We start from the raw sequence: 115343 nt of genomic DNA, 5'->3' as shown, positions 1-115343 counted from the left end.
TGTGCAACAGGAGAAAGCCCTAAAGCTACATGCAGTGCATCGGCCGGTGCTTTAAGGTCATCAATATAGGTGGCCTTGCCGGTAACGTGTTTTTCAGCGCTTTCATGAAAGCTAGAGGTGCCTGCTTGTCGCTGACCGTGGCTATCGACAGTATGGCGGGCAAGTGGGCCCGACCCTTGAATATGGTCATGTAGCTCACGACGAGCTCGGCTGCTGTCGCCATCAAGTTTAGTGAGCGTACGCATGGAGCATCACCTCCTGGTTGGGTGAAGAAAGCGATAAGTAGAGGCGTTCTAGTAGGTTGAGTGCAGCCTGTTCTCGGTAATATTGGCTACCCCGTACATCGCTCATTGGCTGAAATTCTTCAGCAAGGGCTCGCTGGGCTGCTTGAAAATTAGCTTTAGAAACGGGCTGGCCCTCTAGCGCAGCTTCTGTTTGACTAGCTCGCTTGGGAGTAGCAGCCATACCGCCAAAGGCAATGCGCACATCCTCCATCACACCGTTATTAACACGGTAGCAAAACGCGCCTAATACCGCTGTGATGTCATCCTCGCGTCGTTTGGAAAGCTTCCACACCCTTAGTGTGGCGGGTTCAGGCATTTGAGGAATAAAAATACGACTGATAACTTCATTATCAGCCAGTGCCGTTTTTTTATAGTTTATAAAGAAGTCGCTCAGTAAAAGCTGGCGAGTATTGTTATGACTGGTAAGTTCTACCCATGCATTGAGCGCCAACAGTACAGGGGGAGTATCTCCAATTGGCGAGGCGTTGGCGATGTTGCCGCCAAGCGTTCCTCGGTTACGAACTTGTTGGGAACCGAGCCTGTGAAGGAGGTGTGCAAACGCAGGAAAGTGACTATTTAATAAGGGTTCAAGCTGTGAGTACGTAACCCCAGCGCCTACCCACCAACCTGGTTGAGCTTGAAAAGACGCCTCTTCAATACGGCATAGCTCTTCCACACGAGTGATATCAATCAGCTGGTGCAATGGGGTAAGGCGCTGAGTGTTTTCCAGCCATAGATCGGTTGCGCCAGCGACAAGGCGTGCAGCAGGGTAACAATGTCTTGCATCAGTCAACTCAGCTAACGTGGTTGGCTGTATAAAGAGCGCTTCATCTTCGGCGATTGGCTCGGGCGACTGAAGCGGTCGACTGGCTTGTTGGGATGCCTCAAACCACTGTGGTGCTTTCCAAGAGAAGTCTTGCATACTCAATGCGGCGTCACGGATAGGGCGGTATCCCGTGCAGCGGCATAAATTTCCGCCTAATGTGGCTTCAAGTGTCTCTGGTGTAAGAGGCGAGGGGCGCTGCTGCTGGTTGGCATGCAATGTAAATAGCGACATAACAATCCCAGGCGTGCAAAAACCACACTGGCTGCCGTGGCACTCAACCATTGCTCGCTGAGCGGGGTGTAAGTTGCCCTCGGTTGCTAATCCTTCGACGGTAATTACGTGCTGGCCGTGCAGTTGATGAGCGGGAGTAATACACGCGTTGACACTTAAAAAACGGCTTTGCGCGTCGCTTGGGTTGTTAATCGCTACTGTGCAAGCACCGCAATCGCCCGATGCGCAGCCCTCTTTCGTACCGGTAATGCCCAAATAATCACGCAACAGCGTTAGAATACTGGTATCTGGAGACACGTCTCTTTGGTGAGGAGTGCCGTTGAGTAGAAACTCGATCGTAGCCATGCCAAACTCCGTTATGATTGTTCTGACCGATCGGTCAATATTGTTGAGCTTGGGACAAAATGACGCGCCTTGCAAGGCTTTGTTTATTGCACTTTGAAAGTGCAATAAATGCGTATACGCCCTATTTTGCAGCGTTAGTTCGCCATAGGAGCGATATACTAAGTGAAATGACCACGACACTTAATCAGCGGTGCTTATTACAGGAGCTTACTCAATGACGGTTGATACCGCTAATCATGAGAACGCCAGCAGGGATCGTATTGAGCAATCCATACTAAGTGCTGCCGAACAGGTATTTGCCCAATATGGCTATCGAGGCGCCAGCCTTCAGGCGATTGCTGACCAAGCAGGGTTACCTAAAGCAAATATTTTATATTACATGGGTAGTAAGCAGGCGCTATATGTACGTTTGCTCAACCGGATGATGCGCCGCTGGAACGCGGTACTTGAAGATATCACGCCAGAAAGCGACCCCGGCCAGGTGCTCAGTGATTTTATTCGCACCAAAATGGTACTTGGGCAGCGCTATCCTGAAGGTTCAAAGCTGTTTGCCGCTGAGATTTTGGCCGGTGCGCCGTTTTTAAGTGACTATTTATCAGGTGAGTTGAAAGAGTGGGTTGCTTCACGTGCGATGATTATTAGGCAGTGGTCTATCCAGGGGAAAATGGATAACGTCGACCCACGCTGGCTTATCTTTCTGATTTGGTCGGCTACCCAGCACTACACAGAATATAGTGCACAAGTAAACGGCATTTTAGGCTCAGAGGCGCTTAGTGAAATGGATCTTGAATCTATTTGCCAATTTTTAGAACAGGTCATTTTGAAAGGGTGCGGTATCCAGCCGCCAAATATATCAATTAGTTAGCCACTGTCAGCGATCATCTTCATTATTTGACCGTACTTACTTTACGGCACTTATTGCCACAGCGCTTTAGCTCCACAGAAACCATTTCTATGCCTACGCTTCCAATTGAACAGCATCTGGTGCCACTACAAGCTGCTTTGAGTGCACATAACCGGCTCATACTCGTTGCACAGCCTGGCGCTGGGAAGACGACACGTGTTCCGTTGACACTGCTGGAGTGCCCGTGGGCGCAAGGGCAAAAGCTCTTATTGCTGGAGCCTCGTCGTGTGGCGGCGCGTCTGGCGGCAACGTTTATGGCTCAACAGCTGAATGAGCCCGTTGGTGGTACAGTGGGCTATCGTATGCGTGGTGACAGTAAGGTAAGCACGCAAACACGCCTGGAAATTATTACCCAGGGTGTGCTTACCCGAATGCTGCAGGATGACCCGCTGTTGGAAGGTGTTGCCGGGATTATCTTTGATGAATTTCATGAGCGTAGTATTGAAGCGGATCTAGGGTTGGCGCTATCGCTGGATATCCAACAAAGCATTCGCGATGACTTACGATTGATTGTGATGTCTGCCACGATGGATGTCGCAGCCTTAAAAAAGGTGCTGGGCGAAGAAACGCCAGTGATTGAAAGTACTGGGCGGCAATTTCCTGTGGAAACGTATTATCGGCCGGCCTCCGGTGATGAAAGTGTCGCATCGGCCGCTTTACGGGTCGTTGATGAAGCGCTGGCAAGGTCAGATAGTCGCGATCTATTAGTTATTCTTCCTGGGATGGCTGAAATTAACCTGCTGGTTCATGCGCTGGATAACAGCCCACGAGAGATTGAAGTGCGGACTCTGCATGGCAGCATGCCAATAGAAATACAGCAAGCCGCCCTCAAACCACATGCAGAGCGCCAACGTGTCATCGTTTCAACGGCCATTGCAGAGTCCAGCGTAACGGTGGATGGTGTGAATGTCGTCATCGATGCTGGATTAGAGCGGGTTCCTCTGTTTCAGCCGCGCACTGGACTAACTCATCTAACCACGCGGCGGGTTAACCGAGCCAGCGCTGATCAGCGCCGGGGGCGCGCAGGGAGACAGCAGCCGGGGGTATGTTATCGCTTGTGGTCTCAGGAGCAGCCTCTTGTAGCTTACGGTGAGCCTGAGATACTACAGGCTGATTTATCAAGATTAACGCTTGAAGTTGCTATGTGGGGAGCGCGTTCGCCAGATGAGCTCAGTTGGATGACATCGCCGCCTAACGGCGCATGGCAAAGTAGTCAGGCTTTGCTTCGTCAGTTGGGTATGCTGGATTCAGCGGGCCTGTTAACGCCGCTAGGCAAGCAAAGTGCGCGTTGGCCGGTTGAACCGCGTTTAGCGGTAATGCTATCGAAAGCTGAACAGCTCAATACATTGCCACTTGCCTGTGCTTTAGCGGCTTTGTTAGAAGGCAGGGAGCGTATTAATGGCTCGCTGAGAGCTGCGTTAGTTCAGCGGTTTAGTCAACCTTCGCGCTTTCCTCAATGGCTGCGTGATGCAAAGCGCTTGGCAGGCATCGCCGATACGGCGTTGCCGCGAGGCATAGCCGAAGAGCCGTTAGGAGCGCTACTGGCGCTGTCTTACCCTGATCGTATTGGCCAGCTTATTAGCCCTGGCCGGTTCAAGCTTGCCAATGGCAAAACGGCTAAACTGTCTATTCACCATCCTCTGACGAACGAAGCGTACATTGTCGCCATTAGCGTCGAAAGCGCCAGTAGTGAAGCCGCTATTTATCTCGCTGAACCTCTTGCGTTGGCAACGCTTATTGACCTTTATCCTGCAACTCAACAGTGGGAAGAGCGAATTACTTGGTCGGATGCACAAGGAAAGCTTCTCGGCGAAGCTGTTCAGCGTCATTGTGAGCTTATGTTGGCAAGCCGTCCTTTGACGGAGCTATCTGCAGAAGCTGTACAGCAAGCATTGCTTCAGGCACTAAAGCAGCGACCTGGGGTGCTTTTTAATGACAGGTTTAAGCAGTTGCAGGGCCGAATGACGCTGTTGGAGAGTACTTATCCTGGTGAATGGCCTGATTGGTCCGAATGTGCGCTGCTAGAAAGTTTAGACGTTTGGCTGGCTCCTTACCTAGCGGGTATAACACGCTTCAGCCAGTTAGAAAAAATGCAGTTCCATACTTATTTAATGTCAACGCTAAGTTGGGATGAACAGACGCGCTTTGAATATTTAACGCCGTCATCGATAACGGTGCCTAGCGGTAATCAGGCATCAATTGATTATAGACCGTGCCTAGTGGGGAGACCTCCAGTGCTTGCTCTGAAGTTACAGGAAGCGTTTGGTTGGCAGGATACTCCCCTCGTTGCGGATGGCCATATACCCGTCGTCATTCACTTGCTTTCACCAGCCAAAAGACCGCTTCAAGTGACTCAGGACTTACGCAGTTTTTGGTTGAACGGCTATCCAGAGGTGCGTAAAGAGATGCGTGGTCGTTACCCTAAGCACCCCTGGCCAGAAGATCCATTGACTGCGCAGGCAACATCGCTAACCAAGCGTCGTCTAGATTAAAAATATCGCCTGATAGTAAAAACATAGCAACGATAAGATCACTCTTTTTGAGTGTCAGGATTTTCTCCCGGTAGCCGATAACGAACCCCGTCAGCGCGCTGCTCTTCATAGCGACGGTTTTCTTCCTCTGGGGGCACTCCCAGCACCGTTTCTTGAGACCCATCTGGCCATGTATAAGTAGTGCATCCAGCCAAGGGTAGTAAGCCCACGACTATTAATGGGAACAACGAAAAAAATCCACGACATTTGGGCATATTAGGCTCCATCACCAGTCCAATGCTGCTTATAAAAAGCAGGCATAGTGTGAATGGCACGACAGTCAGCCGCAAGCTTAATCCAAACGGGTTAAATTTCTTCCCACAGACTACGTCTAAATTCGTGGGAAAGTTGAGACACGTTGGATAAGCGCTCAAGATTAGCGTCAGTCAGTGTTTTAACCATTTCTTGGTAATGTTCAGTGAGTTCCTGAGCTATGCAGTTTTCTTTGCTGTCGGTTAGGCACAGCGTCAGTTTTTCATTGCTTTTGGCAATAGCTTGAAAAAGCTCAGCTTCTAACGCCATAGCCTGCGTCACGTTCTCAAGCCATGCAATCTGACAACGCACTATAGGCATGGTGCTCAAAAGCCAATAACGGTGCCACCAAGTCAACAAATCTTGATTTGTTTCAGTAGCGGAGTTGGCCTGTTGTTTGTTTGAACTGTTCATCGCTTGCTCCTAACACGTTATACGATTTATGAGGCATTTTTTACTACGTTGCCTATCTTCAACTATAGCTAAGCTATGAGGAACAGTTGGCTATTTGGCAACGAAATACTTGGCATCGAGGAGCAATTTAATGTGGTCAGTCGTCAAGTCAGTTTTGTCAGCACTTTTGGGTGTACAAAATGATCACCAGCGTCAGCAAGATTTTTCAAGTGGTAAGCCTACTGTCTTTATTTTGACGGGAATTGCGATCACTTTTCTCTTTGTTTTGATCTTGGTGGGGGTCGCAATGATCGCCTCGCGCTGAAGCGTTGAGTCAAACACGACGGTTGTTCGTGACGAATGCCACATGTTTTCTATACTGACGTTAATCAGTTAATCCTGAGCTAATAAAAGGGTTGGCGAGAACAACAATAATAAAGGAGGTTTCTATGCGCCTAACGTGGCAATGGCTGCTAACCATTATCAGTGCCTCAAGTATCTCACAGGTTTATGCCAATGGCTGGAATATGCCGGTAGGTGTCACTGATATCAGTCGAGATATTTTTGGCCTGCATATGGCCATTTTTTGGGTGTGTGTGGTGATCGGTGTGGTTGTGTTTGGGGTAATGTTTTACTCATTATTTAGATACAGACACTCAAAAGGGGCAAAAGCAGCACATTTTCATGAGCATACCTCTGTCGAGATTCTTTGGACCGCTATCCCGATTTTGATTTTGATTGGAATGGCTGTGCCCGCGACCGCGACATTGAAGAGTATGTACGACTCTTCAGAAGCGGATTTAGACGTGATGATTACCGGCCAACAGTGGCGCTGGCGCTACGAATACCTGGGTGAAGATGTTGCATTTACATCGAACATGAGTACCTCAAGGGAGCAAATTCGAGGAAGCGAAGCTAGAGATGAGCACTACCTGCTAGACGTAGATGAGCCATTGGTTCTACCGATTAACCGGAAAGTACGTTTTTTAATGACATCGGACGATGTCATTCACTCTTGGTGGGTGCCAGAACTTGCCGTTAAGCAGGATACGATACCGGGATTTATCAATGAAAACTGGGTGAAAATCAACGAGCCGGGAATCTATCGTGGTCAGTGTGCTGAGCTTTGCGGCGTTAACCACGGGTTTATGCCAGTGGTTGTGCATGCGATGGAGGAAGAAGAGTTCGAAGCATGGTTGGCAGAACGTAAAGAAGCAGCAGAGCAAGAGGCAATGGGGATTGACCGAGAGTGGGAGATGGAGGATTTGATGGCGCGAGGTGAGTCTGTGTACCAATCCATCTGTTCTTCATGTCATCAAAGCGAAGGTCAGGGAGCTCCGCCGGCATTTCCAGCACTAGCCAACAACGACCAATTAATTAACGACCTAGATTGGCATATCGATCGAATTGTCAACGGCGTTTCCGGTGCTGCAATGCCAGCGTTCCGCAGTACCTTAAATCCTGTCGAAATAGCCGCTGTTGTCACTTTTACTCGTAATGCCTGGGGCAACGAGACAGGTGATGTGGTGCAGCCAGCTGCGGTGGCCGAACGTATTGCACAATAATTTAAGGTACTTACAACAATAAATCAGGCGGAGATGCTCATGGTGCCCAAACTACCTCCTCAACACCCGCTGCAACATAGCTCTACTGCAGCCGCTGGCGGTCATTCTCATCACGACCATGCGGCTCAGCCCAAAGGGATATTGCGATGGGTACTGACGACCAACCATAAAGAAATTGGTTCTCTGTACCTGATTTTTTCTCTCACCATGTTTTTTGTTGGCGGCATATTTGCCTTAGTAGTGAGAGCCGAGCTATTTCAGCCGGGTTTACAGCTTATAGAGCCAGAATTTTTCAATCAAATGACCACCATGCATGGTCTAATCATGGTGTTCGCTGCTGTAATGCCAGCGTTTACTGGGCTAGCCAACTGGATGATTCCGCTTCAGATTGGTGCGCCGGATATGGCGCTGCCCAGGCTTAATAATTTTAGTTTCTGGCTACTTCCGGTGGCGTTTACATTGCTACTTTCTACGCTTTTAATGCCGGGCGGCGGGCCAAATTTTGGCTGGACGTTTTATGCTCCTCTATCAACGACTTATGCTCCCGCCTCTACGACATTTTTTATTCTAGCTCTGCACATCGCAGGTATTAGCTCAATTCTTGGGGCTATCAATATTATTGCGACCATTTTGAACATGCGCGCACCTGGTATGCGCATGATGGATATGCCGCTGTTTGTATGGACATGGTTAATTACGGCTTTTCTACTGATTGCAGTAATGCCCGTTCTAGCAGGCGTCATCACCATGATGCTCATGGATATTAACTTTGGGACCAGTTTTTTTGACGCCGCGGGTGGCGGCGATCCTGTGCTTTTCCAACACTTATTTTGGTTCTTTGGCCATCCTGAAGTTTACATCATGATTTTGCCGGCCTTCGGTATTGTCTCAGCTATTATTCCCACTTTCGCGCGTAAGCCTTTATTTGGCTATGCGTCTATGGTGTACGCCACGGCAGCTATCGCACTGCTGTCGTTTTTAGTATGGGCGCATCATATGTTCATTGTCGGACTTCCGTTAACGGCAGAGCTATTTTTCATGTACTCGACCATGCTGATTGCCGTGCCAACAGGTGTGAAAGTGTTTAACTGGGTGACCACGCTGTTTCGTGGCTCGATCAGTTTTGAGCCGCCCATGCTGTTTGCTTTGGCTTTTGTCGTTCTGTTCACCATTGGCGGTTTCTCAGGGCTGATGTTGGCAATTGCACCTGCAGATTTCCAATACCACGATACCTACTTTGTCGTGGCGCATTTTCATTATGTATTAGTACCAGGCGCTATTTTTGCCATTATGGCTGGCGTCTACTATTGGCTACCCAAATGGACCGGTTATTACCCTAACGAGCGTCTGGCTCAATGCCATTTTTGGTGCTCTATCATTGGCGTTAACCTAACGTTTTTCCCCATGCATTTCGCAGGCTTGGCGGGTATGCCAAGGCGCATTCCTGACTATGCGTTACAGTTTGCAGACTTCAACTTGCTTTCCAGCATTGGCGCATTCTTTTTTGGCGCTTCGCAGCTGATTTTTGTAGTGGTGGTGGTGATGTGTGTGAGGGGAGGAAAAAAAGCGCCTGCAAAAGCTTGGGAAGGTGCAGAAGACCTTGAGTGGAGCGTTCCAAGTCCCGCACCGCTGCACACCTTCGAGACACCACCAATTTTTAACCGTACCCATCACCATGACCAATAAGCTGTGCCTCAGTGAATGGTCTAGGGGGATATATGGCAGCAAGTAATGCGGTGCAATCAGTGGGGGTAAAACGGACGGTCATTCGCACGGTAGCGGCGCTAATAGGGATGTTTGCCTTCGCATTTGCACTTGTCCCTCTTTATGACGTGTTTTGCCGTGTAACGGGTCTTAATGGCAAAGTGGATACGACGGCTAAGGCCATTATTCATGAAGAAGTTGATCAATCCCGCTATGTCACCGTGCAGTTCATTACCCGAGGTAGCGCAGGCTTACCATGGAGAATGAGCGTCGAAAATCGCCAAATGCGCGTGCACCCAGGCCAAACAGCGGAGGTCGATTTTACCTTTACCAACAATAGTCGGGTTGAAAGTTGGGGACGGGCTGTGCCTAGTGTTTCCCCTTCAAGCGCTACGACTCATTTAAGAAAAGTCAGCTGTTTCTGTTTCCAAGAGCAGCAGCTACAAGGGGATGAGCGTTTGACAATTCCTCTAATATTCCAGCTGGCGCGGGATCTCCCAGAGGACATTAATACGATAACGCTAGTGTATACCTTGTACCCAGTTCATCACTTAGTAAAAGACATCTCAAAGAATGACAACAAGACAATAGGGGATTCAATATGAGTGGCGGCTACTATGTTCCAGCAACGAGTCGATGGCCTATTCTAGGATCGCTGGCGCTCGGGGCTATGATGGTGGGTACAGGGATCAAGTTGGTATACGACACGGGTACTCCGCTAATGCTAATCGGTATGGCTAGCGTGATTATTGTTATGGGTCTTTGGTTCAGAGAGGTTATTCGCGAATCAATGAATGGCTTGTACGATGCCCAGATGGATCGCTCATTCCGGTGGGGAATGGGCTGGTTTATTTTTTCTGAAGTTATGTTTTTTGCGGCTTTCTTTGGTGCGCTATTTTACGTGAGAACGTTTGCCATTCCTTGGTTAGGAGGAGAAGGGGCCAAGGGGGTGTCTGCGCTGCTTTGGCCAGAATTTGTTGCACAATGGCCGTTGTTTAACCCGCCAGACAGCTCCGTAATTGGGCCTGAGCGGGTATTTAGTCCTTGGCAATTGCCGTTGGTCAATACACTGATATTAGTTACCTCTAGTATTACATTGACGGTTGCTCATGAGGCGTTGAAATCAGGCGAGCGTAAGACATGCAGGCATTGGCTGGCGGGTACAGTATTACTGGGCTGCTGCTTTATTGTCATACAGGGGGTCGAATACTACGAAGCCTATCATCACTACGGTATCACGCTGGAAGCAGGAATTTTTGGAGCCACCTTCTTTATTCTGACCGGTTTTCATGGAGTCCACGTTATTGTCGGCACGATTATTCTGGCGTGCATGTTAGTACGGATATGGAAAGGGCACTTTGCTAACGACCATCACTTTGGTTTTGAAGCATCTTGTTGGTATTGGCATTTTGTCGATGTTGTCTGGGTTGGGTTATTTATTTTTGTATACGTTTTTTAAACAATCAGCCTAATTCTCCAGACCAGAAGCCAATCACTAACAAAGCCATGAGTAAGCATGTTAGTCCAATGCGCCATTTAAGGGATGCTAGTAGCCGTCGAGAGTTGCTGTCATCTTTCAATAGGAAGCCCGCGCCGGCCGCTAAACTAGCGACTATTCCAATAAAAACTAGGCCAATGAGCAGCTTTAACCACATGACGAAAACCTCTTCTGGGCCGCAACGTTTATACGTATGGTGTGTATTTTGGGGCGTATTAGTTTCGCTGGGTATCTTACTAGGACTATGGCAGTGGGAGCGTGCCGCTGACAAGCGTGTTTTGTTAGCTGCTCGAGAAGCAGCACCTTTTGTTAAATCGCCTACTGTTATGCCAGAAGAAGGGTCCGAGCTGCATTTACAAGGAGAATACCTTGCTGATCACACTCTCTATTTAGATAACCGCATTGTAGATGGACGTCTAGGCGTTGCTGTGCTGACGCCTTTCCGAGACAGTTTTGATCAATTGTGGCTTGTTCAGCGGGGGTTTATTGAAACAGGGCCAAGTAGAGCAGAGCCTGAAGCAGATACTCCTGAGGGCAGCGTGACAGTCTCAGGAGAGTGGCAGGTTGCTCGCCCAGGTGGGCCGTTGTATGGCGAAAACAGGGAAGGGAAAAGACTGCAGCAGATCAGCTTAACCCCTTGGGAGTCAACATTGCCTGAATTTACTTACTCCGGATGGTTACATGCTGAGCAAGGCGATGGAGTGTTTTCGCCTTGGTGGGAAGCTAACGTAATGCCTCCTAGTCGTCATCTTGGGTATGCATTTCAATGGTGGGGGCTAGCGCTTGCTGCGGCAGTAATCATGGTATTAGGAGGTTATCGCTTGCACAAAGACAGTCTTACTGGTTACTGAGGGGAAAGCATGGAACAACGCCAGCCAGTTCGTTACCCGCGAGTTAAGCTGTTGCTTATTTTTGCAGCATTCGCTGCGCCTATTGTGACTGCGTGGGCGATGTTGACATGGCAAATAGGCATACCTAGTGATGATACTGCCCATGGGCAAGTACACGTCGGAGCACCATTACTGGATGATTGGCCTTTAAGCGATAAACCTCAAAAAAACGATGTGTGGACATTAGCATTTGACTGCACTTCGCTCTGTGATGAGCGAATGGATGAATTGTGGCGTTTGCATCGTGCGTTGGGTCGAGAGGCCTCACGCTTAGAGCGTCTTAGAATAGGTGGGAGTGCACAAGCGCTACCTGGGGAGGTCGTTAATCGATGGCTAGTGGAGCCTGAATGGCGCGAAGAAAATGGCGTATGGCTAATGGATCCATTCGGCAGACCCGCGCTGTCATTTAACAATGCAGTACCTGCAGCTGATATTCTCGATGATATACGGCATTTGTTTAAGGTTAATCCGCTGTAATTAATACCCTATTGCTATTCTGGATGCTCGACCTAATAGGTCGTAAGGACACAACGTGCCACATTCTACTGAGCGGCGTTTACAATGGCTGAAATACATCACCTTGGCCGGTACGGCACTGACAGCGCTAGTGATTCTAGTCGGCGCATGGACGCGCTTAGTTGACGCTGGTTTAGGTTGCCCAGACTGGCCAGGGTGTTATGGACGGTTGCTAGTCCCTGATAATGAACATGCTGCGCTACGCCATCCTGATGTGCCTCTTGAGCCTTTTAAGGCGTGGGTAGAGATGGCTCATCGCTATGTGGCGAGTTTTTTAGGGCTTATCGTGCTAAGCGTCGTGGCGCTAGGCTGGTCACTACGCAAGAGTTCAGGATACCCATGGAAAGTTAGTCTTGCTCTACTAGTGGTTATATTGCTTCAAGGAGCATTTGGGGCTTTTACCGTTACTTTAAAGCTTTGGCCGCAGGTGGTTACTCTGCATTTGTTGGGCGGGCTAAGTGTGCTAACGCTATTTTTTTGGGTGCATATGCGAATTCGCCTTAGCTTAACTAGGCATTTGACTACCCCTAGCAATGCTATTTCATCTCCCAAAAGCTATGTCTTCCCAACTAGCAGCATGAATTTACTTTGGGTGATAGGGGTATCGGCATTGATTTTGCAGCTTGCCTTAGGTGGCTGGGTAACCAGCAACTATTCAGGCATTGCTTGTCAAGGGTTCCCGACCTGCAATACGCAGTGGTGGCCAGAAATGGATATAAGTGAAGGCTTTCACCTGACACAAACTGTTGGACCTAATTATTTACATGGGCAGTTACATGCCGACGCACGTACTGCAATACACATGATGCATCGCCTTGGAGCACTTCTTCTTGGGATAGTGCTATTGGTATTATGGTGGCGCTATCGAACGACTGTCTCTGTTGGTCGAGCGCTTACGCTGGTGGTTATGGCTTACGTTATACAAGTCATACTTGGCGTTGCCAACGTTTTGTTGTGGCTGCCGTTATGGCTGGCGCTGTTACATACCGCTGGTGCGGTTGCATTGACAATAAGCATGGGGTGGGCGGTTTGGTGCTGGCGTTATCAAGATAATACCGACTGAACCACGGGAAGGCTTGTAAGAGCTGTAAGCCCCCATATTATGGGGCAGCGCGCATTTTTATATATCCATAAATTGCTGGCTAATGATAAGTAGGTCGAGTTGCCGTTAACTAATATTTTTTATTTTTATCATGCGGCATAAAATTTGCTTGCACCGATGAAAAAATAATTTTTATTAAGTGTGCTTCATGGTTGTTAATCTAACGAATGTGTTTCAAGATTTGAAATTAGTCTACTTGGTTCAATAGGGTGTATAGTTATTGTCAAATTCTTTTAAGACTTTGCGAGGACCGTTATGAGTACCACGCTAGCGTTAATATTGCTTGCGGCTGCAGTAGCGATGATTGTGGCTCTTGGTATTTATGCCTTTAAACTTCGTCAAGAAGTAAAGCGTCGAGAAGCCTTCAGAATCGATGAAGACCGACGAGCCCACCAAAATAGCTTGGAAAATCTCGATTACGTCGTCAGTGCACTTGTCCAAGAGCAAGTCGACATTACGGAAGGTTCTTGGCGTTGCAAGGTACTGCTGGAGATTGTCGATCCAAGCCTAGCGGAGCGGCCGGAATTTCAAGCATTTGCAGAAGTATATAACCGTACACGTCATCTAAAAACACACTCTGCACGAAAGCAGCTAACACCACGAGAACGGATGCAAGAAGACAAAGAGCGGCTTGCTGTTGAGGATGAAATGCGTTCTGCAGTTCTGGCAGCAGCGCAGCAGGTAATCAACTGGAGATCTAAAGGGGGAGTAGGGCTTCATTAACGTTGTTTAACGAGCGTTATGATTAGTAAATGCGTTACCCTACGTTTTTTGACGCTTATTGCGTCAGCTTTGCTATGCTGAAAATGTCGGTATTGGCAAGAAGTTGATATCTCGGCATTGTTGCCTTCTCGTGATTAAAGGTTAATCATAGGCAAACGCCCAGCCTTACGGTGACCGTAGAATATCGCCATAGCGCTGGGCAGCGAAAAATGGATGCTCTCGCAATAAGAAGCATTGGATAGATTTGGTCTCATGACCATGTCAGCATTGGATCAAGAAGGAGTCTTGCATGAAAAAATCAACGACTGGCTTGCTAATCGGTTCCGCACTGGTAGTAGGCTTATCAGGCTGCGCCAGCTCAGCATCACAATCATCTGGCCAAACCAGCGCAAATAGTGACCGCGATTGGTATCAACATCCTTTCGTTTGTGGCTTAGCTGGCAGTGTCATCGGCGGCAGTATTGCCTACGCTACTAGTGGCAACTCTGATGAAGATGAAAATACCGCTATTGGTGCAACAGCTGGTGCAGCAATTGGGGGCTTGCTATGTGCAGACCGCACGCCTGAGCCAGTGGCTCCGCAGTGTCCGAGCTATGGTGAAGTGCCTGCAGGCGTTGCAGTTGATGCTGAAGGCTGCCCGCTGGACTCCGATGGTGATGGTGTTCCTGATTACCGTGACCAGTGCCCAGGAACGCCTGCTGGCGTATCTGTTGATGCCAATGGTTGCCCGCTGGACTCTGATAATGATGGCGTGCCGGATTATCGTGATCAGTGCCCTAACACCCCTGCAGGTGTTGAAGTTAACTCACTTGGCTGCCCAGAGAGTCTAGTGCTTCGTGATGTTAATTTTGAATTTGACTCTGCTCAGCTAACGCCGAACGCGCAGAACGTGCTCAACGGTGTTGCCGAGCGTTTGGTTAACAACCCGAACGTACGCGTAAGCATCGAAGGCCACACTGATTCGCGTGGTTCTGATCAGTACAACAAGAACCTTTCACAGCGTCGTGCAGAGTCGGTTGCTGCTTACCTGGCTCAGCGTGGCGTAAGTGCAAACCGTATGCGCGCCATTGGTTATGGCGAAGAGCGTCCGGTTGCTTCTAATGACACAGAAGAAGGTCGCTTCCAGAACCGCCGTGTTGAATTGGATGAGTGGAACTAAGCTACTCATTGATTCATCTTTATTAAGGGGCTAAATACGGCTGTTGATACTTGCCCTTTAAGTACGAAACGGGAGGCTTTTTGCCTCCCGTTTTATTTTACGGCTTGCTAAATTCTGGTAGGCTGAACGACTTTAAAAAACTCAACACTTTCCACCATTGATAGCGAAATGTGATCCTTGGTATGGATCACCACTGCGCTCAAGGAATACCTTAATGCCCATAGTAACATTGCCTGATGGCAGCCAAAGAACGTTCGAAACACCACTTTCTATCATGCAGCTCGCAGAATCGATTGGCCCTGGTTTGGCCAAGGCCTGTGTGGCTGGCAAGATTGATGGTGTGTTGGTCGATGCTGCTGATTTAATCGAGCATGATGCTGAAATAGCGATAATTACCGCCCGTGATCCAGAGGGCCTGGAGATTATTCGTCACTCTTGCGCTCACCTGATTGGGCATGCGGTTAAACAGCTATATCCTGATGCTAAAATGGCCATTGGGCCGGTGATTGATGATGGTTTTTATTACGATATTGACTTTGGTAAGTCTGTAACGCCTGAAGACTTAGATGCCATTGAAAAACGTATGCAATCGCTCATTGAGCGTGACTACGATGTGATACGCGAGTACGTTGATCGCGACAAAGCGATGAGTACATTTGTTGAGCGTGGCGAGACATTCAAGCAAGAAATTGTTCGCGATATACCCAAAGATGCAACAATTCGTTTGTATCACCATGAAGAATATACGGATATGTGTCGTGGGCCGCACGTGCCAAATACGCGACACCTTAAAGCTTTTAAGCTGACAAAGTTGGCGGGTGCCTATTGGCGTGGTGATGCTTCTAACCCAATGCTGACACGTATTTATGGCACCGCATGGGGCGATAAGAAGCAGCTCAAGGCTTATTTAAAACGCCTAGAAGAAGCTGAAAAACGAGATCACCGTAAACTGGCGCGAAAAATGGATCTTTTCCATTTACAAGAAGAAGCGCCTGGAATGGTGTTTTGGCACCCCAATGGCTGGACGATGTACCAGGCCTTGGAAGATTACATGCGTAAAATTCAGCGTGCGCATGGCTATCAAGAGATTAAAACGCCGCAGGTGGTAGATCTTTCATTGTGGAAGAAATCTGGTCATTGGGGGCATTATAGTGAACTCATGTTTACCACTGAGTCGGAAAAGCGTGAATATGCCGTTAAACCGATGAATTGCCCCTGTCATGTGCAGGTATTTAATCAGGGGTTGAAAAGCTACCGCGATTTGCCGTTGCGCCTAGCAGAGTTTGGTAGCTGCCACCGAAATGAACCATCGGGTTCCTTACATGGTCTGATGCGTGTTCGTGGTTTTACTCAAGATGATGCGCATATCTTTTGTACTGAAAGCCAAATTCAGGCAGAAGCAGAAGCATTTATTGTGCTTACCTTGCAGGTTTATAAAACGCTCGGCTTTGAAGACGTTGAGCTTAAACTCTCAACACGGCCTGAAGATTTTCTTGGCGAAGCAGAGATGTGGGATCGAGCAGAGCATGGGCTTGAGGCTGCACTTAATGCAACGGGGCTTGATTGGGAGCTTCAGCCAGGAGAAGGGGCTTTTTATGGGCCGAAAATTGAATTTGCCCTGCGTGATTGCCTGAATCGTGTTTGGCAATGTGGTACTCTACAGTTAGATTTTAATTTGCCAGGGCGGTTAGGCGCGCAATATGTAGATGAAGATGGGACGCGTAAGACCCCTGTTATGCTTCATCGTGCTATCTTAGGGTCCTTTGAGCGGTTTTTGGGAATCCTAATTGAGCACTATGCTGGTGCTATGCCATTGTGGTTGGCGCCTCAGCAAGTCGTTTTGATGACCATTACTGATGCGCAGCGTGATTATGCGCTTGAGTTGGAGCAACGGCTGCAAAAAAATGGTTTACGTGTCAAAGCGGACTTGAGGAACGAGAAGATCGGCTTTAAAATCCGTGAACACACATTACAGAAAGTTCCCTATCTCCTTGTGGTGGGAGATAAGGAAGTCGAAGCTGACTCAGTGGCCGTGCGAACTCGCAGCGGCGAAAACCTCGGCACAATGACAGTCGATGAATTCATTGACCGTTGCAGTGCCGAGCGAGCAGCCCTGGCGACATCGTCAATTGCCTAAGGAGACGGAGCAATCAAGCGAAGCAATCAGCGCGGGCGTCCACAAGACAAACGCCCACCAATGAACGAGAGAATTATCGAAGAAGAAGTACGTTTAATCGATGCTGAAGGTGAGCAGTTGGGTGTTGTGCCCACCACCGAAGCACTTGAGCGTGCCGAAGCTGCCGGTTTAGACCTCGTACAAATTTCGAATGCCGATCCGATCGTGTGTAAGATCATGGATTATGGCAAATTTGTTTTTGAGACGAAGAAACAAAAAGCGGCTCAAAAGAAAAAGCAAAAGCAAATCCAGGTTAAGGAAGTTAAGTTTCGTCCTGGCACCGATGAAGGCGATTATCAGGTCAAGCTTAAAAACCTGACACGCTTTCTAGAAGGTGGTGATAAGGGCAAAGTCACATTGCGCTTCCGTGGTCGTGAAATGGCGCATCAAGACATTGGCCGTAAGCTAATGGAAAGGATCGCGGCAGACCTGGAAGAGATCGGAGCGGTTGAGTCTTTCCCCAAAATGGAAGGCCGCCAGATGATCATGATTATTGCCCCGAAAAAGAAGTGATCCAACGGCGAAGTTAACGGATCAGCGCGAAAGCGCTGATCGGCCCTGGGTTTTCTAAAAAACATCGAGCGGAGTTTTCTCATGCCGAAAATCAAAAGCAACAGCGGCGCTGCCAAGCGCTTCAAAAAGACCGCGAATGGCTTCAAGCACAAGCAGTCTTTCCGTAGCCACATCTTGACCAAGAAGTCGACCAAGCGTAAGCGTCAGCTGCGTGGCATGAAACAGATTCATGCTTCTGATAAAGCGCTGATCCAGCGCATGCTGCCGAATCTGTAAGGTCGAATTTTCTTATCTGAGAGCATTTAGCCTCAGTCATAAAGTCAGGAGTGTGTTATGACCCGTGTTAAGCGTGGCGTAGTTGCCCGTCGTCGCCATAAAAAAGTATTGAAGCAGGCCAAAGGTTACTACGGTGCCCGTTCGCGTGTTTTCCGCGTAGCCAAACAGGCTGTTATCAAAGCCGGTCAGTATGCTTACCGTGACCGTCGCAACCGCAAGCGTCAATTCCGCGCTTTGTGGATTCAGCGTATTAACGCTGGCGCGCGTATCAATGGCATGTCTTACAGCCGCTTTGTTGGCGGTCTGAAGAAAGCCGGTATTGAAATTGACCGTAAAGTATTGGCCGACCTGGCAGTACACGAAAAAGCTGCGTTTGCAGCTATCGTGGAAAAAGCCAAGGCTGCCCAATAAAGCATATAACGCTGAGCTAAATCAGTGTGATGTGTCTGAGGTCATTTTAGTGTGACCCATGCAGGGGAAGAGCAGCCGCTCTTCCCCTGTTTTTTTGTCACCTTCAACATGCCAGCCATCTTTAGAGATGGAAACCGCTTAATTCGGAGTGAATCGGATGGACCATCTTCCTACTCTGGTCACAGAGGCCCGCGATGCGATTCAGGCAGCGCAAAGTGTCTCTGCCCTAGATGAGTTGCGCGTACGTTACTTAGGTAAAAAAGGCGAAGTGACGGCCTTGTTGAAAGGCTTAGGAAAGCTATCAGCAGAAGAGCGTCCTGCCGCCGGTGAGCAAATTAATCAGGCAAAACAGACCCTGGCTACTGAAATTGATACAAAGCGTCAACAGCTTGAAAGCCAAGCACTCAACGCTCGCTTGGCGGCAGAGAGAATTGATGTAACGCTACCCGGTCGTGGTCAAGAGAGTGGTGGTCTGCACCCTGTTACCCGCACGCTTGAGCGCATTGAGGGCTTATTTACCAGGATTGGCTACGATGTGGCGGTAGGGCCAGAAATTGAAGATGATTATCACAATTTTGAGGCGCTAAATATACCTGCCCATCACCCGGCGCGCGGTATGGCCGATACCTTCTATTTCGATGCTACCCGCCTGTTGCGTACCCATACGTCGCCAGTTCAAGTGCGTACGATGAAGAGTAGCGAGCCGCCAATTCGCATTGTCTGCCCCGGTCGCGTCTACCGCAGCGATTCAGATCTCACCCATACGCCAATGTTCCATCAAGTGGAGGGTCTGTTGGTTGATGAAGGTGTGAGTTTTGCAGATCTTAAAGGCACGATTGAAGATTTCCTCCAAGCTTTTTTTGAACGCAATGATCTTTCAGTGCGCTTCCGTCCCTCTTACTTTCCATTCACTGAACCTTCTGCAGAGGTCGATATTCAGTGCGTGATGTGTAGCGGTGATGGCTGTCGTGTTTGCTCGCATAGCGGCTGGTTGGAAGTGATGGGCTGTGGCATGGTGCATCCCGAGGTATTTCGGCACTCAGGTATTGATGCTGAGCGCTACACAGGGTTTGCATTTGGAATGGGTGCCGAGCGGCTTGCAATGTTGCGCTACGGTGTTAACGACCTGCGTTTGTTCTTTGAGAACGATCTGCGTTTTCTTCGCCAATTTACCTAAGACCGCTGCCAACGACGGGAACCCTTATGAAATTTTCAGAACAGTGGCTGCGTGATTGGGTGGCACCGCAGCTTGATACACAGGCAATCGCCGATCAGATCACCATGGCAGGCCTTGAGGTTGATGGCATTGAGGCCGTTGCATCCCCATTTAGCGGGGTAGTGGTCGCAGAGGTATTGACCAAGGCGAAGCATCCAGACGCGGATAAACTCAACGTCTGTACCGTTAATGATGGTACGGGTGAACCTGTGCAGGTGGTGTGCGGCGCTCCCAACGTTGATGTGGGCCAAAAAATTCCATTTGCTCAAGTGGGTGGTGTGTTACCTGGCGACTTCAAGATCAAGAAAGCCAAATTGCGTGGCGTAGAGTCTCGCGGAATGATTTGCTCCGCCTCTGAGTTAGGTTTGGCGGAGGAGGTGTCACCAGGTATTTTTGTGCTACCTGCCTCCGCGCCGGTAGGCGTAAATTTTCGTGAGTACATGCAACTCGATGATATGACTATTGAAGTTGATCTCACGCCGAACCGTGGTGATTGCCTCAGTATTAAGGGGCTAGCCCGAGAAGTGGGTGTGCTCAATCGTCTTCCGGTAAGTGGGCCTGAAATGGCCACTGTTGATGCTAGTATCAGTGATACTTTTTCAGTGCGTATTGAGGCGCCAGAACAGTGCCCGCGCTACTTGGGGCGTATTATTAAAGACGTTGATGTTAGTGCCGAAACCCCGTTGTGGATGGTAGAACGTTTACGTCGCAGTGGTGTTCGATCTATTGATCCTGTGGTTGATGTCACTAACTATGTGATGCTGGAGCTTGGTCAGCCGCTGCATGCATTCGACCGCGATAACCTTCATGGCGGTATCACCGTTCGGTTGGCGGGCAAGGATGAGCGTTTGACTTTGCTGGATGGGCAAGAAGTAGCGCTGAGGTCGGAGACGCTGGTTATTGCAGACGATAATGGCCCGCTAGCAATGGCTGGTGTCATGGGGGGTGAGAACTCAGGTGTAAACGAGAAAACAGACACGATTTTCTTGGAGTCTGCCTATTTCACGCCGTTGGCTATCGCAGGGCAAGCGCGTTCATATGGTCTTCATACGGATGCATCTCACCGGTTTGAGCGTGGCGTTGACCCGGCACTTGCCAGAGTGGCAATTGAGCGAGCCACCAAGCTTTTGATGGAGATATGTGGCGGCCAGGCAGGGCCCGTTGTTGAGTCATCTAGTAGTGAATACTTGCCAGCGCCACGCAACATCGTACTGCGCGAAGCACGTCTAGAAAGTGCGCTTTCAAAGCGGCTGCCAGCTGAAGATGTAACTGACATTCTTCAGCGTTTAGGGCTAGCGGTTGATAAACAGGGAGATGGCTGGTCCGTTACAGCACCAAGTTGGCGCTTTGATTTGGCAATTGAAGAAGATCTCATTGAAGAGATTGCCCGGATTCATGGCTATAATAATCTGCCTGTCCGGCGCCCCGCAGCGCGTTTAGCGCTACGTCCCGCTAACGAAGCAATGCTGACACAGGCTCAATTGCGTAATCAGATGGTGGCGCGTGGTTTTCAGGAGGCGATAACCTATAGTTTCGTTGCGCCTGACCTACAGACGGCGCTGCTGCCAGACGCGGTATCGCCAGTGTTGGCAAACCCGATTTCGTCAGATTTGTCAGTGATGCGCGCTAGCCTGTTCCCGGGCTTGGTGCGTGCGCTTGAACATAATCTTAACCGCCAGCAGACCCGTGTCAGATTGTTTGAAACCGGTTTAGTATTTAATGGTCATTTAGACAACCTGACGCAGGTGCCCATGATGGGAGCCCTGGTGTGTGGGAGTCGTGAGCCAGAAGGCTGGAGCGGGGCTAAGGCTCAGGTCGACTTTTATGACCTAAAAGGGGATTTAGAAAGTCTATTAGCGCTTGGTGGCGCGTTTGATGCTTGGCGCTTTGAGCCAGATGAGCACCCTTCGCTACATCCTGGGCAAACGGCTAAGCTGTTGCACAATGGTAAGCCTGCTGGTTGGATTGGTGCGTTACATCCTCAGGTGCGAGCTAAGTTGGGACTGAAGGTTGATGCTGTTATGTTCGAAGTTCGCCTAGATGCACTCAGTGAGGGCGCCATTCCAGCGTTTGAGCCACTGTCTCGCTATCCAGAGGTTCGTCGCGACTTGGCTTTCACCGTCAAGGCAGAAACACCAGTTCAGGCACTGCTTGATTGTGCAAAAGCACAAGCGGGCGATTACTTAAAAGACATTAGACTGTTTGATGTCTATGCTGGTAAGGGCGTGGCCGATGGTGACAAGAGTATTGCGTTGGGCTTGACGTGGCAGCATGCATCGCGCACGCTAAATGATGATGAAATCAACCTGTTGGTAGATTCCATCATAGCGCAAGTACGATCTGAACTAGGCGCCGAGCTACGAGCATAGCCGTTGTAGCCAGGACGGTAGGTGATGTTTGGGATCAGTTCTTGCGAATAACTAAATAGCGCCATAACGCGACGCTTATCACGTTCTTGGCAATGCGTTTGCTACATGGAGGGGGCCTTATGGGTGCGTTGACCAAAGCAGAGCTAGCAGAACATTTACACACTGAGCTTGCGCTGTCGAAGCGAAAAGCAAAAGCCATGGTTGAGGCTTTTTTTGAAGAGATTCGTGCCTGCTTACGCGAAAATGAGCAAGTTAAGCTGTCGGGTTTCGGAAACTTCGACTTGCGTGATAAGCGCGAAAGACCAGGGCGTAACCCCAAGACAGGTGAGGAAATTCCAATTTCTGCCCGCCGCGTCGTTACTTTCCGTCCCGGCCAAAAACTGAAGCAACAGGTAGAACGCTACAAGTAGCTATTGATTGGTTAAGTAAGTAAAAAGGAGTGCCGAACGGCACTCCTTTTTCATCTGTTGGCTAAACGCCACGCCCTTCGATCAGCCAGGTAATCACCACCTTAATAACGTAGCCCAGCATGCCAGCTCCCAAAACAACAAAAAGCATGATGGTGCCGAATTTTCCAGCGTTCGATTTTTTCGCTAAATCCCAAATAATAAAACACATAAATACGATTAGACCACCAACCATAATGGGTGTGATCCATGCCTCAAAAAGTTGTTGCATAACATTTCCTGTGCAAAATTAATGATCCCACCTGGGGAGGCGTGTGCCGTCTTTACAAGTCGTGTTAATATTTGACCAAATTAATCGGGTATTTGTCGACTGAACGACGTGTAGTGCGACACTTTTACAGAGGAGTACGAGCATGCCAACGCTAACAATCTTAGTCGGTACTATGTACGGTGGTGCGTTAGATGTCGCAGAGCAAGTAAAACCGTTGTTTGAACAAGCGGGCTACAAAGTTGATATTTCAGAACAGCCAACCATCAATGACTTGACTCATTCTGCAGATCTCACGCTTTTTTGCGTATCGACAACGGGGAGTGGCGATTTTCCAGGTAATTTTGTTTCCTTTGTGCGTGGTTTGCAGGAAAAAAGTCCTTCACTCGCATCGTTACGCTACGGCTTGATTGCGTTGGGCGATAGCTCGTATGGAGAAACTTTCTGTGGAGCGGGAAGGGCACTAGATGCTCTATTAGAAGAGCACGGTGCCACGCGTCTAGGAGATCGTCTTGAAGTCGATGCAATGGAAACCTTCATGGCAGATGACGCCGCTGTTCCATGGGTGGAAGAGTGGATAGTGGCTCAGCAGCTAAAGGTTGCCTAATAATGCAGCGGGTCCCTTATTCTCCGGAACGTATAAGTGTTGCCATCGGACTTTGCATCGTAATGTTGGCAGCTATACCACGCTACATGGTAGAAGGGCATGAAACACGCCAAACACTGCTGCTTATCGCACTCGCTATTGTACTAGGGGCCGCTGCTGTTCAGTGGAAAATGCTCTCTGTTAGTGCACGAAAAGAGTTACCTAAGTTATGTCAGCGTTTAGCGTTGATGTTGCTAATGGGTGCCCTCGTGATGGGGGCATGGCATGCTTTGTTCACTGATTGGATTAGTTGGCAAGTATTTATTTCGCACGCAGCGACGTGCGGGCTACTATTTCATGCCATTTCCCTATGGTGGGGAAAACACGAGTAAAGACCATTGCGTTGGGTTAGCTAATTAGGCTACAACGCTATCTTTAACGTTTCGAAAGGGTTTTGGTTGCCTTGCAACCAAAAAAACGGCCTAAAACGGCCGTTTTGCTAGTAATTACTCTTGTATTTGTGGGTTGTGCCCCCATCTTGCGAGTATGGCGCTTGCCACGATGCGCTAGGGTTCTTAAAATTGCCCCCTTGAACTTATTTTACGCAATCAACATAACGCCCAGCCGCTAGAGGACAATTCATGCAAGTTTCCGTCGAGACGACCTCCCAGATCGAACGCCGTATCACTATTCAGGTGCCGGCCGCCGAAATCGACGAGGCCGTCAGCGCTCGCTTGAAAGACACCGCGAAAAACGTTCGCTTGAATGGTTTTCGCCAGGGCCGAGTGCCGATGGCTGTAGTTCGTCAGCGCTATGGCGACAGCGTGCGCAACGAAGTGGTAGGTGAAGTGATGCGTGAGCGCTATGTGCGCGCCATCACAGAGGAAGGCCTTAATCCTGCCGGTTTCCCCCAGATTGAGCCAAAAGTAAATCAAACTGGTAAAGATTTAGAGTTTGTAGCGGTAATGGAAATTTATCCGCAGGTCGAGCTTGCTTCTATCGAAGGGACTGAGGTTGAGCGCCCAGTAGTAACTGTCAGCGATAGTGATGTTGATGAAATGATCGACACACTGCGTAAGCAAAACGCTGCCTGGGAAGAAGTAGACGCTGCTGCCGCTGATGGCGATCAGGTCACTATCGATTTCCAGGGCTTCCTGGGCGATGAGCCGTTCGAAGGTGGAAGTGCAGAAGGCCATGCTCTGGTGATTGGCTCTAACAGCTTCATTCCAGGCTTTGAAGAGCAGTTAATCGGTGCGAAAGCAGGTGATGAGAAAACGATAACTGTTACGTTCCCTGACGATTATCAGGCGGAGCATCTTGCAGGCCAAGAGGCGACTTTTAAAGTTACTGTTCATAAAGTCAGCAGCCAAACGCTGCCGGCCGTAGACGCTGAGTTTATTGCTCGCTTTGGCGTTGAAGATGGTGATGAAGACAAGTTCCGTGCTGAAATCAAAAAGAACATGACGCGCGAAGCTGCTCAAGCGGTTGATAACCGTGTTAAGCAGCAAGTGCTAGATGCACTGAAAAAAGCGAATGATATCCCTGTGCCTAGTGCGCTTGTTCAGCAGGAAACTGATGGCATGAAACGCCAAGCAGCGCAGCAGTTTGGTTTGGGTGAAGACTTTGACGTTAGTCAACTGCCAAATGAATTGTTCGAAGCGCAAGCGAAAGGCCGTGTTCAGGTAGGCTTGTTGTTGGCTGAGGTTATCAAAGCGAATGAGTTGGACGCTGACGATGACGCGATTAAAGCTAAAGTTGAAGAGCTGGCAGAGCAGTACCAGGATCCTTCCGAGGTGGTTGAGTACTACATGAGTAATGAGCAACTCAAAACTCAAGTGAAGTCTGCCATTCTGGAAGAGAAAGCAGTTGATAAGCTATTAGAGCAGACGAACGTTAAAGACGTTGAAATGTCCTATCAACAGGCATTGGCAGCAGCTCAGCAACAAGCCGAGCAAGATGAAGATGTTGAAGAAAGCGAGCAAGCTAGCGCCTAACTTCATCGAGTGGCGCACCCTTTCATCGGGTGCGCTTTCCCTTACCGGACGCAAGGAATCACGAATGAGTGAGTTTGATATTCAAAACGCCGGCGGTTTAGTGCCCATGGTGGTTGAGCAGAGCGCCAAAGGGGAAAGAGCCTACGACATCTACTCACGGCTTCTAAAAGAGCGTGTTATTTTCCTGGTAGGACCAGTTGAAGATTACATGGCAAATTTAGTGGTGGCGCAGCTGCTATTTCTTGAGTCAGAAAATCCTGATAAAGATATCCATCTTTACATCAATTCGCCTGGTGGATCGGTTACGGCTGGTATGTCTATTTATGACACCATGCAGTTTATTAAGCCGGATGTATCAACGGTATGTATTGGCCAAGCGGCTAGCATGGGTGCGTTGTTGTTAACAGCGGGTGCTGCGGGTAAACGTTACTGCTTACCTAATTCCCGTGTAATGATTCATCAGCCGTTGGGTGGCTATCAAGGTCAAGCGTCTGATATTGAAATTCACACCCGTGAAATTCTAGGTATTCGTGAAAAGTTGAATCAAATTTTAGCGCACCACACTGGCCAAGATCTTGATACCGTTGCTCGGGATACTGACCGTGACAACTTTATGAGCGCCACGAAAGCCCAAGAATATGGCTTGATTGACGCAGTGCTGGATAAGCGGCCTACATCCTGATAGCGTGATAGGATTCTGCTTTTCTAACGAGCTTTTCCGGCGGCGTAAGCCGCCGCAGTGATAGAGGTACGCGAATGGCCGACGGCAAAGGCAAGGACGAAGGTGGCAAGCTTTTATACTGCTCGTTTTGTGGTAAAAACCAAAACGAAGTGCGCAAGCTAATTGCAGGCCCGTCCGTGTATATCTGCGATGAGTGTGTCGACTTATGTAATGACATCATTCGCGAAGAAGTTCTCGAAGCCGATGCCGAGAGCGATGAAGAGCGTTTACCTACGCCGCGCGAAATACGTCATACGTTAGACGACTACGTCATCGGACAGGATCGCGCCAAAATGGTGCTTTCTGTGGCGGTTTATAACCACTACAAACGTCTCAAGTCAGAAGTGCGCGAAGGCGATGTAGAGTTAGGTAAATCAAATATTCTGCTTATTGGTCCTACAGGTAGTGGTAAAACGCTGCTAGCGGAAACCATGGCACGGCTACTTAATGTACCTTTTACCATTGCCGATGCCACCACGCTGACAGAAGCGGGTTACGTGGGTGAAGATGTTGAAAATATCATCCAAAAGCTTCTGCAAAAGTGTGATTACGACGTTGAGAAGGCTGAGCGTGGCATTGTCTATATCGATGAAATTGATAAGATTTCACGCAAATCCGATAACCCTTCCATCACGCGTGATGTGTCGGGTGAGGGCGTTCAACAGGCGCTGCTCAAGTTGATTGAAGGGACAACCGCCTCTGTGCCGCCCCAAGGTGGTCGTAAACATCCCCAGCAAGAGTTTGTTCAGGTCAATACGGCCAACATTCTGTTTATTGTGGGGGGGGCTTTCGCGGGACTTGATAAAGTTATCCGTGATCGGGCTGAGAAAGGTGGCATTGGCTTTAATGCCAGCGTGAAGAGCAAAGAGTCCTCGCGTGGCGTTGGTGAGCTGCTGGCTGATGTAGAACCAGACGACTTGGTGAAGTTTGGGTTAATACCTGAATTTGTTGGCCGTTTGCCAGTGATTGCAACACTCACCGAGCTAACAGAAGATGCACTGGTACAAATCTTAACTGAGCCAAAGAACTCACTGGTTAAGCAATACGCTAAGCTCTTCGAAATGGAAGATGTGACGCTGGAGTTTAGAGATGATGCGCTGCGTGCAGTGGCTATCAAAGCGATGGAGCGTAAGACCGGTGCGCGAGGGCTGCGTTCTATCCTTGAGTCCGTTCTGCTAGATACCATGTATGAAATTCCTTCGCTTGAAGGTGTTAGCAAAGTGGTAATTGATAGTTCAGTGATTGCTGGTGAAAGCGAACCGTTGCTGATTTATTCAAAGCAGGAAGAAACACGTGTTGATGGCACCGATGGCTAGTGGTTAAGCATTTACGATGGCCTAGTCTTGCTCGCTTGCGCCAAACAAAGGGGTCGCCTAGGCGGCCCCTCGTTATTCATCTGTTACTCGTAAAGTTTCTGCCTAGTTGCCCAGCGCCATGCTTTTCATACTGTGAGGTACTTGATTAAGTACCCTTTCAAGTACTCATCCGATTTTGAGGAACGTCTGCGATGCAGCAGAACGCCGATCAGACACAATGTCTACCCCTGTTGCCTTTGCGGGATGTCGTTGTGTATCCGCAAATGGTTATTCCACTTTTTGTTGGTCGCGAGAAATCCATCCAAGCATTGGAAGCAGCGATGGATGCCGACAAACGTGTGCTGCTGGTAGCTCAGCGCGAGGCCTCACAGGACGAGCCTGACAATGCTGATCTTTATGCCATGGGCACCGTGGCTGATATCATGCAGTTGCTAAAATTACCCGATGGCACGGTGAAAGTGCTGATAGAAGGTAATTTTCGCGCCGATGTCATGAAGATTGAAGAAAACGAAGCTGGTTACACCCAGGCACATCTAGTGCCGCGTGAGAGTCAGCCATTGACTAGTCGTGAGCAAGAAGCGTTAGTACGCGTATTGCTCAATCAATTTGAGCAATACGTCAAACTGTCCAAAAAAGTGCCTAACGAGGTTCTCAATTCGCTTTCTGGAATTGAAGATCCAAGCCGCTTGGTGGACACCATTTGCGCACACCTGTCGTTAAAGATAGGTGATAAGCAAGAGCTGCTTGAAATGGATCGTGTCCGCGACCGTATCGAGCACTTAATGGCACTTATTGAATCAGAAATTGATTTGTTGCAGGTTGAAAAGCGCATCCGCTCACGCGTAAAAGAGCAGATGGAAAAGACCCAGCGCGAGTATTATCTCAATGAGCAGATGAAGGCCATCCAGAAAGAAATGGGTGAGCTGGAAAATGTGCCAAATGAAGCTGAAAAATACGAGCAGGCCATTGCCGCTTCTGGAATGCCTAAAGAGGCAGCTGATAAAGCGACCCAGGAGCTTAATAAGCTCAAGATGATGGCTGCTAATTCTGCCGAAGCAACGGTTGTTCGCTCCTATCTTGACTGGCTAATTGCGGTCCCGTGGAAGAAGCGCACACGTGTAAAGCACGACCTAGTGAAAGCACAGGAAGTGCTCGATCAGGATCACTACGGTTTAGAAGAAGTAAAAGCACGTATTCTTGAATATCTTGCTGTACAGAAGCGTGTTCGTAAGATGAAAGGGCCTGTATTATGTTTGGTAGGGCCGCCAGGGGTGGGGAAAACCTCTCTTGGACAATCTATCGCTCGGGCAACAAATCGTAAGTATGTTCGTTTGGCGTTAGGCGGTGTTCGTGACGAGTCTGAGATTCGTGGTCACCGCCGCACCTACATTGGCTCATTGCCGGGTAAGTTAATGCAGCGGATGAGCCGTGCTGGTGTTAAAAACCCGCTTTTCTTACTGGATGAAGTCGATAAGCTAGGGATGGATCATCGTGGTGATCCTGCCTCAGCGCTGCTAGAAGTGCTTGATCCAGAGCAAAATAATAGCTTCAGTGATCACTATCTGGAATTGGACTACGACTTGTCTGAAACCCTATTCATCTGTACTGCTAACTCGATGAATATTCCAGGCCCGCTTTTGGATCGCATGGAAATAATTCGTTTGCCGGGTTACACAGAAGATGAAAAGCTAGCAATCGCGAGACGATATTTGTTGCCGAAGCAGCAGGAAGCGAATGGCCTAAAGACGGAAGAGCTGGCACTTAACGACGACGCATTGTTAGAACTAGTGCGTTATTACACCCGTGAAGCTGGGGTGCGAGAGCTAGAGCGTCAGATCGCTAAAGTATGCCGTAAAGTGCTGCGTGAACGTCTAGAAGCCGAGCAGACAACTGGTGGTAAGCAGGGTAGCCAACTACAGGCACAGCAGGTACTAGCAGCTGAAGATATTGAAGCCTATGCGGGCGTACGTCGTTATAGCTACGGGTTGGCTGAACAGGAAGATCAAGTTGGTCGCGTGACGGGGCTAGCATGGACATCAGTTGGCGGCGAATTACTGAATATCGAATCTGTTGTGACACCTGGTAAGGGGCGTATTAACAAAACCGGCTCGCTGGGCGATGTTATGAAAGAGTCAGTGAGTGCGGCGCAAACGGTCGTTAAGGCCCGTGCGAAAGAGTATGGGATTGACCCTCAGAGATTTGAGAACGAAGACTTGCATATTCATGTGCCAGAAGGAGCCACGCCAAAAGATGGCCCTAGTGCAGGCGTTGCCATGGTAACCGCTATTGTTTCTGCCTACACTCAACGCCCTGTACGCTGTGATGTGGCGATGACTGGAGAAGTTAACCTGCGTGGTGAAGTGATGCCTATTGGGGGGCTGAAGGAGAAATTGCTGGCAGCTCGTCGCGGTGGTATAAAGATAGTCTTGATCCCCGAGGAAAATCGTCGAGATCTTAAGGAAGTGCCAGAAAATATCAAAGGGGCCCTTGATATTCGCCCAGTGCAGTGGATAGATGAGGTACTAGCGGTAGCCTTGCATAATGATCCGGTTGATGAGAGTTCTGCGTTAAAAAGTTCTGACGCAGCTTTTGGTTCAACCACTGTAGCAAGTACCCATTAAGCGTTAATGCTCCGTTGAGTTTTTGACATTAATTAATAAGTTTGTCCAAGACATTGAGTTTTGGGCATTTCACGGCTCTGTCGCTTGACAGGTGTTTCAATGCATTGCTATAAATCGCAGCCATGCTTTGAAGTTATATCTTACGGTGGCAGTGCCGTTCAGAGCCATTTTTTTGAAATAGTCAAGGGGTGAAGTGTGAATAAGTCTGAGCTGATTGAAGCTATTGCCGCGTCTGCTGATATTCCCAAAGCAGTGGCAACCCGCGCATTGGATGCCATGGTGGAGTCTGTCACCGATAGCCTCAAAAAGGGCGAAAGTGTTTCACTGGTAGGCTTTGGCACTTTCGCTATTAAAGAGCGTGCTGCACGTACTGGTCGTAACCCGCAGACTGGTCAGCCGATTGAAATTAGCGCTGCGAAAGTACCTAGCTTTAAAGCCGGTAAAGCGCTGAAAGACGCCGTCAACTAATTGGCTCGCGTTTGCTGTAAGCTAATGGGCGCATCGCATCCGCGATGCGCCCATGTTTTTTTCTGGCCCGATAGTTGGGGCGATAGATGGCTGTGATGATCTGAGGCTAGCATGCTGCAAAGTATTCGAGATGGCTCCAGAAGCTGGGGTGCCAAAATAATTATTGGTGTTATGGTTGCTGCCATGGCACTTTTTGGTGTGGAGTCGCTGTTTAGTGTTTTTGGCGACGATCCTAATCAAGTGGCGAGCGTTAATGGCGAGCCAATCATGCGCCAGCAAATTGAGCTTGAAGTGCAACGTGCACTTCGCTCTGGACAGGTACCACCAGAGCAAGAACGGGCGCTTCGCAATGATGTCCTTGACCAGTTGATAACTCAGCAACTGCTAACGCAGTATGCTGAAGACGGTGGTGTGTTCGTCTCCGATGCCCAACTAGATCAAATGATTGTTGGTTTGCCAGAGTTCCATGATCAAGATGGTCGTTTTTCATCTGAGATATTTCGCAACCGTCTCGCCGGCGCAGGGTATACCCCAGTGGCGTTTCGGGAAGAGCTGCGTGCTGACATCAAACGCCAACATTTACAACAAGGCCTTGCGTTTAGCGACTTCAGCCTGGAAAGCGAGCAGGAGCGTTTAGCTGAGTTACAACGTCAGCAGCGTAGCTTTCGGTATGTTTTATTAGATGCTGATGATGTAAGTGTTGACGTAGAGGTTACTGATGCGCAAATGCAGGAATATTTCGATGTCAATCAAGCACGTTTCGAACGACCTGAACAGGTGCGCGTTGAGTATGTGTTAGTTGACCGCCAAGCCATGGCGGAGGGCGTTGACATTGATGAGGAAAAGTTGCGCGATGCGTGGCGTGAACAGAATCGCAATGCTGATCGGCGTGTTTCTCATATCATGGTGACGTTTGGTGATGAGCGTAGCCGTGAAGAAGCGCAAGCAGAAGCTAACGAAGCATTAAATGCGTTGAACAACGGTGAATCGTTTGCCGATACCGCATTGCGTTACTCAGATGATACGGCAAGTGCCGAAGAGGGGGGTGACTTAGGCGTTATTAGCCGCGGTTTCTTTGGCGATGCTTTTGATGAAGCTGCTTTTGCTCTTGATGAGGGAGAGACATCTCAGCTGGTAGAGATGGATGGTGCATTTCATATTCTCCAGGTAACTGAGCTTTCAGCGCCACCTTTTGAGGAGCAGCGTGAAGCACTTCAGCAAGATGTTGCACTGCGTGATGTCAGTGATGAATTTAATCAAAAAGTGCAGCGATTAATTGATGAGAGTTTTGCCGCAGATGACCTACAGAGTGTGGCAGATGATCTTGGTCTAACGCTGAACAAAACCGACTGGTTGGCACGTGGCGAGGGCGAAGGGGTACTTTCTGAACCGGGCGTACTTGATGAAGCCTTTAGTGATGACGTGCTAGAGGAAGGCTACAACAGCGAAGTAATCGAGCTTGATGATGATCGTCGTCTTGTGCTGCGTGTTGCAGAGCATCGTGAAACAACACAGCTGGCACTAGATGATGTGCGTGATGAAGTCGCTAACGCGGTTGCTGCTCAACAGCGTCAAGAAGCGCTTGAGCAAGAAGCAGCTCGTATGATTGCAGCATTAACATCAGGTGAAGCCAATAACATTGAATGGCTTGAGGCTAACAATATCTCACGCCAATCTAACAGTGTGCTTCCCCAAACATTGGTGCAGGAGGTATTTCGAATGCCTCGCCCCGAGGGTGGTAGCGTTTATCGCTCAGTGTCACTGCCAGAAAGTGTCGCGATCATAGCGCTTGATAGCGTCTCGGTGGGTGACGTTGACGAGCAGCTTACCTCTTTTGTCGCGCAAATGGCTGAACAGCTTCGTGCCCAGTCTGTTATCCAGGGCTTGGTTGACGATCTGCTTAGTGATGCGGAAATTGAACGTTAATTAAAGCTATATCAGCACGATAAAAAAGCCGGCCATCTTTTTTTGGTCGGCTTTTTTGATGATGTTGCAAATGTTAGCAATTAAGGTGGGTTATCTAAGGTGAATTGGCGTAAAACAGGCATGGGGTCATGGTCTGCGGTGCGCTCAACTACAATATCCCAGCCGTGCTGATCATCCCAGTCACCAAGTACAAATCGTTTTGCCGGCACATCTTCGACCGTTAAATCATGTACCTTAGGCCGGTGAGTGTGGCCATGAATCATAGTGGTGACACCGGCGTGCGACATCAGTGTCACTACTTCTTCAGGCGTTACATCCATGATCGCCTCTGCTTTGCTTGCGTTAGCATCGCCTGACTGCATACGGAGACTCTTAGCAAGTTCTAACCTCTGATCAAGAGGCAACGATAAGATTTGCGCTTGCCACTGAGGGTCTCTCGATTGTTGGCGGAATGCCATATAGGCTTCATCTCTAGTGCAAAGGCTATCGCCGTGTAGAATAACGGCTGGCACGCCCTGGAGTTCCACCGTTTGGCTTTCGGGTAGCAGGGAGGCTTGGCACTCATGGATGAAGCGCTCGCCAATCAGAAAGTCTCGGTTGCCGTGTAAGAAGTAAACGGCGGTTCCGTTACTGCTCAATTTGCGTAACCGCTTGACCACTTCCCAGGCAACGTCGCCAAGAGGGTGTGGTGTATCAAGAAGATCATCTCCGATCCAGGCGTCAAATAAGTCGCCTAATAGATACAGAGCATCAGACCCTGTAGCGGTGTGCTCTAAGTAGCGATAAAACCCCTGATTAATCTCAGGGGTATCACTGCTTAGATGCATGTCAGCTATCAGCAGAGTGCGCATAGGATTCCTAAAATTAGTCGGTTTCTTTTACGTAAGCGCGCTCAATGATGACATCGTCAGCAGGTACGTCGGCGTGCATGCCGCGTCGGGTAGTGCTGACACCACGAATGGCGTCTACGACGTCCATACCCTCGACAACTTCTCCAAACACTGCGTAGCCCCAACCTTGAAGGCTTTTACCGCTATGGTTCAAGAAGCTATTGTTGCCAACATTGATAAAAAATTGCGCGGTAGCAGAGTGAGGATCTTGGGTGCGCGCCATCGCAAGTGTGCCAACGGTGTTTTGTAATCCATTGTCGGCTTCGTTTTCGATTGGGTCCCGTGTTGGCTTTTGGTTGAACTCTTGATCGAAACCGCCGCCTTGCACCATGAAACCATCGATAACACGATGAAACAGAGTGCCATCATAAAAACCATCACGGACATATTGCTCAAAGTTAGCGGCAGTTATCGGCGCTTTCTCGTGATTAAGCGCAATAGTGATGTCACCGTGGTTGGTCTGTAATACGATCATAAATAAATTCCTGTTCAATAAAGGCGTTCGCCTTGGCGCTGTGCATCGGCGTCACGTTATAATAGCGGTTTTGCTTGGCACCGCGAAGCGCAAACCCTAATAGCGTAGGCATTGGTTGCCTAGTACGCCATCCACCATGAGGTTATCAACACCACCATGACCAACGAGACCACCCCAGCGCCGAACTTCATTCGCAACCAAGTACGCGACGAGATAGAGGGCGGCCAGGTCACCAAAATTGTGACGCGCTTTCCCCCTGAACCCAACGGTTTTTTGCATATTGGACATGCAAAATCGATCTGTTTGAACTTCGGGTTGGCGGAACAGCTAGGGGGTGACTGTCATCTACGCTTCGATGATACCAACCCAGCGAAGGAAGAGCAGGCATATATCGACGCGATTAAGGAAGACGTTAGCTGGTTAGGCTTTCAATGGGCAGGACCTGTGCGTTTTGCGTCAGATTACTTTGACCAGCTTTATGCCTGGGCACAGCACCTGATCCGCGAAGATAAAGCCTATGTTGATGATCTTTCACCGGATGAAATTCGTGAATACCGCGGCACGCTTACGGCACCAGGTAAGCCAAGCCCCTACCGCGAGCGTAGTGTAGATGAAAATCTAGACTTGCTTGAGCGCATGCGTAACGGTGAGTTTGGTGAAGGTGAAAAAGTGCTTCGGGCTAAAATTGATATGGCGTCGCCCAATATCAATCTTCGCGACCCGATCCTTTATCGTATTCGCCACGCAAGCCACCATCAAACAGGCGATAAGTGGAAAATATACCCGTCGTATGATTTTACCCACGGCCAGTCGGATGCCATTGAAGGCATAACGCACTCCATTTGTACGCTGGAGTTTGAAGACCACCGTCCGCTTTACGAGTGGTTTTTGAATAACTTGCCAGTCCCCGCTAAGCCGCGCCAAATCGAGTTTGCTCGACTTAATTTGGATTACACCCTCACGTCGAAGCGTAAGTTAAAGCTGCTGGTTGATGAACAGATCGTCGATGGCTGGGACGACCCGCGTATGCCAACCATTTCAGGTATGCGTCGTCGCGGTTATACCCCAGCATCTATTCGCAAGTTCTGTGAGATGATTGGCGTTACTCGCGCCGATGGTGGCTTGGTGGATATTGCCATGCTAACCCATGCGATTCGCTCAGATCTTGAGGACAATGCGCCGCGGGCAATGTGCGTATTGAACCCCCTTAAGGTGGTTCTGACTAACGTCCCTGAAGATCATGAAGAAGTATATGACGTGCCTGGTCACCCCGCACGTGAAGATATGGCTGTGCGTAAAGTGCCATTTAGTCGCGAGCTGTACATTGACCAAGACGACTTTATGGAAGACGCACCCAAAAAGTTCTTTCGTTTAGCGCCCGGCAAAGAAGTTCGCCTGCGTAACAGCTATGTGATTCGCTGTGATGACGTTGTTAAGAACGAAGCCGGAGATGTAACAGAGCTGCACTGTTCAGTTGATTTCGATACTCTGGGCAAAAATCCGGAAGGCCGTAAAGTGAAAGGCGTGATTCACTGGGTGAGTGCAGCCCATGGTGTACCGATGGAAGTGCGCCTGTATGACAATTTATTCACGGTTGAACAGCCGGACCGTGATAAAGATGTCGACTTCCTTGAACACTTAAATCCAGACTCTTTGACGGTGTGCCACGCTATTGGTGAGCCAAGCTTAGCGAATGCTGCTCCAGAAGACCGTTTTCAGTTTGAGCGGGTGGGCTATTTCTGTGCTGACCGTCATGCGTCTAAGCCAGGGCAACTAGTGTTTAATCGTACCGTTGGGTTGAAAGATAGCTGGGCGAAAATCAAACAGAAGGGCTAAGGAATCGTCATATGCACATTTATAATACGCTGACACGTCGCAAAGAACCGTTTACTCCGCTAGTGGCGGGTAAAGTCAGCATGTATGTCTGCGGCATGACGGTGTATGACTACTGTCACCTTGGCCACGCGCGGGTGATGGTGGCTTTTGATGTGATAACTCGCTACCTGCGTCATCGTGGCTATGATGTTACTTATGTGCGTAACATCACTGATATCGACGATAAAATCCTCAAGCGGGCCGAGGAAAATGGCGAATCCATTAGTGAGCTTACCGAGCGTATGATCCAGGCGATGCATGAAGACGAAGCACGTCTTAATGTATTGCCGCCAAGCCATGAGCCAAGGGCGACGGGGCATATCGACGATATCATTGCCATGATTGAGACGCTGATTGAAAAAGGCTTTGCCTATGCCGCGAGTAATGGTGATGTGTATTACCGCGTTCGCAAGTTCGCTGATTACGGCAAATTGAATAATCGCCAACTGGATGATATGCGCTCGGGTGCCCGGGTTGAGGTTGATGTTCATAAAGAAGACCCGCTCGATTTTGTGCTTTGGAAAGCCGCAAAACCGGGCGAAGCTCACTGGCACTCCCCCTGGGGCGATGGCCGACCAGGGTGGCACATTGAGTGCTCGGCTATGTCGACGTGCTGCTTAGGCGATACTTTCGATATTCATGGAGGTGGGCCTGACCTTACATTTCCACATCACGAAAACGAAATTGCCCAATCAGAGGCCGCGACTGGTAAAACCTACGTTAACACCTGGATGCATGCTGGGGCTGTGCGGGTTAACCAGGAAAAAATGTCAAAGTCGCTGGGTAACTTTTTTACCATCCGTGATGTACTTGCTGAGCATGATCCGGAAGTGGTGCGCTACTTGCTGGTCGCTAGCCACTACCGCAGCCCCATTAACTATTCAGTCGATTCTCTCCATGAGGCTCGTAAATCACTGACACGTTTTTATACCGCTCTTGAAGGTGTCGAGGCGTTTAATGGGCTAAGCAGCGACAGTGGTGGATATGCCGAACGTTTCGCAACGGCAATGGACGATGACTTCAATACGCCTGAGGCGTTAGCGGTATTATTCGACTTGGCTCGGGAGCTTAATCGTGCCAAGAGTGAATCGCCCGAGAAAGCACAGGGTTTAGCGGTTGAGTTAAAGCGCTTGGCAAGTGTATTGGGGCTTTTGCAGCAGGTTCCGCAAACCTTTTTAAAGGGAGCGCAGCAGCAGGTGGCGCTGAGCGACGCTGACATTGAAGCTAAGATAGCGCAGCGCAAGGAAGCGAAAGTAAGCAAAGACTTTGCTCAAGCAGATGCTATTCGTGACGAGTTAGCGGGCATGGGCATTATTTTGAAAGATTCCCGTGAGGGAACAACGTGGGTAATTGAAGCGCCTTAAGCGTTATCAATGTTAAGCGTGTTATTCAAGACGAGTATCATCAAATAAAGCACCGTAGACGTTAGGCGCCGTTAATAGGGCGTCTGACGTCAGCGTTATTGGCTCTTATACTAAGATGATACTTTCAAGACGCTAAATAATAGGATGACCACTATGCGCTTTATTTTAAAACCGACCATTGTCACTTGCTTATTCGCCTTTGCTGTCTCAACCGCTTATGCAAGAGACCCTGTTGTCGTGTCTTCTAAAATCGACACTGAAGGTGCCGTGCTGGGTGAGCTGATTATTCAAACGCTGGAACGAGGTGGCGTGGATACGGAAGACCGCCTACAGCTAGGTGGCACCAGTGTTGTGCGAAGTGCGCTTGAGGCTGGAGAGATTGACCTTTATCCTGAGTATACTGGTAACGGTGCTTTCTTTTTTGATATGACCGATAGCCCAGTTTGGAATAACGCTGATGATGCTTATCAGACTGTGCGGGAGCGTGACGCAGAGCGAGGGTTAGTATGGCTAAAGCCTGCCAGTGCTAATAACACGTGGGCGATGAGTGTTCGTGAAGACGTGGCTAACGCTAACGACTTAACGACTCTTGATGACCTTGCCAACTACGTTAATAAAGGCGGTGAATTTAAATTCGCGGCGAGTGCAGAATTTGTAGAGTCTGCTCAGGCATTACCTGCATTCCAGGATGCCTACGGTTTCGAGCTTAGCGATGACCAATTACTCGTGCTCTCCGGAGGTAACACGGCGGCGACTATGCGTGCTGCTGCCCAACAAACGAGCGGTGTTAATGGTGCCATGACCTATGGAACCGATGGTGGCTTGAGTGCTCTGGGGCTAGTTGTTTTAGAAGATAGTCAGGGTGTTCAGCCGGTATATCAGCCGTCGCCAGTGGTGCGTGCCGAGGTGCTGGATGCCTACCCTGAGATTGAGACGCTACTCAATGACGTATTTGCAACGCTTGACCTTGAGACGTTGCAAACGTTGAACGCTGATGTAGCGGTGAATGGTTTCTCTCCTGATCAAGTCGCAAGCGACTATCTTGATAGCCTGGATGACTAATGAATGTCACAGATAGACGCCTTGCCATTGCCATCCCGTCAGTATGGGCATTTAAATTCAGTACTGATATGTTTAAGTGCTGCTATGTTAGGTGCTTCTTGGCTATTAAGTCTTGTTAGTATCGCGCCCAATAGAATTGTAGCGGGTACCTCTTATGGACTAGTGCCCGCGGTTGGGTGGCCCGGCGCGCTGCTTGTCTCCTTGCTATTTATCGCTATGGGCGGCTTGGCTATTAGGCCAAGTCGTCTTCACTACTACGCTCAGTTATGCATTGTCATCCTTACCCTGCTATTGATGCCGTTTGGGCTTATGGTGGCAGGTCACTGGCTGATTGATCCGGCTATGCCGCAAGCGCGTTTAGGTATTGGTGGTGCCTATTGGGTCGTGCTTTTTTTGCTTTTGTTGTGCTTGGTGGAGCTACGCCTACGCTTGGGGTTGTCGCGTCTTTGGACCACCTTATTGCTGGGCAGCGTAGCGGGCGCATGGCTGGTTTGTGCGGTGTTATGGCTTGATAGATTAGCCCTAGTGCAGGAATTTCAGGCGCGAGACCAGCAGTTTTATGATGCCATGCTGCAACATGTGTTGCTGGTCGGTACGGCGGTTAGCGTTAGTGTGGTGATAGGCTTAGTTCTCGCTATGCTTATGCGACGCTACCAAGGGCTGCAACGAACAGCTTTTGGCCTGCTAAATTTCCTGCAAACAATTCCGAGCTTAGCCTTGTTTGGTTTATTGCTAGCCCCCCTTGCCTGGTTAGCCGCCAACGTGCCTTTTTTAGCACAATTAGGCGTCAGTGGTATTGGCACTACCCCCGCGCTAATTGCGCTAATTGCCTACAGCTTATTGCCTATGGTGCGTAATACCTATATTGCGCTTGATGAGGTAGATCCTGACGTTCTAGAGGCAGCAAAGGCGATGGGGATGCGTGCCCGTCAGCGCTTCTGGCAGGTGAGGTTTCCGCTGGCGCTGCCAATACTGCTAGAAGGCGTGCGGATTACGGCCGTGCAAGCGATTGGATTAACTGCCGTTGCCGCGTTGATAGGGGCAGGTGGACTAGGTACGTTTATCTTTCAAGGGTTGGGTCAAGCGGCCATGGATATGGTGCTGTTAGGTGCACTACCTATTTTAGTGATGGCTCTTATTGTAGATGCTAGTTTAGGGGCATTAGCCGACGCGCTACGCCCTGGAGAACATGAATGATAGAACTTTCCCATGTGTCAAAGCACTTTGGAGAAGACACAGCGGTTGACGATATATCCTTACACGTCGCGAAAGGAAAGTTCTGTGCGCTGGTAGGAACATCTGGCTGCGGAAAATCAACAACGCTACGTATGCTCAATCGCTTGATTGAGCATACTAGCGGCGACATTATCATCGACGGCCAATCAATAGAGCATTATGACCCGGTTAAGCTTCGTCGTCGTATTGGTTATGTGATCCAGAGTACCGGCCTATTTCCCCATTGGAACGTAGCTCGTAATATTGGGCTGGTGCCGCGTTTACTTAAATGGTCGGCCGCTGATGTCAATGCCCGTGTCGAAGAGCTCATGCGTTTATTAGGCCTCCCCACGCACGAATTTGCCCATAAGTACCCTCACCAGCTCTCTGGTGGACAGGCGCAACGCGTTGGCGTTGCCCGTGCATTGGCGGCAGATCCCGATATTTTGTTGATGGATGAGCCTTTTGGGGCGCTAGACCCCATTACCAGAGAAAAGCTTCAAGATGAGCTGGCAAAGCTGCAGGCGCGGCTACATAAAACGGTGCTGTTCGTAACTCACGATATGGATGAAGCGCTAAAGCTTGCTGATCATCTCGTCGTGATGCGTGAAGGCCGTATTGTTCAGCAGGGGACGCCGCTGGAACTGCTTCAAACCCCTGTCGACCCGTTTGTGGAGTCCTTACTAGGAGGGTTGGAGCGTGGTTTAAAGCAGGCAGCATTAACCCGTGTGAAAGATCATATGTCATCGCTTGGACAGTCTTTGCCCGCTCAGTCACGCATTCCCGCCGATTTTTCATTGCGCCAAGCGCTTTCTATGATGCTGCGTGATCATTGCGATAGGTTAACAGTGGTTGATCAACAAGATATGCCAATTGGTGAGCTATCTCTGCGTAAGATTGTGAAAGAGGCTCAGCTTGTTGGTAAGCCATCGTGATGCGTAGCGGCTTTCGTGGTAACCCGCCAATAATGACTGGATCTCCATGGCTCTGGCCTGCTGGGTGGGCGCTCCTACTGATGGCAGGCATCTGGGGGATGCCGATGCTAGAACCCAGTTTTCGTTGGTTAGAGCCCGAAGCGCGTCAAGTTATATACTCTCGCGCTGATTTTATTTCACTGCTGACTAGGCATGTGTTTGTTGTAGGAATAGCGGCTATTGTCACGATAAGTGTGGGGGTCTTGGCAGGCATCGCGGTAACGAGGCAGTGGGGGCAAGACTTCTTACCTCTCGTCGGGCAGGTAGCCTCGCTTGGGCAGACATTTCCGCCTGTGGCTGTGCTTGCGTTAGCGGTTCCTATTTTGGGCTTTGGCACCATTCCTATTATCGTGGCGTTAACTCTCTATGGCTTATTGCCCATTGTGCGAAACACGCTAGCAGGACTGCAAGATGTCGATGCCAGCCTTAAACAAGCGGCGATTGCCATGGGAATGACATCGTGGCAAGTGTTAACCCGCGTTGAACTACCGCTTGCTGCGCCTGTCATTTTGGCCGGCATTCGCACATCGGTCACTATTAACATTGCCACAGCAGCGTTAGGAGCGACAGTTGGGGCTAGTAACTTAGGTGACCCCATTATTGCGGGTATCGTTAATAGTAATGTGGCCTACGTCGTTCAAGGTGCAATACTGATTGCATTACTCGCGTTGGCAGTGGATAGCCTGTTTGAGGCAATCCAACAGCGTTTGCGCATGCGTCTCTCTGCGTCTTAAGTTGTATCCCTAAAAGTAGCGTACTGCGTTACTGTCCTTGTGTTGCGTTGATCGAGGTGGCACTAACCTCGTAAGGCTTGACCTATGCTAGATAAATCCACTGGCACAAATGGTCAACACCAACAACACTGCCCTCAAAAGGGGTAATACAAGGATAATAAACATGACAAAGTACGTACATCAGCCGCTCTTTATGACCGGCGACGAATTCTCAATAGCTACCTTCAGCCTGCTCGATCCAGAGGGTGAGCTTTATGAAGGTGCCAAAGAGCCAGACCTCCCACGTGATCATGCTCGACGGCTCTATCAAGCCATGCTGGGCACCCGCATCTTAGATGAGCGTATGATGGCTGCCCAACGCCAGGGGCGGCTTAGTTTTTATATGCAAAGTACGGGAGAAGAAGCCGCCGTTGTTGGTGCAGCGGCTGCGTTAGACGATGCCGATATGATCATGGCGCAATATCGCGAGCAAGGCGCACTAATGTACCGCGGCTTCACCATTGATGAGTTCATGAATCAGCTATTCGGCAATGAGCTGGATTACGGCAAAGGCCGTCAAATGCCGATTCATTATGGTTCGCGCAAACTGCACTACATGACTATCTCTTCGCCGCTTGCAACGCAGATTCCCCAGGCGACAGGTTACGCTTACGGTCAAAAACTAGCGGGTGATGGGCACTGTACCTTAACGTTTTTTGGTGAAGGCGCTGCCTCTGAAGGGGATTTTCATGCCGCACTGAATATGGCGTCCGTTCATCAAGTGCCGGTGATTTTTTTCTGCCGTAACAATGGCTATGCCATTTCGACGCCTTCTAACGAGCAGTTTGCCGCTGACGGCATTGCCCCCAGAGCATTTGGCTACCACATGCACGTTATTCGTGTGGATGGCAACGATGCGTTAGCGGTCTATGAAGCGACACGTCAAGCGCGCAAGATTGCCGTTGAGCAGAATCAGCCGGTACTCATTGAAGCAATGTCTTATCGGCTTGCTGCCCACTCTTCTTCTGATGATCCTTCGGGTTACCGGGCTAAGAGTGAAGAAGAAGCTTGGCGCTTAAAAGACCCCATACTGCGCATGCAAAAGTGGCTAACAAAAAAAGGTTGGTGGAGTGACGAGGAGGAAGCCAGCGAACAGGAAACGCTGCGCCGAGAAGTATTGGACACCATGAAACGGGCAGAAAAACGCTCTCCACCCTCCCTGGACTCGCTGATTACTGATGTCTACGCCGACATAACCCCAGAGCTACAGCGTCAATACGACCAACTTAAGCGTCATATTCGTCGCTACCCAGACGCCTATCCGCGTGGCGCGCGGTCGCTAGACCTTGAGGTGAACACGTCCACAGAATCCCAGGGGGAGGCGTAATATGCCCACTATGAATATGCTGCAGGCGATTAATAATGCCCTTGATATCGCCATGGCTGAAGATGAAAAAGTTATCTGTTTTGGTGAAGACGTGGGCGTCTTTGGTGGTGTTTTCCGTGCCACTAGCCATTTGCAGGAAAAGTACGGTAAAGCGCGCTGCTTTAACACGCCGCTGGTAGAACAAGGCATTATTGGTTTTGCCAATGGGTTGGCGGCCCAAGGCTCAGTGCCCGTTGCTGAAATACAGTTTGCCGACTACATTTTTCCCGCCTTTGATCAAATCGTTAATGAGTCAGCGAAATTTCGCTACCGCTCTGGAGATTTATTCAATGTGGGTGGATTAACTATCCGCACACCCTATGGCGGTGGCATCGCAGGTGGTCTCTATCATTCACAATCACCAGAAGCTTACTTCACACATACACCTGGCTTAAAAGTTGTAGTGCCGCGCAACCCCTACCAAGCGAAAGGGTTACTACTTGCCGCAATTCGTGACCCAGATCCGGTACTTTTCCTAGAACCTAAACGCCTATACCGTGCCTCGGTGGGTGAGGTGCCCCAAGAAGATTATCAGCTTCCTATTGGTGAAGCGGAGGTCATCAAAGAAGGTACGGATATCACCCTGGTAGGCTGGGGGGCGCAAATGGAAGTCATTGGCAAAGCCGTTGAGCTCGCTGAAGAGCAGGGCATTGCCTGTGAAGTGATTGATCTGCGTTCGCTACTGCCTTGGGACGCCGATACCGTTGTTGAGTCTGTGTTAAAAACAGGACGTTTGGTCGTTAGTCATGAAGCGCCGTTAACGGGGGGCTTCGCGGGTGAGATCGCTGCGACAATTCAAGAGCGCTGTTTTCTCTACCTGGAATCGCCGATTACTCGGGTAACGGGATTAGATACGCCTTTCCCGCTAGTGCTGGAAAAAGAGTATCTGCCCGATCATCTGAAAATTTTTGAAGCGATTCGCGAAAGCGTTAACTTTTGACGCCAGGGAGAAAAATAATGAGCGATTTTATGCTGCCGGATATTGGCGAAGGCATTGTCGAGTGTGAAGTGGTGGAGTGGCGCGTTGCGGAAGGTGATCGGATTGAGGAAGATCAGCCAATTGTTGAAGTGATGACCGACAAAGCGCTAGTGGAAATTACCGCTCCCGAAGCAGGCGTTGTTACCAAACTGTATGTTGCCCAAGGGCAAATTGCTAAAGTCCACGCACCACTGTATGCCTACCAAGCAGAAAACGACACGCAAGAAGCGGGCACGACGGATCAAGCTAATGAGCCGCAAACACCCGAAACTGTCACGGTTGATAGTTCACCCAAGGTAAGTGAGCCAACCACTGTGGCGACCAGCACTAGCACCACTTGGACGAGTGCTGGCAAGGTGCCTGCCAGCCCAGCCGTGCGGCGTCTTGTGCGTGAACATCAACTTGAGTTAAGCGCCATTGCTGGCAGTGGGAAAGATGGCCGGGTATTAAAAGAAGACGTGCTGGCGCACCTGAATCAACCTTCCAAAGCCCCTGCCCAAGCATCATCTCAAGTAACCCAGCCGCCTAGGGTTGAACCGCTTCGCGGTGTACGCGCGGTGATGGCGAAAAGAATGGTTGAGGCAGCCAGCTCTATTCCGCATTTTCACTATGGCGAAGAGATTGATGTGACCGATCTGCTGGCATTGCGCGAGCGCCTAAAGCCACGGGTAGAGGCTCTTGGTGAGAGGCTAACACTCATGCCTTTTTTTATGAAAGCCATGGCGCTTGCGGTAAATGAGACGCCGATCATCAATGCTCAACTAAATGCGGAAGCTAATGAGCTGCACTACTACGAACAGTGCAATATTGGCATGGCAGTAGATAGCAAAGCCGGTTTGCTGGTGCCTAATGTGAAAAGTGTTGAGCGCCTAACGCTGCTGGAAATTGCTCGTGAAGTGGGTCGTTTGACCATTGCAGCACGAGAAGGGCGTGTCGATCAGGCGGATCTCAAAGGGGGCACCATTAGTATTTCTAACATTGGTGCGCTTGGCGGAACCTATGCGGCGCCTATCATCAATGCGCCGGAAGCGGCGATAGTGGCCATTGGTAAAACTCAATGGTTACCGCGCTTTGACGAGCAAGGTGAGGTTCAGCGGCGGGCGATCATGACCATTACCTGGGCAGGCGATCACCGCTTTATTGATGGCGGTACCATCGCCCGGTTCTGCAATGCCTGGAAAGGCTACCTGGAAGCGCCTGAAACCATGCTGCTGCACTTGGGGTAAGGTTGTCAGAAGTTGAGCACTCATAGGTTAAATAGCCAGAGGTTAAATAGCCAGAGGTTGGTGAGAAAGGAATGAGAAATGTCTCAGGCACCGCTCCAGCAGTTTTATATACCAGAAGAGCAGTCGGTATACCTGCTAAGCCATCACGATGCCCGTAAGCTTAAAGACTGGGTAGCACTGTGTCAGGCACAGCTCGCCCAGTTGGGCTACACGGGAATTGAGCTGGTTGGTAAAGGTGCCTATGGCTTTGTATTTGCGGGCAGTGCACAACAGCAGGGTGTGCCTGCCCACTACGTGTTCAAATTCTCACGCATTACGCTACCTACTCATTTACAAGAACGCCTCGAAGAGGAGGCGTTTATGCTTGATCAGGTTTCCCACCCCCGCATACCAAAGTTAGTGGCTTATCAACGTTCCCGCGGTCAGTCGATTCTGGTGATGGAGCGTGCGCCTGGCTGGAACCTTGAGCAGGTGTCGCTGAAAGAAGGACGTCTTTCTCCTCGTTTGGTGGTCCACATTGCCAACCAGTTAGCCGATATTCTCTCAGCGTTGCGCCGAGAGTCAGGCCCTAATGCGCGCCCTGTGGTGCATGGCGACATCAAACCCTCAAATCTGGTATTTGATCCTGCTACTGAGTCCATTGCATTAATTGACTGGGGCTCATCTGTGTTTGCCCAGTTAGATGAAAAGCTCCAGTTTGTTGGGGCAAATGTGATGGAGTTGATGTCCGATAATCTGCAGCAAACCAACGCCCGGCTGGGCGATGTCTACTTTATTGGTGAAGAGCAGCTCAATGGAGCGCTATCATCGCCCCGCTTCGATGAGCAAGGGGCTGCAGGAACGCTATATGCATTAGCTTCGGCGCAATCTTGCCGTTTTGGTCATCGTGCTATTCCCGCTAGTTCGTTGGGGCTACCCTTAGAATTTGCCCGTACCCTGGATGGCATGCTTGATCCTGATCCCCGCATACGCCATAAAGCAGGAGATCACTATTTACAGGCAATGTCCCGGATGGCAAAGGTGGTGATGTTAGATTTACCCATCCCACCACAAGTGCCGCTAGTGCCAGTCTGGGGCCGGCCGGCACATCAAGAAATTGATACAGTGGTGTACAGTTCTCGGAAGGCGTTTTTGCGCGAAGCTAACGCCGAAGAGACGCTAAATGATGTCAATGATGTGCAGCTAGACCGTTATTACAAACAGTTTATGCAGGGCATGGGGGAAACCGAAAAGGCTTTTTTGGCCTCGGTGAGTCGTTTAGGAAAATACCCGGTTGTAGGTGGCTTAGCCGTGCGCTGGGAGCGGGAAGGCGTGTATATCGACTCGTCGCTGAACCTGCATGACCCGGCGTTAAAACCGGCGTTTATTCAAGCGGTCAATAATATGGTTCATTTAGCACGTGCTATTCACCGCCAAGGGGTGTTTAAAAGCTGCTTATTTAATGCGCGACAAACGCTGCATTTAGAGCGTGCGAGTGTAGAAGAACCTTTTAATTGTGAGCCTGGCACGGCTATTGACTATGAGCTGAGCGCGGTTCCGGAAATGGAAGACCGCACCCGCCAGCATAGTTACTTTGAAGACGGCCCTGATCCAGAAGAGCTACTTGTCCTGCCTGACACTATTATGCACATACTGCAACGGCTGAATGAGATTCATCACACCGGCATGATTATTTTTGAGGCACTGCCGAAGCATCTTAAAATCCATAGCTATTATCGACTTCTAGACCCTAGCCGAGAGTCAGAGTTTCGTGCCTTGCTGGCGCGAATGCTGGCGTCGGTAAGTCAGATAGAAGGGCTGGGAGTCTCCGGCTTTATGAAAATGCCTTATAAGGATACGCGATTTTTTACCCATCTAGAGCGTCAACCTGAGCACTTTTATCCTAAAGACCCGCGTGATTTTTTAAGAAGGACGCCGTCAATCGGCGGTTCTCAGATCGCTTGATTGTGCCACGAGCCATGCCGAAAGCTGCTCTGCTAGCATGTCGCTTGCGTTCCCAAACGCATTCACAACATCCGGTATTTCTGTACTTTCCGCACGGGTGCGGATAACAAAACTGCTCGCTGCTAGCGGTTTTCGCTGCTGTGTCGTTAACAACTGTACATCTAGCTGGAGATGAACACTTGGTGGAGAGGTGTCGTACTCACTTTGAAAATGGCGCAGCTCGCTCAGTAGAAGTACATCGTGGGGCAATCGGTCGCTACTCACACCAGTGAATAGCTGGCGCTGCTGCAGGTCAGAAATTAAGCGTGCTTGAAGCATTTCAGGGGCGTCTTCATGCCAGCGTACACCCTCATAGACATTAACTACATTGCCTTCTGGATATACCACAATACGGTTGCTGTTAAGCAAGTGGCCTGCCCCCGGGGTAGCAATGCCTAGTCTTACAGGGAAGGTGGCGGCCGTGTGTTCAGACAGCGTGGCAGCCGATGGCAGCCGATAGAGCGTTGCAGGATTACTTTCGGGCAGTATTGAACAGCCTGTGTTTAATAACAGCACCGCTAATGTGATGCTACCCAACGTTATGCGCAAACTCATGGACGAAACTCCTCTATCTGATCCCGGCCCAAGAAAAAGTCCGCGGGGCTCTCCTCAAGCTGACGAGTAATGCGGTCAAGATTAGTAAGTGTAGAGCGCAGGGCTGAAAGCGCCGGGGCTATGTCTTGTGCCCCCTGTAGCGTACTGTCGACAGCGCCGGCATTGTCGTTAACGAGCTGTTCAATTCGTCGGGCGGCGCTGGCGACATCACGACTGGCGCTTTCAGCGCTTTGCATCATTTGCTGACCATCTTGTCGCAATAGCAGGGTCGCCTCTTGGCTGAGGGTGTCGATGCTTGCTAGCGTAGCGGTTGCTTGGCGTGATACCTCACCAAACAGAGCCATATTTTGATCAAGCGCTGTCTGTTGCGACGCGATCATCTCAGTGATTTGCGCAATACTCGTTAAAATAGTGCCAGCTTGTTCGCGATTGCCGTCATTAAAGAGTTCATTAACGTTTTGCAGAATAGCATTGATGTTTTGAATCACTGCTTCACCTTCATCAAACAGCGTAGCGATAGGCGAAGGATCAGCACTAATAAATGGTGCAAACTCGTCAGTTTGATTTATCAAACGCGGGCTTTCGGGTGTGCCACCATATAGCTGAACTGACATACTGCCGGTAATGCTGGCAAACGCTAGCTTGGCACGGGTATCTGTTTTGACGGGGGTGTCTTCATAGACACGCACGCTGGCAATCACTTGGCGGGGGTCGTCAGGATTCAGCGTCAGTTCGGTGACATCGCCAACTTCAATACCGTTGTACTGCACCTTACTGCCAATCGATAAACCACTGACATTGCGCTCAAACAGTATCCGGTAGGGTTGGTAATCGCGTTCCCCAGCGGCGTAGCTCATCCACAGCGCAAACAGCAGTGCTGCTGCGGCAGATAATAGGGTAAATAACCCTATAACGACGTGATGGGCACGGGTTTCCATTGTTAACTTACTCCTTTAAACCGGCCGTTGATGCGTTAGTGGCGTATTGAGCGGCACGTCCGCGAGGTCCATTAAAGTAGGCTTGCACCCACTCATCGTCAGTATTAGCGACATTTTCAAGCGTATCTGCTACTAACACGCGTTTCTGAGAAAGCACGGCGACTCGGTCGCAGGTAGCATAAAGCGTATCTAAATCGTGGGTAACTAAAAAAACGCTAAAGCCTAACGCGTCGCGCAGCGTAACTAATAGCTGATCAAAGGCGGCAGCACCGATAGGGTCAAGACCCGCTGTTGGCTCATCAAGAAACAAAATATCGGGATCAAGCGCCAGCGCTCTTGCGAGTGCTGCACGTTTTACCATGCCGCCAGAAAGAGACTCAGGAAACTGAAGCGCTGCCTTGGTGGGCAGCCCAACTAATGAGAGTTTGATGCGTGCGAGGTATTCTGCATCTTTTCGCGACAGTTTGGCGTGTTCAATCAGTGGCAGGGCGACATTTTCTTGTAAATTTAGCGAGCTAAATAATGCGCCGCGTTGAAACAGCACGCCAAAACGGCGTTCTATCTGGCTACGTTGCTCATTGTTTAACTCACTAAGGCGGTTACCCAGTACATCAATCGTACCTCCGTTTGGGCGCTTTAAGCCCACAATGCTTCTTAACAGCACAGACTTGCCGGTTCCTGAGCCGCCCACTACACCGAGAATCTCCCCCCGCTTTAACGACAAGTCGAGGTCGTCATGAACCACCACCGGGCCAAAGCGATTGATTAACCCTTCAACATGGATAACGGTTTGGTCATTTTGTGCGTGCTGAGTATGTGTCGTTGTCACCATCCCAGCTCCATAAAAAACAGTGCAGCTAGCGCATCAATAAGGATGACCATAAAAATGGATTGCACGACGCTTGAGGTAGTGTGGGCACCAACCGATTGCGCGCTACCGCTAACTTTAAAGCCTTCTAGACACCCAATGACGGCAATAACAAACGCAAACACGGGTGCTTTGCTGAGGCCTACCAAGAAATGGTTGACGGATACATCTTTTTGTAGCGTGGTCATAAACTGGCTAATCGAGATATCCAACGAAAGCGTAGCCACCATGGCCCCGCCTATGAGTCCGCTGAGCATTCCCACGAACGCGAGCAGCGGCAGGCTAATCAGTAGGGCGATGACTCGGGGAAGTACTAAAAGCTCTATAGGATCAAGCCCTTGAGTTTGAAGCGCATCAATTTCTTCATTAGATTTCATGGCTCCAAGTTGGGCGGTAAAGGCACTGGCAGTGCGGCCTGCTAACAAAATTGCCGCGAGCAACACACCAAATTCACGTAAAAAAGAGAAAGCCACTAAATCAATTGTGTAGACCGTGGCACCAAAGTCTTGAAGCACGGTAGCACCCAGAAAAGCCACTACCGCGCCCACCATAAAGGTCAGCAGCGCAACAATCGGTACTGCATTTAGCCCGCTTGAATGAATGTGTGCCACTGTCGCAGTGAAACGCCAGCGATGAGGGCGAAGTAGTAAAGAAAATAGTGTTGCTAGCACAAGCCCAATAAACGCTAATAGCTGGCGCTGTTGCGACCATAACCCCATCATTTGCTGGCCAACTGTTGCCAATGCATCGGTTATTCGATTGTGCTTAGGGGGTGTGACATCGAGAGACGTCTCCATCGCCTCAGCAACCCGCACTAAAAGCGCCTGCTGTTTTTTAGGTAATGAGCTTTCTGCTTGCTGTTTGGCGTTTTCGATGCCCAATAGCTCAACGATTAACGCGGCACCCGCTGTGTCGAGTTGGGTAATACCTTCCAAAGAGATCGTGAAATTGTTGGCAGTATTTCTATGCTGTGCCACTAACGATTTAAGCGCCTGATAATGAACAAGGGTCCACTCATGCTGGAGCGATAGAGTGCCACTGTCGCGTGTTATCCATTCGTTTGGCATCCTTGCTCCTCATCGTCATTCACAATAGTGAAAACACTATGATGCATTCAAACAAGCGTTAGTTAAAGTTGCATCAACAAACCTAGGCAAATCAACTCTATGAAAATTCGCGCCAAGCCGCATAAGTGCTAAGAAAAACGCGCCCAGTCAGAGCGTCTAAAAAATCGCTTTTTTTAAGCTGGTCCATGACGGGACCTTTCACTTCGGATAGGTGTAGTTTTACATCGGAATCTTTTAAACGGGCGTTGATGGCATCCAGGCTCTCAAGCGCAGACGCATCAATTAAATTAACGGCTGAACAAATAAGGACGACGTGCTCAAGTTCTGGATAACTGGCAACTAAATTATAGACGGTATCCTCAAGATAGCGGGCGTTAGCAAAATAGAGACTTTCATCGATTCGCAGTAGAGCCACATTATTGACGGTTTCAACATCATGACGTTCTGTATTACGGAAGTGCTCAGTGTCCGGCACTCGGCCTACCAGTGCGCTATGAGGGCGACTAGTGCGGTACAAAAATAACGCGATAGAGAGGCTTACGCCGCCAATGATCCCGGCTTCTACTCCTTCAACCAGTGTCAGTAGAATTGTGACAGCCATCGCGGCGAAATCACTGCGAGAGTAGCGCCACGTTTGGCGCAGCATGGGGACATCGACCAGGGTCAAAATAGATACGGTGATGGTTGCCGCTAACGTTGCAATCGGTAGGTAGTAGAGCCAGCCGGTAAAGGTCAGCGTTACTATGCCGATCCCGAGTGCTGCAAAGGCACCAGCAGCAGGTGTCTGTGCACCTGCATCATAGTTGATGACCGTGCGCGAAAGGCCACCGGTGACTGGCATCCCACTGGTAAACCCAGCCGCTAGATTGGCGGCACCTAAGCCAATCAGCTCTTGATTGGGAGAAATACGCTGGCGCCTTTTCGCGGCCAACATTTGCCCCATGGAGACAGACTCTACAAACCCTACCAGGCTGATAAGCAGTGCTGGAATCAGCAGTGCGCGCCAGAGTGAAGCATCACCCCACGGAAGGCTCAGCGCAGGCAAACCACTGGGTATCGTGCCGACAACAGCAACGCCTTGATCGGCCAACTGCCAATGCCAGGTCACCAGGGTGGTGATAACAACCGCAAAGACAGGCCCAGCTTTGGTAATTAAATCAGCAAGCGTTTTAGACAAGCCAATGGCACGAAGGCTTTGCTTACCAAAACGACGCACAATGACGAGAAACAATAGTGTGCCAACACCGATAGCAAAGGTGTAAGGGTTTACAGTGGAGAGATTAGGCAGGAGTGTCATGATGCGTTCGATTAACGTAAAGCCACTACTAGAGACGCCCATTAGGCTGCCCAACTGGCTGACGGCAATAAGAATGCCGGACGCTGTTAAAAAGCCAGAGATAACCGGATGACTTAAAAAATTGCTAAAAAAGCCCATCTTCAGTGCGCCCATCGCAACCAGTAGGCCGCCAGAAAGTAACGAAAGCACCAGCGCAGCTTGTAAATACTCAGGGCTACCGGGCATGGCGACAGAAGAGAGCGCAGCACCCGTCATTAATGCAATGATGGCCACCGGACCAACGGCCAAAGTGCGGCTTGTACCTAACAAGGTGTACAGCAGTTGAGGCAAGATGCTGGCATACAAGCCTACAACTGCAGGTAAACCCGCAAGTAGGGCATAGGCTAACGACTGAGGAATTACCATTGCAGTTACGATGAGTCCCGCTACTACATCGGCTCCTAACAGGCGCTTATGGTAGTGGGGCAACCATGTAAGAATAGGAAAATAGCGCTTAAACATAAGCTCCTGGCGTCAGCCTTATCTTTTAGAGTAGTTGAAACCGCCAGTTTAACGCGTTGCACAGCATCTGACGGCTTTTGCTTTCTATCTTGGGTTTAGGCTACAGAGAGGTTCTCCCCCGAAAGTGCTACTTCATTAATTAGTGTAAACCGCTAATCTGGTTCAAAAGCAGCGCCTGGCTCTTTCGATCCATGTTGATCCACCGCTCAATAACGTCAAATAAAAAAGAGTACACCTTCACATGCGACTATTTCGGCTGTTAGTGCCTCTAATATTGCTTAGCGTTTCTGCCTGGATGATCTCTCACCCTGGTGCGCTATCTTATATTGCACTTCTTCTGGCGACGGGGGCTGGAGCGAGCTTGATGCTCGTTCCAATCACAACGGTTTATTCAGCCGATCAAGCGCGTTTAATCAAACCTATTCACGGTCCAAAGCCCATTCGTGATTATGGCTCGCTTCGGTCGATGGCTTATCGATTAATGAATCGAGCTAGTAGCACGGCAATTGCATCGGCAGAGGTATCTCACTATGCCGACCTCATGGCCCAGCGGCTTGCCAAACAGGAAACCATGGCCAGTGAGGCCTCATCGAGCATGAGTGCCATTAATACTGCCATTATGCAGGTGAGCGCCAGTGCTTCTCAGGTTGCTTCACTTGCGGAAAGTGCCCGTCAGGCAAGCCATCACAATCATGATGAGTTGGCCGATATCATCCATGATATGAGCGATGTTGCGGAAGGTTCTAATCAGGCGCTTGAGATGCTATCTGCGTTAAATGACAAAATCGAGCGTGTGCGCAATGTCACCTCCATGATAGAGGGTATTGCTGAACAGACCCACCTGCTATCGCTAAATGCTTCCATTGAAGCGGCACGGGCGGGCGAACATGGCCGTGGTTTTGCTGTTGTCGCGGGTGAAGTACGCAATTTGGCACTGAAGACCTCAACGGCAACGCAAAGCGTCGATGAACTTGTAAAAGATATGCATCAAAGCGGGCAAAGTGTTGTTAGTACAATGGGAGCGCTAATGAGCCGGGTTCGGGAGCGTTCTCAAGGGATGCAGAAGGTCGGCAGTAGCCTAGCTACTATTACCGAGCAGTTCGATCACGTTGAGCAGGAAATTACTAGCGTCGCAGAAGCCATGGAAAGTACTAAAACGCATAGCCAAACGGTTGCCGATAGCCTTCGCCAGCTGGAAGATGATGTTGATGAGGGCAATCGCGATATGCGCGATTTAGCCCAGCAAGCTAGGGCGTTAATGGAGGCTGCAGAAGGGGTTGATGGCGAGTTGGCACAGCAGCGTTTACAGGGGCGGCACCAGCACGTATTTAGCGCTGCTCGCCAAGCAGCTGACCGTATTGGTAAATTGTTTGAGAAAGCGATTGCCTCCGGTGAGTTATCAGAAACGTCGCTGTTTCAACCTGAGTACAGGGTCATGCCAGGGACACAGCCACCGCTTTACCACACCGGCTTTGATACGTTCACAGACCAACGGCTACCCAGTTTACAAGAACCTTTACTTATTGGGCATGGGTTAAGTTACGCTATTGCCTGTGACCGTAATGGGTATGTGCCTACTCACAATGCTGCTGTCAGCCGCGAGCCTACCGGTGATTACGATCACGACCTCAAGTATTGCCGCAGCAAACGCATTTTTGATGACCCAACTGGTAGCCGTTGCGGCGCCCACGAGAAACCGCTGCTGCTACAAACCTACAAGCGAGATACTGGCGAAATTATGCACGATCTTTCGGTGCCTATTTACATTCATGGTAAACATTGGGGAGGCTTTCGCGTGGGTTATCAGCCTGAGCAGTCAGCCGATACCAGTGTCTCAGCTGTTGAAAAACAAGTAGTGTCAGAAGCCTCAAATAGCCGCCTTTTGGCGCGGACGTGACTGCCAAGAGGACCAAGAATACAGTGCTAAGCCTGTCCAGATCATTGCAAAGGTAATTAACTGGATGAGTCCTAGAGGCTCATCGAAAATAATAATCGCAATTAAAAATTGAATGCTGGGGTTGATGTACATTAGAAATCCCAGCGTTGCCAGCCGCAGGCGTCGTGCTGCTCCAGCAAAGGCCATCAATGGTAGGGCGGTTAACACGCCACTAATCATTAGCAATACGCTCATCGGCACATCAGATATAAAGTGAGACTCCCCCTGCCAGCTGAGCCACGTGAGCGCTATTAAGGCTAGTGGAAAAAGCAACAGTGTCTCTACGAATAGGCCTGAGAGCCCATCGAGTGGCACCTGCTTGCGAAATAATCCGTAGCTACCAAAGCTGAGAGCAAGCGCCAGGCTGATCCAAGGCAGCTCCCCAAGCATAACGAACTGTATTGCAATTGCTAAACTTGCCAAGCCAAGGGCGATTAGCTGGAGGCGTGCCATTACTTCACGTAGCACCAACACACCTAAGGCAACGTTGACCAGTGGGGTTAAAAAGTAGCCTAAACTGGCTTGTAATACCTGCTTACTTTCGACAGCGTAGATATAGAGCCCCCAATTAAAGGCAATTAGTAGCGCGCAAGCGAGCACGCGCCCTAAGCGCTTAGGCTCAATAAGGGCTGCGATTACTGGTGGCCACCGGCGTAAAAGGCTGATTAGGCCTACCAGGAAAATACACGACCACAGGATCCTGTGTGTCAGGATTTCAAACGCGGGAATGCCGTCAAAAAGAGCGAAAAATAGCGGAAAACAGCCCCACATGGTGTAAGCAGTTAAGCCAAACATAACGCCCTTAACCGCTTCAGGATCCCTTGATGCAGGTGAAAGCATAGCAGCCTCATTAATTAAAAATGCTAATCTAGCACACTATTGACGAACACACTGATGCAAAGGAGACATGGCATGAGCCAACTGAAAACGAGCTTAGTGCAGTGCGATTTGCGCTGGGAAGATCCTCAGGCCAACCATGCGCATCTTGAACGGCTATTGGGCGAGTTAGATAGTCGCGATACCGATTTAATTGTGTTGCCAGAAATGTTTGCGACTGGTTTCACCATGAACTCTCGGGAAATGGCCCAGCCCATGAACGCGAGCCAGAGCGTTGCCTGGTTACAGATGCAGGCCAAAGCGAGAGGCTGTGTCATGACCGGCAGTGTGGCAATTATGGATGGAGGTCAATACTACAACCGTATGGTATGGGCTACCCCCAGCGGCGACTTGCAGTACTACGATAAGCGCCATTTATTTCGTATGGCCGGAGAGCATGAACGCTATGGTATGGGCAACAGCCGGAAGATAGTTGAACTGAAAGGCTTCAGGCTGCTATTGAGCGTATGCTACGACCTGAGGTTTCCCGTTTGGATGCGCCAGCAGCCAGCAGAGGGCGAACATTTCGAGTATGATGCCGCGTTGTGTGTAGCGAACTGGCCTGCACCCCGGCGTCATCCTTGGCGCACGCTTTTACAAGCGCGTGCCGTTGAAAACCTAGTTTATGTAGTGGGTGTAAATCGCGTCGGTGAAGATGCCAAAGGACTCGCCTATAGCGGCGATTCCATGCTGGTCGATTTCAAAGGGGAACCGATGATCGACCACCCTGCAAACTCTCCGTTTATTGAAACGGGGACGCTAAATAAAACGGACCTAGATGCTTTTCGAGAAAAATTTCCTGCCTGGCAAGATGCCGACCGCTTTTCGCTTCTGCCAGGAGTGGGTCAATAATGCGCCTTGATCGCTTTTTGAGTGAAACAACCCCGTTGACGCGCAGCCTAGCAAAGCGTGCGTTAAAGAATGGCGAGGTGACCCTGAATGGCGAACCCATTAAGCAGTCTGCGACTCAAGTTGACACTCAGCACGATGAGGTGAAACTTAATGGTGAGACGCTAGCGCTAGTTGGGTTACGTTACCTGATGATGCATAAGCCGCTGGAAGTAGAGTGTACTGCCCGCCGAGGGCTCTACCCAAGGGTGATTGACCTAATTGATTTACCCAAAGTAGAGCGACTGCAGCCGGTAGGACGGTTGGATGTAGATACCACCGGCTTGTTATTGCTCACTGATGATGGCCAATGGTCCCATCGTGTTACCTCGCCGCGCCATCGCTGCGCCAAGGTGTATATAGCCGAGTTGGCGGAACCTATGGAAGGTGAGGCTGCTCAGTGGGCGATTAACCAAGTCGCGGAAGGGGTTCTTCTCGACGGCGAGGAAACGCCAACGCAACCTGCCGTGCTAAGATTTATTACTCCACAGCAAGCAGAGCTGACGATCACTGAAGGTCGCTATCATCAAGTGAAACGCATGTTTGCTGCGTTGGGGAATCATGTCAATGCATTGCATCGCCAGTCGATTGGTGATGTAGCCTTACCAGATGATCTAGCGCCTGGTGAATGGCGGGAGCTAACGCCTGAAGAAATTGCCAGCTTCTAAACACACTTAGCGTCACTGCTAGTGGATAAAACGCCCCGGTCAGCACACCCGTGCCAAGGCCGGGGCGTTTTTATTATGAGTAATGAATTTTTATACCGTTATCTTGCTTCTGCGTTCATACGTGGCCAACTTGAAAAAGTTGCCGAGACAAACGTTTATGTTAACTAGGTAGCTAATGCAAGTGGGCAGCTTCTATCAACGCTTTGGTATAGGGATGCTGCGGCGCAGCGAGCACTTCCAGGCAGTCTCCTTGTTCTACTACCTCACCATCTTTTAACACCATAATGCGGTGGGCCATAGCGCGCACTACGGCAAGGTCGTGGCTAATAAATAGATAGCTTAGCTGGCGGCGTGCCTGAAGTTCGCGTAGCAGTGTGACCAGCTGCTTTTGCACTGTACGGTCTAATGCAGAGGTTGGTTCGTCGAGTACCAGTAACTCAGGCTCTAAGATAATTGCTCGGGCCACCGCTATGCGCTGGCGTTGGCCTCCCGAGAACTCATGAGGATAACGGGCAGCACAGCTTTCCGGTAGGCCCACTTCGCTCAGTGTGCGATGCACGTGCTCGGTGACTTCGGCATTGCTTAGGCTGGGGTAGTGAAACCGTAGGCCTTCACTGACAATATCAAACACTGGCATACGTGGGGAAAGCGCCCCGTATGGATCTTGAAAAACCATTTGCAGCCGATGGCGCTGGCGTCGAAGCGCGTCACCAGAGAGTTGGCTTAAGATGGCGCTGCCCAGTGTCACCTCGCCTTGGCTAGCGACTAAGCGCATAACCGCTGAAGCCAGCGTTGTTTTTCCAGAGCCTGATTCGCCAACAATGCCAAGCGTTTCGCCAGGGGCAATCGTTAAGTCGGTAGCTTTTAAGGCCTCAAATGGCGGCGGCTGACGCTGAAAAAGACCTGCCCTCGGGCGCTTGAAGCTCACGCTAAGCTGGCGTGTGATCAAAAGCGGCGTAGCGTCGGCAGGTTCATCAGGCCGTCCTTCTGGTTCGGCGGCAATGAGGGCTTTGGTGTAGTCGCTTTGGGGATTATTAAATACATCGGCAACGCTACCAGTTTCCTGGATTTTTCCTTGATACATGACACAAACACGGTCTGCATGGCGACGCACCAAGTTTAAGTCATGACTGATAAACAGTACGCCCATGCCGTGTTGATCACGGAGTTCTTTCAGCAGCGCTAAAATTTCTTGCTGAACGGTCACATCGAGTGCTGTAGTCGGCTCATCTGCAATCAATAGTGCCGGATTGTTGGCAATGGCCATGGCAATCATTACCCGCTGGCGCTGGCCGCCCGAAAGTTGATGTGGCCATGCGTCAAGCAGTTCGTCGGGGCGCGGTAGTTTGACGTGTTCTAATAGTACTTTGGCCCTGGAGCGTGCAGCGTTCCCGCTAAGGCCCTGGTGTAAACGCAGGGTTTCGCCAATTTGTTTGCCAATACGGTGCAGCGGGTTTAGCGATGTCATTGGCTCTTGAAAAATAAAACCTACCCGATTGCCGCGTATCCCGTTCCAATCTCGTTTGCCTAGCTGACTGAGATCCGTTTCTTCTAACCAACGTTGACCACTTACCGAGGCATTGTCCGGCAATAAATTAATCGCCCCTAGTGCCGAAACCGACTTTCCAGAGCCAGATTCCCCCACGATAGCGAGGGTTTCACCGGCATTGACGGTGAGCGAAAGGGAATCGACAACTACGTTGCCATCGAAGGAAACCGAAAACTCGTTCAAGCGCAGTAATGGTATAGCGCTGTTTGCGTGATTAGGCATGTTTGGTTTCCTGAACAGGTGACTGATGCTGCTTCACATGGCGTGGGTCGAAGGCGTCTCGTAATCCTTCACCAATAAACACCAACAGTGAGAGCATGATGGCAAGCGTCATAAACGCGGTGATGCCGAGCCACGGGGCGTGCAGGTTGTTTTTGCCCTGTGCTGCCAGTTCGCCCAGTGAAGGAGCTCCAGGCGGCAGGCCAAAGCCTAAGAAGTCCAGCGCAGTGAGCGTGCCAATGGCACCAGTGAACAGGAAAGGGATAAACGTCAGTGTGGCTACCATAGCGTTAGGTAAAACGTGCCGCCACATAATCAGCCTAGAAGGGAGCCCCATGGCCTTCGCTGCACGAACGTACTCAAGATTGCGTGCACGCAAAAACTCGGCGCGTACGATATCAACCAGCCCTAGCCACGAAAACAGTAACATTATCCCCAGTAACCACCAGAAGCCTGGCTGCACAAAACTAGCTAAAATAATCAGTAGAAATAGCACAGGTAACCCAGACCAGATTTCAGTGATGCGCTGGCCGATAAGGTCTACTTTTCCGCCGAAGTATCCCTGCACACCGCCTACCAGCACGCCCAGTACCAAAGAGCCGGCGGTGAGCACCAAGGCAAAAGCAACCGATAGTCGAAACCCGTAAATGACTCGCGCTAATACATCACGGCCCTGATCGTCGGTCCCCAGCCAATGGCGCCTATCTGGCGGTGCAGGCGAAGGTTGTGTCATCTGCATATCGAGGGTTTGATAGGAGTAGGGAACGATCGGCCAAAGCGCCCAACCGTGATCGCTAATTTGCTGTTGAACAAAGGGGTCTAAGTAGTCGGTACGAGTGGGTAAAAAGCCACCGAATTCGGTTTCCGGATAATCGACCAGTAACGGCACATACCACTGCCCATCATATTTCATTACAAGGGGCTTATCGTTGGCGATGAGTTCGGCAAATAAGCTGACAATAAACAGAACGCTAAACAGCCACAACGACACACGAGCGCGGCGATTGGCTTTAAATGCAGCCAGACGGCGTAACGTAATCGGTGAAAGACGCGAGCTAATAAATGTCATATTTATGACTCCCTCGACGCAAAATCAATGCGTGGGTCAACCCACACATAGGTCAAGTCGGATACTAGCTTGAGCAGCAGACCGATCACTGTATATAGAAATAGTGTTCCGAAAATGACGGGGTAATCACGCTGCATTACCGCCTCAAAACCTAACAAGCCGAGGCCATCCAAGGAAAAAATTACTTCGATGAGCAGTGCGCCAGTAAAGAAAATGCCAATCATTGCAGAGGGCAAGCCAGCAATGATAATTAGCATAGCGTTGCGGAAAACATGGCCATACAGAATACGCTGCTCGTCAGCACCTTTGGCTCGGGCTGTCAGTACGTACTGCTTATGAATTTCATCTAAAAAACTGTTTTTCGTCAGCATGGTGAGGGTGGCAAAACTGCCAATCGCAGCAGCCAGTACTGGCAGGGTGATATGCCAGAAGTAATCTTTAATTTTGCCCCATGCAGATAGCTCGGAGAAATCGGGTGATGTTAGGCCGCGAAGAGGAAACCAATCTAGGTAAGTACCCCCAGCAAATACAACAATAAGGAGGATGGCGAATAAAAAACCTGGGATGGCGTAGCCCACGATTACTAGACCTGAGGTCCAGACATCAAAGCGAGATCCATGTCGTAGTGCTTTGCTGATGCCTAACGGGATAGAAATGAGATAGACCAACAGCGTTGTCCATAAGCCTAGTGAAATAGACACGGGCAGGCGTTCGATCATTAGTTCAATGACCGGACGGTCGCGAAAAAAACTGGTGCCGAAATCGAAGGTGAGATAGTCCACCATCATGCCGATAAATCGTTCGTGAGCGGGTTTGTCAAAGCCAAACTGCTGCTCTAACTGCTCAATAAAGCGCGGATCAATCCCTCGTGCACCTCGAGAATCATCGCTAACTTGCACATCCGCACCACCCATATCCAGGCGTGTGCTTGCCATAGCATCCGCTCCTTCAAAGCGGGCTAGCATTTGATCAATGGGGCCTCCGGGGGCCGCTTGAACGATCATGAAGTTAAGCAGCATGATGCCGAACAGAGTCGGAATCATCAGTAGCAGTCGGCGTAAGGTGTAGCGTGCCACAGTGCGCTCCATGAGTAAGTGCAGGCCATGAAAAACGGCTAGCCAAGCGTTAGTGTAGATAAGCCATTAGTTAATAAGCAGTCTCAGGTTTTCAACGGCGACGATTACGACGCTGCAACGCTGCTTCACGTTCGGCATCTACCCACCAAGCGTCTAGATCCATGGCATAAGCTGGAAACGGCTCTGGATAGCCAAATTTATCCCACACGGCAATCCGTGTCTCGCCTGAATGATAATGAGGGATGACATAAAAGCCCCAACGCAGTACTCGATCAAGCGCTTTTGCAATGGTGTCCAGCGTTTCGCGGTCGTTAGCACGAATGAGCTGCTCCACTAGTGCATCAACAGCAGGGTGGGCAAGAGCCATGCGATTACGACTTTGTGGCGCCTCTGCGGCAGCACTGGTCCAGTAGTCGCGCTGCTCATTACCAGGGTTGTTAGACTGCGGGAAGTGGCTGATGACCATATCGTAATCGTAGCTGCGTACCCTGTTAAGATACTGATTGATATCGACAATGCGTAGCGACGTTTGAACCCCAAGACGCGCCATATTGCGCAGCATGGGTTGCACAACACGCTCAAGTCCCGAGTCGTATAGCAGTACTTCTAGTGTAAGAGGTCGGCCTGTCTCGCTGTTCACTAGCACACCATTTTCTATGCGATAGCCAGCATCACGCAGCAGATCAAGCGCAAGCCGCAAACGCTCACGTAGGTCGGTAGGGTGTTCGATGGGCAGCGGGTCAGTGAATAGTCGTTCTGAATGATGGGAGTCAATCAACGCTTCACGGAACGGTTCGAGCAGCGCAAGCTCTTCCTCTGACGGTGTTCCAATCGCTTCCATTTCAGAGTTTTGAAAGAAACTTTCCGTGCGCCGATAGGTATCATAGAAAATGTTAGTGTTAAGCCAGGGAAAATCGAACGTAAGGCTCAGTGCTTCTCGGACCCTTGGGTCTTGAAATTTTTCTTTACGTAAGTTGAAGACAAACGCCTGCATCATGGATGGGTTAACATCGGGTACAGTAATTCGCTTTATCAAACCGTCACGATAAGCTGGGAAATTATAGCCAATCGCCCAAGTGGCGGCGCGTGCATCTGTCCGATAGTCGGTAAGTCCTGCTTTGAAGGCTTCCCAAGCAATATCCCGGTCACGGTAATACTCGTACACAACACGGTCAATATTGTAACGGCCAACATTGACGGGTAAGTGCTTACCCCAATAGTTGTCATCTCGCTGATAGACAATGCGCCGCCCAGGATCTACTTCGCTAATGCGATAAGGCCCAGACCCCGGGTGAGCCTCTAAGGTGGGAGACGTGAAATCGCGCGGTTCCCAGTAGTGGCGAGGTAAAATAGGGAGTTGTGCAACAATCAGTGGCAACTCACGTGATTCTGTGTCGTTAAATTCAAAACGGACCAAATGATCGTTTAAGGCGACAACTCTCTCGACACCTGAATAGTAGCTGCTGTAGAAGGGGTTACCTTCTTCACGTAACAAATTTAGAGAGAATACTACGTCATAGGCAGTTACTGGTTCACCGTCCTGAAAGCGTGCCTCTGGACGCAAATCAAACTCTATCCACTGGCGATCTGGGGCTAAGCGAACGCCTTCAGCCAGCAGACCGTACAAACTGAAGGGCTCGCCAGGATTACTCGCCATCAGCGAGTCGTAAATCTGAAAAATGCCGGTAACAGGCGTGCCACGAATAATAAACGGGTTGGTAGAGTCGAAGCTGCCGCCCACAGCGGTATGTGTAATTGTTCCACCCTTGGGGGCGGAAGGGTTCACGTGGGGGAAGTAGGCAAAGTCGGGAGGAAGCTGTGGGCTATTGTAAAGAGATAGCCCGTGCACAGTCTCAACGGGTGTAGAAGTGTTGTTGTCGGCGACGTTTTCAGAAGCCAACAGCGACAGGCTTAGCAGCAAGCCGCTGGTTAACAAAAGTGCTTTGGTAAACAACACACTACGTAGCATTGGTAACTTCCTGTAACAACAAAGGCTTAGTAGTTGAGTCTTGGTAGTTGAGTCTTAGTAGCCTAGTCTTAATAACTGGCCTTAGAAACTGAGGCGCAGCTGATAAGACAATGTTATGGCGATGATAATAACTGAGACATAGCCACAAAAGACTAATAAAGACTACTTTTAAACCTAGTTAACAAAGCCTGGTTGGTTTCCCCATGTTACCGTCCTGAAAGCGACAGCAGTTGGCCTGGCTTCAGAGCCTCTGGGCGTTCGATAGCATTCCATCTGATTAAGTCTTGCTGAGCGACATTATAGCGGGCTGCAATCACAGAAAGGTTATCGCCACTTTCAACGCGGTGAACGTCAGGCGTGTTGGTCGATGCTAATGAGGTGCTGCTTGATTGCGAAAGCTGAGCTAATACCTGAGTGTCAACTTCTTCAGGCACAAGTAACGTCTGCGCGCTGCGTGGGTCAAGGCTGCCATTTAGCAGGCCAGGGTTTAGCTCGGCCAGCGCGGTTTGGCTGACATCAAGAAGCTGAGAGGCTTGCGCTAGGCTAACTGGTTGCTCCAGCTGAACTTTGGCAAAAGCGGGATCAGGGTGAATGTCGGGCAGTGCAACGCCATACTGTTCTGGATCATTGATGATCGTCGCAATTGCTTTAAGTTTAGGAACATAATGCATCGTTTCGTGGGGTAGGGATAGTTCCCAGTAGTCGCCTGCAAGGCCTTGGCCCTGAGCTTGGCGTTGCGCACGGTTAACGGTGCCAGCACCGGCGTTGTAAGCGGCCAGCGAGAGCATCAGGTCGCCCTCGTACCACTCATCAGCCTGCATTTCCAGGTAATCAAGCGCTGCTGCAGTAGACGTTACTACGTCTAAACGACCATCGTAATTGCCGTTGCGAACCAAGCCTAATGCATCTCCTGTACCTGGCATGAACTGCCAAAGCCCAGCGGCTCCTCGATGGCTTCGGGCGCTTGGATCGAAAGAACTCTCAACAAACGGAATCAGTGCAATTTCACCAGGAAGACCGCGTTCAGTTACTTGCTGGGTGATCCAAGCAAGCCAGGGCGTCGCGCGCTCAGTGATAGCGGCAATATTTTGCGGGCTGGAACGATAGTGCTCTATCCATTTATCGACACGTGCTTGCGCATCGGCAGGTAACTGTTTTTCCTGCCACTGGAAGCTGTCACGTAGTGTGCTCCACGCATCTTGGGGTTGCAGTTCTAGTGCTTCCCAGAAGTGATGCTGAAAGGCAGTGGGGCGGAAGTTGGGTGAAGCAGGCGCGTCCATAAGGGCGCTTTCAGATTGGTATGCTTCGGTAGTAGAGGCTTGAGAGCTGGCCGCTGCGGCTAAAAATAGGCTCACAATAACAGTGCTTCCAGTGCTTAGTAATAAGCGCTGGCGAATCGTTCGATAAGTCATAGTCGGTTCGTTTTACTCGATAGCGTTTTTAAAAACGGTTCTTCCACTCACGTAACGTGGAGAACGTGGCGAGATCATCATCATTGGCCCCTTGGGTACCTACTGCTTGACGCACACTATTGGTGCTCACACGCAAGTAGGGGTTGATCTTCAGCTCGCGTCCTATCGTGCTGGGTAAGGTAGGTCGGTCTAATGCCCGAGCCTTCTCACACTCCTGCAATGCATATTTAACGTCTTCGTTATCAGGGTCTGCAGCACGAGCAAAGGTTAGATTCGCTTGCGTATATTCATGCGCTGCAAAGACCAGCGTATCCTCTGGGAGTTCCTCTAATGTTTGAAGAGATGCAAACATTTGCTCTGGCGACCCTTCAAACAGCCGACCACATCCACCACAAAATAGGGTGTCGCCGCAGAAAAGTAGCGCAGGAATGCCTGGGGTGAAGTAGCTCACATGATCTAATGTATGCCCTGGCGTTGCTATAACTTCAAACAGACGGCCCATGATACGTACTTCATCGCCATGTCCTACCTGTTCATCAATGCCTTCAATGGTCGGGTTGGAGGGGCCAATCACCCGAGGCGAGAAGCGTTTAATCAGCTCTGAAAGGCCACCGGTATGATCATGATGATGGTGAGTGATTAAAATCGTATCAAGCGTTAAGGATTCTCGCTCAAGAAGCTCAATCACAGGCGTTGCTTCACCGGGATCCACCACGCAAACGCTTTGACTGGTATCCTGTCTTAATAGCCAAATGTAGTTATCGCTAAGTGCGGGAATCGGTGTCACGCTCATCATGGGCGAGATCCTTTGAAGTTCAAAATAGACGCTTAATGAAACGCTTTTCTGTGCGCCAATGCTGGCGCTCAAAACGTTAAAAAGCAGTTACTGTGGAGGGAAGCGCTGTTCATGTCAACTTCGTCAATGGCAACCCGGCTCGCCCAGCAGATGGCAGAAAGCCAAGCGTACTGGCAAACAGAAGCAGGCCGTTCGCTATGGGAAACGCAGCGAGCGTGTTTGGGGCCGCTGGTTGAAGGGCGCAAAGGTGGCCACAGTTTAGAGATGAGCATGGGGCCCACATTGATGACGATGTCGGCCATTCCGCATGTCATTCGCTGGTCGCCGACGAGAGCAGCGGCAGAGTCCTTGTCTACGTTAGTCTGTCCACCAGATCACCTTGCCTTACCAGATCGCAGTTTGGAGGTAGTGGTTATTCATCACTGGCTAGAGCATCTGTCAGACGCCCATCATGTCTTACAAGAAGCCGCTCGGGTAACATCAGACAATGGTGTGTTAGTGCTTTTTGGGTTTAATCCAATCGGATTGAACGGGTTAACCCAGCGTTGGCGTAAGCAGCAGGCAAACTACCCCTGGAGCGGCCAGTGGCGTACTGCTAGTCGTTTGCGTGACTGGTTGGCATTTGTCGATTTTGACGTGGAACGCGTAGACTATTGCTGCTTTCGGGGGCCGATGAGCACCACCTGTGGAGAGCGCTGGGAAGCATTGGGACGCAGGCACAATTTACCGTTGGGTGAAAGTTATATGATTCAAGCGCAGCGGCGGCAGCGTCATGCGCCGATAGAGCGTCTTAAATTTGGGTTGCGCGCACCGGTTACATCCTCCTCTTTGGGAGCCACACGAACCGGTGTTTCTGCGCGATACCACTCAGGTCAACGTCGTTTAGAAAAGGATAGTGAAAGTGAGTAAGCAAGCAACCGATGGGTTGCCTCGCGTTACGGTGTATACCGATGGGGCCTGCCGAGGAAATCCAGGCCCAGGCGGCTGGGGAGTTGTGCTGTCAAGCGGGCAGCACGAGAAGACATTAAAAGGCTTTGAAGCAGATACCACCAATAACCGCATGGAGTTAATAGCGGCGATTATGGCATTGCGTACCTTGAACAAGCCTTGTGAAGTAGCTCTCTGGACTGATTCTCAGTATGTGCGCCAGGGAATTACTCAATGGATTCACAATTGGATTAAGCGAGGCTGGAAGACAGCGGCCAAACAACCGGTTAAAAACGCTGAGCTTTGGAAGACTCTCCACGAGGAAACGCAGCGACATCGTGTCGAGTGGCATTGGGTGAAGGGGCATAGCGGGCACCCCGGCAATGAGCGCGCCGATGCGTTGGCCAACGAAGCTATTGATGAGCATAACAGGAGAGCAGCATGCGCCAAGTAATCTTGGATACTGAAACAACTGGTATTGACCCAAAAGATGGCCACCGATTAGTGGAAATTGGCGCCGTCGAAATGATCAACCGGCGGTTTACAGGGCGCTCCTATCATCAATATATCAATCCTGAACGGCATATTGATGCTGAAGTCGTGGCGGTTCACGGTATTGATGACGCCAAGGTGGCTAATGAGCCGGTGTTTGCCGATATAGCGGATGACTTCTGGGCATTTATAGCAGGGGCCGAGCTGGTGATTCATAACGCCCCCTTTGATGTGGGGTTTATTGATCATGAGTTAACCATGTTAAACCAGCGGCGATGGTCACCCGCATTAGGCCCTGTTAGTGAGCATTGCCGTATTCTTGATACGCTGGTGATGGCCCGTCAGATGCACCCCGGCCAGCGTAATAGCCTCGATGCGTTATGCAAGCGCTACGATATTGATAATGGCCATCGTGTGTTGCACGGCGCATTGCTTGATGCTGAGATCTTAGCCGACGTCTATCTGGCGATGACCGGCGGACAAACGGCGCTGACGCTTGATTCAGAATCATCGTCCGGTGAGCAGCAAAGTAATCAAGCCAATGAAGGGCTATCGGTAAAGCGTTTAGCGCTGACGCCAGGGCAGTTGAGGGTCGTCCGGCCTAGTGAAGAAGAGCGCGCAGCCCACCAAGCTAAGTGCCAAGCACATCAGTTACATTGGTTCGAGAGTGGTTTGACTGAAGGTAATCGTGGCGATGCTTAGACGTGAAATTCCCCATTATGCGCGAGAAGGTCGTGTTATTCGTGTGTCCCGAAGTCATCTAGCGCCAGCACCACTGGCTGAAAGCGGCGAGTTAACGCCGTTACAACCGACTCAACCATGGGATGAACGTATGCAGCCGCTGTGCTATTGGCACGATGAGCCGGTGGCGCTCTTTGTGGAAAGTAAGCCGGGTGAGGACTGGATAGATGGACGGCAGTGGCTAGGGGAGTTACCTGCTTCCTGGTTTAGCCTCCTATCGACGGCACTTCAAGTCGGTGCTTGGTTAGAGAACCATCGTTTTTGTGGGCGTTGTGGCGAGAAGGCCACCAAGTTGGAAGCTGAGTTTGCTATGCACTGCCATGCTTGCGGGCATCGCAACTATCCGCGTATTTCTCCCTGCATTATTACGCTAGTCACCAGTGGAGAGGCGATGTTGTTAGCACGAAGCCCAAGATTTCCACCCGGACGTTACTCGACGCTTGCGGGCTTTATTGAGCCTGGAGAGTCTGCTGAAGAAGCGGTGCATCGTGAGATATACGAAGAGGTAGGCGTGCATGTGGAAAAGCTTCGTTATCATCAAAGCCAAGCGTGGCCATTTCCGCATTCGCTAATGTTTGGTTTTTTTGCCGAAGCGACGACGCGGCGCATTCATATTGATGGTGTGGAAATTAGCGATGCCGCTTGGTTTTCGCCAAGGCAATTGCCTTCGCTGCCGCCACCGTACTCTATTTCACGTGAACTTATCGAAACACATCTCGCCCGCTGGCGGTAACAGCACGCGGGCGAGAATGGGCGTTATTTGCTGGGAAACAGGCTGGTCAGTTTAGTGGCCAGCATGACATTGCCAGTCGCTTTTAGCTTACCTGTCATGAAGGCTGTCATACCATTGATATCGCCACTCATAATGCCTTTTAGCGTATCTGTGGTCATGCTTAGGCTGACTGATGGGTCATCATGTTCTCCTTCGTGTACACCTAGTGTTCCATCTTGAATATTCAGGTAATGGCTGCCTGCATCAGAAAAATGGAATTGAAACACCTCATTCATGCCCTTGGCGGCTTCTGGGCTGAAGCGGGATTGCAGCTTATCTAACGTATTCGATGACATAATAAATTCTCAAAAATTATTTGGTCGTTAGCCCAGCGTAGGCAAGGCGTTAGGTGAGGTTCTCACAATGCGACAAACGAGGTTATTTTAAACAAGTGTTTTAATCAAGCGAGTTTGTCAATCTTAATGACTTAAACCGTCATTTGGCAAAACGTTAATCGGTATAAACGTTTAAAAACAGTGACAGGAGAGAACGTATGAGTGAGTGGTTGATAGAGATGGGCACATTTTTGATTCAAACCGTCTTGCTAATGGCGATTGTTGGCATGGTGCTGGCAATAGTGTTACGCAATAAAGAGAGTGAAGAACATAGCCTTAAACTGACCGTAGAGTCTCTCAACGACCAGCGACGCTCACGTGGCCGCAAGCTGCGTGTTACCACCACCGAACATGGCGCGCGCAAAAAATTGGTGAAAGCGTTTCGCCAGGAAGAGAAGGCAAAACACAAAGCTGCTAAGCAAGGTAAAGGAAAAGCACAGGCTGTCCAGAAGGTATGGGTATTGGATTTTCACGGTGATCTTAAGGCATCACAAACTGAGAAATTTGCTCAGGAAGTGTCTGCCATTATTGATGTTGCCGCTGCGGAAGATGAAGTTGTTGTGCGATTAGAGTCAGCGGGCGGGCTTGTTCATGCCTATGGGTTAGCGGCAGCACAGCTTGATCGGCTTCAAACTGCAGGCTTAACTACCACCGTGTGCATCGACAAAGTTGCTGCTAGCGGTGGTTATATGATGGCGTGTACAGCTAACCATATCAAAGCTGCACCTTTTGCTGTGATTGGTTCTATTGGTGTGGTGGCGCAGGTGCCTAACATTCATCGACTACTGAAACGCAATGATATTGATGTTGAGCTACTGACAGCTGGTAAGTACAAACGGACCCTGACAGTGTTGGGGAAAAACACCGAAGAGGGCCGCGAAAAATTCATAGACGACTTGGAAAATACCCACCGGTTGTTTAAACAGTACGTTGCTCAACATCGGCCGGAAATGGATATTGATGCGTTAGCAACAGGCGAAATTTGGTATGGCAGTGAAGCATTAGAACAAAAGTTAACAGATAGCGTAGGCACCAGCGAAGCATATTTGGTGGAGCGCATGGCACAGGCCCACGTGTATAGCGTGAGGCTTGAGCCACCAAAAACTTTCAGCCGCAAGGTCGGGTTGGCTGTATCAGCAGGTATTGAGCAAGCCATTGTGAAAGGACTTGGTTTAATCGAAGCGGCGGGTTGGCAGCGTCGATAGTGGTTAGCCAACATTAGCAACTTATGTTGATAAATGCATAACGGTTAAGCAGCGTAGTGATGCGCCAGGGTGTCAATAATTGCCTTGGCGCTTTCGCTGCTTAACGAGTAGTAAATAGTTTGCGATTCACGGCGGGTATCGACCAACTGATCGCGGCGCAAAATAGCTAAGTGTTGGCTTAATGCTGACTGGCTAAGCGCAAGTTCCTGGTTAATTTGAGTAACTGAGAGTTCTTTTTCAGCCAGAAGGCAGAGTATTTGAAGGCGTTTTTCATTTGCTAAGGCTTTCAACAGATTGGTACCCGCCTCAATGGCGTGACAATCATGTTCTAGCAAACGAGCAGCGGCGCTAGTAGAAGCAGACATGAGAATCTCCTTGCCCACGCTGTTATGACAGCGTTGTTATAGGTTTATTTAGGCATCGTCGCGTCGCGAGGATCAGTTGTTGAATGATCAGTAATTTAGCGGAGTTTGTCCAAACGCTGCTTTAACGATCTATCAATGGTAGTGAAGCTCTTTTTTGTCGACAATGTTGCTGGGCATATAGCGCTTTAGTCGCGATTTATCCCATAGTATGAGGGTATGAAGGCCATTTACTTTATAAAGTGTCAACAATTGGCTACTTTCACTGACACAATAAAAGGCATGTCGACCATGAGCCTCCAACAAAAGAGCTATCAAGAGACCTATCAGCAATCGATTGAGCATCCCGAAATGTTCTGGGCTGAGCAGGCCCAGCGTCTACCTTGGTACAAATTCCCCTCCACCATCCTTAGCTACGACGATCAGCAGCATGCGCGTTGGTTTGGAGATGGCGAGTTAAATATTTGTTATGCGGCGATTGATTATCACGTAGAACAAGGCAGGGGCGAGCAGCCAGCCATTTTCTGGGACTCTCCCGTTACTCAATCGAAACAAACCATTACTTATCAGGCGCTGCGTGATCGCGTTGCGCACTTTGCTGGTGGGCTTTATCGTCTGGGTGTGACGAAAGGCGACCGAGTCGTCATTTATATGCCGATGGTGCCAGAGGCGCTCATTGCCATGTATGCCTGTGCTCGCTTGGGGGCAGTACATTCGGTGGTTTTTGGTGGATTCGCACCCCACGAGCTAGCTGTGCGTATTGAGGATGCTGAGCCAAAAGTAGTGATCGCCGCTTCTTGTGGCATTGAAGTAGATAAAGTCCTTCCCTATAAGCCTATTGTTGACCAGGCTATTGCGCTTAGTAGTTTTAAGCCGGATGCCTGTGTTGTTTTTCAGCGTGATGCTCATCGCGCGGAACTTCACGAAGGCGATCATGATTGGCAGGCGTTGGTAGCGGATGCTCCTTTTGCTGATTGTGTGCCCGTAAAAGCGACCGACCCACTTTATGTTCTATATACCTCTGGGACAACCGGTAAACCTAAGGGGGTAATGCGCGATACCGGTGGCTATGCCGTGGCGTTAGCCTACTCAATGGAAGCAATTTATGCCTTAAATCCTGGCGATGTGATGTTCACAGCGTCAGATGTAGGTTGGGTGGTAGGGCACTCTTATATTGTGTATGCGCCGCTATTAAGAGGGTGTACTACTGTAGTGTACGAGGGAAAACCTGTTAGAACACCGGATGCTGGTGGTTTTTGGCGGTTAATTGACGAGTACAAAGTAAAAAGCTTTTTCACTGCCCCTACGGCCTTCCGGGCGATCAAAAAAGAGGATCCTGATGCGAAGCTCTTGGCTAATTATGACATCAGCAGCCTTGAGCACTTATATGTAGCAGGCGAGCGTTTAGATCCTCCAACCTTTCATTGGCTTGATGATTTGTTAGATGTGCCGGTGATTGATCATTGGTGGCAAACAGAAACGGGCTGGCCGATTGCGGCAAACTTGCCTGGTATTGAATCTGCGCCTACTAAAGCGGGCTCGGCTACTTTTCCAGTACCTGGCTTTAATGTACAAATTTTGGATCGTGATGGTGAAGAAACAGCGTCAATGCATCAGGGCAGTGTGGTTATAAAACAACCACTTCCACCTGGCTGTCTCACTGGTATTTGGCGTGATCCTCAGCGTTTTCATAGTGCCTATATGGCTGCCTATCCAGGTTATTATCTCACTGGCGATGGTGGCTACTTTGATGAAGAGGGGTATTTGTTCATCATGGGTAGAACCGATGACGTGATCAACGTTGCTGGGCATCGTCTTTCTACCGGCGAAATGGAAGAGATCGTCGGTGCGCACCCTGCAGTGGCTGAGTGTGCTGTGATTGGTATTCATGATGAGCTAAAAGGTCAACTGCCTATTGGGCTGGTGATTACCAAAGATGGTTTCGATGGCGATGAAGCGATGCTGGAAGAAGAGCTTATCAGCCGCGTGCGAGAACACATTGGGCCAATTGCTTGCTTTAAGCAGGTGTTGGTCGTCAATCGATTGCCTAAAACCCGTTCTGGTAAAATATTGCGTAAGTTGCTGCGTAATATTGCTGACGGTAAATCGTTCGGTATTCCTTCAACTATTGATGATCCGACCAGCTTAGAAGATGTGCATGCCGCGATGCGTGATCGCTCTGTCGGGGCAGCGGATCAAGCTAAGTCGCTAGACGCTTAGGTTAAAACATAGCTAATAGCGTGATGAATGGAGTCGCCCAGGCAGGTGGGCGACTTTAATTACCCAACGGAAGGCGTATAATGCGCGCCCCAGTGGCGTTAACCGCGCTTAAATGAGGGTTCCCTAACCCCTCGGACTTGCAAAAAAAGGCCAACCTGCATGTTTGCATTAACCGACACCCAGCACCGCCGTTGCCTCCTGGTAATGGTTGCATTTCATATTGGTATAATTGCCGCCAGTAATTATCTGGTTCAGTTGCCATTTACCTTGTTTGGTTTTCATACCACTTGGGGCGCGTTCAGTTTCCCCTTTATTTTCCTGGCAACTGACTTAACGGTTCGTTTGTTCGGTAAAGGGCCTGCTCGCTCCATTATATTGCGCGTTATGTTTCCAGCGCTGGTGATTTCCTACGTTGTTTCGGTAATTTTTCCGCGGGGAAGTTTTGCCGGTATCGAAGCCTTAGGTGAGTGGAACTTATTTGTTGCCCGTATTGCGTTAGCTAGCTTCCTTGCTTACGTGCTAGGCCAGTTACTCGATGTTCAAGTGTTTGATCGGCTGCGTCAGTGGGCGTGGTGGGTAGCTCCCGTGTGTTCTACCGTGCTAGGCAACCTAGCGGATACGTTTGCTTTCTTTTCTACCGCGTTTTACAACAGTCCAGACCCTTTTATGGCGGAACATTGGGTAGAAATAGCAGTGGTTGACTACGCCATTAAGCTCGGCATTAGTCTCTTGTTCTTCCTGCCATTATATGGCTTGTTGCTCGCGTGGTTAACGCGTCGACTAGTGGTGTGGACAGGGCAAACTGACGCATCGCCCCGGACCGCATAATGGCTAGGTTGAGCGACCAAGCATAAAAATCAAGCGTAACGACTGAGGAGCCTGCATGACTGATGATGCCCGTGTTGATCTTTATATTATCGATTTGCCCGACGAATCAGGTAGCGACGATCAACTACCTATTGTGGTGATCCACGGTTTATTGGGTAGTGCCGATAACTGGCGTTCGCATTTAAAGGTTTGGCAGCGCAGTAGGCGGGTCATTGCTGTGGATCTTCGTAACCACGGCCGTTCACCTCATGCAGAAGGTATGAGCTATACCGCTATGAGCCAAGATGTGTTGGCGGCGCTCGATAAGCTTGGGATCGAACGCGCGCATGTACTGGGTCACTCCATGGGCGGGAAGGTGGCTATTACGCTGGCGCGTATGAACCCTGAACGCTGTGCGTCACTGATGGTGGCAGATATCGCCCCGGTAGCTTATCAGCATGGCCACGACGATGTATTTGCTGCACTCGAACGGGTAAAAGCGGGTAAGCCCACTAATCGCCGTGAAGCTGACGCCTTGTTGGCTGAGCATGTCGACTCCCGTCCAACTCGACTGTTTCTTGCCACCAATTTAGTGCGCAATGAGCAAGGTGAGATGGAGGTGCGGGTTGGGTTAGATGAAATTCAACGTGGTTATGAAGCGATTATTGGCAAACCTGATGGTGACCGCGCTTTTGAAGGGCCGACACTGGTACTTAAAGGCGCTGATTCGCACTACGTGGCTGATGATATGTTGCCAGCGCTGCGCGAAGTACTGCCCCGCGCAAGAGTAGTGGCACTTAAAAACGCTGGGCATTGGCTTCACGCTGATCAGCCAGAGGCGTTTCAGCAAGCCGTTGATACGTTTATTGCTGCCCACTCGTAGCGGGGGCAGGCAAAGTTAGAGCGGCGATATTGTCAGGTTGTGTCGCTCTGGTTCACGTAAAAAGCGGTTTAGAATGCGATAGGTATCTACATCAAATTTGGCAGCGACGCCTTTTAGCCTAAGGGCACGCTGTTTGGTTGTGGCGCTGCCTAAATAGCACCAGTGGTCGATTACATGATGGCTGGTTGGGCCGTTTTTACGGCTTTTCTCGCGAATAATAATGCGGCCTGGCCAAGGCCATGTGTTGACTTGAAAAGATGCTAGTGCTTCTTGGGCGCGCTGTGAGTGGCTTTCAAGGGGCTCCTGTCCACAGCAGGCGCCTCTACATTTGCCTAACTGGTTAGCAAAACACCGTCCTGTTCCTTTATCTATTCCTAGCACTTGCGGGCAAAGCTGATGTGTTTCGGCAATACTGCGTAGCGCAGCTTTAGCTTCTTTGGCGCTGCGAAACAGCCCAAACAGCTTTCCCGACTGAGGCTGGCTGATCGCCTTGCCGCTGACCAGCGTTGGGCAAGGTTGGTCAGTTGGCCAGTACCATGTTTTTAAATGCCCCTGACGGCGCAGTTGGCGATTCATAATCGGCATCAGCTCTTTAACCAGTTCAGCTTCTCTTAGCTGGGCGCTTAAGTCGCCAGCGGTTTCCTCCCATTCAATATGCTGTATTTGCTGGACAAGGCGCATTTCTTTGTCGTCTTGGTGGTCGCGTTGGAAATGGCCAAGAACTCGGCTGCGTAAATTAATGCTTTTGCCAACGTACAGCGGAAGGCGGTTGTGGCCATAAAACAAATAAACCCCAGGCGAGGCAGGCAGCCCAGTTAGCTGTTCGCTGGCTAAGTGGGCGGGTAGGCTGCGGTGGCGTTGTTCATCAGCAAGGGCGGCTTGCCAACTGGCAGCGTCAAATTGCTGCTGCCAGACTTTCCACAGCTGCCAAAGGGCAGTGGCATCATCCTCTGCTCGGTGCTGGCGGGCTTGATGAATATTGAAGTGAGCCAATAAGCTTCGGAGATTGTGCTTAGGCAGTTCAGGCATTAAACGGCGGGAAATGCGCAGTGTGCAGCGCAGCTGCGGCTGGTAGTTGATACCGACACGTTTGAATTCGTTGCGCAAAAAGCTGGCGTCAAATCGCGCATTGTGGGCCACCAAGCAATCTTCACCAAGCCATTCGCGCAAGCTGGGAGCAATGGTATAAAACGAGGGCGCATCAATTAGCATGTCATCATAAATGCCGGTGAGTTGGCAGATGTGAGAGGGCACGCTAGTGCCAGGATTAATCAGGCTGACCCAGCGATCCGTTATGTGACCGTCCACTACCTTGAAGGCCGCAATTTCGGTTATTCGATCCCTCGTCGCACGAGTGCCTGTTGTCTCGATATCAATAAAAATCAGCGGCATATTTCTCATTGTGCATATGCATTGTGCTTTCGTCAGCGTATATCGATCAACGCATGGGGGTTAACGGCCAGTCGTGATATCGGCAGTGCCGTTTCGGTAATACCTGACTGTTGAAGATAGCGCTCGAAAGCTGCATAACGCCGGGCATCAAGTGCTGCCGGACTAATGGCTATACGTCGCATTAGATCGTCCCAGGCGGCTTCGTTAATTGCATTATCCAGTACAGGGTGGCTGCTAATTAGCAGTGACCACGCGGCTTCTGGGTTTTCAATAATCCAATTGCTGGCTTCTTCCAGGGCAATAAGTACCCTTGACCAAGTGGCTGCTCGTCTTGTGACTGTGTCGCTATTTGCCAGCAGTATCAAGCCGTCATGATGTGGCACATCAATATCGTGATAACGCACGGTGTGGGTGACAATGCCCTCTGACGCCAGTTGTTGTGGCAGCGTGAGATAAAAACCATCGGCAATGGCATTAACGCGCCCTTCGCGTAGGGCACTGGCAGCATCGAAATGGACACTTTCAGGCGGGTTAAAATCGTCGATTTGGCGAAGTGAGGTAGGCACCAGTTGATCCACCAGCACATCACGCCCTTCGCGGGTAGAAAAGCCATAGTGCAAGCCTGCAAGTTGGTCGGTAGTTTCGTTTGTTGGGACATCTCCCGCCACGATGACAGCATTTAGCGGTGTCTCAATCAGCGTTCCTATGCGGGTAATAGCAGCGCCATCGTGAGCGTGTAAATGCAACAACGGCTGGCGCGTTAACGCCAGATCGACCTCTCCCGCAGTCAATAGCTTGATCGCAATGGAGGGGTCTGCAGGCGTTAATAATTCAAGTTCGAGACCTTGGGCAGCAAACAAGCCGCGCTGCTTTGCCACAATTAAGGCAGCGTGTTGCGGGCTAACATACCAATCTAGCATTAAAAGGAGCTGCTTTAAGGGTGGTGGGTCCAATGGCGGAGGTGGTGCAAGAGCCATACTGGGCGCCTCTTCCTGTTGTTCTCCTTGTTCGCCTATTTCCGCTGCTGTTTCATTGTCAGAGTGTGTCCACAGCTCAGGGGGCAGAGATATTTCGCCATCAAGCGTTAATGGTTCACTGTTATTAACCGACTCGTTTTCTGTGTTTGCGTAAGTGGCTGAAATTGAAAATAATAAAAAGAAGCTCAATGTAATAAATACTAGTGAACGGACACGCCAAAAAGCGTTCAACATAACCTTAACTCCCCATGGTATGACGGCGGAGTTTAGCGTTGAGGTGAAGGATCTGGCTAGCCCCCGTAAGCGACAAGCCTAACAAGCTCAGTAAATTTTACGGTGGCATGCAATAATAGAACGGCATTGATGGTGAGATGGAGAGACATGGACGCAATTTACACGTTCTTCTTAGTAGGCGGTTCCTTGATGGCGCTCAGTATTCTTGCGAGTCGCCTTTCCTCCATGATGGGTGTTCCGCTACTACTGATTTTCCTAGGGCTTGGCATGCTAGCGGGGGAAGAGGGCCTGCTAGGAGTCGAGTTTGACGATTACTCCATGGCGTTCACGATTGGTCATCTGGCGCTTGCCATGATTTTGCTAGATGGCGGCCTTCGTACCCGATTAAAAACCTTTCGCGTCGGCTTTAGGCCAGCACTCTCATTAGCCACCTTTGGCGTCTTTATCACCAGCGCTATTGTTGGTGTTATTGCTATGTGGGTGTTTGATCTCTCCTTAGCGCAAGGGTTACTTGTTGGTGCAATTGTCGGTTCTACCGATGCTGCAGCCGTGTTCTCAATGTTGAGTGGCCGTGGGGTCAACCTTAACGAGCGGGTAGGGGCCACGCTCGAAATTGAATCGGGTACCAACGACCCGATGGCTATTTTCCTTACGCTGATGTTGGTCGAGCTGTTGGTTGGTGATATTGGCGGCATTGCTGAAACACTGCTGTTCTTCATTTCCCAGTTTGGTATTGGTTTAGTGGTTGGTATTGGCGGTGGCTGGCTAAGCGCTAAGCTGCTGCGTTGGTTAGATCTAGCCCCCGGTCTTTATGCCATGCTAGCGCTGGCGCTTGGGTTTAGCGTATTTGGATTAACCAGTGTGCTTGGTGGCAGCGGCTTCCTGGCAATTTATTTAGCAGGGTTGATGATTGGTAATCAGCCTGGGCGGCACCTTAACTTTATTCTTCCGGTACACGATGGATTGGCCTGGTTGAGCCAGATTGGTTTATTCCTGGTGTTGGGCTTACTCGTTACGCCAAGCCAGCTCTGGGAAGTAGCCTTGCCAGCAGGGCTAGTCGCGCTAGCTCTGATTTTTGTTGCACGGCCGCTGGCGGTATTGATCACCATTAAGCCGTTTTTCAAATTCCGCTGGCGAGAGACTTTCTTTATTGCCTGGGTTGGCTTGCGCGGTGCGGTGCCTATCGTGCTGGCTATCTTCCCTTTAATCGGCGGGGTAGAGAATGCGTCGTTGTACTTTAACGTGGCGTTCGCGGTGGTACTTATGTCGCTGCTTATCCAGGGCGGCTCGCTAACCTTTATGGCGCGGTGGTTAAAAGTAGAAGTGCCTATAGGCACGACGCCAAATCGCCGAGGTCCTCTTGGCATACTGCCAGATAACGATTTTGAGATGTTTGTCTATGTGGTCGAAAATGAAGACTTAGAAGACGTTCCCATTCGGCTACTGCGTTTCCCCTCAGGCGCGTTGATTTCGGCACTATTCCGCAACCACGTTATGCTCCACCCGAAAGGAAGCACGCGACTGAAGCTAAATGACGTCATTTGCGTTATTGGCCGTACTGAAGATCTCGTCGCGCTTAATCGCTTATTTAATGGAGATGCAAAACTCAAACAAGAGCGAGCCTTCTTCGGCACCTTCACTTTAGATGGCGAGGCGCAAATGCAAGATATTGCCCAAGCCTATGGTTTAACCTTAAGCCCAGGCGAGCAAGACATGACGCTTGCAGAATTTATCTCGCTACGTGTCGGCGGTCACCCTGTGGTTGGTGACGATGTCGACTGGCATGGCATTCACTGGGTGGTAAGTGAAATGGAAGGCGGGAACATTACCCGTGTCGGCTTAAGGCTCTACTAATTAACCGTAAAGGCGTTGACTTCCAAGGGAAAGCTGTTATTATACGCACCCATAAGCCGGAGGGATGGCAGAGCGGTTGAATGCACCGGTCTTGAAAACCGGCATAGGTTAATAGCCTATCCAGGGTTCGAATCCCTGTCCCTCCGCCAAGTATTACGAATAAGCCGCTGATTTCAGCGGCTTTTTTGTGTCTGCAATTTAGCCATTGCTGTGAAACATCGAAGGTGCTCGGTTGGCGGCACAGATGTGTATGATAGTACCCATTAATTTTCACTAAATTTGGGGAAGCCTCTGTGAACACGGAAAGTCACTCTCAGCTTGCTACTTTGATCTAGTCGGTCGCTGCCCTATTACGCGGCGATTGACCTAAGCCCCGCGCAAGTTAGCAACCACGGCATGGGCGGCATCTTTGAAGAACTGATTCGCAAGTTCGCCGAAAGCTCCAACGAAACCGCCGGGGAGCACTTCACGCCTCGCGATATCGTTCACCTGACGACCTCACTGGTGCTCACCGGCCAGGAAGCCAAGCTCAAGCCCAACAGCATCGTCACCGTGTATGACCCAACGGCGAGCACTGGCGGGCTTCTTTCTGAAAGCGACGAGTACGTTCAGTAGGTCAGCGTGGGTGTGACGGTCTCGCTGCATGGGCAAGAGCTGAACCCCGAGTCCTACGCCATCTGCAAGGGCGATATGCTGGTTAAAGCAATACGCTTTCCGACGACCAGCTGGCGGGCGCTTTGACTACATGCTTTCCAATCCGCCGTCTGGTGTGGAGTGGAAGAAGGTACAGAAGCAAGTCACCGACGAGTTCTGAATGCTTTTAGGCGCTGCCTTAAACAGCGCCTAAATGTGACAAGTGCTGGTATTTGCCACGTAGCTTTTCCAATGTCGTTCTTATGCCGCTCAGCGTTGAGCACCTCTGAGGTACGTGTGGCCGTCAGTATCAAAAACTGAAGTATTTTTAATGACATACTGTTGTAAAGCTGAACAGAACCTATAAATGTCGCTACCTGGTCATAAGGCATAGCAGGGTGGTGGTTCACCTTTTGGATCCTTGACAGCTTAGCGAGCAATTTGTCGGGCTGGCGACGCCAGCGGGCAGGGTTAAGCGGGTCGCTATATTCATGTGCCTTTCCTGCATCTAGTGCTGAATATTAGATAGCCTTTGAAAAGCTCTAGCTGAAGTGAATGGCGCTAATCCAGTAGCGATTCGCCCGAACGTGTCAGCAGTGCTTTTAGGCTCGGTGATTCAAATCGCCGTTGAATAGTAATCGCGTAAAACTCCTCCCAAACGCCGGGTAGTGCGCCGTAATCGGTTAGCGTGCCGTTATGCAGTTCATCGCGTACAACAACCGGCGGCATGATGGCAATGTGCTGGGTGTCTCTGGCCAATAGTCGCATCATGGCCATGTCGTCTACCTCGGCAGCAATCTTAGGTGAAACCCGGTAATGGCTACAGAGCTGGTCAAAGGCGTGGCGGGTGGCATTTTCAACGCCTGGCAGAATAAAAGCATGTTCCTTTAGACCGCTAGGAAATACCGGTGGCGGCGAGAGGTGGGGCGATGCAATTAAACTCACTGGCTGGCGCGCCAAGCGCTGCGAGCGCCAAGGGTGCTCGCTATCGCCACGTACAGGCTGGTTCGAGAGCACTACGTCTAGCTTATGGGCGGAAAGCCTCCGCAGTAGATCATCTAGCCCACCGCTTTGCAGTATTAAGTCCAAGTCGTCTCGGCCCAATAGCGGCCGTACAAAACCCTCTTGAAAATTACGTGACAGCGTCGCTACTGCTCCCACTCGCACTACCTCTCGGTGGGCGTGACCACCTTCAGCAAACAGCGCGCTTAGCTCTTCGCCTTGGGTGAAGATAGTGTCGGCATAATCAAACGCTAGTCTGCCCGCTTCTGAAAGATGTAGCTGCCGACCCTCGCGTAAAAAAAGAGGTTGTCCTAGGCGCTCTTCCAGCTGGCGAATTTGTTGTGAGAGCGATGACTGAGACACATGTAGCGCATTGGCAGTACGGGTCAGGTGGCCTGATTTAGCAACTTGCCAGAAATAGTAAAGATGGTGGTAATTGAGCTTCATGGAGGTGTGCCTTCAGCAGCGGTTTAGCCTTTCGTTCTTTTTTAAAGAACGTTTTATCAGAAATAAACTATTTTTTATATGATGACGAGAGGGGCATAGTCGTTGGCAAACGATTAGGGGGGAAAGGCTATGCCAAATGTCGTCGATATAACGGTGTTTTCATTGCTGTTGCTATGGTTGCTGGTCCCGATATCGCTACTGCTGATGGCGGGGATTAGCGCACGCGCCAGCACGTCAGAATCGCTGCAGCGCGCTTGGAAAATCAGCCGCTGGTTAACGGCAAGTGCTTTGGCTGCCAGCCTAGCGGTGGGTGTGCTGCTGTTGCTCGATGCACAGGGTGTGCCCACAGGCCTGCCTGAAGCGGCCCAGCCACTGGGGCTATATCCTGATGGCTTGGCGGTGTGGATGGCGCTGTTGATTAGCTTGTTAGGGACGGTGTTGTTGCGTTTTGCAGAGAACTACTTAAAGGGCGACCGCGGCGAACGTCGTTTCTTGCCCTGGTGTTTGGTGGTGTTAGCGAGCGTTATGTTGCTGGTCTTTACCCACCATTTGGTCGTTATGTTGATTGCCTGGGTAGGCATTAGCGTGGCGCTGCATCATCTACTCACCCTTTACCCAGAGCGGGTGGAAGCGCAGCGGGCGGCATGGCAAAAATTCATAGTAAGCCGCTTGGGGGATGCCGCGCTGATCGTCGCGGTGGCGCTGCTATACGCTCGTTTCGGTACTTTTCAATTACCTGAGCTGTTTGCCGCGGCGGCCTTAACTCCTGGCGGCTGGCAAGTCGAAGCAGCCTCGGTGGCATTAGCTATTGCTGCGCTGTGCAAATGTGCTCAGGTGCCGATGCATGGCTGGTTAATCAAAGTAATGGAAGCGCCTACGCCGGTCTCCGCACTGCTTCATGCGGGGGTGATTAACCTGGGAGGCTTTGTGTGGCTGCGGCTGTTTCCGGTCTTCGATGGTCTGACGCTTGGGCACTATCTGCTGATTGTCATCGGTGGCTTCACTGCGTTGGTAGCCGTCATGACGATGTTGACCCAAGCCTCTGTAAAGCATGCCCTTGCATGGTCAACCTGTGCGCAGATGGGCTTTATGCTGTTCGAGATTGGCGTTGGAGCGTATACCTTGGCGCTGGCCCATTTGCTGGCGCACTCGCTCTACAAAGCGCACTCCTTCCTGGCCTCTGGGCGTACTGTTAGAGCATCGCGCTGTGTACGTTTGCCGCTTGCGTCGCTGCGTCAGCGGCTCTCTCTGGCGCTACCCGCTGCAGCACTAGCGGCGGGGGTTTTGGTCGTTTGGCCTGCGCTCGTCAGCCACAACCCGCTGTTAGGTGCGCTACTGAGCTTAGCAGTAGGCAGTACGCTGCTGGGCATGCCGCTAGGTACCGCCAAACTTAATCGCTTGGGAATGTTTGTCATGGCGCTGGCCTTGGTGCCCTTGTATGCCTTGCTACATAGCTTACTAGCGCCTGCGCTGCCAAGCGCTTACACCCCTTTAACTTTCTCGGCAGGCCTGCTTGGTGGCATGGTGCTGGTAAGCATGGTGCTAGTCGCTGGATTGGTCACGCTCTTTCCTCAAGCGGCGTGGGTTGCCCGTTGGCGCGTCCACTTTAGTCAAGGGTTGTATCTTGCGCTGCCGTTTCAGCGCGTGGTGGACGCAGTTGCCCCCATTCGTGCTTGGCGGCGTGCCTCATCGCCTGCGCCAGATTTAAAAGGAGAGTGGTCATGAGAGCGACTATGAGAGAGTCCATGAAGCAATTTATGGGAGAGCCCGCTGCAATGGATGCGACTACCTCTACAAGCCAACAGTCTTTTCAGTATCGTGACGCACTAAAGCGGGCGACCGATGCTATTGCACCCGTTTGGCCGCTTGATCAGTGGATTGCGGTGAATCCTTGGTGGGGCTTGAAACATCAGCCCATCGAACAGGTCAGCCATGATCTGAATCGTCGGGCTGGGCAGCCGATGACCATGCCTGCTCAGTTTTATCGTCATGCTTGGGAAACCGGTCGGATTACACCGCATGACTTGCGCCAGGCCCTGCGCCAGGGTAGTTACGCCTTTAGTGAGCAGCGCTTAGTGGATTACTTGGCATTGCCCGCTAAACCTATTACGCCGCTATGTAGCGCTTGGGACATTCTAGAAGCGCATACGGGATTTGACCCTATTGCGGAGAGCTGCGCTAGCTACTTCGATCAACATCAGCAGCGCTGGGCAAGCTGTTCTGTGCCTTCACTTTATTATGCTTGGAAAAAAACGGTACAACACGATTTGCGCTGGTCAACAGAGCAGCGATGCTCGTTGCAGTCGCTGCCAGATAACGCCGCTGCAGCTAGTGAGCAGGTAGCAGCGGATTGGGAATTAACTCCCGATGCATTTGAAGTGTTAGCTCATACGCTACTGTTACGGGTGAATGGCTGGGCCTCATGGTGTCAAGGAATTAGCTGGCACACGCCTGAACAGCAGCAGGAGGCTGGCATTAGCCAGCTGGTGGCAATGGTGTTGGCTTGGGAGTGGCTAGGGGTTCGCCAGCTTAATCAACAACAGAAAAGTGAATGGTTTGCCCAGTGGCAAGCAGCGGATGCTGCTTTGACCACTCATTATGATCATGAAGCGCTATGGTGTTGGCAACACGCCTACGAAGTGGGTTATCAGCGGATGTTAGCCGCTACATTGACTGCGCCTAGTACGTCGTCACCTCCGGCTGCACAGGTGCAGGCAGCGTTTTGCATTGATGTACGTTCTGAGCGGTTTCGTCGCCATTTAGAACAAGCTGCCCCCACGGTGGCAACGCTTGGGGTGGCGGGTTTTTTTGCTATGCCGGTAACCGATGCCGCGATCGGACCTGAGCGCGCTCTTCCCCGTGTGCCTGGTTTGTTAAAGCCCACCTATCGGGTAGGGGCTACACGGCCTCAGCAGCAGGGTGTCAAGCGCTATCAGAAAGAGAGTCAGCGCCAAAGCGTACGGCATGCGAAGTACGCGCCGCTTTCAACCTTTACTCTGGTCGAGACTACTGGCATTGCCTGGGGCTGGAAGCTGATTAAGGATAGCCTGCGCAAGCAAGCACCGGTGGCACAGTGCGATGCGCCTGCTGGGTTGTTCCATACTTACGATGGGGAGCCAATCGCGCGTCACGAAAAAATAGCGCTGGCCAAAAACCTACTCACCCTGCTTGGCAACCTCACTGCACCGCTGCTGGTGCTAGTGGGTCATGACTCTCAAAGTGAAAATAACCCACACCACGCCGGGCTAACTTGCGGTGCGTGTGGCGGGCAAGGCGGCGGAATGAATGCTCGGGTAGCCGCTGCGCTACTGAATGATCCGGACGTGCAGCAATCTGTTCAACAAATGGGCATTTCATTACCTAGTGCGTTTTATGTACTGGCGGCGACCCACTGCACCCTAACGGATAGGGTACATATTTATCGGGATAAGCAAATGCCTGTGGGGCTAGAGGCTGCACTCACTACGTTTGAAAGCGGCGTGCAACGTGCTGGCGAAGCCACTCGGCTTGAGCGTGCTTCGGCATTGGGCGTGGATGAAACTACTCACGTTGCGCGCCTGAAAACCCTGGCAATGCGCGGTGCCGATTGGTCGCAGCCCCGGCCAGAGTGGGGGCTGGTGAATAATGCTGCCTTGATTTTAGCTCCGCGGTCGCTTACCCAAGGAAAAATGCTCGAAGGGCGTGCATTTTTGCATGACTACCACCCTTCCGAAGACCCCGATGGCAAGGTGTTAGAAGGGCTGATGATGGCGCCCATGCTAGTGGCTAGCTGGATCAATCTGCAGTACTACGCATCCACTGTGGTGCCAGAGCTGTATGGCGCAGGCAACAAGCTGCTGCATTCAGTCGTGGGTGGGCATGTTGGTGTCATTGAAGGTAACTCGCCACAGTTGCGGATTGGGTTGCCCGAGCAGTCGCTTCGCGATGGTGAAAAATTGCATCATGAGCCGCTGCGCTTAACCGTGGTGATCGATGCGCCTAAAGAACGTATTGAAGCAATTTTGAAGCGCCAGCCCGTGGTGGCTGATTTGATAAACCACCGTTGGTTGTGGCTAACACGGATAGGTGATGAGGGCGTAGAGTGCTATACGCCGCAGGGCTGGCAGCCTGTGCTTGCCGATTGAAACCCCGTCACTTATTCAATGAAGTAATTTTCAAGTAGCTTACGAGGTGAATAGTGGCAACGCGACATTAGTCTTTTAGTGAGCATGCTAATATTTAACCAGAGTTAATACGTCAATAGATCAAGAAATGTCGATATTCTTTGGTAAATAGAAGAATTTTTGTAGTAGCTAAACAGTTTTTCATAGTATTTTGCGGCATCGTCACGTTATTGACTGTCAGCAGGATCGTTTTATGCCCCGGAAGTTGGTTGGATTCAGCCTAGTGCTAGGCTGGGGTACGTTTATTGTGATTGCTTTTTGGCTATTTACTTACAAAAATCTTCGCCTGTTTGCTGACGAACAAGACGTATTAGCTCAATTTCCGGCGGATGTTGCTCAATCCATGACGAGCATTGGTCCTTTGCCAACTCAATCTATCGGGCGTCTTATTCATTTTTGGAATCCCGCCTGTCGTTGCAGTCGCTTTAGCCAAAGCCATGTTGAAGAAATCATAACGAGCTACGAAAAACAGGGCATTGATTTTGTCGTGGCAGTGCCAAACCAGAGCTTAGTTGATAGAGCGTTAACTACGTTCCCAAGGGTATCTGATGTAATTGTTATTAATAATCTAGAGGGGCTTAGCAGTCCCTCGGCGGTTATCTTTGATTCACAAAATACGTTGGTCTATTTCGGTCCTTATAGCGATGGTGCCTTCTGTTCAAGTGATGGAAGCACTCCCGTTGAGCAGGTGCTAGATGGCGCCATTACCCAGCAAAGCGTGACACCGTGGCTTAATTTGTCCACTTTTGGCTGTTATTGCGATTGGCCTAATTAAAAATCATTAATAAGCTAATCATTAACCCCCATATCTACCTAACGACAGGGACACTTCTTTCATGCAGTTGAATAGACTCGATAAGGATCTTTTTCATGAGCAGTGGCAAGATGCGAGCCTCCTCATGTTTAAAATCCTCATTGCCCAGGGAGTGCTAGCACTGGCACTTGCTAGTTGGTATTCCACCTGGTTGGAGGCGCTCATTATTGGCGTGCCGACAGTAATACTAGGTGGTTACTTAACCTATTCACAAGGAAGTGACTTACTAACGCGTCTTTACATGGGCGCAGCATTTATGGTGATGACTGGGCTGCATATCCACCAAGCCCATGGGCTTATTGAAGTACACTTTGGATTGTTTGTGCTGTTAGCAATCCTTCTTTATTACCGCGACTGGCGTGTCATTGCTGCGGCTGCTGTTGTGGCGCTTATCCATCACCTTTCTTTTCATGTCTTACAAAGCATGGATATAGGCATTTATGTCATGCCTGAAGCGAGTCTGAAGATGGTCCTTGTTCATGGTGGTTATTTAGCATTTGAAGCGGCTGTGCTCGTGGTACTTGCTAACATTATGGCGGGTGAATTTATCCGTTCGCAAGATGCACTTAATGAAAGCGATCGCCTGGGAAGTGAGTTGCAACGCCAGCGTGCGGCATTATTAAGTGAAGTTGAGCAAGCCATTAATAATATGGCAGGCCTCTCAAGCCGAGTCTCGTCGGCCTCTGAAAGCCTATCATCAGCAACTACACAGCAGGCGGCTAGCGTTGAACAGACAACGGCATCACTGGATGAATTAAGTGCCACTGTTGCGCAAAATGCTGAAAACGCCGTAGAAACAGAAAGTGTTGCTAATCAAGCCGCTAGGGATGCAAGTGACGGAAGTGCTGCCGTTTTACAGACTATTCAAGCCATGCGTGATATTGCCAGTAAAGTCAAAATCATTGATGACATTGCGTTTCAGACGAACTTACTGGCTCTTAATGCCTCGGTGGAGGCGGCAAGGGCAGGGGAGCACGGTCGTGGTTTTGCTGTCGTAGCCTCTGAAGTGCGTAAGCTGGCAGAAGGAAGTCGGCTGGCTGCTCAGGACATTGGTGCAACTTCTACCCAGTCGGTAATTACGGCAGAACAAGCAGGCGAGCGTATTAAGGGATTAGTACCTGCCATCGAACGGACTGCTCAATTAGTGCGCGATATTGCCAGCAGCAGCCAGGAACAGTCGTTAGGTATCGAGCAGATCAATAAGGCGACTTACGAGCTGTACCAAGGCGCGCAAGATATTTCAAAACTTGCAGAACAGTTGACGAGCACGTCGCTTGAAATGGAAGAAACTGCGACCTCTTTGCAACGCGAAGCGTCTGTTTAAGATCTGCTTGTTTTTTATCTACCGTGTTTTTGTGCTGTGTTTTGCACTGAGTATTTTTCCATAAAGCTAGCCGCGTCTAATGACGCGGCATCATCGGAAAATGCACGGTTAAAAGGTTGTTTAGACTCGCTTCTTTGATAACAGAGTTTAGCAACCTAAGAGCTTAGACATCTAAGAGCTTAGTCATCTAAGGGCTTAGCAACCGAGAAGCGAGCTGGCTTACAACCAAGTGCAGTATGTCTTCAAGTACTGTTGGTTAGTGTTGTGCAGCACTAAAGGTCGTACTGTTCCCGGGCATAGCCCCCAAGGCCAATAGCATCTAGGCGAGATAGGGGGGCAAGGAAAGTCACTTGTATCACGCCCGGTGCACGGCCAATTTCTATAGCACCGTTAATGGTGGCTCGATTACGGATTTCAGCGACACTCATATTAAGTAGGGTAGCCGCTCGCTGAATGCCGTTTTCAATTGCCTCATTGAGGTTAGCAGCGGTTCCAATCACCGAGATTGGCGCTAGCGGCTCAATGTTTTCTACTCCCCATTTTTCTGCCAATTGCTGGCCTTTGGCCTTTTCAGATGCACTAAACGGTTTGGCTAATGGTGGCAGATCTTCCAGCAGCGGGAATAAAACGGGGCCGTCCAGTGGGTAGTTTTTCACGGCTTCTACCTGAAGCGTGACGCTTCCTGCTACATCCATAGTGTGCCCAGCAATTTCGCCATCACCCTGGCCTGCATGCATATCTCCCATATAAACCCCTGCGCCTGGCACCTTAACAGGGGCAATAAGGATGGCGCCGGCACGAACAGCATCAATATCCATGTGTCCGTCGGTTTTGTGCGTAGCTAATTGCTCGGGCGTAATAGCATACTCATGTGGCGCCCCGATCAAGAAAGCACCAAAATCACCAGCGTTGTGGCTGTCTGGCATTGGCATTGACGGGCAAGTACCAAGCTGCCCCATAAACGGCCGTGTGCGAATTAGCGTTCCAGGCATATCTGATGGTGCATAGTTAAGAATAGAGTGCTGTCGGCTGCCTGGGGGTAAAGCTGAGTAATGGTCAGCGCGTTGGGCAATGGTAGTTGCCACATTGCTAGGTACGGTAAGCCCGATTGTTCTGTCATCGTCAAAGGTGACGGTGTAGCCATGGACTATTTCGAAGGGTTTTACAGGGTTATTGCAGGCATCACACTTTACGGCATCTTGCCCGATGCCATCGATATGGGTCTCGGGCCACAGTGTGTCACAAACAGGGCAGCGAGCGGCAACGTAGGGGTCGCCAAGGCAAAATCCTTCGGGCGAGCTATCATGTCCAGACGCGGTCGCGATAGAGGTAACGGCAATATCGCGAATACGGATGGCAACACCATCACCTACTTCTGCGCCCTCAATAAACACGGGAGTAGTCACCTCATGTCCGCCGCGAAGACGTGGGGTAATCATCGGTCCCCAACAGCCAGGTACAGTGTTGGCTGTGATGGTTCCCCCATTTTTAACTGGTCCCAACATGGGGGCATTGGGGTCTAGCACACTGTTAGTAAATTCTTGCACAACAACGTGTTGCTGAACGGTTGATGACTTATCTATGGTATGTTGCATGGGAAGTATCCTTTTGTTTTTTTATGCATTTTTATACAATCGACCGCTGCCTATCACATGCTTAACCCTAAAGAGTCTTTATAGGTGGCTGTTGTTAGGGCGACGCTTTTGAATTTATCATTATTTTATTTTTTTTAAACCTGAAAACTTCATTGGTATAGGATGTGTAGAGGTTATTCAGACAAGCTATTCAGACAAGTTATCCAGAGTAGCGCTTCGTCCTGTGTGACTGACTAGGTCATTTTCTGTCTCTTTACCATTACTTCTTTAATTATTCTGAGGTGACTGATGCACACAACACGTATCGCTATTGTCGGCGGTGGGTTAGCAGGTCTTTACGCCGCTTACCTGTTAGAGCAGCAGGGAATTAGTGACTTTGTATTGTTGGAAGGGCGTGACGAGCTAGGTGGTCGTATTGCATCAGTAACGCCAGAAGGCAAGTCGGCGCCAGGACAACAACCTGAGGCATTTGATATGGGGCCTTCGTGGTTTTGGCCAGGCTTTCAGCATGCTCTTGGTGCATTGGTGGAGTCTCTGGGTATCGTTTCTTTTGCCCAGTTTGAAACGGGGGATATGTTGGTTGAACGTACGCTTAATGGAACCCCAGTTCGCATGCAGGGGTTTGTGAATACGCCGCCTTCAATGCGTTTAAAGGGTGGCATGAGCGTGTTAATTGAAGCTTTGCGCCAGCGTGTCGATGCTCAGAGGATAGTGACAGGTCAAACGGTTGAGCGTTTGTCGTTCAATGGTGAGGCAGTTGAACTACTAAGTGAAGATAAAGGTGGGCTTATACAACGCTATTACGCAGATCATGTTCTTCTGGCGGTACCGCCAAGACTTGCTGAGCAACGTATTACGTTCTCGCCAGCGTTACCAGTAAGTCTTGCCCATCAATGGCGGCACACAGCAACATGGATGGCCCCACACGCTAAATATGTCGCTCTTTTCCCAACACCTTTCTGGCGTGAACATGGTCTTTCTGGCGAGGCACGTAGTTTGATTGGCCCATTAGGTGAAATACACGATGCGTCCGATCCCAGTGGTCATGGGGCGCTCTTTGGCTTTTTTAGCGTGCCTGCAAGCGCGAGAAAAAATAGTAGAGAAAACGTCTTGCGGCAACGCTGCCGTGATCAATTGATCAGGTTATTTGGCCCGCAGGCAGGTACGCCTGTTATCGATATTATTAAGGATTGGGCTGTAGAGCCGTTAACGGCGACAGCCTCAGATTGCCAACTCGGTGAGCATAGTACGCCGCCGCCCGCGAGCGCTTTAGAAGGGCCTTGGCAGCATCGTTTAACAGGCATTGGTAGTGAATGGGGGCAGCAGTACCCTGGCTATTTAGCAGGCGCTATTGAAGCAGCAGAGCGCGGCGTAAGCGGTCTGCTAGCGTCAGGTCAGCTCTTAAGTGCCGATCGTTAGTGGATAGACCCTAAAGTTTAAGCACTTTCACACCGTAGTCCAACGGGTTGACGATACCTTCTAGATGGCCAAGTTGAGAGATGTCGCTTTGAGAAATAATGCTGCTTATATTCGTGTCAGGAAAGCGCAGGTTTTTGACGATGTGAACCTGGTTCGGCATCCCTTTAGCATCGACATCCATTACCCAGGCAAGAAAATTGCCAGAATACTTAGCCAAGCAGCCAATCGGGTAAAGTCCGTATACTTGCATGTATTCTACAAGCACCGTTTTGTCATAGGCTGTGTTGGCATTACTAACAACCCGATAGGCATCAAGGGGAGAGTGAGCAGGTTCTCCATTACGTGAATGTAAGTACTTATTGATCACTTTGATGACGGCTATTAGCCGAATGAGTGTTGATAACTGATAGTCGCGTTTTGATGCGGGATAGCCAGAACCGTCTAATCGTTCATTAGCATTCTCAATCACATCTCGGCAGGTTGGGCTTGGCTCCCAGCCTAATGTGTTCAGTTTTTTGAGCAGCTCTTCTATATGGCCACTCAGCATCAGCTTTTGCACAGGGTTCATATTCACGTTCAACGACGGTAACGCTTCGCTGACGAGCAATGGTTTGCCTGCGGTATGTAGCATTACGCCGAGCATCGCCTCACGTACCTGAGGGTCATGTGGGTCGCGTAGCAGTAGTAAGTCAGCCAGCAAACCTGTTACCTGAACGGCATGCCTGACCCAATCCGGTTCTTCTCTTAGAAATGCTAGGGCATACAGAAAGGCTTTGCGGTCCTGTTCGACTAGATAGCGAAGCGTATCGACGCAATCGTATAAAATCTCGCTAGGAAACACGTTGCGGTTTTTCATATACATCAGCGCCACCTGAAGTTGATGGGCGACATCCAACACACCGCGTTCCATCGGTGGCTGGCGAGACCGCTTGTCACGCTCAAGGGTTTCTTGCTGCAAAATTTTCTTCTCCTTAAGACCTGGAATAAAAAGGGAAGAGTGATATGCCAGCTTATCGTTGGAGCCAGTACGGTAGGCGGCTTCTCTTTCGGACTCGTTGACGAATTGAAATAGTATTTCAGCTTGTGAGGTTGATAGATTGGTGAACTCCACGCCCACTGCCGCATAGCCATGATTACCAAAAGGACGCATATGACGGATTTTGCCCTCAGCGAAAAAGCTGTCGCCGTTAGGAAACTCAAGCATCACACCAGGAATATCCTGGTTTACCCCGATGGCGATGCTATCCGCTAGATGAATATCGACCATACAGCCACCGATCGACAAGTTGCGCAATCGGCCTGACACGTTAAGCGTATTTGGGTAAACATCCAGGCCGACGCGGGCTAACATACCGAGAATAAAAGGTATGCGAACGGCGCCTCTATTTTCTTGCACAAATACTGACTCAGGAAGCAAACACTCTAAACGATAGTGAGTGCTATCTGATTTCTGCAGTTTGGCAGTGACATTGCTAAGACTGTACGTTTCACGCTCAATGGTGTGAGCGCCTTTTAGTGCCTCCAGATCGAAGCTTATGCTGCCGTTGGTAACATAGCGCTCAATATCCAATCCTGCGTATTCGATTTCCAATACCATGTGCCCTGTGCTCAGATCTAGCTCTGCCACCTCTGCTGTTAAGGCATAGGGCATATCTTTACAGTAGACAGAAAGCTCATTCGTGTGCTGTAGCAACGAGCGAATTATATTGGCTGAAGGATTCTGGTGCTGGGCGGGGGGGAGCATCTGAAATACCTGCCTATGTGAGTCGTTTTTATTTGCCCAGGTCAAGGCACTGTTTTTAGTTGTTATAAGTGCAAACTCTACACATTAATTAGCAGTATCATCAATTTAATCAGTGTTTTTTGCTATTAAATTGCCTCGAAATAAGATGAATATAAGATTATTTAGCTACTTATTAGGCTAGCACTCAGAAGAACGGCCCGCCAGCACCGCTGCTTTTAGATAATGAATTCGCTAAAGGCGGAGTACTATAAAAGCAGTAACCAAGAGCAGCAAACGGCTTTTATTGTCGTCGGTCTTGGTTAATAGCCAGTCATTTCTAAGTAGCCTACACCAATCTGTTGTTGGGTGGACGTGTTGCGCACCACTACATCACCTTCCCAATAGGGCACGGTGGTGGGCATCCAGCGATTGGGGTGCCGCGCTTCTATGGTGAGTTCAAGATTGGCGTCGGGGAGCGTTAACTGCCATTGGGTGGGAATGTCTCTTTCTGCTACACGTTCAGTGGCAAGAGGTAAGAGCATAACGCTGTCTGGCCCGATCAGTTCTGTCTGGCCATCTGCGTTAAACAGGTGTGCAAAGCGATAGTCCGAGCCATTTTCGCCACCGCCGCGCAACCGGTAAGCCATCAGCTTGCGGCCATCATCCAGGTGCAGGGAAAACCAATCCCAGCCCGTTTGTTCGGCGTTGAGTAGCTGGCTGCTCCATTCCCTGTCTAACCAACCGCTGCCTTGCACGTGCCGGGATTCACCATTTAGGGTGACGCTTCCTTCAATGTGTAAAAACGGCTGGCTGTAGTAGTGAGAACCCTGGCCCTGAACTGTTTTGGCGTTAAACCCGTTTTCACCATGCCACACCAAAGGGCCTTCCGCGCTAAGTGTGAGATCGTAGCCAAACCGTTCGTTTCCGTGACCACTATAAGCGCTTAGAGTAAAACGTTCGAAGTTAGCCTCTAACGGGCTTCTAAAGAACCAATCATCAATCCACGCATGAAAAGGAGTAGCCACCACACCCGCTTGCCCCCGTTGCTGAACAAGTTTGGAAGACGATTCACCACTGTGGCTACGGGCAAAGCGCTCGGCAGCAACATGGGTTGCGTGCTGAGAGATGCCCATATGAGCCATCCAAACTTGATCGGTGGCCCAGGGGGCAGGAGTCGGGCGTTGCTGTGGTGGCATAAGGGCCTGCCGGAACAGGGTCCATTGAAGGCCTAGCGGTTCACCTTGGCTATCTTCAAGGTTAGCTGTGAGATACCACCATTCAATGCGGTAGTCTGGATGGGGGCCGTGATCATGTGGAAACACCAAAGACACGGAAGCATCTGCTTGAGCAAATCCTTGTGCCTGCGCGCCCAGGCCCGCAAAGCCGTTGTGTGATGGCTGTTGAGTCTGTGTGCTTTCAGTGGACGGCGCGTCACTGCAGGACGCAAGCCCAAGGCCGATAGCGATAGCTGCGAATGCGTTAACCCAACCGTAGATCATTGGGCACCTTCGTTAAGCAACGCACGAGGCGATGTTCGCCAAAGCTGCAGGGCCGGTAACGCCGCAGCGACAAGGGCAACGCTAAATGCGGTAAACAGCATGACCAGTATATCCAGGGGAAATAGCTGAAGTGGTAGCCGCCAGCCAAAAGCGGCGACATTAATTACGGCCACCAGGAGCCAGGTAATTGAGATGCCAAGCGGTACAGCCAGTAAGCCAGTAAGTAACGCCAGCCCACCCAACTGAACCAGTGGCAGCAGCGCAAGGGTGGCACGCGGTACGCCTAGCGCCCACAGTGTAGCAAGTTGCCGCTGTCGATGTTGCGCTTGGGCCAGTAGTGTTGCCAGAAGTGCGAGTGCAGCCACAGCCAGCGTTAAGCCATTCAATGCCCGGGTGATGCTGAAGGTACGCTCAAAAATTTGTGTGGCTACCTTCTTCACCTCATGTTGGTTTATTAAGGCATCAGGTGAAAGGTCAAATGTCGTGATTAACGCTTGGCGAAATGTATCTGCATCGGCCTCATCATGTAATGCGATGCCTGTTGATGCTAGTTCGCCTTCAAAGCGCTGTGTAAGCGTATCAACAGTAACCAATAGCTGCTGCTGTGGGTTACCGTAATCAGGGTAAATGGCCGCTACCGTCAACCATTCAGCGCCTTGTAGTGTTTCAAGAAGAACGCTGTCGCCAGGTTGAAGTTTTCGGGCTACCGCCATTTGTTCATTGATGAATACGCTTTGATTGTTCAGGGCTTCCCAAGCTTGCGGTGCCCCATTAAGTGTCTTTAGCAACGGCCACTGGGAGGTTAGTGTTGGCACCGTGCTGATACCAAAAAGGGCAAGGGACCCAAGCGATGCCATTTGAGTCGAGATGTTTTCGTGAGACGAAGAATTAATAGCCAGCAACTCAGTGTTACCGCGCGCGGTAGGTAAGGTTTCCAGCACCTCTGGCTGTGAGATTAGCCACTCATTGAGAGTAATGAGCGTTGCTGGTGTTGCATTGATGTATAGCGGTGCTACTAATCGCTGGTCTAGCCATTCTAAAAACGTTAGCCGGAAACCTCCTACCATACTGCTAACGCCCAAATTAGTTGCCAATGCAATGAATAAGGCCATCATCGCGAGGGATAAACGGGGCAGCTGTTGTTGCATATCCGCAGTTGCCCATTGACCCAGCGGGTAGCGCTGCAATCGCCGTTGCAACAACCGTAGTAAGGTATTGAGAGCTGGTGGTAGACACAGTGCACAGCTGAAAAGTAACGCAGCGACTAAGCTGAAACTGACCACTAACCCCTCGCCGGCTGGAAGCATCTTCAACCAAGCGGCTAACCCTAACGTTAACACTCCGGCTAATCCGCCCGCTTGCAGCATGCGCACTAGCTGGCGCTGATAGCTGTATCGCCAGGCGTAAGACTGCCCAAGGGCCAAGACTTGTAGCTTGGAAGCACGCCACAGCACGCCACTACCTGCTAATAGCAAACCACCCAAAGTGACGGCTACACTGCCAAGCCAATAATGCCAGGGCAGTGCTAGCGAGTGCTGAACGTCAGTCTGATACAGCGAGGTAAGTGTGCTGGCCACATCAGGTAGCAGCTTGCCGGCCAGCCATAGGCCGCTGATGAGTCCAAGCACAGCGCCAACCAGACCAAAGATCAGTAGCTCTATAAGAATGGCGAGAGTGATTGTTTTGCCGGGCACGCCGATGGCTCGCAATGTGCGTAGAGTCGCCATACGCTGTTCCATAGCTAGCCCTAAGGCGGCTTGGACAATAAACATCCCAACCACCAGCGAAAGCAGTGCTAGTGCCGTCAAGTTGAGATGAAAGCTATCGGTGAGCTGTTCAGGCGAAGCAAGATTGGCCGCGCGAGTAAGGCGATAGCCTTCTGGCGGCTGAGTCAATGCTCCTGCTGCGGTGACCAAACTGAGTGTGGACTGATCGCCAAAAAGTGCAGATACAGCGGCGATATCCATTACCAGTGTGTTAGGGGGAAGGTCGTTGCGGAGTGCTAACGGTGGTAGCCGCTGATTACCAATAGCAGGGGTAGCGCCGGTAGCCTGTTGACTGTTGAGTTTGAAGACTTCTAACGTATCTGGAGCGAGCTGAGTTTGCCAAGGTGGCGATAAAAACTGGGTCAGTGAACCGCCGTTTCCATTGGCACGGTTGCTTTCATTTGAAGAGGGTAGTGTTAATGGGTCGATGCCAAGTACCGTCACCTGAGTATTTCTTATTGTCAGTGAGCTCTCCAGTAGCGGTGATACGGGGAGACCTGCGTGACGGAGTGATAAGTAGTCATCGATGCTAAGGGCGTTGCCATCGCGACGGGTAAGCTGGTCGGTTTCTACGCTCAGCAGCGCGTTAGAACGGGCATAGCTCTCTTTGGCGGTGGCGTTAATGGCTTGCACGCTACTCCAAAGGGCACTGGCAACCCAAAGGCCTACCAACAGCATAGCAAGCTGGCCAGGGTGACGTCGGTAATGAGCCAACAGAGTCATTAACACCCGCAGTATCATTGCCTTGTTTCCTTCAGCTGCCCTAAGTGAAGGCGAAACGTGCGGTTCAATGGGGCTGCTACCCGTGCGCTATGGGTAACCATCAGCAGTGCGCATTGAGTCTCTTTGACTAAATCCAGCAATAAAGTTAGCACGGTATCGGCACTTTGTTCGTCAAGGTTACCGGTCGGTTCGTCGGCAAGTAATAAGGCTGGGCGTACTGCTAGGGCACGGCCAATTGCTAAACGTTGTTGCTGGCCGCCTGATAGCTGCTCGGGGTAGTGCTCTTCACGACCAGAAAGCCCTAGCCGATCAAGCAAATACGCACTCCATTCAGCATTTTCAGTGCGTGCAAGCCGAGCTTGCAGCGAGAGGTTATCAATGACGTTGAGACTTGGCACAAGGTGAAATTGCTGAAAAATAAGCCCCAATTGCTGGCGGCGCAGTCTCGCTCGGGCTGGTTCGTTGAGCGATGACAAAGCTTGCCCAGCGATAGCGACCTCTCCCTGATTAGGCATTTCTAGTCCTGCAGCGATGTGTAGCAAGGTAGATTTACCACTGCCCGACTCGCCCATCAACGCAAGGCTTTCTCCTTGGGAAAGGGTGAGATTTATCTCGTTGAGCACGTGTAGTGAGCCTTGCGGAGTGCTGAAGGTTTTGCTTATCTGATGCAGGGCTAACAGGGGGGGTAACATAAGTATCTCCCAGCATTAATGCTCACTATCTTGGTGATTGTTATTATACCAACTTGTTGATTGCTTGTACGAATCTTGTAGTTAATTTTGTTTTTGTATATTTATTTTTTAACTATAGTGATTGTCTGTTCTAGATGTTTAGGAAAACAATCTCTCTTGAGGGTGTGCCATGCCGATCTATACCAGCATTGAAGATCTTCGTCGCCATTATGTTCGCCGTACGCCAAAAATGTTCTACGACTATGCCGAGTCGGGTAGCTGGACAGAACAAACCTTTCGCGAAAATACCAGCGACTTCCAGCATATTCATTTGAAACAGCGCGTGGCGGTCGATATGTCAGGGCGCTCTACCCGAAGTTCTATGATTGGCGAAGATGTTGCAATGCCGGTTGCGCTGGCGCCAGTGGGTCTAACGGGAATGCAGTCGGCGGATGGTGAAATTAAAGCAGCGCGCGCCGCTGAAAAATTCGGTGTGCCGTTTACACTTTCGACCATGTCGATTTGTTCGATTGAGGATGTTGCAGAACACACCACGCAACCTTTCTGGTTCCAAGTGTATACCTTAAAAGACGATGACTTTATGCGTCGCTTGTTTGAGCGCGCAAAAGCGGCTAACTGTTCTGCTGTGGTGGTCACTGTCGATTTGCAAGTCCTGGGGCAACGTCACAAAGATCTTAAAAATGGGTTATCTGCACCGCCTAAATTGACTGCAAAATCAATCGCTAATATGGCGACGAAAATTCCTTGGGGGTTGGAGATGTTGAAAACCAAACGTCGATCGTTTGGTAATATTGTTGGGCATGCAAAAGGTGTTACCGACCCTTCTTCATTATCAGCATGGACAGCAGAGGCATTTGATGTATCGCTAGACTGGAAGCGGATTGCTCAATTTAAAGAGTGGTGGGGTGGCAAGTTGATTGTGAAGGGGATTATGACCCCGGAAGATGCGCGCTGCGCCGTAGAAATTGGTGCCGATGCCATTATTGTTTCTAATCATGGTGGTCGTCAGCTGGATGGCGCAATGAGTTCAATTCGTATGCTGCCAAGTATTATGGACGAGGTAGGCAATGAGATTGAAGTGCATCTCGATTCTGGTATTCGTTCAGGCCAGGATGTACTCAAAGCATTGGCGCTGGGTGCCAAGGGGACCTACATTGGACGCGCTTTCACCTATGGTTTAGGGGCTGCTGGCGAAGAGGGAGTGACCAAGGCGCTCCAGATTATTCATAAAGAGCTTGATACCACTATGGCGCTGTGCGGTGAAACAGACGTCAGCCGTTTAGGCCCTCATAACCTTTATGTGCCGAATGGCTTTGCTGACCCTACCGTCAAGCTTTAAGCCTCCTTCATTTAGGCCTGTTTTATTGCTGATACATTTAGCTTAATTGATATATTCGCTTTCGATGTTGTATCAAAAAGGGGTGCCATGTAGGCACCCCTTTTTATCGTGAAAAAGCAGTCAATAGGCTAAATAGTGACGCTTCAGTGATATCCTTCGCCTACTTTTACCTTGCCACGGAACACCCAGTAGGTCCAAGCGGTGTATGCCAGCACAATAGGGATAACAAACAGCACGCCGACTAATAAAAATAGCTGTGACTCAGGTGCCGATGCGGCATCCCAAATCGTATAGTTAGGCGGGACGATAACCGGCCATTTGCTAGCGATTAGGCCCAGGTAGGTAAAGATAAATAGGCCCAGCGTTGCGACAAAAGGTAAACCTTCCTGCTGGCGTTTTACTGCGCGATAAAGAGCTCCAGCGCACACCATTGCAAGAATCGGGAAGAACCAAATTAAGTGAATCTGGTTCATCCAGCGGTCGCGCACTTCGGGGCTAACCAGTGGTGTCCATAAGCTAACAATACCGAATACTACCAGTACTGCTAAAAGCAGTTTTGGTGTAATACGATAAGCCCACTGTTGGACATGACCTTCAGACTTCAAGATTAGCCAAGTAGAGCCAAGCAGCGCATAGCCTGCCATTAGTCCAAGCCCTGTCAGTATAGTGAAAGGTGTCAGCCAATCCAGTGCACCACCGACATAGCGGAAATCTTCAACAGCAAATCCTTGAATATAAGCACCAACTACTGCGCCTTGTGCGAAGGTGGCTATGGCAGAGCCCCAACAGAAAGCACGGTTCCACCAGCGGCGATTTTTCTTAGACTTGAAACGAAACTCAAACGAGATCCCGCGAAAAATTAACCCAGCTAACATCAGAAAAACACCGATATAGAGCGCGGGTAAAAACACAGAATAAACCAGGGGAAACGCGCCAAGTAGACCCGCTCCGCCCAACACCAGCCACGTCTCATTGCCATCCCACACAGGGGCAACAGAGTTCATCATGACATCACGTGACTCTTCATCAGGTGCGAAGGGAAACAAAATGCCTAACCCTAGATCAAAGCCATCCATTAAGACGTACATAATGACGCCGAAACCAATGATGGCAGCCCAAATGAGCGAAAGATCAATACTCATGCGTTGGCTCCTTCCAAATCATCGTCAAAGGGAGTGTGTGCAGCGGACAACGGACGTTTCGGGCGTTCAACTTCGCCTTCCACTTCTATTTGCTCTTCGTGCATACCGTTGCGTACAACACGCGTGAGGTAATAAATCCCTGTTAAAAACACTACGCTGTAAACAGCGATGTAGCCAATTAAAGTAAATAGAGCCATACCACCTGTCAGTGAAGGCGTTAACCCTTCTGCATGGGTCATAACGCCATACACCAACCATGGGGCACGTCCGGATTCAGTAACGATCCAGCCACCCAGAACTGCTAGGAAGGGGGAAATAATCATGACAGTCAGCGTTTTTAGGAACAGGCGGTTTTCATAGACACGGCCCTTACGACGTAGCAACAAGCCTACTAGTGCAACAGCAATCATCAGTAAGCCAATACCTACCATGACGCGGAACGACCAAAAAACAATCGCTACCGGTGGCTGCTCTTCTAACGGGACTGCGTTAAGCCCAGGAACTTCACCATCAGCACGGTGAGTTAGAATTAAGCTAGCCAAGTTAGGAATACCAATTTCAAAGTGGTTGGTTTGTGATTCTTGATCAGGAATCGCGAACAGTAGCAGCGGTACGTTGGTTTGCGTTTCCCAGTTACCTTCCATGGCCGCTACTTTAGTTGGTTGATGCTCTAGCGTGTTTAAGCCGTGAAAATCCCCTACCACTGCCTGTGCAGGCGCTAAGATCAATAATAACCATAAGCACATGGATAATGCTTTTTTGTTGGCTTCTACATCACGCTTGCGTAGTAAGAACCAAGCGCTAACGCCCGCAACCACGAACCCACCGGTGAGGAAAGACGCCATGCCCATGTGAACGAAGCGGTACCAGAAGGAGGGGTTAAAGAGTGCTTCCATCCAGGAAGTGATATGAAAGCGACCATCAATTAGCTCAAAACCTGCCGGTGTTTGCATCCAGCTGTTAGCGGAAAGTATCCAGAAAGAAGAGATGAACGTGCCAACTGCGACCATGATGGCGGCAAACAAGTGCACGCCTTCAGGCACTTTATTGCGGCCAAACAAGAGCACGCCTAAAAAAGCAGCTTCTAAGAAAAAGGCTGTTACTACTTCATAGCTGAGCACTGGGCCTAAGAAGTTAGACGTCGCGTAGGCAAAGTTGCTCCAGTTGGTACCAAACTGAAATGACATAACAATGCCTGATACCACACCCATGCCAAATACGACGGCAAACACTTTTGTCCAGAAGAGCGCCAAGCGATCCCAAGCAGGGTTTTCCGTTTTGTAGAACAAGCCATGCAGCAGCGCAATGTAGGAAGCCAAACCGATAGTAAACACCGGGAAAATGGCGTGAAAAGAAACAACAAAGGCGAACTGCAGCCTTGAAAGTAACAGAGGATCTAATTCCATGGCGACCTCCTAGATCGTGTGACATGAAAATTTGACAGGCATTGATTGTCGCAGAAGCTATATTCTTAAAAGCTATGGTTATATTTCTTTCTTGATTCATGATAGTTGAAACTGCTTTACGCCGTAAGTTGAAAGTACCCTATGACGCATGGCGTATTGTCGCATCTTTATTAATGGTAAATATTCTCATTATTATACGCTTTTGCTTCTATTTTAGATTTGAGGGTGCTAAATTGGTTTTCGTAATCAGATGAATGATGAAGAAGTGATCAATTCGCCAATTTTTAATGGCCAATGCTTGATACGTTAACGTTTGAAAAGGAACTCTCGATGAAACGAACTGCTTCACTTTTATTGGCCGGTCTATTGAGCAGTGGACTCGTGGTGGCCAGTGACAATGAACGTCTGGATCATTTTGAAGGGAAAGCTTCCGATACCTTGGAACAGGCTTTTGCAAATTTGACCGAAGGGAATCAGCAGCTAGCAGAATTACTTTCACAAGATGAGATCACAGATGCGCAAATGAGTGATATTCATATGCTCACGTACACGCTAGAAAATGCTTTGCAGAAAGTCGATGAAGAAGTCAGTGCTATGGCTGTGCTGCTGGAGGAAGTCCATCTAGGGTCGGAAACACTCGATCAGGAGCGTGTAGCAAGCCACGGTGAACGTTATCTGGAAGCCTCTTCACTGTTAATTGAATAAAGAAGCTGAAAAATTCTGAAAGAGCACCACTAACGTGGCGTGGTAAACAAGGCTTGTCTATTTTAGGCGAGCCTTGCTTGTGTCTGTGTAAGATGCATTAGTTAAAACAAGCCATTACCAGCCCCAGGGCGGGTAGTTCTTCTAGAGCAAACGGCCTAAAAATTTTGCTAAGCTAGCCAGCTGTTTTTTGCTGGCACTTTCCCTCTATGATCCCGTTTCGATCCGCATTCCCATTTCGTGCTTCGCGCTGGTTGCCTGGCGGACATTTGCAAACGCTTTACAGTCCTTTATGTCGCAAGCCGCCTCAATTGCGCCGTCAGCGAGAGCGGTTAACGCTGGAAGACGGCGATTTTATCGACATGGATTGGTATGGGCCTGAGGGAGCATCGGGCCATTGCGTGCTGCTGCTCCATGGGCTAACCGGCAGTTCTTCTTCTTTGTATATCCTAGGGCAGCAGCAGGCATTAGCGGCGTATGGTTGGCAAAGCGTGGCCGTTAATTGGCGCGGTTGCTCTGGTGAGCCAAACCAGCGTGCGAGGGGGTACCACTCAGGGGCGAGTGATGACTTGGCAGAAGTGGTTAATCAACTGACCTCACGCTACCCCACTAAACTATTTACCGCCGTGGGTTATTCACTAGGCGGGAACGTGCTGCTTAAGTATTTAGGTGAGGAGGGTAGTAATACACCGCTGAGGGCGGCAGTAGCGGTATCGGTGCCGTTTCGGCTAGATCACTGTGCAGATCGAATAAACAAAGGGGTGTCCAAGATTTATCAAGCACGTTTCCTGCGTGACCTACGCCATTATGTTCAAAGCAAACAGCGCGCACTTTCACATCAAGGCCGTCATAAGGAGCTGGCGCATTTAGCGGCGCTGGAAACGCTAGATGGTATGAAAACATTTTGGGATTTTGATGGCCGTGTAACTGCGCCACTACACGGCTTTGAAAGTGCCGATGACTATTATCGCCGCTGTAGCAGTGCCTTTTTTGTTGAGCGCCTACGTATTCCAACGCTCATGGTGCATGCACAAGATGACCCCTTTATCTATCCTCACAGTATTCCTGATGCTAAGGCCCTGCCAAGTTATGTCACCCTGGAGTTGCATGCTTCTGGGGGGCATGTGGGGTTTGTCGAAGGCCCTCCTTGGCGGCCGCGTTATTATCTTGAGCACCGCTTGCCCGACTGGCTGCGTTCGCAGGTTTTCAATCTTAGTGAAGCGGATAACACTGAAGGGTTATTATTCTAACTAAAGACAATCACTTAGAGGTTGCTATGTCTGCGTTTTTTGACCGATTAAATGATGTTTCATCTCCTCGTATTGGCCTGGGGTGTATGAACCTTTCTCATGGCTATGGACAGTATGTGCCAGAAAAGGAGGCGCTTCAGGTGTTAGAAGAAGCCTTTGAGATGGGGTACCGCCATTTTGATACGGCGACACTCTATGGTGGAACCGCTAATGAACGCCTGTTAGGGCTTGCCTTAAAGACAAAGCGACATCAACTGCTTCTTGCCAGTAAATGTGGTATGGCATTAGACGCTGAAACGGGAAATCGCGTGATCGATGGACGGCCTAATACGCTGCGCCGTCAGTGTGAGGAGAGCTTAAAACGACTGAAAACGGATCATTTAGACATCTATTATCTACATCGCTTAGATCGTAACGTTGCCATCGAAGAGAGTGTGGGGGCGATTGGCCGACTCGTCGAAGAGGGTAAAGTCGGTGCGGTTGGTTTATCTGAGATATCAGCAGAAACACTTCGCAAGGGCAATGCGGAGTATCCTATAGCAGCAGTTCAGTCAGAGTACTCACTCTGGACACGTAATCCCGAGATTGCTCTTAAGGAGGTATGTCTAGAATTAGGTGTAGCCTTGGTTGCGTTTAGCCCCTTAGGGCGTGGCTTTTTGACGGGGTTAATGGAGGAAAATACGGAGTTTTCAACGGGTGACATGCGCGCAGGAATGCCCCGGTTTAGCAAAGAAAACTTACCTAATAATCTATCTTTATTAACTGACTTCAAGGCACTGGCTACTCGTTTGGAGGTGTCTCCTGCACAGCTGGCGTTGGCATGGTTAAACGCCCAAGGGAATCATATTATCCCCATACCAGGAACCCGTTTAGTAACGCATATGCGCGAGAATTTAAGCGCTGAAACGATCAAGTTAGAAGATGCAACCGTGGTTCAGCTCAATGGAATGATGTTACCGAATCAAGTGGCTGGTGCTCGTTATAATGATGCGCAACAAGCTGATATTGATACCGAAGAATTTGCAGGTTAATAGGTGAGCGATGACTTGTAAAAGGTCTTAAAAGCGTGGGGGAAAAGGATCAGGTGATGACAGGGTAAATTATTTTTCAACCCCCATTGCTTTCTTTCAGCTCAGGGCTATTATTCGCTACTAACGACAATGTTGTTAGCCTACTAAGGAATGCTGCCATGTTGAAAGGCCTTATTATTTGTTTCGCAGTGCTATTTGCACAGTTGGCGGTGTTGAGCGTACTTGATGCGCGGCTTTACAACGCTCAGGATGTGCGTCAGGCAGCGACAACACAGCATTTGCCTCACAACAGAGAAGACGATGACGATAACGTTTCACTGACATAGAAAATAAGCGGCGATGGATAGCGATTTTAGCTGCTGCCGCCGTTGTTTTCTAAACGTTTTACAGCCTTCCATTTCACCACTGTTTGAATTTTTCAAAGAGCGCTTGCTTGCAAGTTGTCGTTCCTTAGTTTCAATGCTGCCCCCGCCGTGAATGATTAGCACGCTGCCTTTTGTATTCTCGCCAGCAGATATAAAGTAGCCTCGTTAGGATCGACAACCATTTCGTAGCGAATATCTTCATTGCCAATGCTGCAGCCTTCGGTAGAGGTGAAGACAATCAAGCTAAATGTGTTGACGTTCAGGGGAATTCCATAGGGTATTTTCATGTCCAAAACAGCGTAAAATGTTAAGCATAGTCAACGCTGGGGGAGCGACTGCCCCAAAAAGCAGTTATTTACGTGGAAGACAAATACTTGCGTCTGGAACTTGGTAACGGCATTCTTGTCCGTTGTTAGTATTACTATTAGGGAGCATAGAAAAATGGCTTTTAACGATTCGAGCACGGCGAGAGCGCAAACGCGCAGCGGAGTAAGCAGTGTTAGCGCTAATAAAGTGTTGCGTAACACCTATGCACTGTTGGCCATGACACTGCTATTTTCTGCGCTCACTGCGGGTGCTTCTGTCGCAATGGGCATCCAACAAATGAACATTTTTGTGTTCTTTATCGGCGCGTATGGGCTGATGTTCCTGGTACACAAGACGGCTAATTCTGCTGTTGGTTTATTGTCTACTTTCGCATTCACCGGTTTTATGGGCTTTACGCTTGGCCCTATCATCTCCGCTTATCTTACGTTGCCTAACGGTGGCGCTTTGATTATGAATGCGTTGGCAATGACAGGGCTGACGTTCATTGGTCTTTCTGCAATTGCATTAACCACCAAGAAAGATTTCAGCTTTTTAGGCAATTTCCTAATGGCAGGTGCCATTGTGCTGATTTTGGCCATGGTCGCTGGCCTGATCTTTAATATTCCTGCGCTTTCTTTAATGGTTTCCGCTGGTTTTGTGCTATTTGCGTCAGCAGCGATTCTTTATCAAACCAGTGAAATCGTTCACCGGGCAGGAGAAACCAACTACATTCTCGCGACTGTCACACTCTACGTATCTATCTATAACTTGTTTGTCAGTCTGCTCGCGATATTGGGCATCATGAGCAACGACTGATTAAATCAGTAGTACGTTTCATAGCAGGCCCTACTTGGTAGGGTCTGTTTTTTTATGACAACCATGTACGAGATGACTGCGATGCAGTACGGCTTATTGATCATGGGGGCACCGTATAGTAGTTCAGCTCCTCATTCTGCGCTGCGCTTTGCTCAAGCGGTTCTAAATAAAGGGCATCAAATTAAGGGTGTTTTTTTCTACCAGGATGGCGTTCAGAATGCCTCTCAACTGATGGCTCCTCCACAAGATGAGCTTAATATGCGAGACGCATGGGTAGAATTGCATCGTCAACATGGAGTGGCTCTAGACGTCTGTATCGCAGCGGCATTACGACGTGGTGTAATGAGTGAATCAGAAGCTAAGCGGCATGGGCAGGTGAATTTCAACCTTGAGGCCCCCTTTGAACTAACCGGGCTAGGGCAGTTGCTTGAGTTACAGCAGTGCTGTGATCGGTTGATTACATTTGCATAGGAATTACAAATGGCTAGAGCAAATGAGCAGCTCATTGTTATACGGCATGCGCCGTATAGCTCAAACGCATTGCGAGAAGGGCTGGATGTAGCGCTAGTGGCCGCTGCTTTTGGGCAGTCTGTTAGCCTGCTATTTCTAGGGCAGGGCGTACTTGCGTTGCTTAAAGAACAGAAGTCAGGCGCTCCGGGCCAAAAAGCGACACTGCCGACGATTGATATGTTAGAGATGTATGATATAGAAAATATTCTAGTGCCCTTAGAGACACTGATGGCTTTTAACATAAGGGCTGAGCAGCTGGTCGAGGGAGTTACCTTAGTAACAACCGCAGAGATACCGGAACTATTTCAGCGTTATCCTTATGTACTCAATTTTTAATAGAGTAGTCAAACATGCTGCATATTTTGAATAAACCTCCTTATAGCGATTCAGCGCTACAAATGCTTAATGCCCTCAGCAGTGGCGATGCTGTTGTGCTGATTGAGGATGGTGTTCAGGCAGCGTTTTATCCTGAATGGCAAGGCTGGCTAGTAAGTACAGTTTCGATTTACTTATTAGCGGAAGATGCTATTTCAAGGGGGGTGCATACCATTGCTGCTATTCATGAGATGCCTTTGATAGAGGTTGATGGTTTTGTTGCGCTGACTGAGCAAAATGAACAGATTATTTCTTGGCACTAAACATGAGTAATCAAAAATTATACCGTTATCTTGATTCATCTGAAAAAATTAAACTAGACCCTGAGGGATATCTTGTTAATCAACAGCAATGGAACATTGAAATTGCTAATTTACTTGCTGAAGACGAAGGACTAACCCTCACAGAAAAGCACTGGGAAATTATTCAGTTAGTACGCGATTTCTATAACCGATATGAGATGGCACCCGCGATGCGCCCATTGGTCAAAGCAACTAAACAGACCCTGGGTGACGATAAAGGAAATTCGATTTATTTAATGACGCTGTTCCCAGGTAGCCCACCAAAACGTATTGCTCGTATTGCTGGCTTGCCTAAGCCAACAAATTGTTTGTAGTGCTGCTTGCTTTAAGCAGCCTACACTAAGTCGCCCCGGGTACAAACGGAAAGCACGACTGCATCTTCTGGGCTGGTAGACACAAGGGCATGGCCCATATCACTATCAAAATAAATACTATCGCCTTCGGCTAACACCAGCGGGGCATAAAACTCCGTGTAAAGCATGATGTCACCCTGCAAAATCATTAGGAATTCTTCGCCATCGTGGCGTACCCACTGATGATACTCATCAAAACTGCGTGCTCTGACAATAGTTTTAAAGGGAATCATGCGCTTTTGAGCAAGCTGATGCCCTAGTAATTCATGTTCGTACGTTGGGGTGGGGTGTAGCTGACCTTTACCTTTACGGGTAAGGTCTCTACGCCCCATGGTATAGCGTTCACGCTTTGGCGGAGTAAAAAGCTGGGGCAAATCGATGTTCAGCCCTGTAATTAGCTTTTGAACCACACTGAATGTTGGCGACACCTGATCATTTTCGATCTTAGAAAGCGTTGACCGTGCTAAGCCTGTGCGCTGGCTAACGTCCTCCAGTGTCCACTGGTTAGCAAGGCGAATCTGTTTTAATCGTTCACCCAACCGTAAAGGTTCGACAAAGGGCTTACGCCCTGAGGCTATGCGCAGCGCAGCATGCTCTTCAGAAGTAGCGGTCATAAAAGTCACGTGAGTAAACGTCAATAGAGCCGCATGTTATCACACTCGTCCAGTTTTAAGGTGGCACAGTTTTCAAGCAATACAGTGCAACGAGCTGCTGTAGTTGTTGGTACCCTTTATGGAACATCCATAAAAGGTAAACCCAATAAAGCTTTTAAGTGGGCTTCTGCACCACTGGCAAGCGTCTTAGGGTTATAGCCTCCTTCAAGCACAGAAACCACACGGTTTTCTGCATAAAGGGCCGCAATCTCCATTGCTAAGTGCGTTACCCAATAGAAATCTTCATCTTCTAAACAAATGTCTCCCATTGGATCGTCACGGTGAGCATCGAAACCAGCAGAAAGCATCACCAAATCTGGTTTGAACGCATGAAGAGCAGGAAGCCACTGTCGTTCTATAATGCGTCTAAACTCAGTACTGTCAGTGCCTACTTCTAGCGGTGTATTAACTACGTTTTGCCATTCACTGCGTAAATAGCGCCATGGGTAAAATGGATATTGGAAGCTGGTGCATATCAATACCTCAGGATCGTTTTTGAAAATATCGATAGTGCCGTTACATTGATGGACATCAAAATCGAGAATTGCAATACGCCTAGCGCCATATTTAGCTTTAGCGTGGGCAGCACCAACGGCAACGTTGTTATAAAAGCAAAATCCCATTGCATCAGCTGCTTCTGCATGATGACCAGGTGGTCGTACTGCACAAAAAACATTATCTGCTTGGCGTTTAAAAACCTGATCAACACCACGGATAACGGCACCTGCGGCTACTTTTGCCGCTTTTAAGCTATCGGGGTTCATCATTGTGTCGCTATCGAGCGTAACAATGCCTTCATCGGGAACGCACTTCTTGAGTGCGTTAAGATGCCTGACCGGATGCACTCTTGCTAATGCTTCGTCACACGCTTCTTTGGCATCTGCTTGCATGGTTTGTTGAAGAAGTCCCGCTAGGGATAGGCGCGCGCGTATCGCCTCAAGCCGCTGCGGACTTTCAGGATGTTCAGGCCCCATATGATGCAATGAGCAGTCGGGGTGGGTAAGGTAGGCAGTAATCATGCAAGTGCTCCGAAGACAATATCGACACCTTAATCGTCTCGGGGGCTTGCGCGACAGTGTCAATAAGTCGTACATAGTGGCTATTAATTTCAGGGGAGACGCATTCGTGAGTACACGCTTTTTGCATCATTTTTTCGAACCGCGCACAGTGGCCGTGTTCGGTGCCTCTGAAAAGCCAGCGTCGTTAGGGGGGTTAGTGCTTAATAACCTTCAGGAGGGCGGGTTCAAAGGAAAAATATGGGCAGTCAATCTTAAAGGGTATGACAAGGTTTTTGGCGTAAATTGTTTCCGTACGGTAAATGAGCTGCCTGAAATTCCTGATCTAGCAGTTATTTGTTCTCCTATTGATGGCGTTCCTAGCCTTATCAAAAAGCTTGGCCAGTTTGGTGTAAAAGCAGCTCTGGTACTATCAGGTGGTGCTTACCTTGATCGTGAAACGGGTAATAAAGGGTCTATCCGGCAGCGTATGCTGCAATCAGCGATAGAGTCCGGTATTCGTGTGTTAGGGCCAGAGTGCATGGGCTTGATTGTGCCTGGCAAAAAGCTGAATGCCTCCTATGCTAGTCAGCCTGTAAAAGCGGGCAGAGTGGCTTATTTAGGGCAGTCGGGGATGCTAGCCAATGCCATGATCGATTGGGCGGCTGGTCGTGACGTTGGGTTTTCGCACCTAATAACGGTAGGCGACAGTGTCGATGTATTGCTGCCAGATTTAATTGACTACGTAAATCAGTTCTCTCCAGCGCAAGCCATTTTGCTACACCTCGAGCGAGTAATGGACGCTCAACATTTTATGACCTCGGTACGTGATGCCTCGCGTAACCGCTTGGTTGTCGCTATTAAAAGCGGTCGAACGCCACAATCTGATATTTCTGGCATGGCGCCAACCCCGGGTATTGCTAATCGTGACGTGGTGTTTGACGCGGCTTTTGCCCGCGCGGGTGTTGTTCGTGTTAATGACTATGATGAGCTGCTGGATGCGCTTGAAACTTTATCGCGAATGAAACCGCTACGCGGTGATCGCTTGGCAATTGTCTCTAATGGGTTAGGGCCTGCCATGCTAGCAATCGATAAACTGATTAGCGCTGGTGGGAAGCTGGCAGAGTTTACCGAAGAGACTCAGCGCGCTCTGCATAAAAGTCAGGTAGATATGAGCAAACCCGGTGAAAACCCGGTGGATCTAGGAGGCAATGCGACGCCAGAGCGGTTTGTTGAAGCGCTAAAAATTGTTACTGCGGATCCTCATGTAGATGCAGTTCTGGTAGTACACGCGCCTACCCGCTTAGCCCCCTCATTGGCCACCGCCCAGGCGTTAATTGATCACCGAAAGTCGTTTAAGCGCAATTTGCTGACAAGCTGGATGGGGCTGAAAGAAGCATTGAACGCCCGGCATATTTGCAATTTGGCTGGTATTCCTACCTATACGTCGCCAGAAAAGACGGTGAAAGCATTTATGCATATGGTGGACTACCAGCGTGTTCAAGCGCTACTGCATGAAATTCCGCCTAGCTTACCCTTTTCCACCAGCGTAGAGATTCGTGCGGAGTGTCGCGCACTGATTAAAAACGCCAAAGCGGAGGGGCGACAAACGTTGACCCATTCCGAAACGGCTCAGGTATTAGAAGCCTACGGCATTCCTGCTGCGCCTAGTGTCTACCTGGCAAACCCTGAAAAAGCATTGGCAATGGCGGATCATTTTCCTGGGCCTAAGGCACTAAAAGTCATTCACGAAGGTAACTGTCGACCTTATCGTTATCGCAAACATCCTCATAAAATTTCCGCAGGGTTGCTCCAGGATTTAGAAACGCCGGAACAAATTGCGGAAGGTATCCGCCAGCTAGGCGACAAGGTTCGCGAGAAATTTCCCGAATATGCCATTCGCGAATACTGTTTACAGCCCATGCAACGTGGTAAACATTCAATGCAGATTTGTGCGGGTATTACTCGTGATCCTGTATTTGGTCCACTTATTGTGTTTGGCATTGGTGGTTACAAAGTGAATGTGTTGGCAGATCGTCAGGTAGCATTGCCACCACTGAACATGAGCTTGGCCGCTGACGTAGTAGGCAGAACCCATGCGGCTTCATTGATTCGCGAGCATTCGGCTGATCCTGAGCGGGATATTCAACGGCTATGTCAGCTGTTGGTCAAGCTGTCACAGATGGCGTCCGACTTAGGCGACTTGAGAGGACTGGAGCTCAATCCACTACTGCTGAACCGTGATGGGATGTTAGCAGTAGATTTTGCGATGGATCTAGGCACACCTGCGCGATTTGCCATCATGCCTTACCCTGAAGAGTTACGTGAGTGGGTAACGCTCAAAAATGGATGGCGTGTAGAGGTTCGCCCCATCCGCGCGGAAGACGCGCCCCTAATTACAACGTTTCACAAGCAGTTGTCAGAGGAGAGCATTCGTTTTCGCTACTTCCACAATAAATCTAATTTAACCCAGCGTGATTTGTCGATTCTGTCACATATTAACTACGATCGTCAGATGGCTTTTATTGCTGAACATCAACACGATGACGGTAGCAAAGAGATGTTAGGCGTTGTACGTGTGTGGAACGACCCCGACAATATTCGTACGGAATTTTCGGTCATCATCCGTGACGATTTACAGGGGCTGGGCATCGGTAGTCTGTTGATGAAAAAGATGATCGATTACTGCACCAACATTGGCACGCTCGAAATGATCGGCAAAATTATGGTCGATAATCATCCCATGCGCGCTTTGATGAAACACTTGGGCTTTAGATGCCGTTACAACATGGAAGAGCAGGTCATTGATGCTGTACTGAAGCTTAACGAACCGGAAAGTGAATGGCAGAGACATCGGTTGGAGAGTCTGCCTGATTAGATTACATGCTGACATGATTAGGCCCGACTCTTTTGAGGCGGGCCTAATCATGAAATGGCAACAGCGCTACATCAAAGGGCTAAATTAAGGAGCTAAGCGAAAGCGGCTCCAATCGCCGCCGTCACGCCGTTCAAAGCGGAGGCGGTCGTGAAGACGACTGGGTTGCCCTTGCCAGAACTCAATCATTTCCGGATTAACTCGATAACCACCCCAATGATTCGGACGCGGTATATCTTGGCCTTCGTAGGCTTGTTCAAAGCGCTTTTGACGCTCTTCAATCCAGTTGCGATCGGGGATTACTACGCTTTGTGTGGCAATCCAAGCGCCGAGTTGGCTGCCGCGTGGGCGGCTCGAAAAGTAGTCATCAGACTCTTCATGGCTTACTTGCTCGACAGGCCCCTCAATACGGATCTGGCGCGACAGCGAAGGCCACCAAAAAGTCATTGCTGCATAAGGTACATTGCTTAGCTCGCTGCCTTTATGGCTGTGATAGTTGGTGAAAAACACCATGCCGCGCTCATCAAATCCTTTTAGTAGCACAACCCGGGCATGAGGACGGCCCTGGCTATCTACAGTAGAAAGGGTCATCGCGTTGCCATCTTTTCCTTCTGTTTCTAGCGCTAGGCTAAACCACTCATCAAACAGAACAAAAGGGTTGTCGGGGGCCTGATCTTCGTCAAGGCGGCCACCTTCATAATCGCGCCTAATGTCAGCTATATTGCGTGTCATTGAATGCTGCTCCCTTTAAGTTTTGTTCATATTCGCTGGTCTTTTTGCAAAGCTCAAGCTCTGTCTCGTGGCCCTGCTTAGAAGCCTTAATCAGAGGATGGAGATACATGACCAACCTTAAGCTGTTTGATTGTATAACGCGTTGACCACCTTCTGTAATGCGTTCTATCAGAAACATAGAAGAAATGAGAAAATGTATGAACTACAGACAAAGGGCAATGTAATGCAGCACGATAGAAAACAGGTAGCCGTTTGGGATGTCTTTATACGTTTATTTCATTGGTGCCTGCTGGTGGCCGTAGCCGTTTCTTTCTACACCACAAAAACTGACGGCATTCCGTTTTTGTTTCCCATTGAGGTGCATGCTCAAGCCGGCTACCTCATTATTGGTTTGCTGATTTTTCGCATCATTTGGGGCGTCTTAGGCACTACTTATGCGCGCTTTAGCACCTTTGTATACGGGCCTAGAGACACGGCAGTGTATACCAAGGCGCTGTTCAAGCGCCGTGCGCCACGCTATGCAAGCCACAACCCACTAGGTGGCTGGATGGTAGTACTTTTATTACTCTCACTGAGCTTTCAAGCGGTGAGTGGGCTGTTTCTTAGTGACGATATCTTTTTTCAGGGACCGCTTTACGGTTTGCTAGGCCGAGACATAAGTGGCGAACTAGCCAGCTTGCATGCACTCAATAGCGATATATTGCTTATCCTCATAGGGCTTCATCTTGTGGGTGTCGTGGTGCATGCTCTGCAGGGAGAGAATTTAGTAGCGGCGATGGTGACGGGCATCAAACGTTTTACGAGTGAACCGGTTGATATAAAACAGACCCACCGAACTAAACACCACCTGTTTGCGCTAGGTGCTTTTTTAGTAGCGGCAGGCATATGTGGCTGGTTATGGTTTTATCCCTACTAGCGCATCTCTTTTACTCTTAGCGCTCGCTAAGCTTACCCTTGGCGCTGTTGGCGGCTGCGAAAACGTGCGTACGCCATGCAACCAGTGAACAGCGCCAGCGAGATAACCGCCTCAAGTACACCGCGCATACCTTGCCCAGGCAAGGTGGCTAACATGACGCCTTGGGTAAAGTAGAGCAGGCTGACAAACGCTAACCAAGCATGACCCCTAGCACGCTGACCAATGATAGAGGGGAGAAATAGTAACAATGGCAATACAAAAGCGACCACAGGACGCCAGTTAAAGGTATCTCCTTGGATAAAAAAGCCTCGGTAAATAACCAGTAGCAGTAAAATAACAAAGCTGACCAGGACTAACTGCCTTGCTTGCCGTGTGAGCTTATCTAGTCCGTGTTGGGCTTCTAGACCTTCTAACCACTGCCTCATGCAGATTCCTCCTGACGCATTGCATGTAGCGCAAGCGCCAATTTAGCTAACCGTTTACCTTGGGCAAGACATAAGGCACGCTCGTGTTCATCAACAGAACGGTCGCTTCGCGCACCAGCGACATGGCTAGCCCCATAGGGTGTGCCTCCCGTTTGGGTATTCAGCAGGGCGGTTTCATTATAAGGGATGCCTGCGTAGACCATGCCATGGTGCAGCAGTGGAATAAGCATAGTAAGTAGTGTGCTTTCCTGGCCGCCGTGAAGGCTTGAAGTGGACGTAAACGCACAGGCAGGTTTGTCGATTAATGCCCCGTTCATCCACAAACTACTTGTAGTATCAAGGAAGTATTTAAGCGGCGCGGCCATATTGCCAAAGCGTGTAGGGCTGCCCAATGCTAAAGCACTGCAGTGGCGCAAATCATCAAGATCTGCATAAACGGCTCCTTCTTCCGGAATCTCAGGGGCAACGGCTTCACAGGTAGTGGAGACAGGCGGCACAGTGCGCAGGCGGGCTTCTATGCCGGGCATGCTTTCGACACCCGCCGCTATTTGGCGTGCCATATCCGCAGTGGCTCCAGAGCGCGAATAATAAAGAATCAGAACAAACGGCGTCGAATCACTCATGAGATATCCCAGGGGTAAGGGCTAAAAAGGCATTACTGTAATGGTTGTCTATGTTATCAGAGCTGCTTGTTGGACAGGAGAGGTCAATTGACTCAGCGTTGGCAATCGAACATAAACCCAAACCGTTGAACCATCGGATAAGGTTTGCTTTATACGCTCATAACGGATGCCCAAACGCTCATATCGGTCTAAACGCGCTAACTGATCGGCGGTGACTGCTAACCGTAAACCCTCTACAACGCTATTGGCATCGGGAGCCAGATCAAGGCCCTCTTTTGTAAAGCCTTCAAGCCGAGCTGGCTGTGGGTTACCTGAGCTGCCCATCACCACCCAGCGCACTGGCGAGTAGCGCAATGTACCGTACACAAACACATGGTGGGTACGTTGTTCGATGACCGGTAGGTGAGCGGGGCGTTCATAAAACCATGGGCTGAGCATGGTTAACCATAACCAGCCCGCGCTACCAACGGTAAGTAATATACCGAGTGCCGCTAATCGTTTTAACCACTTCATATAACCTCCTTCCATTGGGCTGGCGATCCGCGTCGTGTCAGATGTTAATGAAAACAAGTCTTAAGCAATGTCAGTGGGTTTGCTAGGATAGGCAGTAGACGCTTAGGCATTAGACCCTACCGGAGGAGCCTGTTATGAACCAGTCACTTCATGGCGATATGGATTTCCGTGCGTTAGTTGGTGATGTTAAACCACTAACCAAGCGTAACCGCGCAGACACAGGCACTCAGCGTCATCAGCCGTCTGAGGCTCAGCTAGCTCGCCGTGACAGCGCCCAAGAGCAGCTAGAAGAGCGCAATTTCTTATCTGACGATTTTGTTGATCTTTTGCCGCCTTTTGATCCAATGGAATTCCGCCGGGAAGGTATTCAACAAGGGGTCGTCGATAAACTGAAACACGGAGGTTACAGTGTTCAGGCGCAGCTGCATCTTTTACGAAGGCCGTTGTCAGAGTGCCGCAGAATGCTTTTTCCGTTTATTCAAGAAGCTTACGCCCATGACCTTCGTTCTGTGCTAATTGTGCATGGGAGAGGGCGAGAGGTAGACAGCCCTGCAAATGTCCTACGCTCTTACCTAGCCAAGTGGCTTAGTCAGTTTGATGAAGTACAAGCGTATGTCTCTGCGCAGCCTTCAGAGGGCGGCCTGGGGGCTACCTGGGTCATGTTGCGTAAAAGCGATCGGGCTAAAATGAATAATCGTGAGCGCCAGCAAAAACGTCGCGGTTAATAAACTCGTTATTATTAAGCAAAAGGGCAGCTGTGGCTGCCCTTTTGTTGCTAGCTCTGTCTTTGCGTCGACCTATGCATTGACAGCGTTATTGCTTGTTACTATTCACTGGCCAATAAGCGGCGTTCGAACAGTGCTTGGCGCTGTTCAACGTCAGTTTGATAGCGAACGCTGAACATATTAAGCGCACGGATAGCATCATCAGGGTGCTGGTCATCACGCAAGGCCATAGCGGTAAAACCACAGCGGCGCATGTAATCCAACTGATCGACTAGAACATCACCGACAGCACGTATTTCACCGGTATAGCCATAGCGTTCGCGCAGCAAACGGGCCAGGGTATAGCCACGTCCGTCAGTGAATGCTGGGAAATCAACGGCAATAGCGTTGGTTCCGCTCAGCTGCTGGCCAAGTTCAGTGGTTAACTCGGTATCACTTGAAAGCAGCGGTGCTAGCTCGACATCGTCTTGGTTCGCTTGCCAGAGTGCCAACGGCACAAAGGCAGGACGCTGTTCAGGAAGTGTTTCTGTGTCATAAGAGACACACCAAGCATTTTCGGCGGCCAGCTCACCATCAGCGATCAGATGGTCGACATGTACTGGCGTAAGCTCAACCGCGTCAGTTTGAGTGTCATTGCTGGGCATAAACACGCTCCTTAAAGGGTTTTAAGCCAATACGGCGATAGGTGTCGAGGAATCGCTCGTCTTCATGGCGTTCGGCCACATAGACTTGAAGTACTTTATCGACCACGTCTGGTACATCTTCGCGGAAGAAGGAGGGCCCAAGGATTTTGCCTAATGACGCATCGTCTGTTGAGTTACCGCCAATTGAGATCTGGTAATACTCTTCGCCTTTTTTATCAACGCCAAGTATGCCGATGTGACCAACATGGTGGTGCCCACAGGCGTTCATGCAGCCTGAGATGTTGAGATCCAAGGGACCGAGATCGTAGAGAAAATCCAGGTCTTCAAACCGCTCCTGTAGTGCTTGAGCGATAGGAATGGAGACCGCATTAGCCAAGCCGCAGTAGTCGCCACCAGGGCAGCAGATAATATCGTTCAGCGTACCCACTGTTGGGTTAGCCATGCCCAGTGCATCAAGCTCTTTCCAAAGTGCTTCCAGTTCGTCGACGGGAACGTCAGACAGCACCAGATTCTGTTCGTGGGTCACGCGGACTTCACCAAAGCTATAGCGATCTGCCAAGTCGGCGACGGCTTCCATCTGGTCTGCAGTGACGTCGCCAGGCGCGTGCTCGCGGCGCTTAAGCGAAAGGGTCACGGCTTTATAGCCCGAAACTTTGTGGTCGGTGACGTTATTTGTCACAAAGCGAGCTAAGCTGCGATTTTCGCCGCGAAGTCGTTCGAATTCGGCAATGGCGCTATCAGTAACCGGACGACGCGCTGGCTCGGGGAAATGGATCTTGGCCGCATCAACCGCTGCTTGGTTGAGTGTTTGTGGGCCATCTTTAAGGTGCGCCCACTCTTCATCAACGCGACGACGGAACTCTTCAATACCGAGCGCTTTGACCAGTATTTTAATACGTGCTTTAAACTTGTTATCGCGACGACCAAATTGGTTATAAACGCGAACACACGCTTCCAAATATGTTAGCAAATGCTGCCAGGGCAAGTCCTCGCGCACTACGTCGCCAATCATCGGCGTACGGCCAAGACCACCACCGGCTAACACTTTAATGCGTACTTCACCGTCTGCGTTATGCCAAAGACGTAGGCCGATATCATGCACTTGGATGGCTGCACGATCCTGTGCGGCACCGCTGACGGCAATTTTAAATTTGCGCGGCAGATAGGCAAACTCAGGATGTAACGTCGACCATTGGCGAATTAACTCACACCAAGGGCGTGGATCTTCGACTTCATCACCCGCGATACCGGCAAATTGGTCACTGGTGGTATTACGGATACAGTTGC

General features: G+C 49.9%; 108 protein-coding genes and 1 tRNA gene (2 of these 109 running past the window's edge). 69 read left to right on the top strand and 40 right to left on the bottom strand.

What is annotated here, in order from left to right; genetic code table 11:
* Both xdhB and xdhA read right to left on the bottom strand, forming a co-directional pair.
* Positions 1–245, bottom strand: the start of a protein-coding gene (gene xdhB, locus CR46_RS0112085; RefSeq protein ID WP_030073210.1) for a xanthine dehydrogenase molybdopterin binding subunit. 2179 nt of this gene lie to the left of the window's left edge; the window shows 245 of its 2424 coding nt (coding positions 1–245); the start codon lies at positions 243–245; the stop codon falls past the left edge of the window.
* The gene (gene xdhA / locus CR46_RS0112080) at positions 229–1686 is read right to left on the bottom strand and encodes a xanthine dehydrogenase small subunit (RefSeq protein WP_030073208.1); all 1458 of its coding nucleotides are present in this window, start codon (positions 1684–1686) and stop codon (positions 229–231) included. The genes xdhB and xdhA overlap by 17 nt, the downstream gene beginning before the upstream one ends.
* A gap of 214 nt (positions 1687–1900) precedes the next feature.
* On the opposite strand from xdhA, the gene CR46_RS0112075 reads away from it, so the two are divergent.
* Positions 1901–2551 carry a TetR family transcriptional regulator C-terminal domain-containing protein gene (locus tag CR46_RS0112075; RefSeq protein ID WP_030073206.1) on the top strand — a complete coding sequence of 217 codons (651 nt, stop codon included), beginning with the start codon at positions 1901–1903 and terminating at the stop codon, positions 2549–2551.
* Positions 2552–2640: 89 nt separating this feature from the next.
* Complete coding sequence (hrpB, locus tag CR46_RS0112070; protein WP_030073203.1) at positions 2641–5082, top strand: ATP-dependent helicase HrpB; 2442 nt, start codon at positions 2641–2643, stop codon at positions 5080–5082.
* Between the two features lie 38 nt (positions 5083–5120).
* On the opposite strand, the gene CR46_RS0112065 is transcribed toward hrpB, so the two are convergent.
* Positions 5121–5336: a hypothetical protein gene (locus CR46_RS0112065; RefSeq protein ID WP_030073198.1), complete on the bottom strand. Its 216-nt coding sequence runs from the start codon at positions 5334–5336 to the stop codon at positions 5121–5123.
* Positions 5337–5427: 91 nt separating this feature from the next.
* The gene (locus tag CR46_RS0112060) at positions 5428–5787 is read right to left on the bottom strand and encodes a hypothetical protein (protein ID WP_030073196.1); all 360 of its coding nucleotides are present in this window, start codon (positions 5785–5787) and stop codon (positions 5428–5430) included.
* A 130-nt stretch (positions 5788–5917) separates the two neighbouring features.
* Between CR46_RS0112060 and CR46_RS18180 the strand changes: the two genes are divergently transcribed.
* The 5 genes from CR46_RS18180 (at position 5918) to CR46_RS0112035 (ending at position 10494) form a co-directional block, all read left to right on the top strand.
* Positions 5918–6091 carry a DUF2970 domain-containing protein gene (locus tag CR46_RS18180; RefSeq protein WP_084180459.1) on the top strand — a complete coding sequence of 58 codons (174 nt, stop codon included), beginning with the start codon at positions 5918–5920 and terminating at the stop codon, positions 6089–6091.
* A 124-nt stretch (positions 6092–6215) separates the two neighbouring features.
* On the top strand, positions 6216–7331 hold the full coding sequence (coxB, locus tag CR46_RS0112050; protein WP_030073193.1) for a cytochrome c oxidase subunit II: 1116 nt from the start codon (positions 6216–6218) through the stop codon (positions 7329–7331).
* 39 nt (positions 7332–7370) lie between these two features.
* Positions 7371–9017 (top strand): cytochrome c oxidase subunit I, encoded by a 1647-nt coding sequence (gene ctaD / locus CR46_RS0112045; protein WP_030073192.1) that lies wholly within the window; start codon positions 7371–7373, stop codon positions 9015–9017.
* A 32-nt stretch (positions 9018–9049) separates the two neighbouring features.
* Positions 9050–9640, top strand: a complete 591-nt coding sequence (locus CR46_RS0112040) for a cytochrome c oxidase assembly protein (RefSeq protein ID WP_030073191.1) — start codon at positions 9050–9052, stop codon at positions 9638–9640.
* Positions 9637–10494, top strand: coding sequence for a cytochrome c oxidase subunit 3 (locus CR46_RS0112035; RefSeq protein ID WP_030073190.1), 858 nt, complete (start codon positions 9637–9639; stop codon positions 10492–10494). Before CR46_RS0112040 ends, CR46_RS0112035 begins: the two co-directional genes overlap by 4 nt.
* Before the next feature lie 4 nt (positions 10495–10498).
* Here CR46_RS0112035 and CR46_RS0112030 read toward each other — a convergent pair whose 3' ends face one another.
* On the bottom strand, positions 10499–10690 hold the full coding sequence (locus tag CR46_RS0112030; RefSeq protein ID WP_030073188.1) for a DUF2909 domain-containing protein: 192 nt from the start codon (positions 10688–10690) through the stop codon (positions 10499–10501).
* On the opposite strand from CR46_RS0112030, the gene CR46_RS0112025 reads away from it, so the two are divergent.
* The 12 genes from CR46_RS0112025 to CR46_RS0111970 all read left to right on the top strand — a co-directional run bounded on the left by CR46_RS0112025 (position 10689) and on the right by CR46_RS0111970 (position 22294).
* On the top strand, positions 10689–11384 hold the full coding sequence (locus tag CR46_RS0112025) for an SURF1 family protein (protein ID WP_030073186.1): 696 nt from the start codon (positions 10689–10691) through the stop codon (positions 11382–11384). The genes CR46_RS0112030 and CR46_RS0112025 overlap by 2 nt on opposite strands.
* 9 nt (positions 11385–11393) lie before the next feature.
* On the top strand, positions 11394–11900 hold the full coding sequence (locus CR46_RS0112020) for an SDR family oxidoreductase (protein ID WP_030073184.1): 507 nt from the start codon (positions 11394–11396) through the stop codon (positions 11898–11900).
* Positions 11901–11955: 55 nt separating this feature from the next.
* Complete coding sequence (locus tag CR46_RS0112015; RefSeq protein ID WP_051690170.1) at positions 11956–13002, top strand: COX15/CtaA family protein; 1047 nt, start codon at positions 11956–11958, stop codon at positions 13000–13002.
* A gap of 294 nt (positions 13003–13296) precedes the next feature.
* Entirely contained in the window at positions 13297–13764 is a 468-nt protein-coding gene (locus CR46_RS0112010; RefSeq protein ID WP_030073179.1) for a DUF2489 domain-containing protein, read from the top strand.
* Positions 13765–14053: 289 nt separating this feature from the next.
* Positions 14054–14923, top strand: a complete 870-nt coding sequence (locus CR46_RS0112005; RefSeq protein WP_030073177.1) for an OmpA family protein — start codon at positions 14054–14056, stop codon at positions 14921–14923.
* Positions 14924–15137: 214 nt separating this feature from the next.
* On the top strand, positions 15138–17060 hold the full coding sequence (gene thrS / locus CR46_RS0112000; protein WP_030073176.1) for a threonine--tRNA ligase: 1923 nt from the start codon (positions 15138–15140) through the stop codon (positions 17058–17060).
* A gap of 12 nt (positions 17061–17072) precedes the next feature.
* Positions 17073–17612, top strand: a complete 540-nt coding sequence (gene infC, locus CR46_RS0111995; RefSeq protein ID WP_084180457.1) for a translation initiation factor IF-3 — start codon at positions 17073–17075, stop codon at positions 17610–17612.
* An 81-nt stretch (positions 17613–17693) separates the two neighbouring features.
* Positions 17694–17888, top strand: coding sequence for a 50S ribosomal protein L35 (gene rpmI / locus CR46_RS18175; RefSeq protein WP_009724291.1), 195 nt, complete (start codon positions 17694–17696; stop codon positions 17886–17888).
* A 57-nt stretch (positions 17889–17945) separates the two neighbouring features.
* Positions 17946–18299, top strand: a complete 354-nt coding sequence (rplT, locus tag CR46_RS0111985) for a 50S ribosomal protein L20 (RefSeq protein ID WP_009097607.1) — start codon at positions 17946–17948, stop codon at positions 18297–18299.
* Between the two features lie 157 nt (positions 18300–18456).
* A complete protein-coding gene (pheS, locus tag CR46_RS0111980; protein WP_030073168.1) occupies positions 18457–19476 on the top strand; it encodes a phenylalanine--tRNA ligase subunit alpha in 1020 nt (339 codons plus the stop codon).
* Positions 19477–19502: 26 nt separating this feature from the next.
* On the top strand, positions 19503–21884 hold the full coding sequence (gene pheT / locus CR46_RS0111975) for a phenylalanine--tRNA ligase subunit beta (RefSeq protein WP_030073165.1): 2382 nt from the start codon (positions 19503–19505) through the stop codon (positions 21882–21884).
* A gap of 119 nt (positions 21885–22003) precedes the next feature.
* On the top strand, positions 22004–22294 hold the full coding sequence (locus CR46_RS0111970) for an integration host factor subunit alpha (RefSeq protein WP_030073163.1): 291 nt from the start codon (positions 22004–22006) through the stop codon (positions 22292–22294).
* 61 nt (positions 22295–22355) lie between these two features.
* Here CR46_RS0111970 and CR46_RS0111965 read toward each other — a convergent pair whose 3' ends face one another.
* Positions 22356–22562 (bottom strand): DUF2788 domain-containing protein, encoded by a 207-nt coding sequence (locus tag CR46_RS0111965; RefSeq protein ID WP_030073162.1) that lies wholly within the window; start codon positions 22560–22562, stop codon positions 22356–22358.
* Positions 22563–22704: 142 nt separating this feature from the next.
* Here CR46_RS0111965 and CR46_RS0111960 point away from each other — a divergent pair, with 142 nt between their 5' ends.
* The 8 genes from CR46_RS0111960 to CR46_RS0111925 all read left to right on the top strand — a co-directional run bounded on the left by CR46_RS0111960 (position 22705) and on the right by CR46_RS0111925 (position 32191).
* Entirely contained in the window at positions 22705–23166 is a 462-nt protein-coding gene (locus CR46_RS0111960) for a flavodoxin domain-containing protein (RefSeq protein WP_030073160.1), read from the top strand.
* 2 nt (positions 23167–23168) lie between these two features.
* Positions 23169–23537 (top strand): hypothetical protein, encoded by a 369-nt coding sequence (locus CR46_RS0111955; RefSeq protein ID WP_030073158.1) that lies wholly within the window; start codon positions 23169–23171, stop codon positions 23535–23537.
* Positions 23538–23786: 249 nt separating this feature from the next.
* Positions 23787–25139 (top strand): trigger factor, encoded by a 1353-nt coding sequence (tig, locus tag CR46_RS0111950; protein WP_030073156.1) that lies wholly within the window; start codon positions 23787–23789, stop codon positions 25137–25139.
* Between the two features lie 64 nt (positions 25140–25203).
* A complete protein-coding gene (clpP, locus tag CR46_RS0111945) occupies positions 25204–25821 on the top strand; it encodes an ATP-dependent Clp endopeptidase proteolytic subunit ClpP (protein WP_030073154.1) in 618 nt (205 codons plus the stop codon).
* Between the two features lie 74 nt (positions 25822–25895).
* Positions 25896–27176 carry an ATP-dependent Clp protease ATP-binding subunit ClpX gene (gene clpX, locus CR46_RS0111940; protein ID WP_030073153.1) on the top strand — a complete coding sequence of 427 codons (1281 nt, stop codon included), beginning with the start codon at positions 25896–25898 and terminating at the stop codon, positions 27174–27176.
* 191 nt (positions 27177–27367) lie between these two features.
* Positions 27368–29797, top strand: coding sequence for an endopeptidase La (lon, locus tag CR46_RS0111935; RefSeq protein WP_030073152.1), 2430 nt, complete (start codon positions 27368–27370; stop codon positions 29795–29797).
* 195 nt (positions 29798–29992) lie between these two features.
* Complete coding sequence (locus CR46_RS0111930) at positions 29993–30265, top strand: HU family DNA-binding protein (RefSeq protein ID WP_030073150.1); 273 nt, start codon at positions 29993–29995, stop codon at positions 30263–30265.
* A gap of 111 nt (positions 30266–30376) precedes the next feature.
* Positions 30377–32191, top strand: coding sequence for a SurA N-terminal domain-containing protein (locus CR46_RS0111925; RefSeq protein WP_030073147.1), 1815 nt, complete (start codon positions 30377–30379; stop codon positions 32189–32191).
* An 80-nt stretch (positions 32192–32271) separates the two neighbouring features.
* Here the strand turns inward: CR46_RS0111925 and CR46_RS0111920 are convergent, their stop codons facing one another.
* Entirely contained in the window at positions 32272–33042 is a 771-nt protein-coding gene (locus CR46_RS0111920) for a UDP-2,3-diacylglucosamine diphosphatase (protein WP_030073144.1), read from the bottom strand.
* A 13-nt stretch (positions 33043–33055) separates the two neighbouring features.
* Positions 33056–33556, bottom strand: coding sequence for a peptidylprolyl isomerase (locus CR46_RS0111915; protein WP_030073142.1), 501 nt, complete (start codon positions 33554–33556; stop codon positions 33056–33058).
* Positions 33557–33712: 156 nt separating this feature from the next.
* Here CR46_RS0111915 and CR46_RS0111905 point away from each other — a divergent pair, with 156 nt between their 5' ends.
* The 10 genes from CR46_RS0111905 (at position 33713) to CR46_RS0111860 (ending at position 46334) form a co-directional block, all read left to right on the top strand.
* A complete protein-coding gene (locus CR46_RS0111905) occupies positions 33713–35392 on the top strand; it encodes a glutamine--tRNA ligase/YqeY domain fusion protein (RefSeq protein ID WP_030073140.1) in 1680 nt (559 codons plus the stop codon).
* A gap of 11 nt (positions 35393–35403) precedes the next feature.
* Positions 35404–36795, top strand: coding sequence for a cysteine--tRNA ligase (gene cysS, locus CR46_RS0111900; protein ID WP_030073138.1), 1392 nt, complete (start codon positions 35404–35406; stop codon positions 36793–36795).
* Between the two features lie 153 nt (positions 36796–36948).
* A complete protein-coding gene (gene osmF, locus CR46_RS0111895) occupies positions 36949–37857 on the top strand; it encodes a glycine betaine ABC transporter substrate-binding protein OsmF (protein ID WP_030073136.1) in 909 nt (302 codons plus the stop codon).
* Between the two features lie 3 nt (positions 37858–37860).
* On the top strand, positions 37861–39054 hold the full coding sequence (locus CR46_RS0111890; RefSeq protein ID WP_030073134.1) for an ABC transporter permease: 1194 nt from the start codon (positions 37861–37863) through the stop codon (positions 39052–39054).
* Positions 39051–40007, top strand: coding sequence for an ABC transporter ATP-binding protein (locus CR46_RS0111885; RefSeq protein WP_030073132.1), 957 nt, complete (start codon positions 39051–39053; stop codon positions 40005–40007). The genes CR46_RS0111890 and CR46_RS0111885 overlap by 4 nt, the downstream gene beginning before the upstream one ends.
* 32 nt (positions 40008–40039) lie before the next feature.
* Positions 40040–40780 (top strand): ABC transporter permease, encoded by a 741-nt coding sequence (locus CR46_RS0111880; protein WP_035536629.1) that lies wholly within the window; start codon positions 40040–40042, stop codon positions 40778–40780.
* A 163-nt stretch (positions 40781–40943) separates the two neighbouring features.
* Positions 40944–42146, top strand: a complete 1203-nt coding sequence (locus tag CR46_RS0111875; protein WP_030073128.1) for a thiamine pyrophosphate-dependent dehydrogenase E1 component subunit alpha — start codon at positions 40944–40946, stop codon at positions 42144–42146.
* A gap of 1 nt (position 42147) precedes the next feature.
* Positions 42148–43125 (top strand): alpha-ketoacid dehydrogenase subunit beta, encoded by a 978-nt coding sequence (locus CR46_RS0111870; RefSeq protein WP_030073126.1) that lies wholly within the window; start codon positions 42148–42150, stop codon positions 43123–43125.
* A 17-nt stretch (positions 43126–43142) separates the two neighbouring features.
* Complete coding sequence (locus tag CR46_RS0111865; RefSeq protein WP_030073124.1) at positions 43143–44390, top strand: 2-oxo acid dehydrogenase subunit E2; 1248 nt, start codon at positions 43143–43145, stop codon at positions 44388–44390.
* 78 nt (positions 44391–44468) lie between these two features.
* Positions 44469–46334, top strand: a complete 1866-nt coding sequence (locus tag CR46_RS0111860) for a serine/threonine protein kinase (RefSeq protein WP_030073123.1) — start codon at positions 44469–44471, stop codon at positions 46332–46334.
* On the opposite strand, the gene CR46_RS0111855 is transcribed toward CR46_RS0111860, so the two are convergent.
* From CR46_RS0111855 to CR46_RS0111835, 5 genes are all read right to left on the bottom strand, one after another.
* Positions 46308–46928 carry an ABC-type transport auxiliary lipoprotein family protein gene (locus tag CR46_RS0111855; RefSeq protein WP_030073122.1) on the bottom strand — a complete coding sequence of 207 codons (621 nt, stop codon included), beginning with the start codon at positions 46926–46928 and terminating at the stop codon, positions 46308–46310. The two genes, CR46_RS0111860 and CR46_RS0111855, sit on opposite strands and share 27 nt — an antisense overlap.
* Positions 46925–47866 (bottom strand): MlaD family protein, encoded by a 942-nt coding sequence (locus tag CR46_RS0111850; protein ID WP_030073120.1) that lies wholly within the window; start codon positions 47864–47866, stop codon positions 46925–46927. The genes CR46_RS0111855 and CR46_RS0111850 overlap by 4 nt, the downstream gene beginning before the upstream one ends.
* Positions 47867–47873: 7 nt before the next feature.
* Entirely contained in the window at positions 47874–48698 is an 825-nt protein-coding gene (locus CR46_RS0111845; protein ID WP_030073118.1) for an ABC transporter ATP-binding protein, read from the bottom strand.
* Complete coding sequence (locus tag CR46_RS0111840; protein ID WP_030073116.1) at positions 48692–49801, bottom strand: MlaE family ABC transporter permease; 1110 nt, start codon at positions 49799–49801, stop codon at positions 48692–48694. The genes CR46_RS0111845 and CR46_RS0111840 overlap by 7 nt, the downstream gene beginning before the upstream one ends.
* Before the next feature lie 97 nt (positions 49802–49898).
* Positions 49899–51599, bottom strand: coding sequence for a SulP family inorganic anion transporter (locus CR46_RS0111835; protein ID WP_030073114.1), 1701 nt, complete (start codon positions 51597–51599; stop codon positions 49899–49901).
* A 241-nt stretch (positions 51600–51840) separates the two neighbouring features.
* Here CR46_RS0111835 and CR46_RS0111830 point away from each other — a divergent pair, with 241 nt between their 5' ends.
* Positions 51841–53496, top strand: coding sequence for a methyl-accepting chemotaxis protein (locus tag CR46_RS0111830; protein WP_030073112.1), 1656 nt, complete (start codon positions 51841–51843; stop codon positions 53494–53496).
* On the opposite strand, the gene rarD is transcribed toward CR46_RS0111830, so the two are convergent.
* Positions 53467–54375: an EamA family transporter RarD gene (rarD, locus tag CR46_RS0111825; RefSeq protein WP_030073111.1), complete on the bottom strand. Its 909-nt coding sequence runs from the start codon at positions 54373–54375 to the stop codon at positions 53467–53469. The genes CR46_RS0111830 and rarD overlap by 30 nt on opposite strands.
* A 72-nt stretch (positions 54376–54447) precedes the next feature.
* On the opposite strand from rarD, the gene CR46_RS0111820 reads away from it, so the two are divergent.
* Positions 54448–55263: an amidohydrolase gene (locus CR46_RS0111820; protein WP_030073110.1), complete on the top strand. Its 816-nt coding sequence runs from the start codon at positions 54448–54450 to the stop codon at positions 55261–55263.
* On the top strand, positions 55263–55967 hold the full coding sequence (locus CR46_RS0111815) for a pseudouridine synthase (protein ID WP_030073109.1): 705 nt from the start codon (positions 55263–55265) through the stop codon (positions 55965–55967). Before CR46_RS0111820 ends, CR46_RS0111815 begins: the two co-directional genes overlap by 1 nt.
* A 172-nt stretch (positions 55968–56139) precedes the next feature.
* Here CR46_RS0111815 and CR46_RS0111810 read toward each other — a convergent pair whose 3' ends face one another.
* The 6 genes from CR46_RS0111810 to gloB form a co-directional block, all read right to left on the bottom strand.
* Positions 56140–57738 (bottom strand): ABC transporter ATP-binding protein, encoded by a 1599-nt coding sequence (locus CR46_RS0111810; RefSeq protein ID WP_030073107.1) that lies wholly within the window; start codon positions 57736–57738, stop codon positions 56140–56142.
* Positions 57731–58804 carry an ABC transporter permease gene (locus CR46_RS0111805; RefSeq protein WP_030073104.1) on the bottom strand — a complete coding sequence of 358 codons (1074 nt, stop codon included), beginning with the start codon at positions 58802–58804 and terminating at the stop codon, positions 57731–57733. Before CR46_RS0111805 ends, CR46_RS0111810 begins: the two co-directional genes overlap by 8 nt.
* Before the next feature lie 2 nt (positions 58805–58806).
* Positions 58807–59880: a microcin C ABC transporter permease YejB gene (locus CR46_RS0111800; RefSeq protein WP_030073102.1), complete on the bottom strand. Its 1074-nt coding sequence runs from the start codon at positions 59878–59880 to the stop codon at positions 58807–58809.
* Positions 59881–59971: 91 nt separating this feature from the next.
* On the bottom strand, positions 59972–61849 hold the full coding sequence (locus CR46_RS0111795; protein ID WP_030073100.1) for an extracellular solute-binding protein: 1878 nt from the start codon (positions 61847–61849) through the stop codon (positions 59972–59974).
* Between the two features lie 206 nt (positions 61850–62055).
* Entirely contained in the window at positions 62056–63261 is a 1206-nt protein-coding gene (locus tag CR46_RS0111790) for a transglycosylase SLT domain-containing protein (protein WP_030073098.1), read from the bottom strand.
* Positions 63262–63289: 28 nt separating this feature from the next.
* On the bottom strand, positions 63290–64057 hold the full coding sequence (gene gloB, locus CR46_RS0111785) for a hydroxyacylglutathione hydrolase (RefSeq protein WP_030073096.1): 768 nt from the start codon (positions 64055–64057) through the stop codon (positions 63290–63292).
* 111 nt (positions 64058–64168) lie between these two features.
* Between gloB and CR46_RS0111780 the strand changes: the two genes are divergently transcribed.
* From CR46_RS0111780 to nudC, 4 genes are read left to right on the top strand one after another with little or no spacing between them, the layout of a single operon-like run.
* Positions 64169–64966, top strand: a complete 798-nt coding sequence (locus tag CR46_RS0111780; RefSeq protein WP_030073095.1) for a methyltransferase domain-containing protein — start codon at positions 64169–64171, stop codon at positions 64964–64966.
* Positions 64959–65438, top strand: coding sequence for a ribonuclease HI (gene rnhA / locus CR46_RS0111775; protein ID WP_030073094.1), 480 nt, complete (start codon positions 64959–64961; stop codon positions 65436–65438). The genes CR46_RS0111780 and rnhA overlap by 8 nt, the downstream gene beginning before the upstream one ends.
* A complete protein-coding gene (gene dnaQ, locus CR46_RS0111770; RefSeq protein ID WP_030073092.1) occupies positions 65426–66178 on the top strand; it encodes a DNA polymerase III subunit epsilon in 753 nt (250 codons plus the stop codon). Before rnhA ends, dnaQ begins: the two co-directional genes overlap by 13 nt.
* Positions 66171–66950, top strand: coding sequence for an NAD(+) diphosphatase (gene nudC / locus CR46_RS0111765; RefSeq protein ID WP_030073090.1), 780 nt, complete (start codon positions 66171–66173; stop codon positions 66948–66950). The genes dnaQ and nudC overlap by 8 nt, the downstream gene beginning before the upstream one ends.
* A gap of 23 nt (positions 66951–66973) precedes the next feature.
* Here the strand turns inward: nudC and CR46_RS0111760 are convergent, their stop codons facing one another.
* On the bottom strand, positions 66974–67285 hold the full coding sequence (locus CR46_RS0111760; protein ID WP_030073088.1) for an SCP2 sterol-binding domain-containing protein: 312 nt from the start codon (positions 67283–67285) through the stop codon (positions 66974–66976).
* 197 nt (positions 67286–67482) lie between these two features.
* Between CR46_RS0111760 and sohB the strand changes: the two genes are divergently transcribed.
* Complete coding sequence (sohB, locus tag CR46_RS0111755) at positions 67483–68529, top strand: protease SohB (protein ID WP_030073086.1); 1047 nt, start codon at positions 67483–67485, stop codon at positions 68527–68529.
* 44 nt (positions 68530–68573) lie between these two features.
* On the opposite strand, the gene CR46_RS0111750 is transcribed toward sohB, so the two are convergent.
* Positions 68574–68894, bottom strand: a complete 321-nt coding sequence (locus CR46_RS0111750; RefSeq protein WP_030073084.1) for an ArsR/SmtB family transcription factor — start codon at positions 68892–68894, stop codon at positions 68574–68576.
* 288 nt (positions 68895–69182) lie between these two features.
* On the opposite strand from CR46_RS0111750, the gene CR46_RS0111745 reads away from it, so the two are divergent.
* The 3 genes from CR46_RS0111745 to CR46_RS0111735 all read left to right on the top strand — a co-directional run bounded on the left by CR46_RS0111745 (position 69183) and on the right by CR46_RS0111735 (position 72801).
* On the top strand, positions 69183–71111 hold the full coding sequence (locus CR46_RS0111745; RefSeq protein WP_030073082.1) for a propionyl-CoA synthetase: 1929 nt from the start codon (positions 69183–69185) through the stop codon (positions 71109–71111).
* Between the two features lie 159 nt (positions 71112–71270).
* Positions 71271–71939, top strand: coding sequence for a 7-cyano-7-deazaguanine/7-aminomethyl-7-deazaguanine transporter (locus tag CR46_RS0111740; protein ID WP_030073079.1), 669 nt, complete (start codon positions 71271–71273; stop codon positions 71937–71939).
* Positions 71940–71994: 55 nt separating this feature from the next.
* Entirely contained in the window at positions 71995–72801 is an 807-nt protein-coding gene (locus CR46_RS0111735; protein ID WP_030073078.1) for an alpha/beta fold hydrolase, read from the top strand.
* A gap of 15 nt (positions 72802–72816) precedes the next feature.
* Here the strand turns inward: CR46_RS0111735 and CR46_RS0111730 are convergent, their stop codons facing one another.
* A complete protein-coding gene (locus CR46_RS0111730; RefSeq protein ID WP_030073076.1) occupies positions 72817–74202 on the bottom strand; it encodes a 3'-5' exonuclease family protein in 1386 nt (461 codons plus the stop codon).
* A 23-nt stretch (positions 74203–74225) separates the two neighbouring features.
* Positions 74226–75404, bottom strand: a complete 1179-nt coding sequence (locus tag CR46_RS0111725; RefSeq protein WP_030073074.1) for an ABC transporter substrate-binding protein — start codon at positions 75402–75404, stop codon at positions 74226–74228.
* 147 nt (positions 75405–75551) lie between these two features.
* Between CR46_RS0111725 and CR46_RS0111720 the strand changes: the two genes are divergently transcribed.
* The 3 genes from CR46_RS0111720 (at position 75552) to CR46_RS18575 (ending at position 77873) form a co-directional block, all read left to right on the top strand.
* Complete coding sequence (locus CR46_RS0111720) at positions 75552–77258, top strand: potassium/proton antiporter (protein ID WP_030073072.1); 1707 nt, start codon at positions 75552–75554, stop codon at positions 77256–77258.
* A gap of 58 nt (positions 77259–77316) precedes the next feature.
* Positions 77317–77407: transfer RNA gene (locus CR46_RS0111715), tRNA-Ser, on the top strand.
* A 247-nt stretch (positions 77408–77654) separates the two neighbouring features.
* The gene (locus CR46_RS18575) at positions 77655–77873 is read left to right on the top strand and encodes an N-6 DNA methylase (RefSeq protein WP_030073070.1); all 219 of its coding nucleotides are present in this window, start codon (positions 77655–77657) and stop codon (positions 77871–77873) included.
* A 579-nt stretch (positions 77874–78452) separates the two neighbouring features.
* Here the strand turns inward: CR46_RS18575 and CR46_RS0111705 are convergent.
* A complete protein-coding gene (locus tag CR46_RS0111705) occupies positions 78453–79340 on the bottom strand; it encodes a LysR family transcriptional regulator (protein WP_030073069.1) in 888 nt (295 codons plus the stop codon).
* A 129-nt stretch (positions 79341–79469) separates the two neighbouring features.
* On the opposite strand from CR46_RS0111705, the gene CR46_RS0111700 reads away from it, so the two are divergent.
* From CR46_RS0111700 to CR46_RS18640, 4 genes are all read left to right on the top strand, one after another.
* Entirely contained in the window at positions 79470–81065 is a 1596-nt protein-coding gene (locus CR46_RS0111700; RefSeq protein ID WP_051690169.1) for an NADH-quinone oxidoreductase subunit L, read from the top strand.
* A complete protein-coding gene (locus CR46_RS0111695) occupies positions 81062–83464 on the top strand; it encodes a putative inorganic carbon transporter subunit DabA (protein ID WP_084180455.1) in 2403 nt (800 codons plus the stop codon). Before CR46_RS0111700 ends, CR46_RS0111695 begins: the two co-directional genes overlap by 4 nt.
* Before the next feature lie 232 nt (positions 83465–83696).
* Positions 83697–84278, top strand: coding sequence for a DUF6436 domain-containing protein (locus CR46_RS0111690; protein ID WP_030073063.1), 582 nt, complete (start codon positions 83697–83699; stop codon positions 84276–84278).
* Positions 84279–84339: 61 nt separating this feature from the next.
* Positions 84340–85641: a methyl-accepting chemotaxis protein gene (locus tag CR46_RS18640; RefSeq protein ID WP_051690167.1), complete on the top strand. Its 1302-nt coding sequence runs from the start codon at positions 84340–84342 to the stop codon at positions 85639–85641.
* Between the two features lie 272 nt (positions 85642–85913).
* Here CR46_RS18640 and CR46_RS0111680 read toward each other — a convergent pair whose 3' ends face one another.
* Positions 85914–87236, bottom strand: a complete 1323-nt coding sequence (locus tag CR46_RS0111680) for an acetamidase/formamidase family protein (RefSeq protein ID WP_030073060.1) — start codon at positions 87234–87236, stop codon at positions 85914–85916.
* A gap of 288 nt (positions 87237–87524) precedes the next feature.
* Here CR46_RS0111680 and CR46_RS0111675 point away from each other — a divergent pair, with 288 nt between their 5' ends.
* Positions 87525–88655, top strand: coding sequence for a flavin monoamine oxidase family protein (locus CR46_RS0111675; protein ID WP_030073058.1), 1131 nt, complete (start codon positions 87525–87527; stop codon positions 88653–88655).
* A 10-nt stretch (positions 88656–88665) separates the two neighbouring features.
* Here CR46_RS0111675 and CR46_RS0111670 read toward each other — a convergent pair whose 3' ends face one another.
* The 4 genes from CR46_RS0111670 to CR46_RS0111655 all read right to left on the bottom strand — a co-directional run bounded on the left by CR46_RS0111670 (position 88666) and on the right by CR46_RS0111655 (position 95046).
* Positions 88666–90399, bottom strand: a complete 1734-nt coding sequence (locus CR46_RS0111670; RefSeq protein WP_030073056.1) for a PilZ domain-containing protein — start codon at positions 90397–90399, stop codon at positions 88666–88668.
* A gap of 299 nt (positions 90400–90698) precedes the next feature.
* A complete protein-coding gene (locus tag CR46_RS0111665; protein ID WP_030073054.1) occupies positions 90699–91877 on the bottom strand; it encodes a lipocalin-like domain-containing protein in 1179 nt (392 codons plus the stop codon).
* Positions 91874–94384, bottom strand: a complete 2511-nt coding sequence (locus CR46_RS0111660) for an ABC transporter permease (RefSeq protein WP_030073052.1) — start codon at positions 94382–94384, stop codon at positions 91874–91876. The genes CR46_RS0111665 and CR46_RS0111660 overlap by 4 nt, the downstream gene beginning before the upstream one ends.
* A complete protein-coding gene (locus tag CR46_RS0111655; protein WP_030073050.1) occupies positions 94381–95046 on the bottom strand; it encodes an ABC transporter ATP-binding protein in 666 nt (221 codons plus the stop codon). The genes CR46_RS0111660 and CR46_RS0111655 overlap by 4 nt, the downstream gene beginning before the upstream one ends.
* A gap of 181 nt (positions 95047–95227) precedes the next feature.
* Here CR46_RS0111655 and CR46_RS0111650 point away from each other — a divergent pair, with 181 nt between their 5' ends.
* Positions 95228–96397: an alpha-hydroxy acid oxidase gene (locus CR46_RS0111650; RefSeq protein ID WP_030073048.1), complete on the top strand. Its 1170-nt coding sequence runs from the start codon at positions 95228–95230 to the stop codon at positions 96395–96397.
* 143 nt (positions 96398–96540) lie between these two features.
* On the opposite strand, the gene cydB is transcribed toward CR46_RS0111650, so the two are convergent.
* Both cydB and CR46_RS0111640 read right to left on the bottom strand, forming a co-directional pair.
* Entirely contained in the window at positions 96541–97539 is a 999-nt protein-coding gene (gene cydB / locus CR46_RS0111645; protein ID WP_030073046.1) for a cytochrome d ubiquinol oxidase subunit II, read from the bottom strand.
* Entirely contained in the window at positions 97536–98945 is a 1410-nt protein-coding gene (locus tag CR46_RS0111640; protein ID WP_030073044.1) for a cytochrome ubiquinol oxidase subunit I, read from the bottom strand. The genes cydB and CR46_RS0111640 overlap by 4 nt, the downstream gene beginning before the upstream one ends.
* A gap of 330 nt (positions 98946–99275) precedes the next feature.
* Between CR46_RS0111640 and CR46_RS0111635 the strand changes: the two genes are divergently transcribed.
* From CR46_RS0111635 to CR46_RS0111595, 9 genes are all read left to right on the top strand, one after another.
* On the top strand, positions 99276–99650 hold the full coding sequence (locus tag CR46_RS0111635) for a DUF6746 family protein (RefSeq protein WP_030073042.1): 375 nt from the start codon (positions 99276–99278) through the stop codon (positions 99648–99650).
* Between the two features lie 206 nt (positions 99651–99856).
* Positions 99857–100897 (top strand): hydrolase, encoded by a 1041-nt coding sequence (locus CR46_RS0111630; protein WP_030073036.1) that lies wholly within the window; start codon positions 99857–99859, stop codon positions 100895–100897.
* Between the two features lie 26 nt (positions 100898–100923).
* The gene (locus tag CR46_RS0111625; protein WP_030073034.1) at positions 100924–101928 is read left to right on the top strand and encodes an aldo/keto reductase; all 1005 of its coding nucleotides are present in this window, start codon (positions 100924–100926) and stop codon (positions 101926–101928) included.
* A gap of 158 nt (positions 101929–102086) precedes the next feature.
* Positions 102087–102254 carry a hypothetical protein gene (locus CR46_RS18440; RefSeq protein ID WP_198023720.1) on the top strand — a complete coding sequence of 56 codons (168 nt, stop codon included), beginning with the start codon at positions 102087–102089 and terminating at the stop codon, positions 102252–102254.
* Between the two features lie 480 nt (positions 102255–102734).
* Entirely contained in the window at positions 102735–103415 is a 681-nt protein-coding gene (locus tag CR46_RS0111615) for a Bax inhibitor-1/YccA family protein (RefSeq protein ID WP_030073032.1), read from the top strand.
* 81 nt (positions 103416–103496) lie between these two features.
* The gene (tusD, locus tag CR46_RS0111610) at positions 103497–103886 is read left to right on the top strand and encodes a sulfurtransferase complex subunit TusD (RefSeq protein ID WP_030073030.1); all 390 of its coding nucleotides are present in this window, start codon (positions 103497–103499) and stop codon (positions 103884–103886) included.
* Positions 103887–103895: 9 nt separating this feature from the next.
* A complete protein-coding gene (tusC, locus tag CR46_RS0111605; RefSeq protein ID WP_030073029.1) occupies positions 103896–104261 on the top strand; it encodes a sulfurtransferase complex subunit TusC in 366 nt (121 codons plus the stop codon).
* A gap of 14 nt (positions 104262–104275) precedes the next feature.
* Positions 104276–104563: a sulfurtransferase complex subunit TusB gene (tusB, locus tag CR46_RS0111600; protein ID WP_030073027.1), complete on the top strand. Its 288-nt coding sequence runs from the start codon at positions 104276–104278 to the stop codon at positions 104561–104563.
* A gap of 2 nt (positions 104564–104565) precedes the next feature.
* A complete protein-coding gene (locus CR46_RS0111595) occupies positions 104566–104916 on the top strand; it encodes a TusE/DsrC/DsvC family sulfur relay protein (protein ID WP_030073025.1) in 351 nt (116 codons plus the stop codon).
* A 20-nt stretch (positions 104917–104936) separates the two neighbouring features.
* Here the strand turns inward: CR46_RS0111595 and CR46_RS0111590 are convergent, their stop codons facing one another.
* Together CR46_RS0111590 and CR46_RS0111585 are read right to left on the bottom strand one after the other, a co-directional pair.
* Positions 104937–105569 carry a helix-turn-helix domain-containing protein gene (locus CR46_RS0111590; protein WP_030073024.1) on the bottom strand — a complete coding sequence of 211 codons (633 nt, stop codon included), beginning with the start codon at positions 105567–105569 and terminating at the stop codon, positions 104937–104939.
* Positions 105570–105685: 116 nt separating this feature from the next.
* Positions 105686–106627: a histone deacetylase family protein gene (locus CR46_RS0111585; protein ID WP_030073023.1), complete on the bottom strand. Its 942-nt coding sequence runs from the start codon at positions 106625–106627 to the stop codon at positions 105686–105688.
* A gap of 106 nt (positions 106628–106733) precedes the next feature.
* On the opposite strand from CR46_RS0111585, the gene CR46_RS0111580 reads away from it, so the two are divergent.
* Positions 106734–109481 (top strand): bifunctional acetate--CoA ligase family protein/GNAT family N-acetyltransferase, encoded by a 2748-nt coding sequence (locus CR46_RS0111580; RefSeq protein ID WP_030073021.1) that lies wholly within the window; start codon positions 106734–106736, stop codon positions 109479–109481.
* An 84-nt stretch (positions 109482–109565) separates the two neighbouring features.
* Here the strand turns inward: CR46_RS0111580 and pdxH are convergent, their stop codons facing one another.
* The gene (gene pdxH / locus CR46_RS0111575) at positions 109566–110210 is read right to left on the bottom strand and encodes a pyridoxamine 5'-phosphate oxidase (RefSeq protein ID WP_030073019.1); all 645 of its coding nucleotides are present in this window, start codon (positions 110208–110210) and stop codon (positions 109566–109568) included.
* 223 nt (positions 110211–110433) lie between these two features.
* On the opposite strand from pdxH, the gene CR46_RS0111570 reads away from it, so the two are divergent.
* Entirely contained in the window at positions 110434–111126 is a 693-nt protein-coding gene (locus CR46_RS0111570; RefSeq protein ID WP_030073017.1) for a cytochrome b/b6 domain-containing protein, read from the top strand.
* Between the two features lie 32 nt (positions 111127–111158).
* On the opposite strand, the gene CR46_RS0111565 is transcribed toward CR46_RS0111570, so the two are convergent.
* Genes CR46_RS0111565 through CR46_RS0111555 form a run of 3 tightly spaced genes read right to left on the bottom strand, consistent with a single transcriptional unit; the run spans position 111159 to position 112687 of the window.
* The gene (locus CR46_RS0111565) at positions 111159–111551 is read right to left on the bottom strand and encodes a DUF2069 domain-containing protein (RefSeq protein ID WP_030073016.1); all 393 of its coding nucleotides are present in this window, start codon (positions 111549–111551) and stop codon (positions 111159–111161) included.
* A complete protein-coding gene (gene wrbA / locus CR46_RS0111560) occupies positions 111548–112174 on the bottom strand; it encodes an NAD(P)H:quinone oxidoreductase (protein WP_030073013.1) in 627 nt (208 codons plus the stop codon). The genes CR46_RS0111565 and wrbA overlap by 4 nt, the downstream gene beginning before the upstream one ends.
* Before the next feature lie 48 nt (positions 112175–112222).
* Positions 112223–112687 carry a gamma-glutamylcyclotransferase family protein gene (locus CR46_RS0111555; protein ID WP_030073011.1) on the bottom strand — a complete coding sequence of 155 codons (465 nt, stop codon included), beginning with the start codon at positions 112685–112687 and terminating at the stop codon, positions 112223–112225.
* A gap of 134 nt (positions 112688–112821) precedes the next feature.
* Between CR46_RS0111555 and smrA the strand changes: the two genes are divergently transcribed.
* Complete coding sequence (gene smrA / locus CR46_RS0111550; protein WP_030073008.1) at positions 112822–113412, top strand: DNA endonuclease SmrA; 591 nt, start codon at positions 112822–112824, stop codon at positions 113410–113412.
* A gap of 101 nt (positions 113413–113513) precedes the next feature.
* On the opposite strand, the gene CR46_RS0111545 is transcribed toward smrA, so the two are convergent.
* Together CR46_RS0111545 and CR46_RS0111540 are read right to left on the bottom strand one after the other, a co-directional pair.
* Positions 113514–114056, bottom strand: a complete 543-nt coding sequence (locus tag CR46_RS0111545) for a DUF934 domain-containing protein (RefSeq protein ID WP_030073005.1) — start codon at positions 114054–114056, stop codon at positions 113514–113516.
* Positions 114043–115343, bottom strand: the 3' portion of a protein-coding gene (locus CR46_RS0111540; RefSeq protein ID WP_030073003.1) for a nitrite/sulfite reductase. The gene runs 358 nt beyond the window's last position; only the last 1301 of its 1659 coding nucleotides appear in the window; the start codon falls outside the window, past its right edge; it ends in the stop codon at positions 114043–114045. The genes CR46_RS0111545 and CR46_RS0111540 overlap by 14 nt, the downstream gene beginning before the upstream one ends.

The sequence above is a fragment of the Vreelandella neptunia genome (assembly GCF_000712975.1).
Lineage (GTDB): Bacteria > Pseudomonadota > Gammaproteobacteria > Pseudomonadales > Halomonadaceae > Vreelandella > Vreelandella qaidamensis.
Note: the sequence above shows the minus strand (reverse complement) of the source record. Positions and strands in the feature narration are given on the sequence as shown.

Excerpts from the sequence above, each read along its gene's own strand:
- xdhA (WP_030073208.1), bottom strand. The coding sequence starts at position 1,686 with ATGGCTACGATCGAGTTTCTACTCAACGGCACTCCTCACCAAAGAGAC.
- CR46_RS0112075 (WP_030073206.1), top strand. The coding sequence starts at position 1,901 with ATGACGGTTGATACCGCTAATCATGAGAACGCCAGCAGGGATCGTATT.
- hrpB (WP_030073203.1), top strand. The coding sequence starts at position 2,641 with ATGCCTACGCTTCCAATTGAACAGCATCTGGTGCCACTACAAGCTGCT.
- CR46_RS0112065 (WP_030073198.1), bottom strand. The coding sequence starts at position 5,336 with ATGCCCAAATGTCGTGGATTTTTTTCGTTGTTCCCATTAATAGTCGTG.
- CR46_RS0112060 (WP_030073196.1), bottom strand. The coding sequence starts at position 5,787 with ATGAACAGTTCAAACAAACAACAGGCCAACTCCGCTACTGAAACAAAT.
- CR46_RS18180 (WP_084180459.1), top strand. The coding sequence starts at position 5,918 with ATGTGGTCAGTCGTCAAGTCAGTTTTGTCAGCACTTTTGGGTGTACAA.
- coxB (WP_030073193.1), top strand. The coding sequence starts at position 6,216 with ATGCGCCTAACGTGGCAATGGCTGCTAACCATTATCAGTGCCTCAAGT.
- ctaD (WP_030073192.1), top strand. The coding sequence starts at position 7,371 with ATGGTGCCCAAACTACCTCCTCAACACCCGCTGCAACATAGCTCTACT.
- CR46_RS0112040 (WP_030073191.1), top strand. The coding sequence starts at position 9,050 with ATGGCAGCAAGTAATGCGGTGCAATCAGTGGGGGTAAAACGGACGGTC.
- CR46_RS0112035 (WP_030073190.1), top strand. The coding sequence starts at position 9,637 with ATGAGTGGCGGCTACTATGTTCCAGCAACGAGTCGATGGCCTATTCTA.
- CR46_RS0112025 (WP_030073186.1), top strand. The coding sequence starts at position 10,689 with ATGACGAAAACCTCTTCTGGGCCGCAACGTTTATACGTATGGTGTGTA.
- CR46_RS0112030 (WP_030073188.1), bottom strand. The coding sequence starts at position 10,690 with ATGTGGTTAAAGCTGCTCATTGGCCTAGTTTTTATTGGAATAGTCGCT.
- CR46_RS0112020 (WP_030073184.1), top strand. The coding sequence starts at position 11,394 with ATGGAACAACGCCAGCCAGTTCGTTACCCGCGAGTTAAGCTGTTGCTT.
- CR46_RS0112010 (WP_030073179.1), top strand. The coding sequence starts at position 13,297 with ATGAGTACCACGCTAGCGTTAATATTGCTTGCGGCTGCAGTAGCGATG.
- CR46_RS0112005 (WP_030073177.1), top strand. The coding sequence starts at position 14,054 with ATGAAAAAATCAACGACTGGCTTGCTAATCGGTTCCGCACTGGTAGTA.
- thrS (WP_030073176.1), top strand. The coding sequence starts at position 15,138 with ATGCCCATAGTAACATTGCCTGATGGCAGCCAAAGAACGTTCGAAACA.
- rpmI (WP_009724291.1), top strand. The coding sequence starts at position 17,694 with ATGCCGAAAATCAAAAGCAACAGCGGCGCTGCCAAGCGCTTCAAAAAG.
- rplT (WP_009097607.1), top strand. The coding sequence starts at position 17,946 with ATGACCCGTGTTAAGCGTGGCGTAGTTGCCCGTCGTCGCCATAAAAAA.
- pheS (WP_030073168.1), top strand. The coding sequence starts at position 18,457 with ATGGACCATCTTCCTACTCTGGTCACAGAGGCCCGCGATGCGATTCAG.
- pheT (WP_030073165.1), top strand. The coding sequence starts at position 19,503 with ATGAAATTTTCAGAACAGTGGCTGCGTGATTGGGTGGCACCGCAGCTT.
- CR46_RS0111970 (WP_030073163.1), top strand. The coding sequence starts at position 22,004 with ATGGGTGCGTTGACCAAAGCAGAGCTAGCAGAACATTTACACACTGAG.
- CR46_RS0111965 (WP_030073162.1), bottom strand. The coding sequence starts at position 22,562 with ATGCAACAACTTTTTGAGGCATGGATCACACCCATTATGGTTGGTGGT.
- CR46_RS0111960 (WP_030073160.1), top strand. The coding sequence starts at position 22,705 with ATGCCAACGCTAACAATCTTAGTCGGTACTATGTACGGTGGTGCGTTA.
- CR46_RS0111955 (WP_030073158.1), top strand. The coding sequence starts at position 23,169 with ATGCAGCGGGTCCCTTATTCTCCGGAACGTATAAGTGTTGCCATCGGA.
- tig (WP_030073156.1), top strand. The coding sequence starts at position 23,787 with ATGCAAGTTTCCGTCGAGACGACCTCCCAGATCGAACGCCGTATCACT.
- clpP (WP_030073154.1), top strand. The coding sequence starts at position 25,204 with ATGAGTGAGTTTGATATTCAAAACGCCGGCGGTTTAGTGCCCATGGTG.
- clpX (WP_030073153.1), top strand. The coding sequence starts at position 25,896 with ATGGCCGACGGCAAAGGCAAGGACGAAGGTGGCAAGCTTTTATACTGC.
- lon (WP_030073152.1), top strand. The coding sequence starts at position 27,368 with ATGCAGCAGAACGCCGATCAGACACAATGTCTACCCCTGTTGCCTTTG.
- CR46_RS0111925 (WP_030073147.1), top strand. The coding sequence starts at position 30,377 with ATGCTGCAAAGTATTCGAGATGGCTCCAGAAGCTGGGGTGCCAAAATA.
- CR46_RS0111920 (WP_030073144.1), bottom strand. The coding sequence starts at position 33,042 with ATGCGCACTCTGCTGATAGCTGACATGCATCTAAGCAGTGATACCCCT.
- CR46_RS0111915 (WP_030073142.1), bottom strand. The coding sequence starts at position 33,556 with ATGATCGTATTACAGACCAACCACGGTGACATCACTATTGCGCTTAAT.
- CR46_RS0111905 (WP_030073140.1), top strand. The coding sequence starts at position 33,713 with ATGACCAACGAGACCACCCCAGCGCCGAACTTCATTCGCAACCAAGTA.
- cysS (WP_030073138.1), top strand. The coding sequence starts at position 35,404 with ATGCACATTTATAATACGCTGACACGTCGCAAAGAACCGTTTACTCCG.
- osmF (WP_030073136.1), top strand. The coding sequence starts at position 36,949 with ATGCGCTTTATTTTAAAACCGACCATTGTCACTTGCTTATTCGCCTTT.
- CR46_RS0111890 (WP_030073134.1), top strand. The coding sequence starts at position 37,861 with ATGTCACAGATAGACGCCTTGCCATTGCCATCCCGTCAGTATGGGCAT.
- CR46_RS0111885 (WP_030073132.1), top strand. The coding sequence starts at position 39,051 with ATGATAGAACTTTCCCATGTGTCAAAGCACTTTGGAGAAGACACAGCG.
- CR46_RS0111880 (WP_035536629.1), top strand. The coding sequence starts at position 40,040 with ATGACTGGATCTCCATGGCTCTGGCCTGCTGGGTGGGCGCTCCTACTG.
- CR46_RS0111875 (WP_030073128.1), top strand. The coding sequence starts at position 40,944 with ATGACAAAGTACGTACATCAGCCGCTCTTTATGACCGGCGACGAATTC.
- CR46_RS0111870 (WP_030073126.1), top strand. The coding sequence starts at position 42,148 with ATGCCCACTATGAATATGCTGCAGGCGATTAATAATGCCCTTGATATC.
- CR46_RS0111865 (WP_030073124.1), top strand. The coding sequence starts at position 43,143 with ATGAGCGATTTTATGCTGCCGGATATTGGCGAAGGCATTGTCGAGTGT.
- CR46_RS0111860 (WP_030073123.1), top strand. The coding sequence starts at position 44,469 with ATGTCTCAGGCACCGCTCCAGCAGTTTTATATACCAGAAGAGCAGTCG.
- CR46_RS0111855 (WP_030073122.1), bottom strand. The coding sequence starts at position 46,928 with ATGAGTTTGCGCATAACGTTGGGTAGCATCACATTAGCGGTGCTGTTA.
- CR46_RS0111850 (WP_030073120.1), bottom strand. The coding sequence starts at position 47,866 with ATGGAAACCCGTGCCCATCACGTCGTTATAGGGTTATTTACCCTATTA.
- CR46_RS0111845 (WP_030073118.1), bottom strand. The coding sequence starts at position 48,698 with ATGGTGACAACGACACATACTCAGCACGCACAAAATGACCAAACCGTT.
- CR46_RS0111840 (WP_030073116.1), bottom strand. The coding sequence starts at position 49,801 with ATGCCAAACGAATGGATAACACGCGACAGTGGCACTCTATCGCTCCAG.
- CR46_RS0111835 (WP_030073114.1), bottom strand. The coding sequence starts at position 51,599 with ATGTTTAAGCGCTATTTTCCTATTCTTACATGGTTGCCCCACTACCAT.
- CR46_RS0111830 (WP_030073112.1), top strand. The coding sequence starts at position 51,841 with ATGCGACTATTTCGGCTGTTAGTGCCTCTAATATTGCTTAGCGTTTCT.
- rarD (WP_030073111.1), bottom strand. The coding sequence starts at position 54,375 with ATGCTTTCACCTGCATCAAGGGATCCTGAAGCGGTTAAGGGCGTTATG.
- CR46_RS0111820 (WP_030073110.1), top strand. The coding sequence starts at position 54,448 with ATGAGCCAACTGAAAACGAGCTTAGTGCAGTGCGATTTGCGCTGGGAA.
- CR46_RS0111815 (WP_030073109.1), top strand. The coding sequence starts at position 55,263 with ATGCGCCTTGATCGCTTTTTGAGTGAAACAACCCCGTTGACGCGCAGC.
- CR46_RS0111810 (WP_030073107.1), bottom strand. The coding sequence starts at position 57,738 with ATGCCTAATCACGCAAACAGCGCTATACCATTACTGCGCTTGAACGAG.
- CR46_RS0111805 (WP_030073104.1), bottom strand. The coding sequence starts at position 58,804 with ATGACATTTATTAGCTCGCGTCTTTCACCGATTACGTTACGCCGTCTG.
- CR46_RS0111795 (WP_030073100.1), bottom strand. The coding sequence starts at position 61,849 with ATGCTACGTAGTGTGTTGTTTACCAAAGCACTTTTGTTAACCAGCGGC.
- CR46_RS0111790 (WP_030073098.1), bottom strand. The coding sequence starts at position 63,261 with ATGACTTATCGAACGATTCGCCAGCGCTTATTACTAAGCACTGGAAGC.
- gloB (WP_030073096.1), bottom strand. The coding sequence starts at position 64,057 with ATGATGAGCGTGACACCGATTCCCGCACTTAGCGATAACTACATTTGG.
- CR46_RS0111780 (WP_030073095.1), top strand. The coding sequence starts at position 64,169 with ATGTCAACTTCGTCAATGGCAACCCGGCTCGCCCAGCAGATGGCAGAA.
- dnaQ (WP_030073092.1), top strand. The coding sequence starts at position 65,426 with ATGCGCCAAGTAATCTTGGATACTGAAACAACTGGTATTGACCCAAAA.
- nudC (WP_030073090.1), top strand. The coding sequence starts at position 66,171 with ATGCTTAGACGTGAAATTCCCCATTATGCGCGAGAAGGTCGTGTTATT.
- CR46_RS0111760 (WP_030073088.1), bottom strand. The coding sequence starts at position 67,285 with ATGTCATCGAATACGTTAGATAAGCTGCAATCCCGCTTCAGCCCAGAA.
- sohB (WP_030073086.1), top strand. The coding sequence starts at position 67,483 with ATGAGTGAGTGGTTGATAGAGATGGGCACATTTTTGATTCAAACCGTC.
- CR46_RS0111750 (WP_030073084.1), bottom strand. The coding sequence starts at position 68,894 with ATGTCTGCTTCTACTAGCGCCGCTGCTCGTTTGCTAGAACATGATTGT.
- CR46_RS0111745 (WP_030073082.1), top strand. The coding sequence starts at position 69,183 with ATGAGCCTCCAACAAAAGAGCTATCAAGAGACCTATCAGCAATCGATT.
- CR46_RS0111740 (WP_030073079.1), top strand. The coding sequence starts at position 71,271 with ATGTTTGCATTAACCGACACCCAGCACCGCCGTTGCCTCCTGGTAATG.
- CR46_RS0111735 (WP_030073078.1), top strand. The coding sequence starts at position 71,995 with ATGACTGATGATGCCCGTGTTGATCTTTATATTATCGATTTGCCCGAC.
- CR46_RS0111730 (WP_030073076.1), bottom strand. The coding sequence starts at position 74,202 with ATGAGAAATATGCCGCTGATTTTTATTGATATCGAGACAACAGGCACT.
- CR46_RS0111725 (WP_030073074.1), bottom strand. The coding sequence starts at position 75,404 with ATGTTGAACGCTTTTTGGCGTGTCCGTTCACTAGTATTTATTACATTG.
- CR46_RS0111720 (WP_030073072.1), top strand. The coding sequence starts at position 75,552 with ATGGACGCAATTTACACGTTCTTCTTAGTAGGCGGTTCCTTGATGGCG.
- CR46_RS18575 (WP_030073070.1), top strand. The coding sequence starts at position 77,655 with ATGGGCGGCATCTTTGAAGAACTGATTCGCAAGTTCGCCGAAAGCTCC.
- CR46_RS0111705 (WP_030073069.1), bottom strand. The coding sequence starts at position 79,340 with ATGAAGCTCAATTACCACCATCTTTACTATTTCTGGCAAGTTGCTAAA.
- CR46_RS0111700 (WP_051690169.1), top strand. The coding sequence starts at position 79,470 with ATGCCAAATGTCGTCGATATAACGGTGTTTTCATTGCTGTTGCTATGG.
- CR46_RS0111695 (WP_084180455.1), top strand. The coding sequence starts at position 81,062 with ATGAGAGCGACTATGAGAGAGTCCATGAAGCAATTTATGGGAGAGCCC.
- CR46_RS0111690 (WP_030073063.1), top strand. The coding sequence starts at position 83,697 with ATGCCCCGGAAGTTGGTTGGATTCAGCCTAGTGCTAGGCTGGGGTACG.
- CR46_RS18640 (WP_051690167.1), top strand. The coding sequence starts at position 84,340 with ATGCAGTTGAATAGACTCGATAAGGATCTTTTTCATGAGCAGTGGCAA.
- CR46_RS0111680 (WP_030073060.1), bottom strand. The coding sequence starts at position 87,236 with ATGCAACATACCATAGATAAGTCATCAACCGTTCAGCAACACGTTGTT.
- CR46_RS0111675 (WP_030073058.1), top strand. The coding sequence starts at position 87,525 with ATGCACACAACACGTATCGCTATTGTCGGCGGTGGGTTAGCAGGTCTT.
- CR46_RS0111670 (WP_030073056.1), bottom strand. The coding sequence starts at position 90,399 with ATGCTCCCCCCCGCCCAGCACCAGAATCCTTCAGCCAATATAATTCGC.
- CR46_RS0111665 (WP_030073054.1), bottom strand. The coding sequence starts at position 91,877 with ATGATCTACGGTTGGGTTAACGCATTCGCAGCTATCGCTATCGGCCTT.
- CR46_RS0111660 (WP_030073052.1), bottom strand. The coding sequence starts at position 94,384 with ATGATACTGCGGGTGTTAATGACTCTGTTGGCTCATTACCGACGTCAC.
- CR46_RS0111650 (WP_030073048.1), top strand. The coding sequence starts at position 95,228 with ATGCCGATCTATACCAGCATTGAAGATCTTCGTCGCCATTATGTTCGC.
- cydB (WP_030073046.1), bottom strand. The coding sequence starts at position 97,539 with ATGAGTATTGATCTTTCGCTCATTTGGGCTGCCATCATTGGTTTCGGC.
- CR46_RS0111640 (WP_030073044.1), bottom strand. The coding sequence starts at position 98,945 with ATGGAATTAGATCCTCTGTTACTTTCAAGGCTGCAGTTCGCCTTTGTT.
- CR46_RS0111635 (WP_030073042.1), top strand. The coding sequence starts at position 99,276 with ATGAAACGAACTGCTTCACTTTTATTGGCCGGTCTATTGAGCAGTGGA.
- CR46_RS0111630 (WP_030073036.1), top strand. The coding sequence starts at position 99,857 with ATGATCCCGTTTCGATCCGCATTCCCATTTCGTGCTTCGCGCTGGTTG.
- CR46_RS0111625 (WP_030073034.1), top strand. The coding sequence starts at position 100,924 with ATGTCTGCGTTTTTTGACCGATTAAATGATGTTTCATCTCCTCGTATT.
- CR46_RS18440 (WP_198023720.1), top strand. The coding sequence starts at position 102,087 with ATGTTGAAAGGCCTTATTATTTGTTTCGCAGTGCTATTTGCACAGTTG.
- CR46_RS0111615 (WP_030073032.1), top strand. The coding sequence starts at position 102,735 with ATGGCTTTTAACGATTCGAGCACGGCGAGAGCGCAAACGCGCAGCGGA.
- tusD (WP_030073030.1), top strand. The coding sequence starts at position 103,497 with ATGCAGTACGGCTTATTGATCATGGGGGCACCGTATAGTAGTTCAGCT.
- tusC (WP_030073029.1), top strand. The coding sequence starts at position 103,896 with ATGGCTAGAGCAAATGAGCAGCTCATTGTTATACGGCATGCGCCGTAT.
- tusB (WP_030073027.1), top strand. The coding sequence starts at position 104,276 with ATGCTGCATATTTTGAATAAACCTCCTTATAGCGATTCAGCGCTACAA.
- CR46_RS0111595 (WP_030073025.1), top strand. The coding sequence starts at position 104,566 with ATGAGTAATCAAAAATTATACCGTTATCTTGATTCATCTGAAAAAATT.
- CR46_RS0111590 (WP_030073024.1), bottom strand. The coding sequence starts at position 105,569 with ATGACCGCTACTTCTGAAGAGCATGCTGCGCTGCGCATAGCCTCAGGG.
- CR46_RS0111585 (WP_030073023.1), bottom strand. The coding sequence starts at position 106,627 with ATGATTACTGCCTACCTTACCCACCCCGACTGCTCATTGCATCATATG.
- pdxH (WP_030073019.1), bottom strand. The coding sequence starts at position 110,210 with ATGACACGCAATATAGCTGACATTAGGCGCGATTATGAAGGTGGCCGC.
- CR46_RS0111570 (WP_030073017.1), top strand. The coding sequence starts at position 110,434 with ATGCAGCACGATAGAAAACAGGTAGCCGTTTGGGATGTCTTTATACGT.
- CR46_RS0111565 (WP_030073016.1), bottom strand. The coding sequence starts at position 111,551 with ATGAGGCAGTGGTTAGAAGGTCTAGAAGCCCAACACGGACTAGATAAG.
- wrbA (WP_030073013.1), bottom strand. The coding sequence starts at position 112,174 with ATGAGTGATTCGACGCCGTTTGTTCTGATTCTTTATTATTCGCGCTCT.
- CR46_RS0111555 (WP_030073011.1), bottom strand. The coding sequence starts at position 112,687 with ATGAAGTGGTTAAAACGATTAGCGGCACTCGGTATATTACTTACCGTT.
- smrA (WP_030073008.1), top strand. The coding sequence starts at position 112,822 with ATGAACCAGTCACTTCATGGCGATATGGATTTCCGTGCGTTAGTTGGT.
- CR46_RS0111545 (WP_030073005.1), bottom strand. The coding sequence starts at position 114,056 with ATGCCCAGCAATGACACTCAAACTGACGCGGTTGAGCTTACGCCAGTA.